Annotated in this window: 101 protein-coding genes and 2 pseudogenes (1 of these 103 running past the window's edge); 51 read left to right on the top strand and 52 right to left on the bottom strand. The window is 52.3% G+C overall.

Annotated features, from left to right (window positions below):
* The 4 genes from xylE to malE form a co-directional block, all read right to left on the bottom strand.
* Window positions 1–911, bottom strand: the 5' portion of a protein-coding gene (gene xylE, locus OGX99_RS12690; protein WP_187253980.1) for a D-xylose transporter XylE. 565 nt of this gene lie to the left of the window's left edge; only the first 911 of its 1,476 coding nucleotides appear in the window; it begins with the start codon at window positions 909–911; the stop codon falls past the left edge of the window.
* 323 nt (window positions 912–1,234) lie between these two features.
* Complete coding sequence (gene malG, locus OGX99_RS12685; RefSeq protein WP_005132680.1) at window positions 1,235–2,125, bottom strand: maltose ABC transporter permease MalG; 891 nt, start codon at window positions 2,123–2,125, stop codon at window positions 1,235–1,237.
* A 14-nt stretch (window positions 2,126–2,139) separates the two neighbouring features.
* On the bottom strand, window positions 2,140–3,684 hold the full coding sequence (gene malF / locus OGX99_RS12680) for a maltose ABC transporter permease MalF (protein ID WP_151218075.1): 1,545 nt from the start codon (window positions 3,682–3,684) through the stop codon (window positions 2,140–2,142).
* A 187-nt stretch (window positions 3,685–3,871) separates the two neighbouring features.
* Window positions 3,872–5,062: a maltose/maltodextrin ABC transporter substrate-binding protein MalE gene (gene malE, locus OGX99_RS12675; protein WP_151218074.1), complete on the bottom strand. Its 1,191-nt coding sequence runs from the start codon at window positions 5,060–5,062 to the stop codon at window positions 3,872–3,874.
* Window positions 5,063–5,422: 360 nt separating this feature from the next.
* On the opposite strand from malE, the gene malK reads away from it, so the two are divergent.
* The 5 genes from malK to ubiA all read left to right on the top strand — a co-directional run bounded on the left by malK (window position 5,423) and on the right by ubiA (window position 10,593).
* On the top strand, window positions 5,423–6,532 hold the full coding sequence (gene malK / locus OGX99_RS12670) for a maltose/maltodextrin ABC transporter ATP-binding protein MalK (protein WP_151218073.1): 1,110 nt from the start codon (window positions 5,423–5,425) through the stop codon (window positions 6,530–6,532).
* Window positions 6,533–6,612: 80 nt separating this feature from the next.
* Window positions 6,613–7,968 (top strand): maltoporin, encoded by a 1,356-nt coding sequence (locus OGX99_RS12665; RefSeq protein WP_151218072.1) that lies wholly within the window; start codon window positions 6,613–6,615, stop codon window positions 7,966–7,968.
* Window positions 7,969–8,081: 113 nt separating this feature from the next.
* Entirely contained in the window at window positions 8,082–9,029 is a 948-nt protein-coding gene (gene malM, locus OGX99_RS12660; protein ID WP_286543711.1) for a maltose operon protein MalM, read from the top strand.
* A gap of 180 nt (window positions 9,030–9,209) precedes the next feature.
* Entirely contained in the window at window positions 9,210–9,707 is a 498-nt protein-coding gene (ubiC, locus tag OGX99_RS12655; protein WP_044715430.1) for a chorismate lyase, read from the top strand.
* A gap of 13 nt (window positions 9,708–9,720) precedes the next feature.
* The gene (gene ubiA / locus OGX99_RS12650; protein ID WP_151218070.1) at window positions 9,721–10,593 is read left to right on the top strand and encodes a 4-hydroxybenzoate octaprenyltransferase; all 873 of its coding nucleotides are present in this window, start codon (window positions 9,721–9,723) and stop codon (window positions 10,591–10,593) included.
* A gap of 53 nt (window positions 10,594–10,646) precedes the next feature.
* On the opposite strand, the gene plsB is transcribed toward ubiA, so the two are convergent.
* Entirely contained in the window at window positions 10,647–13,067 is a 2,421-nt protein-coding gene (gene plsB, locus OGX99_RS12645; protein WP_286541272.1) for a glycerol-3-phosphate 1-O-acyltransferase PlsB, read from the bottom strand.
* 171 nt (window positions 13,068–13,238) lie between these two features.
* Here plsB and OGX99_RS12640 point away from each other — a divergent pair, with 171 nt between their 5' ends.
* The 4 genes from OGX99_RS12640 to OGX99_RS12625 all read left to right on the top strand — a co-directional run bounded on the left by OGX99_RS12640 (window position 13,239) and on the right by OGX99_RS12625 (window position 16,061).
* Entirely contained in the window at window positions 13,239–13,607 is a 369-nt protein-coding gene (locus OGX99_RS12640) for a diacylglycerol kinase (protein WP_003826594.1), read from the top strand.
* Between the two features lie 109 nt (window positions 13,608–13,716).
* Window positions 13,717–14,325: a transcriptional repressor LexA gene (lexA, locus tag OGX99_RS12635; protein WP_003826596.1), complete on the top strand. Its 609-nt coding sequence runs from the start codon at window positions 13,717–13,719 to the stop codon at window positions 14,323–14,325.
* A 70-nt stretch (window positions 14,326–14,395) separates the two neighbouring features.
* The gene (gene dinF, locus OGX99_RS12630) at window positions 14,396–15,715 is read left to right on the top strand and encodes an MATE family efflux transporter DinF (protein ID WP_187260062.1); all 1,320 of its coding nucleotides are present in this window, start codon (window positions 14,396–14,398) and stop codon (window positions 15,713–15,715) included.
* A 136-nt stretch (window positions 15,716–15,851) separates the two neighbouring features.
* Entirely contained in the window at window positions 15,852–16,061 is a 210-nt protein-coding gene (locus OGX99_RS12625; protein ID WP_003031706.1) for a CsbD family protein, read from the top strand.
* Between the two features lie 48 nt (window positions 16,062–16,109).
* Here the strand turns inward: OGX99_RS12625 and zur are convergent, their stop codons facing one another.
* The gene (zur, locus tag OGX99_RS12620; protein WP_151218068.1) at window positions 16,110–16,628 is read right to left on the bottom strand and encodes a zinc uptake transcriptional repressor Zur; all 519 of its coding nucleotides are present in this window, start codon (window positions 16,626–16,628) and stop codon (window positions 16,110–16,112) included.
* Window positions 16,629–16,743: 115 nt separating this feature from the next.
* Between zur and OGX99_RS12615 the strand changes: the two genes are divergently transcribed.
* The 3 genes from OGX99_RS12615 (at window position 16,744) to pspG (ending at window position 18,713) form a co-directional block, all read left to right on the top strand.
* Window positions 16,744–17,232 (top strand): cupin domain-containing protein, encoded by a 489-nt coding sequence (locus OGX99_RS12615; protein WP_003031710.1) that lies wholly within the window; start codon window positions 16,744–16,746, stop codon window positions 17,230–17,232.
* Between the two features lie 106 nt (window positions 17,233–17,338).
* Window positions 17,339–18,337 (top strand): tRNA dihydrouridine(20/20a) synthase DusA, encoded by a 999-nt coding sequence (dusA, locus tag OGX99_RS12610; RefSeq protein ID WP_286543708.1) that lies wholly within the window; start codon window positions 17,339–17,341, stop codon window positions 18,335–18,337.
* A gap of 133 nt (window positions 18,338–18,470) precedes the next feature.
* Window positions 18,471–18,713, top strand: coding sequence for an envelope stress response protein PspG (gene pspG / locus OGX99_RS12605; protein WP_151218066.1), 243 nt, complete (start codon window positions 18,471–18,473; stop codon window positions 18,711–18,713).
* A gap of 370 nt (window positions 18,714–19,083) precedes the next feature.
* Here the strand turns inward: pspG and OGX99_RS12600 are convergent, their stop codons facing one another.
* Window positions 19,084–20,067 carry a quinone oxidoreductase gene (locus OGX99_RS12600; RefSeq protein ID WP_187253976.1) on the bottom strand — a complete coding sequence of 328 codons (984 nt, stop codon included), beginning with the start codon at window positions 20,065–20,067 and terminating at the stop codon, window positions 19,084–19,086.
* 64 nt (window positions 20,068–20,131) lie between these two features.
* Between OGX99_RS12600 and dnaB the strand changes: the two genes are divergently transcribed.
* The 5 genes from dnaB (at window position 20,132) to OGX99_RS12575 (ending at window position 25,538) form a co-directional block, all read left to right on the top strand.
* Window positions 20,132–21,547 carry a replicative DNA helicase gene (gene dnaB / locus OGX99_RS12595; RefSeq protein ID WP_061067020.1) on the top strand — a complete coding sequence of 472 codons (1,416 nt, stop codon included), beginning with the start codon at window positions 20,132–20,134 and terminating at the stop codon, window positions 21,545–21,547.
* Window positions 21,548–21,761: 214 nt separating this feature from the next.
* Window positions 21,762–22,841 (top strand): alanine racemase, encoded by a 1,080-nt coding sequence (alr, locus tag OGX99_RS12590; protein WP_286541279.1) that lies wholly within the window; start codon window positions 21,762–21,764, stop codon window positions 22,839–22,841.
* 133 nt (window positions 22,842–22,974) lie between these two features.
* Entirely contained in the window at window positions 22,975–24,168 is a 1,194-nt protein-coding gene (gene tyrB, locus OGX99_RS12585; protein ID WP_151218065.1) for an aromatic amino acid transaminase, read from the top strand.
* A gap of 183 nt (window positions 24,169–24,351) precedes the next feature.
* Window positions 24,352–25,065, top strand: a complete 714-nt coding sequence (gene aphA, locus OGX99_RS12580) for an acid phosphatase AphA (protein WP_151218064.1) — start codon at window positions 24,352–24,354, stop codon at window positions 25,063–25,065.
* 119 nt (window positions 25,066–25,184) lie between these two features.
* Entirely contained in the window at window positions 25,185–25,538 is a 354-nt protein-coding gene (locus tag OGX99_RS12575) for an MmcQ/YjbR family DNA-binding protein (RefSeq protein WP_151218063.1), read from the top strand.
* Between the two features lie 41 nt (window positions 25,539–25,579).
* Here OGX99_RS12575 and uvrA read toward each other — a convergent pair whose 3' ends face one another.
* Window positions 25,580–28,402: an excinuclease ABC subunit UvrA gene (gene uvrA / locus OGX99_RS12570; RefSeq protein WP_016155358.1), complete on the bottom strand. Its 2,823-nt coding sequence runs from the start codon at window positions 28,400–28,402 to the stop codon at window positions 25,580–25,582.
* A 252-nt stretch (window positions 28,403–28,654) separates the two neighbouring features.
* Between uvrA and ssb1 the strand changes: the two genes are divergently transcribed.
* Window positions 28,655–29,179: a single-stranded DNA-binding protein SSB1 gene (ssb1, locus tag OGX99_RS12565; RefSeq protein ID WP_003826621.1), complete on the top strand. Its 525-nt coding sequence runs from the start codon at window positions 28,655–28,657 to the stop codon at window positions 29,177–29,179.
* A gap of 191 nt (window positions 29,180–29,370) precedes the next feature.
* Window positions 29,371–31,143 (top strand): annotated as a pseudogene (locus OGX99_RS12560) (autotransporter outer membrane beta-barrel domain-containing protein); the annotation flags it as partial.
* Window positions 31,144–31,226: 83 nt separating this feature from the next.
* Here OGX99_RS12560 and OGX99_RS12555 read toward each other — a convergent pair.
* Window positions 31,227–31,508 (bottom strand): YjcB family protein, encoded by a 282-nt coding sequence (locus tag OGX99_RS12555; protein WP_151218062.1) that lies wholly within the window; start codon window positions 31,506–31,508, stop codon window positions 31,227–31,229.
* 554 nt (window positions 31,509–32,062) lie between these two features.
* Here OGX99_RS12555 and pdeC point away from each other — a divergent pair.
* The gene (gene pdeC / locus OGX99_RS12550) at window positions 32,063–33,649 is read left to right on the top strand and encodes a cyclic di-3',5'-guanosine monophosphate phosphodiesterase PdeC (RefSeq protein WP_286543704.1); all 1,587 of its coding nucleotides are present in this window, start codon (window positions 32,063–32,065) and stop codon (window positions 33,647–33,649) included.
* A gap of 2 nt (window positions 33,650–33,651) precedes the next feature.
* On the opposite strand, the gene soxS is transcribed toward pdeC, so the two are convergent.
* Complete coding sequence (gene soxS, locus OGX99_RS12545) at window positions 33,652–33,975, bottom strand: superoxide response transcriptional regulator SoxS (protein WP_003031731.1); 324 nt, start codon at window positions 33,973–33,975, stop codon at window positions 33,652–33,654.
* Between the two features lie 86 nt (window positions 33,976–34,061).
* On the opposite strand from soxS, the gene soxR reads away from it, so the two are divergent.
* The 3 genes from soxR (at window position 34,062) to OGX99_RS12530 (ending at window position 38,256) form a co-directional block, all read left to right on the top strand.
* On the top strand, window positions 34,062–34,520 hold the full coding sequence (gene soxR, locus OGX99_RS12540) for a redox-sensitive transcriptional activator SoxR (protein WP_003031733.1): 459 nt from the start codon (window positions 34,062–34,064) through the stop codon (window positions 34,518–34,520).
* Window positions 34,521–35,102: 582 nt separating this feature from the next.
* A complete protein-coding gene (gene ghxP, locus OGX99_RS12535) occupies window positions 35,103–36,452 on the top strand; it encodes a guanine/hypoxanthine transporter GhxP (protein ID WP_003031735.1) in 1,350 nt (449 codons plus the stop codon).
* A 157-nt stretch (window positions 36,453–36,609) separates the two neighbouring features.
* The gene (locus OGX99_RS12530) at window positions 36,610–38,256 is read left to right on the top strand and encodes a Na+/H+ antiporter (protein ID WP_079938973.1); all 1,647 of its coding nucleotides are present in this window, start codon (window positions 36,610–36,612) and stop codon (window positions 38,254–38,256) included.
* Window positions 38,257–38,336: 80 nt separating this feature from the next.
* Here the strand turns inward: OGX99_RS12530 and OGX99_RS12525 are convergent, their stop codons facing one another.
* On the bottom strand, window positions 38,337–39,227 hold the full coding sequence (locus tag OGX99_RS12525; RefSeq protein ID WP_151218060.1) for a LysR family transcriptional regulator: 891 nt from the start codon (window positions 39,225–39,227) through the stop codon (window positions 38,337–38,339).
* A 101-nt stretch (window positions 39,228–39,328) separates the two neighbouring features.
* Here OGX99_RS12525 and OGX99_RS12520 point away from each other — a divergent pair, with 101 nt between their 5' ends.
* The 4 genes from OGX99_RS12520 (at window position 39,329) to OGX99_RS12505 (ending at window position 41,878) form a co-directional block, all read left to right on the top strand.
* Window positions 39,329–39,739: a CidA/LrgA family protein gene (locus OGX99_RS12520; RefSeq protein WP_005132599.1), complete on the top strand. Its 411-nt coding sequence runs from the start codon at window positions 39,329–39,331 to the stop codon at window positions 39,737–39,739.
* Complete coding sequence (locus OGX99_RS12515) at window positions 39,732–40,421, top strand: LrgB family protein (protein WP_151224611.1); 690 nt, start codon at window positions 39,732–39,734, stop codon at window positions 40,419–40,421. Before OGX99_RS12520 ends, OGX99_RS12515 begins: the two co-directional genes overlap by 8 nt.
* 90 nt (window positions 40,422–40,511) lie before the next feature.
* The gene (locus tag OGX99_RS12510) at window positions 40,512–41,456 is read left to right on the top strand and encodes a DUF4431 domain-containing protein (protein WP_252838905.1); all 945 of its coding nucleotides are present in this window, start codon (window positions 40,512–40,514) and stop codon (window positions 41,454–41,456) included.
* 41 nt (window positions 41,457–41,497) lie between these two features.
* A complete protein-coding gene (locus OGX99_RS12505) occupies window positions 41,498–41,878 on the top strand; it encodes a hypothetical protein (RefSeq protein ID WP_151218057.1) in 381 nt (126 codons plus the stop codon).
* 50 nt (window positions 41,879–41,928) lie between these two features.
* Here OGX99_RS12505 and actP read toward each other — a convergent pair whose 3' ends face one another.
* From actP to acs, 3 genes are all read right to left on the bottom strand, one after another.
* The gene (actP, locus tag OGX99_RS12500) at window positions 41,929–43,578 is read right to left on the bottom strand and encodes a cation/acetate symporter ActP (RefSeq protein ID WP_151218056.1); all 1,650 of its coding nucleotides are present in this window, start codon (window positions 43,576–43,578) and stop codon (window positions 41,929–41,931) included.
* The gene (locus tag OGX99_RS12495; protein ID WP_151218055.1) at window positions 43,575–43,889 is read right to left on the bottom strand and encodes a DUF485 domain-containing protein; all 315 of its coding nucleotides are present in this window, start codon (window positions 43,887–43,889) and stop codon (window positions 43,575–43,577) included. Before OGX99_RS12495 ends, actP begins: the two co-directional genes overlap by 4 nt.
* A gap of 236 nt (window positions 43,890–44,125) precedes the next feature.
* Window positions 44,126–46,084: an acetate--CoA ligase gene (acs, locus tag OGX99_RS12490; protein WP_151218054.1), complete on the bottom strand. Its 1,959-nt coding sequence runs from the start codon at window positions 46,082–46,084 to the stop codon at window positions 44,126–44,128.
* A 434-nt stretch (window positions 46,085–46,518) separates the two neighbouring features.
* On the opposite strand from acs, the gene nrfA reads away from it, so the two are divergent.
* From nrfA to gltP, 8 genes and pseudogenes are all read left to right on the top strand, one after another.
* Entirely contained in the window at window positions 46,519–47,955 is a 1,437-nt protein-coding gene (nrfA, locus tag OGX99_RS12485) for an ammonia-forming nitrite reductase cytochrome c552 subunit (protein ID WP_151218053.1), read from the top strand.
* A 44-nt stretch (window positions 47,956–47,999) separates the two neighbouring features.
* Window positions 48,000–48,566 carry a cytochrome c nitrite reductase pentaheme subunit gene (gene nrfB, locus OGX99_RS12480; protein WP_151218052.1) on the top strand — a complete coding sequence of 189 codons (567 nt, stop codon included), beginning with the start codon at window positions 48,000–48,002 and terminating at the stop codon, window positions 48,564–48,566.
* Entirely contained in the window at window positions 48,563–49,234 is a 672-nt protein-coding gene (nrfC, locus tag OGX99_RS12475) for a cytochrome c nitrite reductase Fe-S protein (protein ID WP_005132585.1), read from the top strand. Before nrfB ends, nrfC begins: the two co-directional genes overlap by 4 nt.
* The gene (gene nrfD, locus OGX99_RS12470; RefSeq protein WP_151218050.1) at window positions 49,231–50,187 is read left to right on the top strand and encodes a cytochrome c nitrite reductase subunit NrfD; all 957 of its coding nucleotides are present in this window, start codon (window positions 49,231–49,233) and stop codon (window positions 50,185–50,187) included. The genes nrfC and nrfD overlap by 4 nt, the downstream gene beginning before the upstream one ends.
* An 8-nt stretch (window positions 50,188–50,195) precedes the next feature.
* Complete coding sequence (locus OGX99_RS12465) at window positions 50,196–51,923, top strand: heme lyase CcmF/NrfE family subunit (RefSeq protein WP_420869121.1); 1,728 nt, start codon at window positions 50,196–50,198, stop codon at window positions 51,921–51,923.
* A 25-nt stretch (window positions 51,924–51,948) separates the two neighbouring features.
* A pseudogene (gene nrfF, locus OGX99_RS23900) lies at window positions 51,949–52,323 on the top strand (heme lyase NrfEFG subunit NrfF); the annotation flags it as partial.
* Window positions 52,320–52,940: a heme lyase NrfEFG subunit NrfG gene (gene nrfG / locus OGX99_RS12460; RefSeq protein WP_252838885.1), complete on the top strand. Its 621-nt coding sequence runs from the start codon at window positions 52,320–52,322 to the stop codon at window positions 52,938–52,940. The pseudogene nrfF and the gene nrfG, both read left to right, overlap by 4 nt.
* Before the next feature lie 469 nt (window positions 52,941–53,409).
* The gene (gene gltP, locus OGX99_RS12455) at window positions 53,410–54,720 is read left to right on the top strand and encodes a glutamate/aspartate:proton symporter GltP (protein WP_187253972.1); all 1,311 of its coding nucleotides are present in this window, start codon (window positions 53,410–53,412) and stop codon (window positions 54,718–54,720) included.
* A gap of 96 nt (window positions 54,721–54,816) precedes the next feature.
* Here gltP and yjcO read toward each other — a convergent pair whose 3' ends face one another.
* Both yjcO and fdhF read right to left on the bottom strand, forming a co-directional pair.
* A complete protein-coding gene (yjcO, locus tag OGX99_RS12450; protein ID WP_151218048.1) occupies window positions 54,817–55,506 on the bottom strand; it encodes a Sel1 family TPR-like repeat protein YjcO in 690 nt (229 codons plus the stop codon).
* Between the two features lie 103 nt (window positions 55,507–55,609).
* Entirely contained in the window at window positions 55,610–57,757 is a 2,148-nt protein-coding gene (fdhF, locus tag OGX99_RS12445; protein ID WP_151218047.1) for a formate dehydrogenase subunit alpha, read from the bottom strand.
* Between the two features lie 287 nt (window positions 57,758–58,044).
* Between fdhF and OGX99_RS12440 the strand changes: the two genes are divergently transcribed.
* A complete protein-coding gene (locus OGX99_RS12440; protein ID WP_210905466.1) occupies window positions 58,045–58,776 on the top strand; it encodes a response regulator in 732 nt (243 codons plus the stop codon).
* A 5-nt stretch (window positions 58,777–58,781) separates the two neighbouring features.
* Here OGX99_RS12440 and OGX99_RS12435 read toward each other — a convergent pair whose 3' ends face one another.
* The 3 genes from OGX99_RS12435 to OGX99_RS12425 are packed head-to-tail and all read right to left on the bottom strand — an operon-like array spanning window position 58,782 to window position 61,344.
* A complete protein-coding gene (locus tag OGX99_RS12435; protein WP_151224614.1) occupies window positions 58,782–59,789 on the bottom strand; it encodes a carbohydrate kinase family protein in 1,008 nt (335 codons plus the stop codon).
* On the bottom strand, window positions 59,786–60,646 hold the full coding sequence (locus OGX99_RS12430; protein ID WP_151218044.1) for a ketose 1,6-bisphosphate aldolase: 861 nt from the start codon (window positions 60,644–60,646) through the stop codon (window positions 59,786–59,788). Before OGX99_RS12430 ends, OGX99_RS12435 begins: the two co-directional genes overlap by 4 nt.
* 14 nt (window positions 60,647–60,660) lie before the next feature.
* On the bottom strand, window positions 60,661–61,344 hold the full coding sequence (locus OGX99_RS12425) for a D-lyxose/D-mannose isomerase (RefSeq protein ID WP_187260071.1): 684 nt from the start codon (window positions 61,342–61,344) through the stop codon (window positions 60,661–60,663).
* A gap of 533 nt (window positions 61,345–61,877) precedes the next feature.
* Between OGX99_RS12425 and OGX99_RS12420 the strand changes: the two genes are divergently transcribed.
* From OGX99_RS12420 to OGX99_RS12395, 6 genes are read left to right on the top strand one after another with little or no spacing between them, the layout of a single operon-like run.
* The gene (locus OGX99_RS12420) at window positions 61,878–64,418 is read left to right on the top strand and encodes a type VI secretion system Vgr family protein (RefSeq protein WP_286541303.1); all 2,541 of its coding nucleotides are present in this window, start codon (window positions 61,878–61,880) and stop codon (window positions 64,416–64,418) included.
* Window positions 64,411–66,507, top strand: coding sequence for a T6SS effector phospholipase Tle3 domain-containing protein (locus tag OGX99_RS12415; RefSeq protein WP_286543700.1), 2,097 nt, complete (start codon window positions 64,411–64,413; stop codon window positions 66,505–66,507). The genes OGX99_RS12420 and OGX99_RS12415 overlap by 8 nt, the downstream gene beginning before the upstream one ends.
* A gap of 9 nt (window positions 66,508–66,516) precedes the next feature.
* Window positions 66,517–67,296 carry a T6SS immunity protein Tli3 family protein gene (locus OGX99_RS12410; protein ID WP_286543696.1) on the top strand — a complete coding sequence of 260 codons (780 nt, stop codon included), beginning with the start codon at window positions 66,517–66,519 and terminating at the stop codon, window positions 67,294–67,296.
* A gap of 46 nt (window positions 67,297–67,342) precedes the next feature.
* A complete protein-coding gene (locus tag OGX99_RS12405; protein ID WP_286543694.1) occupies window positions 67,343–68,122 on the top strand; it encodes a T6SS immunity protein Tli3 family protein in 780 nt (259 codons plus the stop codon).
* A gap of 1 nt (window position 68,123) precedes the next feature.
* Entirely contained in the window at window positions 68,124–68,384 is a 261-nt protein-coding gene (locus OGX99_RS12400; protein ID WP_040234038.1) for a PAAR domain-containing protein, read from the top strand.
* A complete protein-coding gene (locus OGX99_RS12395; RefSeq protein WP_286543692.1) occupies window positions 68,381–69,778 on the top strand; it encodes a KPHS_23130 family T6SS system protein in 1,398 nt (465 codons plus the stop codon). Before OGX99_RS12400 ends, OGX99_RS12395 begins: the two co-directional genes overlap by 4 nt.
* 90 nt (window positions 69,779–69,868) lie before the next feature.
* On the opposite strand, the gene OGX99_RS12390 is transcribed toward OGX99_RS12395, so the two are convergent.
* Genes OGX99_RS12390 through OGX99_RS12380 form a run of 3 tightly spaced genes read right to left on the bottom strand, consistent with a single transcriptional unit; the run spans window position 69,869 to window position 73,351 of the window.
* Window positions 69,869–70,810 (bottom strand): ABC transporter substrate-binding protein, encoded by a 942-nt coding sequence (locus OGX99_RS12390; protein WP_286543690.1) that lies wholly within the window; start codon window positions 70,808–70,810, stop codon window positions 69,869–69,871.
* A gap of 29 nt (window positions 70,811–70,839) precedes the next feature.
* The gene (locus OGX99_RS12385; RefSeq protein ID WP_286543688.1) at window positions 70,840–71,835 is read right to left on the bottom strand and encodes an ABC transporter permease subunit; all 996 of its coding nucleotides are present in this window, start codon (window positions 71,833–71,835) and stop codon (window positions 70,840–70,842) included.
* Window positions 71,828–73,351, bottom strand: a complete 1,524-nt coding sequence (locus OGX99_RS12380) for a sugar ABC transporter ATP-binding protein (protein ID WP_151218040.1) — start codon at window positions 73,349–73,351, stop codon at window positions 71,828–71,830. Before OGX99_RS12380 ends, OGX99_RS12385 begins: the two co-directional genes overlap by 8 nt.
* A 114-nt stretch (window positions 73,352–73,465) precedes the next feature.
* Between OGX99_RS12380 and OGX99_RS12375 the strand changes: the two genes are divergently transcribed.
* Together OGX99_RS12375 and yjdP are read left to right on the top strand one after the other, a co-directional pair.
* Window positions 73,466–75,730, top strand: coding sequence for a hybrid sensor histidine kinase/response regulator (locus tag OGX99_RS12375; protein WP_151218039.1), 2,265 nt, complete (start codon window positions 73,466–73,468; stop codon window positions 75,728–75,730).
* Between the two features lie 69 nt (window positions 75,731–75,799).
* Window positions 75,800–76,129 (top strand): DDRRRQL repeat protein YjdP, encoded by a 330-nt coding sequence (gene yjdP, locus OGX99_RS12370; protein WP_151218038.1) that lies wholly within the window; start codon window positions 75,800–75,802, stop codon window positions 76,127–76,129.
* Window positions 76,130–76,253: 124 nt separating this feature from the next.
* Here yjdP and phnP read toward each other — a convergent pair whose 3' ends face one another.
* The 16 genes from phnP to OGX99_RS12290 all read right to left on the bottom strand — a co-directional run bounded on the left by phnP (window position 76,254) and on the right by OGX99_RS12290 (window position 87,993).
* Window positions 76,254–77,012 carry a phosphonate metabolism protein PhnP gene (phnP, locus tag OGX99_RS12365; protein ID WP_151218037.1) on the bottom strand — a complete coding sequence of 253 codons (759 nt, stop codon included), beginning with the start codon at window positions 77,010–77,012 and terminating at the stop codon, window positions 76,254–76,256.
* An 8-nt stretch (window positions 77,013–77,020) separates the two neighbouring features.
* Window positions 77,021–77,455, bottom strand: a complete 435-nt coding sequence (phnO, locus tag OGX99_RS12360; RefSeq protein ID WP_151218036.1) for an aminoalkylphosphonate N-acetyltransferase — start codon at window positions 77,453–77,455, stop codon at window positions 77,021–77,023.
* Window positions 77,442–77,996, bottom strand: coding sequence for a ribose 1,5-bisphosphokinase (gene phnN / locus OGX99_RS12355; protein WP_151218035.1), 555 nt, complete (start codon window positions 77,994–77,996; stop codon window positions 77,442–77,444). Before phnN ends, phnO begins: the two co-directional genes overlap by 14 nt.
* A 2-nt stretch (window positions 77,997–77,998) precedes the next feature.
* On the bottom strand, window positions 77,999–79,135 hold the full coding sequence (gene phnM / locus OGX99_RS12350) for an alpha-D-ribose 1-methylphosphonate 5-triphosphate diphosphatase (RefSeq protein ID WP_151218034.1): 1,137 nt from the start codon (window positions 79,133–79,135) through the stop codon (window positions 77,999–78,001).
* A complete protein-coding gene (phnL, locus tag OGX99_RS12345) occupies window positions 79,132–79,812 on the bottom strand; it encodes a phosphonate C-P lyase system protein PhnL (RefSeq protein WP_151218033.1) in 681 nt (226 codons plus the stop codon). Before phnL ends, phnM begins: the two co-directional genes overlap by 4 nt.
* Before the next feature lie 9 nt (window positions 79,813–79,821).
* Window positions 79,822–80,580: a phosphonate C-P lyase system protein PhnK gene (gene phnK / locus OGX99_RS12340; protein WP_003844769.1), complete on the bottom strand. Its 759-nt coding sequence runs from the start codon at window positions 80,578–80,580 to the stop codon at window positions 79,822–79,824.
* Window positions 80,577–81,368 carry an alpha-D-ribose 1-methylphosphonate 5-phosphate C-P-lyase PhnJ gene (phnJ, locus tag OGX99_RS12335; protein WP_247605068.1) on the bottom strand — a complete coding sequence of 264 codons (792 nt, stop codon included), beginning with the start codon at window positions 81,366–81,368 and terminating at the stop codon, window positions 80,577–80,579. The genes phnK and phnJ overlap by 4 nt, the downstream gene beginning before the upstream one ends.
* A 46-nt stretch (window positions 81,369–81,414) precedes the next feature.
* The gene (locus OGX99_RS12330) at window positions 81,415–82,482 is read right to left on the bottom strand and encodes a carbon-phosphorus lyase complex subunit (RefSeq protein WP_187253963.1); all 1,068 of its coding nucleotides are present in this window, start codon (window positions 82,480–82,482) and stop codon (window positions 81,415–81,417) included.
* The gene (gene phnH / locus OGX99_RS12325; protein WP_151224624.1) at window positions 82,482–83,066 is read right to left on the bottom strand and encodes a phosphonate C-P lyase system protein PhnH; all 585 of its coding nucleotides are present in this window, start codon (window positions 83,064–83,066) and stop codon (window positions 82,482–82,484) included. Before phnH ends, OGX99_RS12330 begins: the two co-directional genes overlap by 1 nt.
* Window positions 83,063–83,515: a phosphonate C-P lyase system protein PhnG gene (phnG, locus tag OGX99_RS12320; RefSeq protein ID WP_286543686.1), complete on the bottom strand. Its 453-nt coding sequence runs from the start codon at window positions 83,513–83,515 to the stop codon at window positions 83,063–83,065. Before phnG ends, phnH begins: the two co-directional genes overlap by 4 nt.
* The gene (gene phnF, locus OGX99_RS12315) at window positions 83,516–84,241 is read right to left on the bottom strand and encodes a phosphonate metabolism transcriptional regulator PhnF (RefSeq protein WP_151218028.1); all 726 of its coding nucleotides are present in this window, start codon (window positions 84,239–84,241) and stop codon (window positions 83,516–83,518) included.
* 20 nt (window positions 84,242–84,261) lie between these two features.
* Window positions 84,262–85,041 carry a phosphonate ABC transporter, permease protein PhnE gene (phnE, locus tag OGX99_RS12310; protein ID WP_003841119.1) on the bottom strand — a complete coding sequence of 260 codons (780 nt, stop codon included), beginning with the start codon at window positions 85,039–85,041 and terminating at the stop codon, window positions 84,262–84,264.
* Between the two features lie 68 nt (window positions 85,042–85,109).
* Window positions 85,110–86,126: a phosphonate ABC transporter substrate-binding protein gene (gene phnD, locus OGX99_RS12305; RefSeq protein ID WP_187253962.1), complete on the bottom strand. Its 1,017-nt coding sequence runs from the start codon at window positions 86,124–86,126 to the stop codon at window positions 85,110–85,112.
* Between the two features lie 24 nt (window positions 86,127–86,150).
* Window positions 86,151–86,939, bottom strand: a complete 789-nt coding sequence (gene phnC / locus OGX99_RS12300) for a phosphonate ABC transporter ATP-binding protein (RefSeq protein WP_151218026.1) — start codon at window positions 86,937–86,939, stop codon at window positions 86,151–86,153.
* A gap of 132 nt (window positions 86,940–87,071) precedes the next feature.
* A complete protein-coding gene (gene yjdN / locus OGX99_RS12295) occupies window positions 87,072–87,518 on the bottom strand; it encodes a VOC family metalloprotein YjdN (RefSeq protein WP_151218025.1) in 447 nt (148 codons plus the stop codon).
* Window positions 87,519–87,657: 139 nt separating this feature from the next.
* On the bottom strand, window positions 87,658–87,993 hold the full coding sequence (locus tag OGX99_RS12290) for a zinc ribbon domain-containing protein YjdM (protein ID WP_096758651.1): 336 nt from the start codon (window positions 87,991–87,993) through the stop codon (window positions 87,658–87,660).
* Window positions 87,994–88,533: 540 nt separating this feature from the next.
* On the opposite strand from OGX99_RS12290, the gene crfC reads away from it, so the two are divergent.
* Both crfC and OGX99_RS12280 read left to right on the top strand, forming a co-directional pair.
* Window positions 88,534–90,891 (top strand): clamp-binding protein CrfC, encoded by a 2,358-nt coding sequence (gene crfC, locus OGX99_RS12285; RefSeq protein WP_210905459.1) that lies wholly within the window; start codon window positions 88,534–88,536, stop codon window positions 90,889–90,891.
* Window positions 90,888–91,781, top strand: coding sequence for a diguanylate cyclase regulator RdcB family protein (locus OGX99_RS12280; RefSeq protein ID WP_151218024.1), 894 nt, complete (start codon window positions 90,888–90,890; stop codon window positions 91,779–91,781). The genes crfC and OGX99_RS12280 overlap by 4 nt, the downstream gene beginning before the upstream one ends.
* A 30-nt stretch (window positions 91,782–91,811) precedes the next feature.
* Here the strand turns inward: OGX99_RS12280 and kdgT are convergent, their stop codons facing one another.
* Entirely contained in the window at window positions 91,812–92,810 is a 999-nt protein-coding gene (gene kdgT / locus OGX99_RS12275) for a 2-keto-3-deoxygluconate transporter (RefSeq protein ID WP_151218023.1), read from the bottom strand.
* A 693-nt stretch (window positions 92,811–93,503) separates the two neighbouring features.
* Here kdgT and proP point away from each other — a divergent pair.
* Both proP and pmrR read left to right on the top strand, forming a co-directional pair.
* Window positions 93,504–95,006, top strand: coding sequence for a glycine betaine/L-proline transporter ProP (gene proP, locus OGX99_RS12270; RefSeq protein WP_151218022.1), 1,503 nt, complete (start codon window positions 93,504–93,506; stop codon window positions 95,004–95,006).
* 70 nt (window positions 95,007–95,076) lie between these two features.
* On the top strand, window positions 95,077–95,166 hold the full coding sequence (gene pmrR, locus OGX99_RS23795) for an LpxT activity modulator PmrR (RefSeq protein WP_151218021.1): 90 nt from the start codon (window positions 95,077–95,079) through the stop codon (window positions 95,164–95,166).
* Here the strand turns inward: pmrR and pmrB are convergent.
* From pmrB to melR, 7 genes are all read right to left on the bottom strand, one after another.
* Entirely contained in the window at window positions 95,160–96,242 is a 1,083-nt protein-coding gene (gene pmrB / locus OGX99_RS12265; protein ID WP_187253959.1) for a two-component system sensor histidine kinase PmrB, read from the bottom strand. The two genes, pmrR and pmrB, sit on opposite strands and share 7 nt — an antisense overlap.
* Window positions 96,243–96,911: a two-component system response regulator PmrA gene (pmrA, locus tag OGX99_RS12260; protein WP_003031849.1), complete on the bottom strand. Its 669-nt coding sequence runs from the start codon at window positions 96,909–96,911 to the stop codon at window positions 96,243–96,245.
* Window positions 96,912–96,915: 4 nt separating this feature from the next.
* The gene (eptA, locus tag OGX99_RS12255) at window positions 96,916–98,553 is read right to left on the bottom strand and encodes a phosphoethanolamine transferase EptA (protein ID WP_187253958.1); all 1,638 of its coding nucleotides are present in this window, start codon (window positions 98,551–98,553) and stop codon (window positions 96,916–96,918) included.
* Window positions 98,554–98,697: 144 nt separating this feature from the next.
* Window positions 98,698–100,035, bottom strand: coding sequence for an arginine/agmatine antiporter (gene adiC / locus OGX99_RS12250; RefSeq protein WP_151218019.1), 1,338 nt, complete (start codon window positions 100,033–100,035; stop codon window positions 98,698–98,700).
* Between the two features lie 127 nt (window positions 100,036–100,162).
* Window positions 100,163–100,924 carry an AraC family transcriptional regulator gene (locus tag OGX99_RS12245; protein ID WP_151218018.1) on the bottom strand — a complete coding sequence of 254 codons (762 nt, stop codon included), beginning with the start codon at window positions 100,922–100,924 and terminating at the stop codon, window positions 100,163–100,165.
* 317 nt (window positions 100,925–101,241) lie between these two features.
* On the bottom strand, window positions 101,242–103,509 hold the full coding sequence (gene adiA, locus OGX99_RS12240; RefSeq protein ID WP_286543754.1) for an arginine decarboxylase: 2,268 nt from the start codon (window positions 103,507–103,509) through the stop codon (window positions 101,242–101,244).
* Window positions 103,510–103,746: 237 nt separating this feature from the next.
* Window positions 103,747–104,679, bottom strand: coding sequence for a transcriptional regulator MelR (gene melR / locus OGX99_RS12235; protein ID WP_151218098.1), 933 nt, complete (start codon window positions 104,677–104,679; stop codon window positions 103,747–103,749).
* Window positions 104,680–104,947: 268 nt separating this feature from the next.
* On the opposite strand from melR, the gene OGX99_RS12230 reads away from it, so the two are divergent.
* From OGX99_RS12230 to OGX99_RS12220, 3 genes are all read left to right on the top strand, one after another.
* The gene (locus tag OGX99_RS12230; protein ID WP_187260084.1) at window positions 104,948–106,303 is read left to right on the top strand and encodes an alpha-glucosidase/alpha-galactosidase; all 1,356 of its coding nucleotides are present in this window, start codon (window positions 104,948–104,950) and stop codon (window positions 106,301–106,303) included.
* A 92-nt stretch (window positions 106,304–106,395) separates the two neighbouring features.
* On the top strand, window positions 106,396–107,826 hold the full coding sequence (gene melB / locus OGX99_RS12225; RefSeq protein WP_187253956.1) for a melibiose:sodium transporter MelB: 1,431 nt from the start codon (window positions 106,396–106,398) through the stop codon (window positions 107,824–107,826).
* Between the two features lie 2 nt (window positions 107,827–107,828).
* The gene (locus OGX99_RS12220) at window positions 107,829–108,083 is read left to right on the top strand and encodes a SemiSWEET transporter (RefSeq protein WP_151218016.1); all 255 of its coding nucleotides are present in this window, start codon (window positions 107,829–107,831) and stop codon (window positions 108,081–108,083) included.
* 26 nt (window positions 108,084–108,109) lie between these two features.
* On the opposite strand, the gene OGX99_RS12215 is transcribed toward OGX99_RS12220, so the two are convergent.
* From OGX99_RS12215 to OGX99_RS12190, 6 genes are all read right to left on the bottom strand, one after another.
* Window positions 108,110–108,727: a DUF2238 domain-containing protein gene (locus tag OGX99_RS12215; RefSeq protein ID WP_151218015.1), complete on the bottom strand. Its 618-nt coding sequence runs from the start codon at window positions 108,725–108,727 to the stop codon at window positions 108,110–108,112.
* A gap of 148 nt (window positions 108,728–108,875) precedes the next feature.
* A complete protein-coding gene (gene fumA / locus OGX99_RS12210; RefSeq protein WP_016155418.1) occupies window positions 108,876–110,522 on the bottom strand; it encodes a class I fumarate hydratase FumA in 1,647 nt (548 codons plus the stop codon).
* Window positions 110,523–110,618: 96 nt separating this feature from the next.
* Complete coding sequence (dcuB, locus tag OGX99_RS12205; RefSeq protein ID WP_151218014.1) at window positions 110,619–111,959, bottom strand: anaerobic C4-dicarboxylate transporter DcuB; 1,341 nt, start codon at window positions 111,957–111,959, stop codon at window positions 110,619–110,621.
* A 118-nt stretch (window positions 111,960–112,077) separates the two neighbouring features.
* The gene (locus OGX99_RS12200; protein ID WP_151218013.1) at window positions 112,078–112,380 is read right to left on the bottom strand and encodes a hypothetical protein; all 303 of its coding nucleotides are present in this window, start codon (window positions 112,378–112,380) and stop codon (window positions 112,078–112,080) included.
* Between the two features lie 297 nt (window positions 112,381–112,677).
* Window positions 112,678–113,397 carry a two-component system response regulator DcuR gene (dcuR, locus tag OGX99_RS12195; RefSeq protein ID WP_151218012.1) on the bottom strand — a complete coding sequence of 240 codons (720 nt, stop codon included), beginning with the start codon at window positions 113,395–113,397 and terminating at the stop codon, window positions 112,678–112,680.
* A complete protein-coding gene (locus OGX99_RS12190) occupies window positions 113,394–115,025 on the bottom strand; it encodes a sensor histidine kinase (protein WP_210905457.1) in 1,632 nt (543 codons plus the stop codon). Before OGX99_RS12190 ends, dcuR begins: the two co-directional genes overlap by 4 nt.
* Between the last annotated feature and the right edge of the window lie 318 nt (window positions 115,026–115,343).

The raw sequence follows: 115,343 nt of genomic DNA, 5'->3' as shown, positions 1-115,343 counted from the left end.
AACACCTCCGGGGCGTAGTACAGCACGACGTTGATACCGACGAACTGCTGGAAAATGGAAAGCATTACGCCGATGACGATAACGCCTGCACCAAACATCAGCAGGCGACCACCGGTTTTGCGACCATGTTCCAGAGACTGATTGATCTCCTGCATGGCCTGAGTGGCGAGTGTGCTACCCATAATCTTGCGCAGAATACCTTCTGCTTGTTCGTGTCGACCACGCGCCATCAGCCAGCGCGGGCTTTCTGGTACGGTGTACAGCAGCAGTAAAAACAGCAGGGCGGGAATACTTTCTGACGCAAACATATATCGCCAGCCATCGGTATTCAGCCAGTTAGCGTCGCCTGAACGCGCGATGAAATAGTTAACGCAATACACTAATAGTTGACCAAAAATAATGGCGAACTGGTTAAACGAGACCAGTTTCCCACGAATGTGTGCGGGGGCCAGTTCGGCAATATACATTGGTGAGAGCATCGAGGCTAAACCTACGCCAATACCACCAATGATACGATAAATAACAAATTCGGGAACGTATCCGGCCAAATAAACGGGTACGGCGTTATCTGGATTAATCGTGGTAAAGCCTAATTCAGGCCAGGCGGAACCAATACCGGAAATAAAAAAAAGCAGGGCCGCGATTTTCAGCGAGTCCCGACGACCAAAGCGGTTACTACAATAGCCGCCCAGCGCACCGCCGATGATGCAGCCAATCAACGCGCTGGCGACGCAAAAACCCAACAATGAGTTGGCGGCGGATTCACTTAAGTGTTGTGGAGCGACAAATACGGTATTTAAGGATTCTACCGTTCCGGATATGACAGCAGTGTCGTAACCGAATAATAGTCCTCCTAAAGTTGCGACTAATGTAATCGAAAAAATATAACTAGAATTATATTGAGTGTTCATTCAGACCTGCCTTAGAGGGTACAGCTCTTTTGATCAGTGCCGTGATGGTGAATTTAACAGGCAGGGAAGACAATTATCATTTTTTACATTGCAATTACGTTTTGTCTTTTCTGTGATCTTAATTCCGTTTAATTAGTTCATTTTCAGGCGCAAAATATAATTGCAGTGATGGGGAGCACGAAAGGAAATAATCGTAAGCGTAATGCAAAATAACATAAAAAAAGGGCGCTCCGTAGAGCGCCGAATAACAGTCACAGGTTGGGATAACATAAGTTGAGGGTTGCAGTGGCTTGCCCGTTGCCGGGCGTTTACTTCGGTAAAACTTAACCTTTCACACCACCTGCCGTCAGGCCGTTGACCAGCCAGCGTTGTGCCAGCAGGAACACCAGTGTGATCGGAATGGCTGAAAGTACAGCTGCGGCGGCAAAGTCGCCCCACAAATAGTTCTGTGGATTGAGGTACTGCTGCATACCTACCGCAAGGGTGTAGCTGTTCACATCACGCAGCAGCAGTGACGCGACCGGTACTTCGGTAATAGCGGCAATGAATGACAGAATAAACACCACCGCCAGAATCGGAACGGAAAGCGGCAGCAGCACCAGGCGGAATGCCTGCCACGGCGTCGCGCCGTCCAACGAGGCCGCTTCTTCCAGCGAACCATCGATGGTTTCGAAATAGCCCTTAATCGTCCACACATGCAGCGCAATACCGCCAAGATAGGCGAAGATCACGCCGCCGTGAGTGTTCAGACCAATAAACGGAATGTACTGGCCCAGGCGGTCAAACAAGGCATATAACGCGACCAGAGACAGCACCGCCGGGAACATCTGGAAAATCAGCATCCCTTTAAGCAGGGTTGCTTTACCGGGGAAGCGCATACGGGCAAAGGCGTAAGCACAGGTGGTGGAAAGCGTCACAATACCGATTGCGGTAATGGTGGCCACTTTCACTGAGTTCCACAGCCACAGCAGTACCGGGAACGGCGGCGGCGTCACGCGGCCATCTGCGTGCTCAACGCTAAAGCCCAGCGCCAGTTTCCAGTGTTCCCAGGAGATGTTTTCCGGGATCAGGCTACCGGTGGCGAAGTTACCTTCGCGCAGCGAGATAGCGATAACCATCAGCAGCGGGAACATGATCGCTGCGATGAAAATCAGCAACAGCAGGTGCGTTGTTAAGAGACGCAGTTTCTGAGATTTGGGTTGTACCATAGCCATGTTCGTTGTCTCCCTTAATCAAACTTCATTCGTGTGGCTTTCAGGTTAACAATCGCCAGCGCACCCACCAGCAGGAAGATCAGCGTGGCAATCGCCGCTGCCAGACCGAAGTCCTGACCGCCGCCGCCTTCAAAGGCGATACGGTAGGTGTAGCTCACGAGCAGGTCGGTATAGCCTGCTGGCGTGGTGGTGCCAAGACGGTCCGGGCCACCGTTGGTCAACAGTTGAATCAGCACGAAGTTGTTAAAGTTAAAGGCGAAGCTGGCAATCATCAGCGGTGTCAGCGGTTTAATCAGCAGCGGTAGCGTAATCTTAAAGAAGTTCTGGAACGGGCCAGCGCCGTCCATCGCCGAGGCTTCATATAAATCGTCAGGAATCGCTTTCAACAGACCCATGCACAGGATCATCATGTACGGATAACCCAGCCAGGTATTGACGATAATAATCATCGAGCGTGCGGTGGTTGGGTCGCTGAACCAGGCCGGTTTGATGCCAAACAGTGCGCTCAGCATCATGTTGATTTCACCAAAGCTCTGGTTGAACAGCCCTTTGAAAATCAGAATCGAGATAAACGACGGCACAGCGTACGGCAGGATAAGCAGCACACGGTAAATCGCTTTGCCTTTGAGTGACTCCCACTGTACGAGACAAGCCAGCACCATCCCGACGGCCACGGTGAGGATCACGGTCAGAACGGAGAAGACCACCGTCCAGACAAAGATGGCGAAAAACGGTTTCTGGATACCTTCGTCGGTAAATACGCGGGTGAAGTTATCCCAGCCGATGGTCACGGTATAGCCAGGGCTTAACTTTTCTGCACCCCAACTACCGTCGGCGTTAATCGCCTGGTAATAACCAATGTCGTTGTTCGGACGGTATTTCACGCCGCTCTGGTTGTTGGTGAGCGTACCGTCATCAGCGAGCGTATAAAGTGGCTGCGTGCCGGAGAACTGGCGCAACGAGCTCATAATCACTTTGCTTTCATCCGGCAGGATGGCGGTCAGTTGGTTCAGCGCCTGGCGATTCTGCGTGATGATGCGCAGCGTCCCACGCTCGCCCGCTGGCAAGGCATCCGTTTCTTTCAGTTGCAGTTTCTGTTCGCCGCCAAATTTAAAGGCGTCGGAAACATAATTCTTGCCGGTTTCACCGTCGGTGAGGGCCAGTTGCCACTCCGCACCCGCCGGATACAGACCAAAGTTGTAGGTTTTCCCAGCCTGATAAGAACGATCCATCAGGACTTCCTGAGCACGTTCAAAGGTCAACTGGTTGGTGCTACTGTAGTTGGTAAAGGCAATCGCGATCGTACAAATCAGCGGAAACAGGACAAACAGCCCCATACCGGCAACGCCCGGGTAAACATAGCGCCAGGCATAGGTTTTGCGGTTAGCGAAAATATACAGGCCAGCAGAGCTTAAAATCAGCGTCATGATGGCAAACAGGTACTCCCCCTGAGCGTACATCAAAACAACAAGGTAACCGACCAGTAGCCCAAGCAGACCTATCACTGACCATTTCAGCGTGTCGCTTTGCCACCAGTGTTTCTTTTTAATGACATCCATGGGGTTCAATCCTCTTTACGCTTTATCCTTCGCACTACCTCTTTGTTGGCTGCGGAAGCGCACCCCAGTCACTTACTTATGTAAGCTCCTGGGGATTTGCCTCCTTGCCGCCTCGATGTAGCGCGAATGCTTTCGCGTAACAACGTATTCAATAAACCTGATTCCCTAAGAAATAAGGGAAACCGTATTACTTGGTGATACGACCCTGCGCGTCTTTCAGTGCAGCATCAACTGTCTGACGACCGCTGGCGGCGTTGATCACTGCAGTACGAACGGCATACCAGAATGCAGACATCTGCGGGATGTTCGGCATGATTTCGCCTTTCTGGGCGTTATCCATGGTGGCCGCGATACGTGGGTCTTTGGCTAACTGATCCTGGAAGGATTTCAGCGCAACCGCACCCAGTGGTTTATCCTTGTTCACTTCATCCAGACCCTGATCGGTCAGCAGGTAGTTTTCGAGGAACTCTTTCGCCAATTCTTTGTTCGGGCTGGCAGCGTTGATACCGGCGCTCAGCACGCCAACAAACGGTTTAGACGGCTTACCTTTGAAGGTTGGCAGCAGAGTCACGCCGTAGTTGATTTTGCTCTTGTCGATGTTCGACCATGCCCACGGACCGTTGATGGTCATCGCCGTATCGCCTTTGTTAAAGGCGGCTTCGGCGATGGAATAGTCGGTATCCGCGTTCATGTGTTTGTTCTTGATCAGGGAGACCAGGAAGGTCAGACCCGCTTTCGCGCCGGCGTTATCCACGCCCACGTCTTTCACATCGTACTTGCCGTTTTCAAACTTGAATGCATAACCGCCGTCGGCGGCAATCAGTGGCCAGGTGAAGTACGGTTCTTGCAGATTGAACATCAGCGCGGATTTACCTTTCGCCTTCAGCTCTTTATCCAGTGCAGGAATTTCTTCCCAGGTTTTCGGTGGGTTTGGCACGAGGTCTTTATTGTAAATCAGCGACAGCGCTTCAACCGCGATCGGGTAGGCGATCAGTTTGCCGTTATAGCGCACGGCATCCCAGGTGAACGGATAGAGCTTGTCCTGGAATGCTTTGTCTGGCGTGATTTCAGCCAGCAGGCCAGACTGAGCGTAACCGCCAAAACGGTCATGCGCCCAAAAAATGATGTCCGGGCCGTCACCGGTTGCGGCAACCTGAGGGAATTTCTCTTCCAGTTTGTCCGGGTGCTCAATGGTGACTTTGATACCGGTGTCTTTTTCGAATTTTTTGCCCACTTCAGCGAGGCCGTTATAGCCTTTGTCGCCGTTAATCCAGATAACCAGCTTACCTTCTTCAATCTTGGCGAGAGCCGAGGCGGAAAACATCATCGTCGTTAATGCGGACAATGCGAGGATGCGTGCGCCAGTTTTGATTTTCATAGTTCCCATCCTGTTTGGTGATTTTGCAGAGGTGGCTTAACGGTGACTAGTTTCTTTATACGACAACCTCTTTCCATCCTCCTTATCCCTACGCCCCACCCGCTCTTTATGTGATCTGTGTTACATAAATGTGAGTATTGCGTACTGGCGCACATAAAAACCCACCGATTTTTGCAGGCTGCATCACGAAATTCCTCTGAAGCAGGAGGGCCGGGTCTCAGACGCTGCTCTCTCATCCTCCCGCCTCCTCCCCCATAAAAAAGCCGGGGGGTGGAGGATTCACGCCATCAAGGGATAACGCATAGTCAGCCCATCATGAATGTTGCTGTCGATGACAGGTTGTAACGAAGGGAGAAGGGCATGGCGAGCGTACAGCTGCGTAATGTAACGAAAGCCTGGGGTGACGTGGTGGTATCAAAAGATATCAATCTCGACATTCACGAAGGGGAGTTCGTGGTGTTTGTCGGACCGTCAGGCTGTGGTAAGTCGACCTTGCTGCGTATGATCGCCGGACTTGAAACCATCACCAGTGGCGACCTGTTTATCGGTGAGACCCGGATGAACGACATTCCGCCCGCCGAACGCGGTGTGGGCATGGTCTTTCAGTCCTACGCGTTGTATCCCCATTTATCCGTTGCGGAAAATATGTCGTTCGGCCTCAAGCTGGCTGGCGCAAAAAAAGAGGTGATGAACCAGCGCGTGAATCAGGTGGCGGAAGTTCTGCAACTGGCCCATCTGCTGGAGCGTAAACCGAAAGCACTTTCCGGCGGACAACGTCAGCGCGTGGCGATTGGTCGTACGTTGGTCGCTGAACCGCGCGTATTTCTGCTCGATGAACCTCTCTCCAACCTCGATGCAGCACTGCGCGTACAGATGCGCATTGAAATCTCCCGTCTGCATAAACGTCTTGGCCGCACGATGATTTACGTCACCCACGATCAGGTCGAGGCGATGACGCTGGCCGACAAAATCGTGGTGCTGGATGCGGGGCGCGTGGCGCAGGTTGGTAAACCGTTGGAGCTGTACCATTACCCGGCTGACCGCTTTGTTGCCGGGTTTATTGGCTCGCCGAAGATGAACTTCCTGCCGGTGAAAGTTACCGGGACGGCCATCGATCAGGTGCAGGTTGAACTGCCCAACCGCCAGCAAATATGGCTGCCGGTAGACAGCCACGCGGTGCAGGTTGGCGCCAACATGTCTTTAGGTATCCGTCCGGAGCATTTGCTGCCCAGTGATATCGCCGATGTCACCCTCGAAGGTGAAGTGCAGGTGGTCGAGCAGCTTGGTCACGAAACACAAATTCATATCCAGATCCCCGCCATCCGTCAAAACCTGGTTTACCGCCAGAACGACGTGGTGTTGGTACAAGAGGGTGCCACATTCGCTATCGGCCTGCCGCCAGAGCGTTGCCATCTGTTCCGTGAGGATGGCACTGCATGTCGTCGGTTGCATCAAGAGCCGGGCGTTTAAGGCCCCCATAAAAAAAACGAAACGCAAAACTATCAAGTCGATGCGTTTAGAGAAAAGCAATGATCTCAGGAGATAGAACGATGATTACTCTGCGCAAACTCCCTCTGGCGGTTGCTGTGGCGGCAGGCATTATGTCTGTTCAGGCAATGGCTGTGGATTTCCATGGTTATGCACGTTCCGGCATAGGCTGGACGGGTAGCGGCGGTGAACAACAGTGTTTCCAGGCAACCGGTGCTCAAAGTAAATACCGTCTTGGTAACGAATGTGAAACCTATGCGGAAATCAAATTAGGTCAGGAAGTGTGGAAAGAAGGCGATAAGAGCTTCTACTTCGACACCAACGTAGCCTACTCTGTGGCACAACAGAATGACTGGGAATCGACCAGTCCGGCATTCCGTGAAGCCAACGTGCAGGGTAAAAACCTGATTGAATGGCTGCCAGGCTCCACTATCTGGGCCGGTAAGCGTTTCTATCAGCGTCATGACGTCCACATGATCGACTTCTACTACTGGGATATTTCAGGTCCTGGCGCTGGTATTGAAAACATCGATCTGGGCTTCGGTAAACTGTCTCTGGCGGCCACCCGTTCTCAGGAAGCTGGAGGGTCTTATACCTTCAGTAGCCAGAATATCTACGACACCTCTAAAGATACCGCGAACGACGTATTTGACGTACGTTTAGCGCAGATGGCTACTAACCCTGACGGCATGCTGGAGCTGGGTGTGGACTATGGCCGCGCGAATAAAACCGACGGTTACAGCTACGCGGATGACGCAACGAAAGATGGTTGGATGTTCACCGCAGAACACACCCAAAGCATGCTGAAAGGCTATAACAAATTTGTTGTTCAGTACGCGACTGACGCCATGACAACGCAAGGTAAGGGCGGCTCGCAGGGGACTTACGGCTCTACCTTCGATACGCAGGTATCTCCAGATGCACCTGTCATCCATCATGTTGACAACAACATCAATAACAACGGTAGCCTGGTACGCGTACTTGACCACGGTGCAATCTCTCTGGGCGACAAGTGGGACCTGATGTACGTCGGTATGTATCAGAACATCGACCTGGATAACGACCTGGGTACCGAATGGTACACCGTCGGTATCCGTCCGATGTACAAATGGACGCCGATCATGAGCACCTTGCTGGAAGTCGGTTACGACAACGTCAAATCTCAGCAAACTGGCGATCGCAACAGCCAGTACAAAATCACCCTGGCGCAACAGTGGCAGGCGGGCGACAGCATCTGGTCTCGCCCGGCAATCCGCGTCTTCGCAACCTATGCCAAATGGGATGAAGAGTGGGGTTACGTGAAAAATGGCGACAAAGTTTCTAAATATGCCGCCGCAACCAACTCTGGTATCAGCACAACCAGCCGTGGCGACAGCGATGAGTGGTCCTTCGGTGCCCAGATGGAAATCTGGTGGTAATTCAGCACTAATCTGACGTAAAGACCGAAAGAGGGGCGCCAGCCCCTCTTGATTACGGTTTAGCGCGCTATTGCCTGGCCACCGCTGAACCCATGCTATCTGAGGTGATAACAATGAAAATGAAGAAAAGTCTCGTTGCCCTTTGTTTATCTGCAGGGTTATTTGCCAGCGCGCCTGGCATCAGCCTGGCCGATGTAAATATTGTTCCGCAGAACACCACCGCGGCTCCAGCTATTCCCACTGCTGCGCTACAACAGTTAACCTGGACGCCGGTTGATCAATCCAAAACCCAGTCGACACAGCTAGCGACAGCGGGTCAGCGTCTGGATGTTGCTGGTATTACTGGCCCAGTCGCTGCGTACAGTGTACCCGCGAATATTGGTGAGTTAACCCTGACGCTGACCAGTGAAGTCAACAAACAAACCAGCGTATTTGCACCAAACGTTTTAATTCTTGATCAGAACATGACGCCATCTGCGTTCTTCCCCAGCAGTTATTTCACTTATCAGGAACCCGGCGTGATGAGTGCCGATCGCCTGGAAGGAGTCATGCGTCTGACGCCTGCGCTGGGCCAGCAAAAACTCTATATGCTGGTTTTTACCACGGATAAAGATCTCCAGCAGACCACGACCCTGCTTGACCCGGCAAAAGCCTATGCCAAAGGTGTAGGGAACGCGATTCCGGATATTCCAGACCCGATTGCCCGTCATACCACCGACGGTCTGCTGAAGCTGAAAGTCAAAACCAGCTCCTCTTCCAGTGTTCTGGTTGGGCCGCTGTTTGGTTCATCCGGCCCTGGCCCTGTCACGGTTGGCAATACCGCCGCGCCTGCGGTGGCCTACGCGCCCCCGGCTGCAGCAGTGGCTACTCCAGCGCCACAACCGGTGAAGAAAAGTGAGCCAATGCTAAATGACACGGAAAGTTATTTTAACCAGGGCATTAAGGATGCCGTGGCGAAAGGCGATGTCGATAAAGCGCTGAAGCTGCTTGATGAAGCTGAGCGTCTGGGATCCAAATCCGCCCGATCCACCTTTATCAGCAGTGTAAAAGGCAAGGGGTAAACATTTCCCCGCAGTGCTGATTTTGCAACAACTGGTGCGTCTCCTGGCGCACCTTTTTTTATCCTTCGGTGCTAATTGTTACACTTATGTTGCTTTGACGATCACTTAATTGTGTTTGCTCACCCCGTAATGCATTTTCTGCGATACAATGCCTTCAGGTTATAAATCGGAGAGTAAGGCATGCCACACCCTGCGTTAACGCAACTGCGTGCGCTGCGTTATTTTGATGCGATTCCGGCGCTGGACCCGCAACTGCTCGACTGGTTGTTACTGGAAGATTCCATGACTAAACGTTTTGAGCAGCAGGGAAAAAAGGTTACCGTCACGTTACTTCGCGAAGGATTTGTTGGGCAAAATGAGGTGGCTGAAGAACTGATGCTGCTGCCGACAGAACCCCGTTATTGGTTGCGTGAAATCCTGCTCTGCGCGGACGGTGAACCCTGGCTTGCCGGGCGCACAGTGGTGCCTGAATCAACTTTGTGCGGCCCTGAACTGGCCTTACAAAACCTGGGAAAAACCCCGCTTGGGCGCTACCTGTTTACGTCATCGACATTGACCCGAGATTTTATTGAGATTGGCCGTGATGCAGCGCTGTGGGGGCGACGTTCCCGCCTGCGGCTGAGCGGTAAGCCGCTGATGCTTACCGAACTTTTCCTACCTGCATCGCCGTTGTACTGAGAGGAAGATAAAGATGGAGTGGAGTCTGACGCAGAATAAGCTGCTGGCGTTTCACCGCTTGATGCGTACGGATAAGCCAATCGGCGCCTTACTGCTGCTCTGGCCTACGCTATGGGCATTGTGGGTGGCGACCCCAGGCATGCCGCAACTGTGGATCCTGGCGGTATTTGTCGCCGGCGTTTGGTTAATGCGCGCCGCCGGATGCGTGGTGAATGATTATGCCGACAGGAAATTTGACGGACACGTTAAACGCACCGCGAATCGACCGCTGCCGAGCGGGGCCGTCACCGAAAAAGAAGCCCGAACGCTGTTCGTCGTATTGGTATTGCTCGCCTTCCTGCTGGTTTTAACGCTCAACACAATGACCATTATGTTGTCCGTTGCGGCGTTAGCGTTGGCGTGGGTTTACCCGTTTATGAAACGCTATACGCATTTGCCGCAGGTGGTGCTGGGGGCGGCGTTTGGCTGGTCTATTCCGATGGCGTTTGCTGCCGTAAGCGAGTCTGTGCCGCTGAGCTGCTGGCTGATGTTTCTCGCCAACATTCTCTGGGCGGTGGCCTATGACACCCAGTATGCGATGGTTGACCGGGATGATGACCTGAAGATTGGCATTAAATCGACCGCGATCTTGTTTGGTCAAAACGACAAGCTAATCATTGGTATTCTGCAGGTGGGCGTGCTGGTGCTGATGGCGCTGGTGGGCTGGCTAAACGGGCTGGGGCTGGGCTATTACTGGTCACTGCTGGTGGCGGGTGCGCTGTTTGTGTATCAGCAGAAGCTGATCGTTAATCGTGAACGGGATGCCTGTTTTAAAGCGTTTATGAACAATAACTATGTAGGGCTGGTACTGTTTTTAGGACTGGCGATGAGCTACTGGCATTTTTGAGTTTGGCTTAGCCTGCAAAATAAAAACCGGTCATTTCGACCGGTTTTTTTTACTTACTCGCCCTGTGTGGCACTCTCGATGGTCAGACGAACATCCGATGTGACCAGTTCAGCCAGCATCTGATAGATCTTCATCGTCTCTTCCGGCTCGGCATCTCCGGTATCGCTAATGAATCCTTCGTCACGCAGCGTCAGCACCAGAGAGCTGAATACCGCTTTGTCGAAGAATTCCGGCGCGTTAATGCCGTGCAGTACGGAGAGGCGTTGCGCCACGGTGCGGCTCTCTTTCTCAAGCGTACCACGGTTGATGGACGGGTTGGCGCTCAGCAGCCAGAAGGTAATGGCGTAGCGTTGCAACGTCTCGCGAGCACCCGCAGCCAACAGCTGGAGCGTACGGGAGCGGGCTGGGTTAATATGCAGTTCGCCATCCTGCTGAGCGATCAATCCCTGGCGCTGCATTTCGCTGGCCAATTCGTCAATCACTCCGGCAAGCTCATTGCGTTCCCAGCGCAGGAACAGCTCGGCTTTCAGCATTGGATACAACGCATCAATATGCTGCTGTAGCGCGACGCGTGAAATACGACGGCGCTGAGTTACAATGGCTGCCATCAACGAAGGCAGAACCAGCATGTGCGCAATGTTGTTGCGATAGTAGGTCATCAATACGGCCTGCTCGCGCGGCAGTATGATGATGTCGCCGATGGTGTCTTTCTCGACCTCAAACTTGTTCATCTGCAAGGCGTGGTCGATCAACTCACTGGCGCTCTGTGCAGGAACAGTTGAGTCTGCTGCGTACGGCACGTTGCGCAGCAGGCTAAGGTAGCAGTCAAGCTGCTCGGTTAACTGTTCACGGGTCAGAGAGCGCTGGCGGGAAGCCAACAGCGCGGTACAACACAGGTTCATGGCGTTGGCCGCGCCAGCGTTGTTAATGCGCACCATCAGATCGGCGGCAATGTTATTCACTGTCGGCGTCAGCCAGGCCGGGCGGATAGACTCGATAGGATCGATAGATTCACGCCACTCCGGCACATGCTGATTGAGGTACGTCATCAGCGGCATCGGCTCGCCAAAGTTAACGTAGCCCTGACCCAGATTACGCAGCTTGCTTAAGCCACGCAGCATTTGTGGCAGACTCTCTTTTTCTTTTGTCGCGCCACGCAGCTCTTTTGCATAGGTGCCTACTTCCATTACGTGCTCATAGCCGATGTAGATCGGTACGAGGGTAATCGGACGCGTACCGCCGCGCAGCATCGCCTGAATGGTCATCGACAGCGTGCCGGTTTTCGGGTCGAGCAGACGACCGGTACGTGAACGGCCGCCTTCGACAAAATACTCAACCGAGTAACCGCGGCTGAACAGCTCGCCCAGGTATTCACGGAAAACGGTGGAGTAGAGCTTATTGCCCTTGAAGGTACGACGAATAAAGAACGCGCCCAGGCGGCGGAAAATCGGACCTGCCGGCCAGAAATTCAGGTTGATACCGGCAGCGATGTGCGGTGGAACCAGCCCCTGATGATACAGAACGTACGACAGCAGCATATAGTCCATATGGCTGCGGTGGCACGGAACATAAACGATTTCATGCCCATCGTGCGCCAACTGACGTACACGTTCCGCATTATGAACGTTAATCCCCTGATACAGACGGTTCCAGGTAAAGCCCAGAATTCGGTCCGTGAGGCGGATCATCTCGTAGGAGAAGTTGGCGGCAATCTCTTCCATCAGTGCAATGGCATTTTGCTGTGCTTTTTCGTGGGAGATTTTTTTACTGCGCGCTTCATCTTCTACCGCGCGAGCGATCGCTTTTGACGCCAGCAGCTTATTAAACAGATCCTGGCGGGCAGGGAGGCGAGGGCCAACCGCGGCCAGACGCTGGCGAGCAAAATGCATACGCGCCACGCGTGCCAGTTTCTGAGCGATTATCTTATCCGTACCGTGTTCATCCGCCATACGACGCAGGGAGACTGATGGGGAGAAACGGACAAAACTGTCGCGACCCAGCCAGGACACAGCAAAGAATTTCTGTACGCCGTTCAGCATGCGCAGCGGCGGATTGACTTCGCCTTTTTCGCGTCCTGGCGCACGGCCAAACATCACCGAAACCGGCACCATCTGCACATCCAGGTCTGGATTGCTGCGATGCAGGTCGAGATAGTTATGGAACAGCTTGATGGACTCTTCTTTCGGCGTGTAATAGGTGAACACGCGCGGGCCGCCGTGAATAAACACGTAGCGCGGCAGCAGAGTCCCGTCTATCTCCAGCGGTTCCAGGGGATCGGGGAGATCGTGCACCAGACATTGGGCACGCAGCGTCAGCAAGTCTGCTTTTGAATTGTACGGTAGGACGTACATAATGGGACGAGACGTATCGAGTCCCAATTCCGGGGCAGGTTCTGCCGGAATAGACTTGCTTTTTACCAGGATGCTTAATGGTAAATTCAGTAATTTGTAGTAAATTCGTGGCCAGCCGGACATAAACGATGTAAAGCCTCTGGTTAATAATGCAAATGCGCTGCAAGGATATCAGAAAGTTTAGTGAATTTCTGTGGTATCCCGTCATACTTCGCGCTGCTTTGCCACCCCCTGAAACAAACGGGGTAACGTTACAATGACATTGACGCTAATAATGTAAAAAGGTTCTTTTTGATGGCCAATAATACCACTGGATTCACCCGAATTATCAAAGCTGCAGGCTATTCCTGGAAAGGTTTTCGCGCCGCATGGATCAATGAGGCGGCATTCCGCCAGGAAAGCGTTGCCGTACTGCTGGGCGTAGCTATCGCCTGCTGGCTGGACGTCGATGCGATTACCCGCGTGCTGTTAATTGGTTCCGTGATGCTGGTGATGATCGTTGAAATCCTCAACAGTGCGATTGAGGCGGTGGTTGATCGCATAGGCTCTGAGTATCACGAACTTTCCGGCCGGGCGAAAGATATGGGTTCTGCGGCGGTGTTGTTGTCTATTTTCGTTGCTCTGATCACCTGGGGCATTCTGTTGTGGTCGCATTTGCGATAAGGATTCCACATCTTCATAAATCTCCTGCTTTTTGTGCAGTTTGCGGTTCCAAAATCACCTTTAGCTGTATATACTCACAGCATAACTGTATATACACCCAGGGGGCGGAATGAAAGCGTTAACGGCCAGGCAGCAAGAGGTGTTTGATCTCATTAGAGATCACATCAGCCAGACAGGTATGCCACCGACGCGTGCGGAGATCGCGCAGCGTTTGGGGTTCCGTTCCCCAAACGCTGCTGAAGAACATCTGAAAGCGCTGGCGCGTAAAGGTGTGCTGGAAATTGTCTCCGGTGCATCGCGTGGTATTCGACTGCTGCAGGAAGAAGAAGAAGGATTACCGCTTGTCGGTCGTGTGGCGGCAGGCGAGCCACTTCTGGCGCAGCAGCACATCGAAGGCCACTACCAGGTCGATCCCTCATTGTTCAAACCGAACGCCGATTTTCTGCTGCGGGTTAGCGGTATGTCGATGAAAGATATCGGTATTATGGACGGCGATTTGCTGGCGGTGCATAAAACTCAGGACGTGCGTAACGGACAGGTTGTTGTTGCCCGTATCGACGACGAAGTCACGGTTAAGCGCCTGAAAAAGCAGGGCAACAAGGTTGAACTTCTGCCAGAAAACAGTGAATTTAAACCTATCGTTGTCGATCTGCGCGAGCAAAACTTCACCATTGAAGGGCTGGCGGTAGGCGTCATTCGTAACGGTGAATGGCTGTAATCATGTATTAATACTGTGGCGCATTCTGCGCCACAGCTAGTTTTCACTTCTTTTCATCAGGCTTTCCTGTATGCCTTTCTTTACCGCCTCTGATAAAGCGCTCTGGCACCTCGCCTTACCGATGATCTTCTCCAATATCACCGTTCCCTTGCTGGGGCTGGTGGATACTGCTGTGATTGGTCATCTGGACAGCCCGGTCTATCTTGGCGGCGTTGCTGTCGGGGCCACGGCGACCAGTTTTCTCTTTATGCTGCTTCTTTTTTTGCGCATGAGTACCACCGGTCTTACCGCGCAGGCATTTGGTGCGAAAAATCCACAGGCGCTGGCGCGCGCGCTGGTACAGCCGCTGATGCTGGCACTGGGCGCAGGGGTACTTATCGCGCTGTTTCGCACGCCGATTATCGATTTAGCGCTGCATATTGTCGGGGGAAGTGAACCTGTACTTGAACAAGCCCGGCGTTTCCTTGAAATCCGCTGGCTCAGCGCGCCAGCCTCGCTGGCGAATCTGGTGCTGCTCGGCTGGTTGCTGGGCGTGCAGTATGCGCGAGCGCCGGTTATCCTGCTGATTGTCGGCAATATTCTCAACATTGCGCTCGATTTATGGCTGGTGATGGGTCTGCATATGAACGTGCAGGGTGCGGCACTGGCAACGGTGATTGCTGAATATGCCACACTGCTTATCGGTCTGATGATGGTGCGCAAAGTCCTGCATATGCGCGGAATATCGCTGGCAATGTTGAAACAGGCGTGGCGGGGCAACTTCCGTCGTTTGTTGGCACTCAACCGTGACATCATGCTGCGTTCGCTGCTGTTGCAGCTCTGCTTTGGGGCCATTACGGTGCTGGGGGCGCGTCTGGGAGGCGATATCATTGCGGTTAATGCCGTACTGATGACTTTGCTGACGTTTACCGCTTATGCACTGGACGGATTTGCCTATGCCGTGGAAGCGCATTCGGGCCAGGCCTATGGGGCGCGGGACGGCAGCCAGTTGCTGGATGTCTGGCGAGCAGCGTGTCGACAGTCAGGAATTGTGGCAATCCTTTTTTCGCTGATCTATGCCTTGTTTGGCGAGCAGATTGTGGCGCTGCTGACCTCACTGTCGCAAATCCAACTTTTGGCCGATCGCTATCTTTTCTGGCAGGTGGTTTTACCGCTGGTGGGCGTGTGGTGTTATCTGCTTGACGGTATGTTTATTGGCGCAACGCGGGCTGCAGAAATGCGTAACAGTATGGCCGTTGCCGCAGTGGGATTCGCCTTAACGCTGCTGGCTTTGCCGTGGCTCGGAAATCATGGTTTGTGGCTGGCGTTAACTGTTTTCCTCGCGCTGCGCGGGCTGTCGTTGGCCTTTATCTGGCGGCGTCACTGGCGTAATGGAACCTGGTTTGCCTGATCAGAATGGTTAAAAATTCCGAATAGTAAATAAAACCCAGAATCACTGACTACACTTATTCTCACGTCCAGAGAAAACAGCATGTGTCTGGACATGGCACTCTCGCTATTCACAACCTAACGATGAGGACTTGATGATGAATAAAGACGAAGTCGGCGGCAACTGGAAGCAGTTTAAAGGTAAAGTGAAAGAGCAATGGGGCAAACTGACCGATGATGATATGACGGTCATTGAAGGTAAACGTGACCAACTGGTTGGTAAAGTCCAGGAGCGTTACGGTTACGCCAAAGATCAGGCGGAAAAAGAAGTTAACGATTGGGAAAAACGTAATGATTACCGCTGGTAATTGACCCTTCCCTCCTGAGAGTACAAGGATGTACGCTCTCCCACCTGACTAACGCCCAACTTTCTTCTTCACCTGAATTGTGTGGTCATGCTGGCAGTCGCCTGGATGACGGCATGACTCAACTTCCACACAGGCCGGACACAGCCCGTGGGCTTCAATAACATTATGTCGCAGAGCAAAGCCCATTTTGGCCGCCAGCGTATGCATGATGTCTTCCACACCTTCTGCGCACTCTTCTTTTACCACGCCACAGCGGTCGCAAATGAACATCGCAGAACTGTGCGTTGGCTGATCGAACAGATGACAAAGGACATAGCTGTTGGTGGATTCCACCTTATGCACAAACCCTTGTTCAAGCAGAAAATCGAGCGCGCGATACACGGTTGGTGGTTTGGCCTGCGGCTCGGTTTCCCGCAACAGGTCGAGCAGGTCGTAAGCGCTGATGGCGCCTTCCTGCAGGCTCATCAGTCGCAGCACTTCGAGGCGTTGTGGCGTAAGCCGCACGTTGCGTTGCGCACAGAGTTTTTCAGCTTGAGCCAATAACTCTTGCGTAGTGGTTTTGTCCATTTGGCGCCTCGATTTGCGTGGAAGGTTAATCCCTTACTTTAACATGTTCTGCTTAAAACGCCGAGATCCGCCGCGATGTGCTATACCTGAGCCATCGCAATACTGGAAAATAAACATGAAAAGACCCGATTGTATTCGTCACTGGCGTGAAGTTGAGGGGGCCGATGATTCCACCTACCCAGACAGCGATGAGCTGTTTGCCATAGGAGCGCCGCTTGCCCGCAAATTGGGGTTAGGACGACTCGGCATTCATCATGAACGCCTGCCGCCAGGTCGGCGCACGTCTTACCCGCATGCTGAAAGTGATGAAGAAGAGTTTATCTATGTGCTGGAAGGATATCCTGAGGCCTGGATTAACGGTTATTTATGGAAGCTGGAGCCCGGCGACAGCGTTGGTTTTCCTGCAGGAACCGGGGTGTGTCACACCTTTATCAATAACACCAGTGAAGAGGTGCGCCTGCTGGTCGTGGGTGAGGCGAACAAAAAATACAATCGCATTTATTATCCGCTTAATCCGGTCTATGCCGCCACGCGAGAGGATCGCTGGGTTGACCATCCGCCGCAGTTTTTTGGATCTCACGACGGAAAACCGGGGCGTAAGTAGCGTTGGTCGGCACCAGAGATGGAGAACTGTGAGGATGTGGCTCACTATCGTAACGGTCTATGCTATAGTAGCGCCCCTTTTTTAACCGGATGCTTGAATATTCGCCATGCTGCCTGAATCTCAGTCTACCGCTTTTCCCGCTCATCGTTTTTCTATCGCGCCGATGCTCGACTGGACGGACAGGCACTGCCGCTACTTTTTGCGCTTACTGTCCAGCCAGACGCTCCTCTATACGGAGATGGTAACTACCGGTGCGATCATTCATGGCAAAGGCGATTATCTGGCGTATAGCGAAGAAGAACATCCGGTCGCATTGCAACTGGGTGGGAGCGATCCGGCTGCACTGGCGCAGTGCGCAAAGCTCGCTGAACAGCGGGGGTATGATGAAATTAACCTCAACGTGGGCTGCCCTTCCGATCGTGTTCAAAATGGGATGTTTGGCGCTTGTCTGATGGGAAATGCGCAACTGGTCGCTGATTGCGTCAAAGCGATGCGTGATGTGGTGTCGATACCGGTCACGGTGAAAACCCGTATTGGCATTGATGATCAGGACAGCTACGAATTTCTGTGCGATTTCATCAACACGGTCTCGGGTAACGGCGAATGTGAGATGTTTATCATCCATGCCCGCAAGGCCTGGCTGTCTGGGTTAAGTCCGAAAGAAAACCGCGAAATTCCACCGCTGGATTATGACCGCGTTTATCAGCTAAAGCGCGATTTCCCGCATCTGACGATGTCGATCAATGGCGGCATTAAATCGTTGGCAGAAGCGAAAATCCATTTGCAGCATATGGATGGCGTAATGGTGGGGCGCGAAGCTTATCAAAACCCAGGTATTCTGGCCTCCGTTGACCGCGAGATTTTTGCCGCTACTACTCAGGATGCCGATCCGGTCGCCGTGGTGCGTGCCATGTATCCCTATATTGAGCGTGAACTGAGTAAAGGTACGTATCTTGGACATGTGACGCGTCATATGCTGGGGCTGTTCCAGGGGATTGCTGGGGCCCGTCAGTGGCGTCGTTATCTGAGCGAAAATGCGCATAAAGCCGGGGCAGATATTAACGTTCTGGAACACGCCTTGCAGCTGGTCGCTGACAAGCGTTAATTTTTCACCAAAAGTTAGTGAATTTCACCACGCCCTGCGCTTTGTCGCGGGGCGTTTGCTTTATAAATCAATATAATAATTTTGGCATGTTTCTTGTAATGCAGTGGAGAGTATTTAATTTCGGGAGAGAGCTATGCTGGAACTACTTTTTGTGATTGGGTTTTTTATCATGCTGATGGTCACCGGCGTATCTTTGCTGGGGGTATTGGCCGCATTAGTGGTCGCCACTGCAGTGATGTTTTTGGGCGGACTATTTGCCTTGATGATAAAACTTTTACCCTGGCTGCTACTGGCCGTTGCTGTGGTGTGGATTATCAAGGCGATAAAAGCGCCAAAAGTCCCACAGTATCAGCGTAATAACCGCCGATTTTACTAAGGTATTGAGCGGTGCGTCACAACCTGTAACATTGCCTTTAGAACCAAATAGGAATTGATTATCAAATCTGTCACTATTGCCAGGTTAACGAATTCATCGAGCTGTACCCTACATACAGCCGAACTAAAAAAAGAAAGGGCTTCCCACGGGAAGCCCTAATTCTTTATTTCCCCGTCATAATTCAAACCGCAGGTGTGTTGGCTGCTTTCATTCACCCCAGTCACTTACTCCAGTAAGCTCCTGGGGATTCATTCAATTGCCGCGTTACTCAGCTTAAAGCCTAGCCCCTTCAGGGTCAGCGCAAGCGCTGCTCAAAAACGCCTAATCATTTTTATCCTGCTGTTTGAATTGTTTAGGGGAAGTCGGAGCATTATGGGATGAGTAAACTCGAGCCCTGCGTGGCCCGGCTTTCCAGTACTTCATGGGCTCGTTGCGCGTCACTTAGCGCAAATTTTTGACCCGGCGCGACATCCACTTTGATCACCCCGCTGGCAATCAGCGAGAACAGCTCATTGCTGGCTTCGGTTAATTCATGGTGGTTGGTGATGTAACCCTGGAGCGAAGGGCGGGTCACGTACAGCGAACCTTTCTGATTCAGAATGCCTAAGTTAACGCCAGTCACCGGTCCGGAGGCGTTACCAAAGCTGACCATCAGCCCTCGACGCTGTAAACAATCCAATGAGGCTTCCCAGGTATCTTTTCCCACTGAGTCATAGACCACCCGCACTTTTTTACCGCCGGTTACCTCTTTCACTCGCTCAACAATGCTCTCTTCACGATAGTTAATGACCTGCCATGCACCGGCCTGCAGCGCAATTTGCGCTTTTTGCGCATTGCCGACGGTACCAATCAGCTTCGCACCCAATGCTTTTGCCCACTGGCAGGCAATCATCCCGACGCCGCCCGCAGCCGCATGGAACAAAAATGGTTCATCAGGCTGAATTTCATAGGTTTTACGCAACAGATAAAAAACAGTTAACCCTTTCAGGAATGAGGCTGCAGCTTGTTCAAATGAGATAGCGTTGGGCAGGATGGCGGCTTTATCGGCCGGAACGTTATGTACTGAGCTGTAAGCGCCAAGCGCAGACTGGGCGTAAACCACGCGATCGCCTGCTTTAATGTGCGTTACTTTACTCCCCACTTTGCTGACTATGCCCGCGGCTTCGGTTCCCAGGCCGCTGGGCAGAGAAGGCGGCGGATAAAGACCACTACGGATGTATGTGTCGATATAGTTGATCCCAATCGCTTTGTTCTCGACCTGGATTTCGTTCTCCGCCGGATCTGCAGGCGTAAACTCGACGACCTGAAGCACTTCAGGACCACCATGCTTGTGAAATTCAATACGCGTAGCCATGCTTCCTCCAAAAGAAATGTGGTAATCTTTCGACCCAATCATTATCTCGGTAACTCCATTCACTATGGCAGGAAATAAACCCTTCAACAAACAACAGACTGATGCTCGTGAGCGCGATCCCCAGGTCGCCGGGCTGAAAGTACCGCCGCACTCGATTGAAGCGGAACAGTCGGTGTTGGGCGGTTTAATGCTGGATAACGAACGCTGGGACGATGTGGCCGAGCGTGTGGTGGCGGAAGATTTTTATACCCGACCGCACCGGCACATCTTCACCGAAATGCATCGACTGCAGGAGATGGGAAAACCCATCGACCTGATCACGCTCGCAGAATCGTTGGAGGTTCAGGGACAACTGGACAGCGTCGGCGGCTTTGCTTACCTGGCTGAGTTATCTAAAAATACCCCAAGTGCGGCGAACATTAGTGCTTATGCGGATATCGTCCGTGAACGTGCTGTTGTTCGTGACATGATTTCGGTTGCGCACGAAATCGCGGAAGCCGGGTTTGATCCGCAAGGCCGTTCCAGTGAAGATCTGCTGGACCTCGCGGAATCACGCGTTTTTAAAATCGCTGAAAGTCGGGCCAACAAAGACGAAGGCCCGAAAAACATCACCGATGTGCTCGACGCAACCGTCGCGCGTATTGAGCAGCTGTTCCAGCAGCCGCACGACGGCGTCACCGGGGTGAACACCGGCTATGACGACCTCAACAAAAAGACGGCGGGTTTGCAGCCGTCAGACTTGATTATCGTCGCCGCGCGTCCGTCGATGGGTAAGACGACATTTGCAATGAACCTCGTCGAAAATGCGGCGATGTTGCAGGATAAGCCAGTTCTTATCTTTAGTCTTGAAATGCCCTCGGAACAGATCATGATGCGTTCCCTGGCTTCGCTTTCACGCGTAGACCAAACCAAAATCCGTACCGGTCAACTGGATGATGAAGACTGGGCGCGAATTTCCGGAACAATGGGTATTTTGCTGGAGAAACGAAACATCTATATTGATGATTCTTCCGGCCTGACGCCAACGGAAGTGCGCTCGCGTGCTCGTCGTATCGCCCGTGAACACGGCGGTATCGGCCTGATCATGATCGACTACCTGCAACTGATGCGCGTGCCGTCGCTCTCCGATAACCGTACGCTGGAAATTGCTGAAATTTCCCGCTCGCTGAAGGCGTTAGCAAAAGAACTGCATGTGCCGGTGGTGGCGCTGTCGCAGCTTAACCGCTCACTGGAACAACGCGCCGACAAACGTCCGGTTAACTCGGATCTGCGTGAATCCGGCTCCATCGAACAGGATGCCGACTTAATCATGTTTATCTATCGTGATGAGGTTTATCACGAAAATAGTGACTTAAAAGGCATCGCCGAAATTATTATTGGTAAGCAGCGTAACGGTCCGATTGGCACGGTGCGCCTGACGTTTAACGGACAGTGGTCGCGATTCGATAACTATGCGGGCCCACAATACGACGACGAATAAATCTCCGTCATCCTTCATGCTGCAGATGCGTTGACTACGCCCGTTCACCCCAGTCACTTAGCTTACTAAGCTCCCGGGGGGTCTCTGGCTTGTCGCGTGACTCGGACTGCGTCCTCGCCCCTTTGGGGCCAGCGCAGGCGCTGTTCAAAAACGCCAAAGCGTTTTTGTCCTGCAACACGAATGATTTAGGGGATTCTTTTATTAAGGAATACGAATGCAAGCGGCAACTGTAGTTATTAACCGCCGCGCTCTGCGACACAACCTGCAACGTCTGCGTGAACTGGCTCCTGCCAGCAAACTGGTTGCGGTCGTGAAAGCGAACGCTTATGGCCATGGTCTGTTAGAGACCGCGCGAACGCTCCCCGATGCGGACGCTTTTGGTGTCGCTCGTCTTGAAGAAGCCCTGCGGTTGCGAGCGGGAGGGATCACGCAGCCCATCCTGCTGCTGGAGGGATTTTTTGATGCCTCCGATCTGCCGACGATCTCCGCGCAGCGTCTGCATACTGCCGTCCACAACCTGGAGCAGCTTGAAGCCCTGGAAGCCGCAGAACTGGCTGAACCGGTCACCGTCTGGATGAAGCTCGATACGGGAATGCACCGCCTGGGCGTGCGCCCTGAGCAGGCCGAAGCGTTTTATCAGCGCTTAACGCAATGTGACAACGTGCGCCAGCCGGTTAACATCGTCAGCCACTTTGCGCGCGCAGACGAACCTGAATGCGGCGCGACGGAAAAACAGCTCGATATCTTCAACAGCTTTTGCGAGGGCAAACCGGGACAGCGTTCAATTGCCGCGTCGGGCGGTATTTTGCTGTGGCCCCAGTCCCACTTCGACTGGGCGCGTCCAGGGCTGATTCTGTATGGCGTATCGCCGCTGGAAAACCACTCTATCGGCGCCGATTTTGGCTGTCAGCCGGTGATGTCGTTGACCTCCAGCCTGATAGCGGTGCGTGAGCACAAAGCGGGCGAACCGGTTGGCTATGGTGGAACCTGGCAGAGCGAGCGCGATACGCGTCTCGGCGTGGTGGCGATGGGCTACGGCGACGGTTATCCGCGCGCAGCGCCGTCAGGGACACCGGTGCTGGTTAATGGCCGTGAAGTGCCGATCGTCGGTCGTGTCGCGATGGATATGATCTGCGTCGATTTAGGCCCCGAGGCGCAGGACAAAGCTGGCGATTCGGTGATCCTGTGGGGTGAAGGCCTGCCCGTTGAACGCATTGCTGAAATGACGAAAGTAAGTGCTTACGAACTTATTACGCGCCTGACGTCGCGCGTGGCGATGAAGTATATCGATTAATTAAGCGCATGATATGCCGGATAAGGCGGTTACGCCGCTATCCGGCAATATTCCTCTCAACATCCTCTCGATCTTCTCCTGCTTCCGGTTTATTGTGTTCTTATCCTCTGCCTGTAAACCTGGAGAACCACACGTGTTTCAAAAAGTTGACGCCTACGCTGGCGACCCGATTTTATCGCTTATGGAGCGGTTCAAAGAAGATTCACGTAGCGACAAAGTGAACCTCAGCATTGGCCTGTATTACAACGAAGACGGGATTATTCCTCAGCTTAAAGCGGTCGCGGAAGCGGAAGCCCGACTCAATGCCAAACCGCATGGCGCTTCGCTGTACCTGCCGATGGAAGGTCTGAACGCTTATCGTCATACCATTGCACCACTGCTGTTTGGCGCAGATCATCCGGTTCTCCAGCAGCAGCGCGTCGCAACCATTCAGACGCTGGGCGGCTCCGGCGCGCTAAAGGTTGGCGCAGACTTCCTGAAGCGCTATTTTCCTGATTCTGGCGTGTGGGTTAGTGATCCGACCTGGGAAAACCACATCGCGATTTTTGAAGGTGCTGGATTCAATGTAAGTACTTACCCCTGGTATGACAACACGACCAATGGCGTGCGTTTCAACGACCTGCTGGCAGCGCTGAATACCTTACCCGCGCGTAGCATCGTGCTACTGCATCCGTGCTGCCATAACCCGACAGGGGCGGATTTAACTCCAACGCAGTGGGATGGCGTCATTGAGATCCTGAAAGCACGTGATCTCATCCCATTCCTGGATATTGCTTACCAGGGCTTCGGCGGTGGAATGGAAGATGATGCCTACGCGATCCGCGCCATTGCCAGCGCCGGATTGCCTGCCCTGGTCAGCAATTCATTCTCGAAGATCTTTTCCTTGTACGGTGAACGCGTCGGTGGGCTGTCAGTGGTGTGTGAAGACGCCGATGCCGCCAGCCGCGTTCTGGGGCAGCTAAAAGCGACGGTGCGCCGGAACTACTCCAGTCCGCCAAATTTTGGTGCGCAGGTGGTTGCTGCGGTGTTGGGGGATGACACGCTGAAAGCCAGCTGGCTGGCGGAAGTCGAAGAGATGCGTACCCGTATTCTGGCGATGCGCCAGGAGCTGGTTAACGTATTGAATGCGGAGATCCCGGGCCGTAACTTTGATTACCTGCTGCAACAGCGCGGTATGTTCAGTTATACCGGGCTCAGCGCCGCTCAGGTCGATCGCCTGCGCGATGAGTTTGGGGTATACCTGATAGCCAGCGGTCGTATGTGCGTGGCCGGGTTGAATCACAGTAATGTGCAGCGCGTGGCGAAGGCATTTGCCGCCGTCATGTAACCGGGTGTACAGGCCTGATACGCGTCACGAGATCAGGCCTGTTTTCCAATGTGATCATGCTCCTTTTCCTGGACAAAACCAGAGAAAATCCTTCCTTTCCCTTCCCCCAAGGGGTAATGTCAGATAGTTTTTTGACCAGTTGTTAATAAAAAATGATAACTAACTGACTACTTAGGGAAAAATATGCGCAAGTTTACCCTGGCACTGAGTGCCGTTTGTTTATTGTTCACGTTAAATCAGCCCGTTCAGGCGTTAGTTTCCTCTCCCTCTCAGCTTAACCCCGGCACCAACGTTGCAAAACTCGCTGAGCAGGCTCCCATTCATTGGGTCTCCGTGGCACAAATCGAAAACAGTTTGACCGGGCGCCCGCCGATGGCCGTCGGGTTTGATATTGATGACACCGTCCTCTTTTCCAGCCCGGGCTTCTGGCGCGGTAAAAAAACGTATTCCCCGGACAGTGAGGATTACCTGAAGAATCCGGCCTTCTGGGAAAAAATGAACAATGGCTGGGATGAATTTAGTATTCCAAAAGAAGTGGCGCGTCAGTTGATTGATATGCATGTGCGTCGTGGCGACCGCATCTTTTTCGTGACCGGGCGTAGTCAGACCAAGACCGAAACGGTATCGAAAACGCTGGCCGATAACTTTCACATTCCGGCCGGTAATATGAATCCGGTCATTTTTGCCGGTGATAAACCCGGTCAGAACACTAAAACACAGTGGCTGCAGGATAAAAGCATCCGCATGTTCTACGGTGACTCCGACAATGACATCACCGCCGCTCGCGACGTGGGTATTCGCGGTATTCGTATTTTGCGCGCCTCTAACTCCACTTATAAACCGCTGCCGCAGGCTGGCGCGTTTGGTGAAGAGGTGATCGTCAACTCGGAGTATTGAGAAGACGGAATGCTGATTTTTTAAACAAATTTACGCTACTGGCTTTTACCTTTTGCGGACTTGCTGCACACTGAATAAAGATGTTCTCATTAGGCAATATGCTGGTAAGGGGAATAAAGATGACGAATTCGGAGTTGCTGCAATACTGCATGGCAAAAACGGGTGCGGAGCAGAGCGTGCACAGTGACTGGAAAGCCACGCAAATCAAAGTTGAAGATGTACTCTTTGCGATGGTCAAAGAGGTCGAAGGTCGCCCGGCGGTTTCTCTGAAAACCAGCCCTGAACTCGCAGAATTGCTGCGTCAGCAACATAAAGACGTGCGTCCCAGCCGTCATCTCAATAAAGCGCACTGGAGCACGGTGTATCTTGATGGCTCGCTGCCAGATTCACAGATCTACTATCTGGTAGATGCCTCCTGGCAACAGGCTGTAAATACGCTGCCGGAAGATAAACGTAAGTTGCTGGTGCAATAATTTACCGCTTCCTGTTGCGCCAGGAAGCGGTACGGGGATACTTACAACAGCGGTTTGAGGAAACGAGCCGTGTGTGAGGCTTCACATTCAGCGACCGTCTCCGGCGTGCCGGAGACTAAAATTTCCCCGCCGCCGCTGCCGCCTTCCGGACCGAGATCGACAATCCAGTCTGCGGTTTTAATCACGTCCAGATTGTGCTCAATCACCACGATGGTGTTGCCCTGATCCCGAAGCTGATGCAGCACGTCCAGCAGTTGCTGAATATCCGCAAAATGCAGGCCGGTGGTTGGCTCATCGAGAATATACAGCGTCTGTCCGGTACCGCGTTTGGACAACTCACGCGCCAGCTTCACGCGCTGCGCTTCACCGCCCGAGAGCGTGGTGGCAGACTGGCCGAGGCGGATGTACGTCAGACCAACGTCCATCAGCGTTTGCAGCTTACGCGCCAGCGCCGGAACGGCATCGAAGAACTCACGTGCTTCTTCAATCGTCATATCCAGCACTTCGTGGATAGTCTTGCCCTTGTACTTAATCTCCAGCGTTTCGCGGTTATAGCGCTTACCTTTGCACTGATCGCACGGCACGTAGATATCTGGCAGGAAGTGCATTTCCACTTTGATCACGCCATCGCCCTGACAGGCTTCGCAGCGTCCACCGCGGACGTTAAAGCTGAAACGACCCGGCGTGTAACCGCGTGCACGGGACTCCGGCACGCCGGCAAACAGTTCGCGCACTGGCGTAAATACCCCGGTGTAGGTTGCCGGGTTAGATCGCGGGGTACGGCCAATCGGGCTTTGGTCAATATCGATGACTTTGTCGAAATGTTCCAGACCCTGAACATCGCGATACGGCGCAGGTTCCGCCAGCGTCGCACCGTTCAGCGCCGTCTGCGCAATGGGGAACAGCGTATCGTTGATCAGCGTCGATTTACCTGAGCCGGAAACCCCGGTAATGCAGGTAAATAAACCAACCGGCAGCGTCAGGGTGACATCTTTCAGGTTGTTACCGCGTGCGCCGGTGAGCTTCAGCACTTTTTCCGGATCAGCTGCCACGCGCTGTTTCGGTACTTCAATTTTGCGCTTACCGCTCATGTACTGGCCGGTCAGCGACTCAGGCACCGCCATAATATCTTTTAGCGTTCCTTCGGCAACTACCTGGCCGCCGTGAACGCCCGCGCCGGGACCGATGTCGATAACGTGGTCAGCGGCGCGAATCGCATCTTCATCGTGTTCGACCACAATCACGGTATTACCCAGGTTACGCAGATGGATAAGCGTACCCAGCAGTCGTTCATTATCGCGCTGATGCAGACCAATAGACGGCTCATCCAGCACGTACATTACGCCGACCAGTCCTGCGCCGATCTGACTTGCCAGACGAATACGCTGGGCTTCGCCGCCGGAGAGCGTTTCGGCTGAACGTGACAGCGTCAGATAGTTGAGGCCGACGTTGACCAGGAACTTCAGACGATCGCCAATCTCTTTAAGGATTTTCTCTGCAATCTTCGCCCGCTGACCTGCAAGTTTCAGGTTGTTGAAGAAATCCATCGCATGACCGATGCTCATGTCGGAAATCGCGGGCAGCGGCGTATTTTCGACAAATACGTGGCGGGCTTCCCGGCGTAAACGCGTCCCTTCACAGCTGGCGCACGGCCGGTTACTGATGAATTTGGCTAATTCTTCGCGTACCGCGCTGGATTCCGTCTCTTTATAACGGCGCTCCATATTGTGTAATACGCCTTCGAACGGGTGACGACGTACGGACGTATCGCCGCGATCGTTCATGTATTTGAATTCGATATTTTCTTTACCCGAACCATACAGCACCACTTTATGCACAGCAGGGTTCAGGCTGGCCCATGGGGCTTCGACGTCGAACTTATAGTGCTCCGCCAGCGACTTAAGCATCTGGAAGTAATAGAAGTTACGACGATCCCAACCGCGGATGGCGCCACCGGCCAGCGACAGTTCCGGGTTTTGGATCACCCGGTCAGGATCGAAATACTGCTGCACGCCGAGACCGTCACAGGTTGGGCACGCACCCGCCGGGTTGTTGAACGAGAACAGGCGGGGTTCCAGTTCGCGCATACTGTAGCCGCAAATCGGGCAGGCAAAGTTGGCGGAGAACAGTAGCTCTTCCGCTTTCGGGTCGTCCATATCGGCGACCACCGCCGTACCACCGGACAGTTCCAGCGCGGTTTCAAAGGATTCAGCCAGTCGCTGAGTGAGGTCATCGCGGACTTTAAAGCGGTCAATCACCACTTCAATGGTGTGTTTCTTTTGCAGCTCCAGCTTGGGCGGATCGGAAAGGTCACACACTTCGCCGTCGATACGGGCGCGGATATAGCCCTGGCCCGCCAGGTTTTCCAGTGTTTTGGTGTGCTCGCCTTTACGCTCCTTAATTACCGGCGCCAGTAACATCAGACGTTTGCCTTCCGGCTGCGACAGCACGTTGTCCACCATCTGGCTAACGGTCTGCGCCGCCAGGGGAACGTCGTGATCCGGGCAGCGCGGCTCGCCAACGCGGGCAAACAGCAGGCGCAGATAGTCGTGAATTTCGGTAATCGTACCTACCGTGGATCGCGGGTTATGAGATGTCGATTTTTGTTCAATTGAGATGGCAGGAGACAGCCCCTCAATGTGGTCGACATCCGGTTTTTCCATCAGTGACAGAAACTGACGCGCGTAAGCTGAAAGGGATTCAACGTAACGACGTTGCCCTTCGGCATACAGGGTGTCGAAAGCAAGCGAAGATTTGCCTGAGCCCGAAAGCCCGGTGACGACAATCAGCTTGTCGCGCGGGATGACGAGGTTGATGTTTTTGAGATTATGGGTGCGGGCGCCCCGAACTTCGATCTTATCCATTCATCTTTCCCGGATTAAACGCTTTTTTTGCCTGGCTGCATGGTGCTACCGGCGATCACAAACGGTTAATTATGACACAACTTGACCTGAATGGATATACAGTATTGGAATGCAAAACGCATGTTCCTGTGCAACAATGTTTGACGGGGATTGTTTACTGGAATCGATCTCGCAACGTAGTAAAAGCGCTATTGGAAATGCTACAATCCCGCGCTTACACTTATTCAGTAACGTTTTTCAGGAGACACGATCATGGCCAGCAGAGGCGTAAACAAGGTGATTCTCGTCGGTAATCTGGGCCAGGACCCGGAAGTACGCTATATGCCGAATGGTGGCGCAGTTGCCAACATTACGCTGGCTACTTCCGAATCCTGGCGTGATAAAGCGACCGGCGAAATGAAAGAGCAGACTGAATGGCACCGCGTTGTGCTGTTTGGCAAACTGGCGGAAGTGGCCAGTGAATATCTGCGTAAAGGCTCCCAGGTCTATATCGAAGGTCAGCTGCGTACCCGCAAATGGACCGATCAGTCCGGCGTAGAAAAGTACACCACTGAAGTTGTTGTTAACGTTGGCGGCACCATGCAAATGCTGGGTGGTCGTCAGGGCGGTGGTGCTCCGGCAGGTGGCGGTCAGCAGCAAGGGGGTTGGGGTCAGCCTCAGCAGCCGCAGGGCGGCAATCAGTTCAGCGGCGGCGCGCAGTCTCGTCCGCAGCAGTCCGCTCCGGCAGCGCCGTCTAACGAACCGCCGATGGACTTCGACGACGATATCCCGTTCTAAGATAGCTGAACGCATTAACGTTCTAATTTATGAAAACCCCGTTGCGACGGGGTTTTTTTATATTTCTTATTCAGAATTAATTATTCGGTATTTTCTGGTTTATCATCGCAGCTTTATGATTCATTTAATACGAACTAATCTACGCTAATATTCGGTAATATTTATTGGTGGTTACGGCGAATGAAAATTAAGCTACGCTGGCAAATAATTGAATCTATGCGCGTGGTGTAGGTTCTACTATTACGGCAAACAGTGGCGATGTTTACATTAATACTTACGCCAGCAATTTCAAAGAACTGCTGGAGAACAATAGTGGTTATCCTGATGGCTCATCAAAAAGTGATGCGGTTAGTGCTAAAGATGGTGGTGTCGTAAATATTAATCAGTCAGGTGAGAACAAGGTTAATTTGTTAGGAAATATCGACTTCGGCGATAAAATATATGCTCATACCAGCCATATGAATATTACGCTCAATGGTGCGGAATCATTTTGGCATGGACATGAGGCGAATGTTCTGGACATCGTCAGTGGTAAATGGGCCGGAGATTTGAATCTGACGCTGATGAATAATGCTTACTGGATCCCGGATGGCAAAGACGCTCAGATCAGCGCCATCACCTTGCAAGACGGCGGGACGATAAACCTGCACGGTTTTAACCTGCATACCAATCAGAGCATCAACGAAACCGTGAAGATTCACGAGCTGAAAGGCAACAACGGTATTTTCCTGATTGATGTAAATACAAATAAAACCGATGAGCAGCGGCGTAATGGGAGCGACTTTATCGAAGTCGTTAAGAGTAGCACGGGGGGAACTCATGCTATTGAGGCGTTAAATATTAATAAGCTTAGCGATCTGCAAGAAGATATCTGGGTTGCCGATGCCGCCAGCAATGTGATGTTCGAAGCGTACGATAAAATCGATATCACTAACGAGTATGTATACGACTATAAACCGCTACTGCGTTCTGATATTCGGGAAGGTGATCCGGTAAGCCAGTATGGCACAAACTGGTATATTACGGGGGTTTCAACAAAAGCCAGTGCGGGTAGCAACACCGCGATTGCTAATGCCGGGTTAAACTACGCGGTGGCCACCGCCCGTCTCGAAATCGACAGCCTGAATAAACGTTTAGGGGAATTACGCCAGAACCAACAGCAAAATGGTCTGTGGATACGTTATAAAGGCGGCGAAATGGAAAGCGCTAATGGCAGCTACTTCAAAAACTTGTACAGCTTCTGGCAACTGGGTTATGACAATAAAGAAGAAAGTGAACAATCAGTCTGGACGCGAGGCATTGCGGCGCATTACATGAGAGGTAACGCTGACTTTACTTATGGCACGGGCGATAACAAGAGCTACGGTGGTTCACTTTATGCTGCATGGAACCGCCCGGAAAAACAGGACTACCTGGATCTGGTACTGAAATATAGCCGCCATGAGAGTGATTTTAACTACCGAAATGTGTACGGCAATATGGGGGTGGCGGATAGCAGTACGTGGTCAATTAGCGCCAGCGCAGAATACGGTCGTGAGTTTAGTCTGGGAGAATCCTCTTTCATCGAACCGCAAGCACAGCTCGTGTATACCCGGTTGGATGAAGCTCGTTATACCACCAGCAGCGGGCTACGGGTTCGTCAGAATGATATCGATAGCGTGATCGGTCGTGTCGGATTGCGAGGAGGTTATCGATTTGAAGAACGCCCGGACAGCGACATTTATGTGAAGCTGGATCTGCTGCATGAGTTTGCTGGCGATCGTGATGTCACTGTGTGGGGTAAAGACGCGTCCATGACGGTCCGCGAGGGAGGAAGTGACTCGTGGATCAACTACGGTATTGGAACCAATATCCATCTCACTCAGAACAATAATTCTCGACTGTACGTTGACCTGGAAAGGTCAGCTGGAGGCGACATTGATATGAACTGGCAGGTGAACGCAGGGTTCCGTATGGAGTGGTAAGCGGTTACCGGAACGTCAGTAGAATCGTTATCGCTTAAAACGGTGTCCGACCGGGTATATTCTGGTCGGACACACTGTTGTTATCAGTTCAACACCATCGGCCATTCTGGCGGTGTGTGGCTCATCATTTCGACCATCACGGTTTCAATATTCTTCCAGATCGTGGAAATATCCACCAGGGTTATGCCGAGCAATCCGGTCGCAAACCAGCAGGCAAAAACCAACCCTAAACCGCTGCTAATGACGGCCAGGCCAATATAGTCTGATTTACGAAAACGGATATTGAGCGTACTGGCTAAAAACATCAGCACTGCACTGAGTAATTGCCACCGCAGAAGAACCACGCCAGTTGTTATCGTTGCCATGAAAAACGTCCTCAGAAAGTCTGGAGGCCCAGGACAGCGCGGGGGTGTTCACCGAGGGTGTAGTACTCTGGCTATCGACGGGCAATAACATGAATGAAACATTGTTTCTGTTACATGATTTTTGTGAACTATATCACAAGTGTTCGTTTGTTCACCAGTGCTGGACGTTATTTTTGCTGGATTATAACCATTATTAATGTGTGGTTATTTTTGAAAAGGCTACTGATACTAAATAATCAATCTTAAAGGTGTATTTACGCCACTAGTTTAATTCATCTTAAATTAATTGTTAAAAAAATTTAATGAATTTCTTAAATGCAACCAGGATAGTGCTCATAAAAAATTAACGTTTTCGGGATAATAACATTGTGAAATAAGCGTAACTTTAAGTTTGCATTACGGAAAAATAATATCATCCCCAACTATTATCAGACTTTTACATAGAGACGTCTGTTGCTAATACTGATAGATTCATGCAAGTTAACTAGCTGGTGTTTATAGCATCACTGCCGTGACAGGTACTGGCATAGACAAAACAGGGACATAAGGCTGACATGAATCACAGTGCGCGACGCAAGATGCTGAAGTTGCTGGGAACATTCATGGTGGTATTGCTCCCCGTGGTGCTGGCATTATGGTTTGCTCAAATCCGGGCGATGTCCGAAACCCGTAATGAACTTCACTCTTTTGCTCAACTGGTCTTAAATAAAACAGAATTAGTGATCCAACAAGCCGATTTAGCACGTGATATGGCCCAGTTGTATCAAGGTGAGATGTGTACCCCAACACATCAGAAAAGTATGCTGAATATAATTCGCGGTCGTTTATATATCAGCGAGCTAATTTATGCCCAGGGCGATCATTTTTTGTGCTCTACGTCGATGGTGCCATCCACTACCTATATTATGCCGACCGCAGACTATAAACGTACGCCGGACATCTCGATCTATTACTATCGCGATACCCCGTTTTTTGCTGGCTACCGAATGACGTATATGCAACGAGGAAACTACGTTGTCGTCATCAATCCGTTATCTTACAGCGAAGTCATGTCAGATGACCCAGACCTGTCCTGGGGCGTGTATGACACGGTAACGGATTCCTTTTTCTCTGCCAGCAAAGGGGCGCACATTGATCAATTCTCGCCGCTGGTGGGCGGCGAAGCCTCTACCTTCCCGTTGGCGGATCGCTTCTATACTATTGTGCGTTCAGAAAAACGGCCAATCGCGATTATTGTGTCGACCTCGGATAAACGCATAAATTCGATTTTTTATCACGAGGCTGCATTAACGGTTCCTTTCGGGATTATCTGCAGCATCCTGATGCTGTTAATGTGGTGGCGTACGCGTCAGGAATACCTCTCTCCCCGTCGTTTATTAAAACGCGCAATCAAAAAACGTCACCTGTGCCTGTACTACCAGCCGATCATTGATATCACAAACGGTCAGTGCGTAGGGGCCGAGGCTTTGCTGCGCTGGCCGGACTGTAAAGGTGAGGTGATGAGTCCGACCGAGTTTATTCCTCTGGCTGAAAAAGAGGGAATGATGGAGCGGATCACGGATTACGTGGTTGAAGAGGTGTTTAACGATTTGGGGTATTTTCTGTCGGCACATCCCCAGCTTTATATCTCGATAAATCTCTCCGCGTCTGATTTTCATTCATCCCGACTCATTGCCCTGATTACTGACAAAAACCGTGAGTACTCCGTGGCGGCCCGACAAATTAAAGTTGAGGTAACGGAGCGCGGGTTTGTTGATGTAGATAAAATGACGCCGGTAATCCAGGCCTTCCGCCAGGCGGGTTATGAAGTGGCGTTTGATGATTTTGGCACGGGGTATTCCAATCTACATAATTTGTCCGCGCTGAATGTCGATATCCTGAAGATCGATAAATCATTTATTAGTACTCTGTCCACTAACAGTACCAGCCACATGATTGCCGAACATATCATTGAGATGGCACAAAGCTTACATCTGAAGACGATCGCTGAAGGGGTTGAAACGACAGAGCAAGTCGAGTGGCTGCGTGAACGCGGCGTACAGTATTGTCAGGGCTGGTATTTTGCGAAAGCGCTGCCGCTGCAGGAGTTCATACGCTGGATACAACGGTCGCCCGCCATACTGACGCAGAGCGGGCAATAATCTTACAGGCGGTGGCGGTAATCGCTTGGAGTACGATCAAACTCACGACGAAACACGCGAGAGAAGGTTTGTTGCGATACATAACCAAGATCCATCGCAATGTCGAAAATAGGTCGCTCAGTCGTCCTCAGTTCAACCGCCGCCAGCAGAAGTCGGCGTTGGCGGATGTAGTCGCCCAGCGTCTGGCGCGTCACCGTGCGGAACATTCTCTGTAAATACCACTTCGAGTAACCTGATTTTTTCGCAACCGCCTCAATGTTCAGCGGCTGATCAATATGTTCATCAATCCATTCAATAAGGGTCTGAATAATCTGCTGATGGGACATAGGGCTGCCTCTTTTTCAGTATTCGATTCGTCGTTTTGCCTGCGAGTGAGTATAATTCCTCAAGTTAACTTGAGGTAAAGCAATTTATGGAAAAGAAATTACCCCGAATAAAAGCGCTGCTCACACCAGGTGAAGTCGCAAAGCGTAGCGGTGTGGCGGTATCGACCCTGCATTTCTATGAAAGCAAAGGGTTAATCAGCAGTATGCGCAACAGCGGTAACCAGCGTCGGTACAAACGTGATGTGTTGCGTTACGTGGCGATTATCAAGATTGCTCAACGTATTGGGATCCCGCTGGCAACGATCGGCGACGCGCTGGGCGTATTACCTGAAGGACATTCACTTAGCGCTAAAGAGTGGAAACAACTCTCTTCGCAATGGCGTGAAGAGCTGGATCGACGCATTCATACTTTGGTGTCACTGCGCGATGAGCTGGATGGATGTATTGGTTGCGGCTGCTTGTCGCGCAGTGATTGTCCGTTGCGTAACCCAGGCGATCAGCTGGGCGAGCAAGGAACCGGGGCGCGGCTGCTGGAAGACGATTGATTGGTATAAAACTAAAGCGCCACAGAGGGCGCTTTAGTTTGGTTCCGGTCTTTGTCTTTCACTCTATCCCGCTGGTTCACGGGAGGGTTTCCCCCGACATCAACACCCCTCAGTCGAGCACATTAGGGGAGGTTCCGGTTTGTGTTGATAAGGTAAGTGTAAGCCACCTCTCACCATTTGCCAGTGAAATGGTTATTTTTTAGCCAAAAAAATTCCCGCATCTTCACCTGTTTTTTTGCGCGAGTTTGCGTGAAAAAGGAACACTCATGTTGTAATCACGCCGCGAAAATTGTTGCCAGATTGCGCATTGACGATAACGTTTGCGCATCGGCTGATTATTTATTGCGCGTTATAAGAAGAAATGAGTAAAAAGCGGCAAAGTTCAGTTGAAAACCAGCGTATGATCGCTGGATAATCGTTTGCTTTTTTTTACCACCCGTTTTTTATGCGCGGAGCTAAACGTTTGCTTTTTTGCGACACCCCTATTGACGCAAACCTGGCACATGGAGAAAACGTTTAGCAGGCAGTGGATTGTCCAGCACGCATAATGACGAAAAAATAAACTCTCAGGGGATGTTTTCTATGTCTACGCCTTCAGCGCGTACCGGCGGTTCACTCGACGCCTGGTTTAAAATTTCGCTTCGCGGCAGTACCGTTCGTCAGGAAGTCGTTGCCGGATTAACGACGTTCCTCGCCATGGTTTACTCCGTTATCGTGGTTCCAGGGATGCTGGGTAAAGCCGGATTCCCGCCTGCCGCTGTATTTGTGGCAACCTGTCTGGTCGCGGGCGTCGGTTCTATTGTGATGGGCTTGTGGGCCAACCTGCCGCTGGCAATTGGTTGCGCCATTTCTCTGACGGCGTTTACCGCATTCAGCCTGGTATTGGGGCAACATATCAGCGTGCCCGTTGCGCTGGGCGCGGTGTTCCTGATGGGGGTCCTGTTTACCATCATTTCCGCGACCGGTATTCGTAGCTGGATCCTGCGCAATTTGCCGCAGGGTGTTGCGCACGGCACGGGAATCGGTATCGGCCTGTTCCTGCTGCTGATTGCGGCAAACGGCGTTGGTCTGGTGATTAAGAACCCGCTGGACGGCCTGCCGGTTGCACTGGGCGACTTCGATACCTTCCCGGTGATAATGTCGCTGGTTGGTCTGGCGGTGATTATTGGCCTCGAAAAACTGAAAGTACCGGGCGGCATCCTGCTGACTATTATCGGTATTTCTATTGTTGGCCTGATTTTCGATCCGGCTGTACATTTCTCCGGTATTTTTGCCATGCCGTCTCTGAGCGACGAAAACGGCAACTCGCTGATTGGCAGCCTGGATATTATGGGCGCACTGAATCCTATCGTTCTGCCGAGCGTGCTGGCGCTAGTCATGACCGCCGTCTTCGATGCGACCGGAACTATCCGTGCCGTAGCCGGACAGGCGAATTTGCTGGATAAAGACGGACAGATTATCGACGGCGGCAAAGCGCTGACCACTGACTCCCTGAGCAGCGTGTTCTCTGGTCTGGTGGGCGCTGCACCTGCGGCGGTCTACATTGAATCCGCAGCGGGTACGGCAGCGGGCGGTAAAACTGGCCTGACGGCGATCACCGTTGGCGTCTTGTTCCTGCTGATCCTGTTCCTCTCTCCGCTCTCGTATCTTGTACCGGTGTACGCCACGGCGCCAGCGCTGATGTATGTAGGCCTGTTGATGCTGAGCAATGTGGCAAAAATCGACTTTGCTGACTTTGTCGACGCAATGGCGGGTCTGGTAACGGCCGTATTTATCGTGCTGACCTGTAACATCGTAACCGGCATTATGATTGGCTTTGCTACCCTGGTGATTGGCCGTCTTGTCTCTGGCGAATGGCGCAAGCTGAACATCGGCACGGTGGTTATCGCTATCGCGCTGGTGGCCTTCTACGCGGGCGGTTGGGCTATCTGATTCTTATTCGATGAAGATCCTGAAAACGGGTGGCTTTGGCCGCCCGTTTTTATTTTCAGAACACACTTGTTGTCTTTTGCGTTACTCTCAATTAGATAGAATTGAGGCACGACGCCTCTCATCACGAATCATAAGAAACATCGCAAACAGGGAACGCATGGAAATCTTTTTCACCATACTCATCATGACCCTTGTGGTCTCGCTGTCGGGGGTATTTACTCGCGTATTGCCCTTCCAACTCCCTCTACCCCTTATGCAGATCGCCATCGGCGCCTTGCTGGCGTGGCCGACGTTTGGTTTGCATGTGGAATTCGATCCTGAGCTATTTTTGGTTCTGTTCATCCCGCCGCTGCTCTTTGCCGATGGCTGGAAGACGCCAACGCGTGAGTTTCTCGAACATGGGCGAGAGATCTTTGGTCTTGCGCTGGCGTTAGTGCTGGTCACGGTGGTCGGGATTGGCTTTATGATTTACTGGCTGGTGCCGGGGATCCCTCTCATCCCGGCCTTTGCGCTGGCTGCCGTCCTGTCGCCAACCGACGCCGTTGCCCTTTCCGGCATTGTGGGGGAGGGACGCATCCCGAAGAAAATCATGGGGATCCTGCAGGGCGAAGCGTTGATGAACGACGCCTCCGGCCTGGTGTCACTAAAATTTGCCGTCGCCGTGGCGATGGGTACGATGGTATTTACCGTTGGCGGCGCAACGCTTGAATTCTTCAAAGTAGCAATTGGCGGTATCCTGGCCGGTTTTGTCGTCAGTTGGCTGTACGGGCGCTCCCTGCGTTTTCTCAGCCGATGGGGTGGCGATGAGCCAGCAACGCAAATCGTTCTGCTGTTTCTGCTGCCGTTTGCGTCTTACCTGATTGCGGAACACATTGGTGTCTCAGGCATCCTCGCGGCGGTCGCTGCCGGGATGACAATCACCCGTTCCGGGGTGATGCGCCGCGCGCCGTTGGCGATGCGCTTACGTGCTAACAGCACCTGGGCGATGCTGGAATTTGTGTTTAACGGTATGGTTTTCCTGCTGTTAGGGCTGCAGTTGCCGGGGATTCTGGAGTCTTCTTTGGCGGCAGCAGAGGTCGATCCGAACGTTGAAATCTGGATGCTGTTTACCGATATCGTACTGATTTACGTGGCGCTGATGCTGGTACGTTTTGGCTGGCTGTGGACCATGAAGAAGTTCAGTCTGCGCTTCCTGAAGAAAAAGCCAATGGAATTCGGCTCCTGGACGACGCGTGAAATCCTGATTGCTTCCTTTGCGGGCGTGCGCGGGGCAATAACTCTTGCGGGTGTGCTCTCCATTCCGCTGTTGTTACCGGATGGTAGCGGCTTCCCGGCCCGATATGAGCTGATTTTCCTTGCTGCGGGCGTGATCCTGTTCTCACTGTTTGTTGGCGTAGTAATGCTGCCGATTCTGCTACAGCATCTGGAAGTCGCAGATCACTCGCAGCAGCAAAAAGAGGAACGTATTGCCCGGGCTGCCACGGCGGAAGTCGCGATTGTCGCCATCCAGAAAATGGAGGAGCGCCTGGCCGCGGACAGCGAAGAGAACATCGATAATCAGTTGCTCACCGAGGTGAGTTCACGTGTCATCGGTAATCTGCGTCGACGCGCCGACGGACGCAACGATGTGGAAAGCTCGATGCAGGAAGAAAACCTCGAACGGCGTTTCCGTCTGGCGGCACTGCGCTCAGAACGCGCAGAGCTTTATCACCTGCGAGCCACACGTGAAATCAGTAATGAAACGCTGCAAAAACTACTGCACGACCTGGACTTGCTGGAAGCGCTGTTGATTGAGAACCAGTAACGGTAGTGCCTGATGGCACTACGCTTATCAGGCCTACGGGATTTTGTAGGTCTGATATGGCGTTAGCCGCATCCGGCATTTTACGACGCTTGCGTTAGCCAAAAACCTTCGCAACATTTCAGCCATGCCTGGGCGCTGTGCGACAGATATACGCCCTCGCGCCAAATCATACCCAACTGCCAGCGTAAATCACTCTCCAGAGGGATCCAGCGCAAAGTTTGCTTATCCAGACGCTGGCAGATTGGCTCCGGCAAAATGGCGATTCCGACGCCGGCTTGTACCATCGCCGCCAGGAAATCCCACTGCCCGCTGCGTACTGCAATGCGGGGCTTGACGTTGTGCTGGCTAAACAGTTCAAGCAACTGGCGACTCAACGCGAAATCTTCGTTATAGATAAGTAACGGATGCTCCGCTAACGCCTCGGGGGAAATAGATTCGCACGTTGTCCACTGACCGGAGCGAGGGACCAGCACACAGAGCGGATGACTGAAAAGCGGTAAGGTCGCCAGACCGCTTTCTTCCTCAACCGGCAGCGCGGTCATCGCGACATCCAGATCGCCATTCATCACCGCCTGCTGGACGGTTAAGCCGCCAAATTCAGAGACCTTTAGCTCAACGCCGGGATAGCGCTGGCGAAAAAGGCTTATAGGCCCTGCCATCAACATGCCGACCATCGGCGGGATACCGAGGCGCAATAGCCCCTTGTTGAGATGGTTAATGTCGCTGAGTTCCGCTTCAAGCTGGCGAAACTCGGCGAGGATCGCCAGACCGCGCTCGAAAACCACTTGTCCGGTATCAGTCAACAAAAGCCGCCGACCGTCGCGGATTAGCAGCGTGCAGTTAAGCTCGTCTTCAAGATTCTTCAACATCTTGCTGATAGTGGGTTGAGTGACAAAAAGCTTCTCCGCTGCGCGAGTAAAGCTCTGCTGACGAACCACCTCAACAAAATATCGCAGCGTTCTGATATCCATGATTATTCCTTAAGACTATGCCTGCAATGAGTTTAATTCATTTCAGTCCGGGACGGGGGCTCTCTATACTGGCGCTCTCTATTTTTTAAGGACATACCCTCATGGCTGTGGCGATAAGCCGCGTGACGCCTGCTGTCATTCAACGACTTCAGATCCCCGTTCAGGTTCTGCTGTACGCAGGTCTCTTTGTATTTGCTCAATATCTTGTCTCCTGGCTGCATTTGCCGCTTCCTGCCAACCTGGTCGGGATGGTACTGATGCTGGCGTTAATTGTCTGCCGGGTTATCCCGCTGAACTGGATTCGCGCAGGCGCTCGCTGGTTACTGGCTGAAATGTTGCTGTTTTTTGTTCCGGCGGTGGTGGCCGTCGTCAACTATACGCAGCTGCTGCTGGTCGATGGCTGGCGCATATTCGCCGTTATTGCGCTAAGTACGCTGATGGTGCTCGGCGCCACGGCGTGGGTGGTCGATAAAGTGTATCGTTATGAAATGAGCAGGTTAAACCGTGAGTAATTTCCAGCTAAGCGTGTTGTGTCTGGTGATTACGTTGGGCATCTATTTTGCCAACAAGCGCCTGTATCGCCGTTTTCGTAAATTACCCCTGATGCCATTAGTTCTCACCCCGGCCCTGCTGGTGCTGATGCTAGTCTTCGGCCATATCTCCTGGCAAAACTATATTGGTGAATCGCACTGGCTGCTGTGGCTGCTAGGCCCGGCAACCATTGCGTTTGCCGTTCCGGTGTATGACAACCTTGCGGTGATTAAGCGGCACTGGATGTCGCTGACGGCGGGCGTGGTGACGGCAACGCTGGTGGCTGTCACCAGCTCCGTGTGGCTGGCGCGTTTGTTTATGTTGCCTGATGAGATCCAGCGCAGTCTGGCGGTGCGCTCTGTCACCACGCCATTTGCGCTGGCGGCGGCAGAGCCGTTGGGCGGGCAGCCGGACCTGGTGGCCTTGTTCGTGGTGGTGACCGGCGTATTCGGCATGGCGGTCGGCGATGTGCTGTTTTTACGCCTTTCCATTCGTGAAGGGATGGCGAAAGGCGCAGGATTTGGCGCGGCGTCGCACGGGGCAGGTACGGCGCGCTCTTATGAGCTCGGTCAGCAGGAGGGCGTGGTTGCCAGTCTGGTGATGATGCTTTCCGGCGTGGTGATGGTATTGGTTGCGCCGCTGGTGGCGATGGTCATGTTCTGATTTTTCGGTGGACGATATTTTTTCAGGTTTATGTCTCTTACACTGACGGTCCTTTTTTATCGCAGTGTAAGGATACTCAGCGTGAAATATATGTGGCTACTGGTCGGCCTGTTTAGTCATGTCGCATTGGCATATTGCCCCGATGAAGACCAACAGGTGACCCTGCAAGGGACATTAATCCAACAGACTTTTCCCGGCCCCCCAAACTACGAAAGCATCAAGGATGGTGACGAAGCGGTAACTTATGACTATTTAAAGCTCGATCAGCCGTTTGAGTGTGATTTTGCACCTGAAAATGATGTCGTGCCGGAAGTACAGCTTATTCTTGCTGGCAAACGTCATATTGATTATGCCGATCTGGCTCCCCTTTTAGGAAAAGAGGTCATCCTGAGCGGGAAAACGATGTACGCCCAGATTGGTCGCCACTTTACCCCTGTTCTGCTCATCCTTGATGACGTGAAAGCTGCTGGCACTCTTACCACACCTGAACAGAAGAAGAGCGCGCTGCTTCAGTTTCAGCAGTTCCAGCAGGCGTTGCGTGAGAAAAATGTTGCGGCGTTGAAAACGTATTTTGTATTCCCATTGCCGGGCAGCCTTTTAGATTTTATTCCCTACGATGAATCACAAGATATCGAGACGGAACCGCTTACCGAAGCGGAGTTTGATAAACATGCATTGCAGATTATTGAGGGGTTGCAGAGGCTGAACGACCTTGATGTTAACCCTGACACGTTGACGATAAAAGAACACAGAATTAATGCGCTATCTGCTCAGGAGCAGCAGCGAAAATATTATCCCGCTGATGAAGACGGCCAATTTTATTATGAAGAAAACGGTCAGCGTCACACGGTGGAAGGAACCTGCGATACGGTTGCCGACGGGGAATTTGAAGAGGGTATTTTAAGACTTTCTCAGGGTACCGAGGCGAATGCACAACTGCCTGGCCTTTCAGAGTATTGTGATGGTGCGTCGATATATGATTTTGAATTGATTGATGGAAAACTCCGCCTGGTGCGCAGTTTTACCGCTGGATAAAAACAATATATTACGTGAGAAACAGAGAATAAGGATATCAAGTGAATATACTCAATGATTTATTTCTGGGCTGGAGAAAAGGTGTTCTGGGACGGTTGAAGTTTTTTCTTTATTTTGTATTGATTACCGTTATTTCATTATTTACAACATGGTTTTTAGTTGCGAATCCTTTTAGCAACTTCGCTATTTTTATCAATTGGCTGGGGATTATTTTAAGCTATTACTGTGGTTTTTTAGTCATCACCAAACGGTATCGGGAGTTGATGCCATTTCCAGTGATCATTGCGATTATTCACTGGGGAGCCGGGTTGCTGGCTTTCTGGAAGGGCTGGCAGTGGCTAAATATTGTGTGCGCGATTGTTTTCCTGTTGCTTATCGCTGTTCCTGCTCGCCGCTTTATAACGGATGAGAATCCCACATAATTGACAGAAATTCTTCCCCGGTCAAAATAACCGGGGAAGAGGAGGTGGGACTAGTGTGCGCGACCTTGTTCTACGCCGTACCCGGTCTGGGAACGGATGAACTGAGCACGGAACTGCTCGCGTTCGCGGTTGCCTTCTTCTGAGTTATCGGTAGCAGAGAAGAACCAGATCCCGAGGAACGCTACGCTGATGGAGAACAGCGCCGGATATTCATACGGGAAAATAGCTTTTTCGTGACCGAGGATTTGGACCCAAATGGTTGGGCCGAGAATCATCAGCACCACAGCCGTCAGCAGACCTAACCAGCCGCCGACCATGGCGCCACGGGTGGTCAGTTTTGACCAGTACATGGAAAGCAGGATGATCGGGAAGTTGCAGCTTGCCGCGATGGCGAACGCCAGGCCTACCATAAAGGCGATATTCTGATTCTCAAACAGCACGCCGAGCAGGATGGCTATCACACCCAGCACCAGCACGGTAATTTTTGACACCTTCAGTTCTTCACGCTCGGTTGCGCCTTTGCGGAATACGTTGGCGTACAGGTCGTGAGAAACAGCCGAAGCGCCCGCCAGGGTCAGGCCGGCAACCACCGCCAGGATGGTGGCAAACGCCACTGCAGAGATGAAGCCGAGGAACAGGTTACCGCCCACCGCATTCGCCAGGTGAACCGCAGCCATGTTGTTACCACCGATCAATGCGCCTGCAGCATCTTTGTACTCTGGGTTAGCACCTACCAGCATGATCGCGCCAAAGCCGATGATAAAGGTCAGGATGTAGAAATAACCCATAAAGCCGGTGGCATAGAACACGCTCTTACGCGCTTCGCGGGCATCGCTGACCGTGAAGAAACGCATCAGTATGTGCGGTAAACCTGCCGTACCAAACATCAGACCGAGACCTAACGACAAGGCGGATATTGGATCTTTAACCAATCCGCCAGGACTCATAATCGCGGAGCCTTTCGGGTGTACCGCCATCGCTTCGGTGAACAGGTTATTGAAGCTGAAGCCAACGTGCTTCATCACCATAAAGGCCATGAAGCTGGCGCCGAACAGCAGCAGAACAGCTTTAATGATCTGTACCCACGTGGTTGCCAGCATGCCGCCGAACAGCACATACATCATCATCAGCACACCAACCAGTACGACGGCGATGTGATAGTTCAGACCAAACAGCAGCTCAATCAGCTTACCTGCGCCAACCATCTGGGCGATCAAATACAGTGCGACCACCACCAGGGAACCGCAGGCCGACAGAATACGGATTGGCCCCTGCTTCAGACGATAAGAAGCAACGTCTGCAAAGGTGTAACGACCGAGGTTACGCAAACGCTCCGCAATCAGGAACAGGATAATTGGCCAGCCGACCAGGAAGCCGAGCGAGTAGATCAGCCCGTCATACCCAGAGGTAAACACCAGCGCGGAAATTCCGAGAAACGATGCCGCCGACATATAGTCGCCCGCAATCGCCAGCCCGTTCTGGAAACCGGTGATGTTACCACCGGCGGTGTAGTAGTCATTACGTGAACGTACCCGCTTAGACGCCCAGTAGGTGATACCGAGCGTAAAGATGACGAAAATCAGGAACATGACAATCGCCTGCCAGTTAGTTGGCTGGCGTTGAACTGCACCGCTAATAGCATCCGCCGCGTTTGCAGCGAAGGGCAGCGTGGCGGCAAGCGCCGTCAGGACTCTCTTCATGATGCTTTAACCTCGTGCAGAACCGCATTGTTCAGGCGATCGAATTCACTGTTTGCCCGCCAGATATAGATCCCGGTCAGGATGAAGGAGATAAGGATCACTCCGACCCCAATCGGAATACCCCGGGTGACGCTGGTTCCCGCGTGGAGCGGTGTACCCAGCCAGCCAGGCGCAAAAGCAATCAGTAAAATAAAGCTGATATAAACTGCCAGCATGATGATGGACAGAATGGTGGCAAACCGTTGCCGTTTTTCAACTAATTCCCTGAAATGCGCACTGTCTTCTATCCGCTGATAAATTTGGTCATTCATCACAGAATCTCCAGAGGTCCCCCTGCGTCTTTCGTGCTACAGGTTCGTTGGCCGCACTTGCCTACTCCAGCCACATAGTCATCTATGCTCCTGGGGATATGCTTGCTGGTCGCCTTCCTGTAACACGAAATCCTTTGGGGGAGGGTTTTTATATTTCCCTCCCGGTCAGGGGAGGGGTAGGGATAGGATTTGTAGGCCCGATAAGCAGCGCGCCATCGGGCATTTCATGGTTATCGTTATGATGGCATTGCGATGGCCTGCTTCTCTTCGAGCAGTTTCTCTACCACGCCAGGATCGGCGAGGGTTGAGGTATCGCCCAGATTGCTGGTATCGCCCGCCGCGATTTTTCGCAAAATACGGCGCATGATTTTGCCTGAGCGGGTTTTCGGCAGTGAGTCGGTCCAGTGCAGTACGTCTGGGGTTGCCAGCGGGCCAATTTCTTTACGTACCCAGTTGCGAACTTCGGCGTACAGCTCAGGTGACGGCTCTTCGCCGTGATTCAGCGTGATGTAGGCGTAGATCGCCTGGCCTTTAATATTATGTGGGATACCGACCACTGCGGCCTCGGCAATCTTCGGATGTGCCACCAGCGCCGATTCGATTTCAGCCGTTCCCAGACGGTGACCGGAGACGTTTAGCACATCGTCCACACGTCCGGTGATCCAGTAATAGCCGTCTTCGTCACGACGCGCGCCGTCGCCGCTGAAGTACATATTTTTGAAGGTAGAGAAGTAGGTTTGCTCAAAGCGTTCGTGATCGCCAAACAGCGTTCTCGCCTGACCCGGCCATGAGTCGGTAATCACCAGGTTGCCTTCGGTCGCGCCTTCCAGCGGGTTACCTTCGTTATCGACAATTGCAGGCTGTACGCCAAAGAATGGACGGGTGGCGGAACCGGCTTTCAGCTCGGTAGCGCCTGGCAGTGGGGTGATCATGAATCCCCCGGTTTCGGTCTGCCACCAGGTATCAACGACCGGACATTTTTCGTTGCCGATCTTCTTCCAGTACCACTCCCATGCTTCCGGGTTGATCGGCTCGCCAACGGAACCCAGGATACGCAGCGATGAACGGTCAGTACCTTCAATTGCTTTATCGCCTTCGGCCATCAGGGCGCGGATGGCGGTCGGTGCGGTATACAGAATATTGACCTGGTGCTTGTCCACAACCTGCGACATACGCGCCGGGGTTGGCCAGTTTGGTACGCCTTCGAACATCAGCGTGGTTGCGCCGCAGGCCAGCGGACCGTACAACAAATAGCTGTGCCCGGTTACCCAACCCACGTCCGCGGTACACCAGTAGATATCGCCCTGATGGTAGTCAAATACATACTTAAAGGTGGTGGCGGCGTAGACCAGATATCCGCCGGTGGTATGCAGCACGCCTTTCGGCTTGCCGGTTGAACCGGAGGTATACAGGATAAACAGCGGATCTTCCGCGTTCATTTCTTCTGGCTGATGGTCCGGGCTGGCTTTCTCAATAAGATCGGACCACCACAGGTCACGGCCTTCCTGCCATTCCGTTTTTCCACCGGTACGTTTGAGGACGACCACATGCTCCACGGTCTTCACGTTCGGGTTTTTCAGCGCATCATCGACGTTCTTTTTCAGCGGGATGCTGCGTCCAGCGCGCACGCCTTCATCGGCGGTGATCACCAGGCGAGAATTGGAATCGATGATACGTCCAGCGACGGCTTCCGGCGAGAACCCGCCGAAGATGACCGAATGCACTGCGCCAATACGGGCGCAAGCCAGCATGGCTACCGCAGCTTCCGGAACCATTGGCATATAGATCGCCACCACATCGCCTTTTTTAATGCCTAAATCCAGCAATGTATTAGCAAAACGGCAGACATCGCGATGCAGTTCGCGATAGGTAATGTTTTTACTCTGGGTAGCATCATCGCCTTCCCAGATGATGGCGGTACGATCGCCGTTTTCCTGCAGATGGCGGTCAAGGCAGTTTGCGGCCAGATTCAGGGTGCCGTCTTCGTACCATTTAATCGACACGTTGCCGGGTGCAAAGGAAGTGTTCTTCACCTGGCTGTATGGCTTGATCCAATCAATAATTTTTCCCTGTTCGCCCCAAAATGTGTCGGGCTCGTTAACGGATTGCTGGTATTTCTCTGCGTACTGCTCCGGATTTATCAGGCAACGATCCGCAATGTTTGCGGGAATAGCGTGTTTATGTATTTGGCTCATGGCTTTTGTTCTCCTTGTAGGATGTTAATAATATGTCTCATAAACGTTAAATGTAGGGGCTTTGAGAGTTTTGTTTAGTATTTGCGCGGCAGATCACGCAATAAACGAATTGTGCAAATTAGCGACAAACTGAATTTTGAAGAGAACTAGCAAAAATTGACTAAATCTCGCGATAACATGTAGTTATCTAAAGGATTGTTGAAAAGGTGATCTGTCTCTGAATTAGACAAAAGAGGGTGCAACCAGAGGGGGTTACTAACTCTAAAGTGGTATTTTACATACACTTACAATTGATTAAAGACAACATTTTCAGTGTGGTTTCTTGTTACAAATAGGGTGGAGCAATGTCATGACAGTATTCGTGTGGTTGCTGTTATGGAAAACAATAAAAGAACCGCCATTGCAGATAATGGCGTCATCTGGATGAGACCCCTATGGCAAGGATAAAATCACGCGTACGCCGTTTCTTCAGCCTGTTAGTACCTTTATTATTTATCTCTGCAGTTCACGCTGAACAAACCCCCGTACCCGCAAAAAACGTCACCGTTGAAGCGAAGAATGAAGTCTTCGCGCCTCAGCATCCCGATCAATATCTCTCCTGGAAAGCCACGTCTGAGCAATCAGCCCGTGAAGATGCGCTGGCAGAAGATCCGCGTCTGGTGATCCTGTGGGCGGGATATCCCTTCTCGCGCGATTACAACAAACCGCGTGGACACGCGTATGCCGTGACCGATGTCCGTGAAACCTTACGTACAGGCGCACCCAAAACGGCAGAAGATGGTCCGTTGCCGATGGCCTGTTGGAGCTGTAAAAGCCCGGACGTGGCGCGTCTGATCCAGAAAGACGGTGAAGATGGCTACTTCCACGGTAAATGGGCGCGCGGCGGTCCTGAAATTGTTAACAATCTTGGCTGCGGCGATTGCCATAACACCGCGTCACCAGACTTTGCCAAAGGCAAGCCAGAACTGACGCTGTCGCGCCCTTATGCAGAACGCGCGATGGAAGCAATCGGCAAACCGTTTGAGAAAGCCGGTCGCTTCGATCAGCAATCCATGGTCTGCGGCCAGTGCCACGTGGAATACTACTTCGACGGTAAAAACAAAGCCGTTAAGTTCCCGTGGGACGACGGCATGAAAGTCGAGAACATGGAGAAATACTACGATACCATCGCCTTCTCTGACTGGACCAACTCCCTATCTAAAACGCCAATGCTGAAAGCGCAGCACCCGGAGTATGAAACCTGGAGCGCAGGCATTCACGGCAAGAACAATGTGACCTGTATCGACTGCCACATGCCGAAAGTGCAGAACGCGGAAGGCAAGATTTACACCGACCATAAGATTGGTAATCCGTTCGATAATTTCGCTCAGACCTGTGCGAACTGCCACACCCAGGACAAAGCGTCTCTGCAAAAAGTGGTCGCCGAGCGTAAACAGGCCATTCATGACCTGAAAATCAAAGTTGAAGACCAGCTTGTTCGTGCGCACTTTGAAGCGAAAGCCGCATGGGATGCGGGTGCGACCGAAGCGGAAATGAAGCCGATTCTGGAAGATATCCGTCACGCGCAATGGCGTTGGGACCTGGCTATCGCCTCACACGGTATTCACATGCACGCCCCGGAAGAAGGTTTGCGGATGCTGGGTAGCGCAATGGATAAAGCTGCCGATGCGCGTACCAAACTGGTCCGTTTGCTGGCAACTAAAGGCATCACGCATGAAATCCCGTTACCGGATATCTCTACTAAAGAGAAAGCCCAGGCAGCGATTGGTTTGAATATGCAGCAAATCAATGCTGAGAAACAGGACTTCATCAAAACGGTGATTCCGCAGTGGGAAGATCAGGCGCGTAAAAACGGTCTGTTAAGCCAATAACCCCATTTCGCCCCGCAAGGGGCGGATAACTCAACGGAGTGAATATGAGCGTATTACGTTCGTTATTAACTGCTGGGGTGCTGGCGTCAGGCTTGTTCTGGAGCCTGAGTGGAATCACAGCCACGCCAACGCCGCAGGAGTCGGATCAACGCTGGACGGTTACCCAACAGCGTAATCCGGATGCCGCCTGTCTGGATTGTCATAAGCCCGATACCGAAGGCATGCATGGTAAGCATGCAGACGTTATCAACCCGAATAACAAACTGCCGGTCACTTGCACTAACTGTCACGGCCAGCCGTCACCGAACCACCGTGAAGGGGTGAAGGATGTGATGCGTTTTAATGAGCCGATGTACAACGTGGAGCAGCAAAACAGCGTCTGTATGTCCTGTCACCTGCCTGAGCAGTTGCAAAAAGCGTTCTGGCCGCACGATGTCCACGTAACCAAAGTGGCGTGTGCCAGCTGTCACTCGCTGCATCCGAAGCAAGACACGATGCAGACGCTAAGCGATAAAGGACGGATCAAGATTTGCGTCGATTGCCACAGCGATCAGCGTAACAATCCGAACTTTAACCCGGCGTCGGTTCCGTTGCTTAAGGAGCATCCATGAGTTGCTCTCGTCGCCAGTTTATCACCGGCGTCGGCGCGCTGGTGGCAGTGAGCGGGACGGCGGGACGCGTTGTGGCGAAGACGCTGAACATCAACGGCGTACGTTACGGTATGGTTCATGATGAGTCTTTATGCATTGGCTGTACGGCCTGCATGGATGCTTGTCGGGAAGTTAACAACGTGCCGGAAGGCGTATCGCGTCTGACGATTATTCGCAGCGAGCCGCAAGGGACATTTCCTGATGTGAAGTATCGCTTCTTCCGTCACTCGTGCCAGCATTGCGATCACGCTCCCTGCGTTGACGTCTGCCCGACGGGGGCATCGTATCGCGATGCCGCCAACGGCATTGTGGATGTGAACCCGGATCTTTGCGTTGGCTGCCAGTACTGTATCGCCGCGTGTCCTTATCGCGTGCGCTTTATCCATCCGGTGAGTAAAACGGCGGATAAATGCGATTTCTGCCGGAAAACCAACCTGAAAGCGGGCAAACAGCCCGCCTGCGTTGAGTCATGTCCGACGAAGGCGCTGACGTTTGGTAATCTGGACGATCCCAACAGCGATATCTCCCGCTTGTTGCAGCAGAAAACTACCTACCGTTACAAGCTGGCGTTGGGCACAAAACCGAAGGTCTACCGCGTTCCCTTTAAATTTGGGGAGGTGAGCCAATGACATCCGCTTCTGCATTTCATTTCGAATCACTGGTGTGGGACTGGCCTATTGCCATCTATCTGTTCCTGATAGGCATCTCCGCTGGACTGGTCACGCTGGCAATTTTGCTACGTCGTTTCCATCCGGAGGCGGGCGGTTCAGACAGCACGCTGTTGCGCACCACGCTGGTGTTAGGGCCCGGGGCGATTATCTTCGGTTTGCTGATTCTGGTGTTCCACCTGACGCGCCCATGGACTTTCTGGAAACTGATGTTCCACTACAGCTTCACTTCGGTGATGTCGATGGGGGTCATGCTGTTTCAGTTATACATGGTGGTGTTAGTACTGTGGCTGGCAAAAATCTTTGAAAAAGAGGTGATTGCACTGCAGCAGCGGTTCGTGCCGCGACTGACGATTGTGTCAAAACTCCTGACACTAATCACGCCGTTCCATCGCGCGCTTGAGACGCTGATGCTGGTACTGGCGGTCCTGCTCGGGGCGTATACCGGGTTCCTGCTGTCGGCGCTGAAATCCTACCCGTTCCTGAATAACCCGATCCTGCCGGTGCTGTTCCTGTTTTCCGGGATCTCCTCCGGCGCGGCGGTGGCGCTGATCGCCATGGCGTTACGTCATCGTAGCAATCCGCACAGTACTGAAGCGCACTTTGTGCATCGCATGGAAGTCCCGGTGGTATGGCTGGAGATCTTCCTGCTGGCGGCGTTCTTCGTCGGCCTGGCGCTGGGCGATGACGGCAAAATGCGCGCGCTGGCGGCGGCACTGGGCGGCGGATTCTGGACCTGGTGGTTCTGGCTGGGCGTGGCCGGGCTTGGGTTGATACTGCCGATGCTGCTAAAACCCTGGGCCAATCGCAGTTCGACGTTTCATGGCGTGCTGGCAGTGTGCGGCGCCAGCCTGACCGGCGTACTGCTGCTGCGCTTTTTTATTCTCTATGCGGGTCAGCTAACCGTTGCGTAAGGTGATTTCTGGACGTTCTCCTTCCTGAAGCCGGTTTTCTGGCACTGTTATTAAGCCTCGGGGTCAACGTATTGACCCCGCTTGCCGTGTTGGTGGGTGTCCGCCAGCGCTGGCAAGGCCTGATGCGCCTGGCAAGTGTGGGCGTGTGGACGCAATTTTCGCTGCTGATGCTGGCCTTTGCCATTCTGGTATTCTGCTTTCTGACCAGTGACTTTTCGGTAGTCTATGTTGCGCAGCATAGCTACAGTCTGCTGCCGTGGGGGTTAAAACTGGCCGCGGTGTGGGGCGGGCATGAAGGGTCGCTGCTGCTGTGGGTGCTGTTTCTTTCCGGCTGGAGCGCGCTGTTCGCTTTTTGCTATCGACGTGACACCGATGCGCTGTTTCCGCTGACGCTCAGCGTCCTCTCAATGATAACGGCCCTGCTGCTGTTGTTTGTGGTGGTATGGTCCGATCCGTTTGTGCGCATCTTCCCGCCAGCCATTGAAGGGCGTGACCTTAATCCGATGTTGCAACATCTCGGGTTAATCCTCCATCCGCCGCTGCTGTACCTGGGTTATGGTGGTTTAATGGTGGCGGCAGGCGTGGCGCTGGCTTCGCTGCTGCGCGGTGACTTTAATGCACAAAGCGCCTGGGTGTGCTGGCGCTGGGCGCTGCCCGGTTGGTGCGCTCTGACGCTGGGGATTATTCTCGGCTCCTGGTGGGCGTACTGCGAGCTGGGTTGGGGGGGCTGGTGGTTCTGGGACCCGGTAGAAAACGCTTCCTTATTGCCCTGGCTTTCCGCCAGCGCGCTGCTGCATAGCTTATACATCACGCGCCAGCGCGGGATCTTCCGCCATTGGTCGCTGCTGCTGGCGATTGTCACGCTGATTTTATCGCTGCTGGGGACGTTGATTGTGCGTTCCGGCATTCTCGTTTCAGTACATGCCTTCGCGCTGGATAACGTCCGCGCCGCGCCGCTGTTTGCGCTGTTTACCGTATTGAGCCTGGCGTCGCTCGGGCTGTATGCCTGGCGCGGGCAGAATATTCGTCAACGTGCGCATTTTGGCGGCTGGTCGCGCGAGATGCTGATTCTGGTTGCGCTACTGCTTTTTTGCGCGGTGCTGATGATTGTGCTGATTGGCACGCTCTACCCGATGATTTACGGACTGTTCGGTTGGGGACGGCTCTCTGTGGGCGCACCGTACTTTAATCGTGCGACGCTACCCTTTGGGCTGCTGATGCTGCTGGTTATCGTGATGGCAACGTTCAGAAGTCGCAAAGTACCTGTACGTGCTCAGCTTCCGGCGCTGCTGGCGCATGCCGGGGTTTTGGTGTTTGCCGTCGGGATTGTCTTTTCCAGCGGGAGTCGTCAGGAGATAAGCCTGAACCTGAGCCCGGGGCAGCAGGTGGAACTGGCAGGCTACATTTTCCGTTTTGAGCGTCTGGACCTGGAAGCAAAAGGTAACTACACCAGTGAAAAAGCGCAGATCACGCTGTGGCAGGATGAAAAACGCATTGGCAGCCTGCAGCCTGAAAGGCGCTTCTATGCCGCGCGCCGTCAACAGATGATGGAGCCGGGGATCCGCTGGAATCTGTTACATGACTGGTACGCGGTGATGGGCGAAAAAACAGGACCGGACCGTTATGCCATGCGCTTGTACGTGCAGACCGGCGTACGTTGGATTTGGGGCGGAGGGCTATTAATGGTCTTTGGCGCGCTGCTGAGTGGATGGCGAGGGAGGAAACGTGATGCGTAATATCTGCGGTTTTATCGTTCTGTTTTTTATCACTTTCGCTACGCATGCCCAGGTTGTGGACACATGGACTTTTGCCAACCCACAACAGCAGGAGAAAGCGCTGTCGATTGCCAGTCAGCTGCGCTGCCCGCAGTGCCAAAACCAAAACTTGCTGGAATCCAATGCGCCGGTAGCGGTCAGCATGCGCCATCAGGTTTACAGCATGGTGGCGGAAGGGAAAAGTGAAGCCGAGATAACCACGTGGATGACCGATCGTTACGGCGATTTCGTGCGGTATAACCCGCCGTTGAATGAGCAAACGCTGCTGCTGTGGGCGTTGCCGTGCCTGCTGCTGTTACTTGTAGGGGTGGTGGTCTGGCGGGTGAGAAGGCGTCAGCGCGCAGAGGACGAAGTGTCATGAGCCAACCCGTATATTCTACAGCGTCGTTACGACCAATGCCCGTGAAGCGGCTGACTGCTGTGGTGGTGGTGATGGTTGTGGCCTGCATCGGTGGTTATCTGTTGACGTCAAAATGGCAGGCGGTACGGCAGGAACAGGCCCGACTGGCAGATCCATTACATGCGTTCTCCGATGAAAACGTTCAGGAAAAACAGCTGATTTCCTTACAATCGCAAATTCGTGCCAATCCACGTGATAGTGTGAAATGGGCGCAACTCGGCGAGTATTATCTTTGGCAAAACGCGTATCATAATGCGCTGCTGGCCTACGAGCAGGCGCTGCGTGTCGGTGGTGAAAATGCTGAGATTTATTCAGCGATGGCAACGGTATTGTATTACCAGGCCGGACAACATATGACGCCGCCCACTCGCGAAATGATTGATAAGGCTCTGGCGCTGGACCCGGCTGAGGTGACAGCGCTGATGCTGCTAGCCTCAGATGCGTTTATGCAGGCCGACTATTCGCAGGCCATTTTGCAGTGGCAAAAGGTACTCGATTTAAACTCGCCGAGAGTCAACCGGGCGCAACTGATTGACTCGATTAATATGGCGAAATTACTGCAGAATCGGCAAAAATAATTTTATTTTTTTTGTGATTTGTATCATTTGGCCTGTTTAAAAAACAGGCGAACGAACAAACGGACAAAAAAAACTCATGCCATGACTTCTTCATTTTTGAACATATTAAAATTCTTTTATAACAAAAAGTTATTCATAATTAGTGCGATAAAATTGCATTTTTATGCATAAATTCAGCTAAAGTCCCTGTTCTTAGAGGGTTGCGCTGAATGCCATGCAGATGATAATGATAATATACCCGTCATACTTCAAGTTGCAGGTGTGTTGGCTTTCCTCGCTCACCCCAGTCACTTACTGGCGTAAGCTCCTGGGAATTCGCTGCGTCGCCGCCTTCCTGCAACTCGAATTATTTAGGGTATAAGCGTTAAAAAACTCCATAAACGAACGCAACACAAATCATACCCTTTCAGTATGTACTATTCCCATTCTTTATAGGTGGAATAGCGCTCCATCGAGGAAGTCCGTTGTTATGAAAAATTTGAAAGTCAGCCTGGCATGGCAGATTCTAATCGCTATGGTGCTGGGCATTCTGCTAGGGAGTTACCTGCATTACCATAGTGACAGCCGCGAATGGCTGGTGGTGAACCTGCTGTCACCGGCGGGCGATATCTTTATCCATCTGATTAAAATGATTGTCGTGCCGATTGTTATCTCCACGCTGGTGGTTGGAATTGCCGGGGTGGGTGATGCAAAACAACTGGGCCGTATTGGCGCCAAAACCATTCTCTATTTCGAAGTGATCACCACCGTAGCGATTATTCTTGGTATTACGCTGGCGAATGTGTTCCAGCCGGGTTCCGGGATTGATATGTCGCAACTGGCGACCGTGGATATTTCGAAATATCAAAATACGACCGCAGAAGTGCAGAGCCACGCGCATGGCTTGATGGGCACGATTGTGTCGCTGGTGCCGACTAACATCGTTGCGTCGATGGCGAAAGGCGATATGTTGCCGATTATCTTCTTCTCGGTGCTGTTTGGTTTAGGCTTGTCTTCCCTACCAGCAACCCACCGCGAGCCGCTGGTGACCGTGTTCCGCTCGATTTCCGAAACCATGTTTAAAGTGACCCACATGGTGATGCGCTATGCGCCAGTCGGTGTTTTTGCGCTGATTGCTGTGACCGTCGCGAACTTTGGTTTTGCCTCACTGTGGCCGCTGGCGAAGCTGGTGCTGTTAGTGCATTTCGCCATTCTGTTCTTCGCACTGGTGGTGTTGGGGATTGTGGCGCGTATTTGTGGTTTGAGCATCTGGATCCTGATCCGCATTCTGAAAGATGAGCTGATTCTGGCCTACTCTACCGCCAGTTCCGAGAGCGTACTGCCGCGTATTATCGAGAAGATGGAAGCCTACGGCGCACCAGCTTCAATCACCAGCTTTGTTGTACCAACTGGTTACTCATTTAACCTTGATGGTTCAACGCTGTACCAGAGTATTGCCGCTATTTTCATTGCGCAGCTGTACGGTATCGACCTGTCGCTGTGGCAGGAAATCGTATTAGTACTGACGCTAATGGTCACGTCGAAAGGGATTGCGGGCGTGCCGGGCGTCTCTTTTGTGGTACTGCTGGCAACGCTGGGCAGCGTCGGGATCCCACTGGAAGGTCTGGCGTTTATCGCCGGTGTTGACCGTATCCTCGACATGGCGCGTACCGCGCTGAACGTAGTTGGGAATGCGCTGGCGGTGCTGGTTATCGCCAAGTGGGAGCACAAATTTGACCGCAAAAAGGCGCTGGCCTACGAGCGCGAGATGCTGGGTAAATTTGATAAGACCGCGCAGTAATTGGTGATGGTCGCCTGACAGCGACGCTCACGCGTCTTATCCGGCCTACACATCCTTTGTAGGCCGGATAAGCGTAGCGCCATCCGGCAACCAGCATCAACCATTGGTCAGCTTTTCAAACTCTTCACAGCCGGTATCAAATCCTTCCATACAGCTCAGATTCAGCCAGTGCAGCGCTTTCTGTTTATTCTTCACAATAAAACCCTGCTCGCCGTTTAAGAACATCATTCCGGCCCAGTACTCTGAATAACCGGTGCGGGAGATGGCGGAGCTGCGTTTGAAATACCACGTCGCTTTTTCATCGTCTGCGGGGATCCCCACGCCATTGGCGTAAATCAGCCCGAGCAGCATTTGCGCGTCGACGGCGGAGTCATTTTCCAGATCTTCAGAGGCGTTTTGCAGCAAAGTGATGGCTTTGGGGTAATCGGTGCGGCCTGCCTGGGTGTTGACCAGAATCCGCGCCAGGGTGAGTTCACCTGCTTTACTGCCCGCTTTGGCTGCCTTTTCCGCCAGCGTTTTGGCCTGGGGGTAATCCAGACTGACCGGATTCGTAATTTTGATTTGCGCCAGTAGCGCGCAGGCGTCGGCATCGCCATTGTCTGCGGCTTTTTGCGCCCAATACTCGGCTTTGCTCAAATCGCCCGAACTGAACCAGGTATCGGCAAGAAAATACTGTGCGCGACGGTCCCCTGCCTCAGCGGCCTGTAAGTACTGGCTTCCTGGCTCAGTATCACTGGCATGGGCAAAGAATGTCATAAAGAACATCAATGCAATGAGTTGTTTCATTTTGAGTTTTATTTAGGGTACGGAATGAACAGTATAAAGAGATCGTATGGATAAAAAAACAGCCTCCGGGCGGAGGCTGTTGCAGAACAGGTACGTAAACGGACTAACCCATCGCGCTTTCGCGCAGGCTGGCTTTCAGCTTGGTGTACTCATCAATCACATACTGTTCGGCGGCGCGCTGATCGGTAATGCGTTCAACGTTAACGGCACAGTACTTGTACTCCGGCGTTTTGGTAATCGGGCTTAAATTCTCGGTTACCAGCTCATTACATGCCCCAATCCACCATTGGTAGGTCATGTAAATCGCGCCTTTGTTCGGACGATCGCTGACCGCCGCACGGGTAATGACTCGACCTTTACGCGAGTTAACCCACACCAAATCTTCGTCCTGAATGCCCAGGCGTTCTGCGTCGGCAGTATTGATCTGGGCATAACCCGGCTCATCCGCCAGCGCGGCCAGCGCCGCACAGTTACCGGTCATCGAACGACAAGAGTAGTGGCCGACTTCACGCACCGTAGACAGTACCATTGGGTACTCTGGGGTGAGTTTGTCGATTGGCGCTACCCAGTCGCAGGTGAAGAACTGCGCCAGGCCGTTCGGGGTGTCGAACTTCTCTTTAAAGAGGTAAGACGTCCCCTGGTCGGCATCAGAGGTGTCGCGACAAGGCCACTGGATATAACCCAGTTCACCCATTTTCTCATACGTTGCACCGTAGAAATCCGGGCACAGATGACGCAACTCATCCCAGATTTCCTGGGTGTTGTTGTAGTGCATCGGGTAGCCCATACGGGTGGCGATTTCACTGATAATCTGCCAGTCCGTTTTCAGATCCCACTTAGGCTCAACGGCTTTAAAGAAGCGCTGGAAGCCACGGTCAGCCGCTGAGAAGACGCCTTCATGCTCGCCCCATGACGTAGACGGTAAAATAACGTCTGCGGCAGCGGCGGTTTTGGTCATGAAGATATCCTGCACGATGACCAGTTCCAGATCCTCAAAGCCTTTGCGTACTGCGGAGAGTTCAGCATCGGTCTGTAATGGATCTTCACCCATGATGTACGCTGCACGGACTTCGCCATGCGCCGCACGGTGCGGCAGTTCGCTGATGCGATAGCCAGTGTGTGCAGGCAGACTTTCCACGCCCCAGGCTTTAGCGAACTTCTCGCGGTTTTCCGGGAACTTAACGTACTGATAGCCCGGATAGGTATCCGGTAGCGCGCCCATATCGCATGCGCCCTGAACGTTGTTCTGGCCACGAACTGGGTTAACGCCCACGCTTGGCTTACCGAGGTTGCCGGTCAGCATGGCGAGGCTAGTCAGTGAACGCACGGTTTCCACGCCCTGATAGAACTGGGTGACACCCATGCCCCACAGGATGGCCGCGCTTTTCGCCGTGGCATACATACGTGCAGCCTGACGAATATCCTGCGCGCTAACGCCAGTGATATCTTCGACGGACTCCGGCGTGTAGCCTTCGACAATTTTGCTGTACTCTTCGAAGCCTTCTGTACGGGAAGCGACAAACGCCTGGTCGTACAGTTTTTCTTCGATGATGACATGACCCATAGCGTTGAGCAGCGCGATGTTCGAGCCGTTTTTCAACGCGATGTGCATGTCGGCAATACGCGCGGTTTCAATTTTGCGCGGATCGCAGACGATGATTTTCGCCCCGTTACGTTTAGCGTTAATCACGTGATTCGCCACGATCGGGTGGGAATCCGCCGGGTTATACCCGAAGATGAACACTAAATCTGTGTTATCAATTTCATTGATAGCATTACTCATTGCGCCGTTACCGACCGATTGGTGCAGACCTGCAACCGATGGGCCGTGTCAGACGCGAGCGCAGCAGTCGACGTTATTGGTACCAATAACGGCGCGCGCGAATTTTTGCATTACATAGTTGGTTTCGTTACCTGTACCGCGAGATGAACCGGTCGTCTGAATAGCGTCCGGGCCATACTTCGCTTTGATGGCGCTCAGACGAGTGGCGACGTAATCAAGGGCTTCATCCCAGGAAACAGATTCCAGTTTGCCGCCACGCTGGCGACGGATCATTGGGGTTTTCAGGCGAGGGGTCAGGATCTGGGTATCATTGATAAAATCCCAGCCATAGTAGCCCTTCAGACACAGGGTACCCTGGTTGGTTTTCCCCTGCGCCGCTTCAGCCCGGACGATTTTGCCGTTATCGACCACCAGGTTGATTTTGCAACCTGATGCGCAATATGGGCAAACCGTGACGACTTTTTTCATCGGTCTCGCTCCAGTTAATCAAATCGCGCATACGCGCTGTCGCCCTTAGTATGCATCTTCTATGCCACTTTTTTATTGTGGGCATTCCCTGATATTACGGGTGATTTTTGGTCAAAACCCTGACGAAAAACAGGCTGTCGTCATATTTGACGTGTCGAATCTCCAATACGTGACGCCCCGGCAGTGTGACCGAGGTTATGTTTCCTACACATCCTTGTGCCTTATCGCTGTCACTCTGGGCAGAATCAATCACACTCATTTAAGTTGGCCAGAAATGGGGAAAGATAATGAAGCCAGCCATACTGGTTGTGGATGATGACGTTGCGGTCTGTTCGCTTTTGCAGGATGTGCTGAGCGAACACGTCTTTGCGGTGACTGCTTGTCATACCGGGCAGGAGGCGCTGCGCTGCATTGAGACTCAGCCGGAGATCGCGCTGGTATTGCTGGATATGATGTTGCCCGACATCAACGGCCTGATGGTGCTGCAGCAGGTGCAAAAAATGAGACCCGGACTGCCGGTGGTGATGCTGACCGGGCTTGGTAGTGAATCGGATGTGGTGGTCGGGCTGGAAATGGGCGCTGACGATTACATTGGTAAACCGTTCAATGCCCGGGTGCTGGTGGCACGGGTGAAGGCGGTGCTCAGACGCGTGGGCGTGCTAACGGCTGAAAGCGGCACTCCACAAACCTCGGGTCTTTCTTTTAACGGCTGGCATCTTGATACCGCGGGCTGCCAGCTTCGTAATCCTCAGCAATTGAAGGTGGACCTGACGCAGGGTGAATACAGTCTGCTGTTGGCGCTGGCGCAAAATGCCCGTCGGGTGCTTAGTCGTGAGCAATTGCTGGAACTGACGCGTAGCGACAGTGTTGAAGTGTTTGACCGTACTATTGACGTGTTAATCATGCGGCTGCGGCGAAAAATAGAGAACAACCCGCATCAGCCGATGCTGATCAAAACCCTGCGCGGGCTGGGCTATGTATTCGCCGCCGACGTGCAGCATCACGACAAGGCGGCGTAAACGCCTTATCCGGCATCAGTCATTGCGGCCTTTAACTCTGTCAGCGTTTTTGCGCCGTCTATCGCATTGGCACACAACAAACTGGCTCGCGCGCAGGCGTGCGCTAGCCGGATGCTCTCTTCCAGTGACCAACGTTCATGACAGCCATACAAAAATCCGGCGCAAAACGCATCTCCCGCCCCCACGCTGCCGACAATCTCCTCCTGCGCCAGATACTGTGACGGGATCCAGACGCCTGCCCGATCCGGCGCTTCACCCCAGGCACCTTCCGGACAGTGGATCACCACCCGCTGGTGTACGCCCGCATTCAGCAGTTCGCGCGCGGCGGTAGCGATATGTGGGATATGCAGCTCGCCGTTGGGCTGGCGGATCTCCAGCCCGCTGAACTCTCCGGCTTCCAGCTCGTTAATCACCAGATAATCGAGATGGCGCAGGGCGGGCATCACCAGCGGCTGGTAGCGCGGGTCGCCCTTGCGTGAGACCAAATCCAGCGATGTTTCGAAACCGTTGTCGCGCATTTGCGCCAGCAGCCGAGCGCTACGTGTGCCGTACTCTTCATCTGGCATGTCCAGGCTGTCGAGCAGCAGCAGATAGCCAAGATGGAAGATTTTCATCGAGGTATCCAGTTGCTCAAAAGCGGGCAGATCCAGCAGGCGATTCGCGCCGGGAGAATGAAAAAAGGTGCGCTGACCGCTCGGATCGGTCATCACCTGCGACATTGACGTGGGCGCGAATGTCGTGCGCTGCACGTGTTGGTGATTAACGTGATACTGCTCCAGCATCGCCATAATGTAGTCGCCGTCGCTGTCCTGCCCGATTAACCCCACCGCCTGCAGCGGCAGTCCGGCGTGCATTTTTGCCAGCGTCAGTAGTACGTTCAGCGGCGCACCACCGGTGGCGCGTTCGCTACGGGTGATCTCCGCCAGCCAGCCGCGTTCCGGCCACTGCACAATTTGATGCACATGATCGACCAGCATGTTGCCTGCGGCGATAACGCCTTTGCGTTCCATCAGACCCGTCCCGCGCTGCCAAAAATGCGCATCTGTTCTGAAACGGTATCGGTAATGGCTTCCTCAATGCCGAGCAGCAGTTCGGCGAATTCGTCGTACAAGGGCTGACGATTCGCCATCCGCGTCTCCACTGCCGACAGCGCCGCTTGTGACATGCCAGTATAGAAGTTGATTTTGTGAATGCCGAGTTCAATCGCGCGCTTGAAATCGTCGTCGCTGATGCCGGAACCGCCGTGCAGCACCAACGGGATCGCCGCCTGCTGGCGGATAGTGTCCAGACGCGGGAAGTCGAGTTTGGGTTCGCCTTTGTATTTGCCGTGCGCATTACCAATAGCGACAGCCAGCGCGTCAATTCCGGTTCTGTCGACGAAATCACGCGCCAGCATCGGATCGGTAAACAGTGATTCGTCGGCATGACCGTACAGCGCACCGCCTTCATCACCACCGACTGCGCCCAACTCAGCTTCCACCGACACGCCGACGGCGTGGCACATCTTCACCACTTCGCGGGTCTGACGGATATTTTCTTCGTACTCCAGCGTGGAGCCATCGAACATCACTGAGCTGAAACCTAAGCGTAACGCTCGCACCACCGACTCAAAGTGCAGGCCGTGGTCAAGATTCAGCACTACAGGAATGTCATGTCTGGCGGCTTCGAACTTGACCGCTTCGACCAGAGAATCCAGCGAGATATATTTAAAATGCACCTCGGCAATGTTGATAATAAATGGCGAACGTTCCTGCTTTGCCGCGGCAAACAACGCGCGCAGGAAATGTGAATCCAGAACGTTAAACGCCCCTAAGGCATAGCGGTGTTCGCGAGCATGGGCAAGGCCATCAGCGAGTGAGATCAACGGCATAATGTGCTCCTTGGTTAGCGGAACAGGCGATATTCGTTACACAGCACCAGCAGCGCCGGTTCGTCTTCTTCAATGTCGTTGTAGCGGGAAATCGGTTGCAGAAAATGGTTGTCGTGGTCGTCGTCATTAACAGAAGAGACCTCGCCAACCAGCACGTCACCAAAACCTTCTTCCGCCCAGAAGCTGTGATACAGGCCTGGCGGCAGGCAGATGCTTTCACCCGGCGTCAGGCGCAGTTGACTGCCTGCGGCATGCGTTTGTCGACAACCGTCAATCACCACGCTAACGTCGCTGTCTTCCGTTTGCTCGCGGATCCCTGCATTCCACAGTTCTACAATGAGATTACCGCCGCCGCGATTGATAATGTCTTCACGTTTGCGCCAGTGAAAATGCATCGGCGTGACCTGCGCATCGCGAACGTGCATGATTTTCTCGGCGTAGCATTTCTCGTAAGGCATACCTTTCGGCGAGCCGTTACGCAGGGTGAACAGCGTTAACCCTTGTGCGGCGAAATTGTTGCCGCCGAATGCGGTGACATCCCAACCGAGCTTGAGGTCGAAAACTTCGCTCCAGGCACTGGCGTCGAGCTGGCGCCATTGGGTGGGCGGGAAACTGGCGAAAGGAGGCAGGTGCACGTCGTGCAGAGAAAAAAACTGGCGCGTGTGCCCAAGGATTTCGTTTATTGCGGAGCGTTTCATTGATTCTCCTGTGGCTGATAAGATGACCTTTATGCGGCCCTCTCTCAAAGGAAGAGGGAGAAAATCAAAAGCTTTCCCATGGAAATGGGATACCATCCGGTTACCTCTCCCTCACAGCAGAACAGGGAATGGTTATATTTTATTGTGTTTTTTTATGGGGTAGTGTGATTCATTCAATAAAATGATAAATAAAAAGAATGTTTTTATAAATGTTATTGTAAATCATTGAGTTAATGTGTTCGCTTTTTTATTCGCATCTCAGTTTTCTGGAACTATTGGGATATGCGCGTTGGCATGTTACCTCGGGATGAAAACGAATGATACATAATATAAATAATCTTATTAAAACTGGCTGCTATTGAATATAAAACCTCGTGATTTAATTTGATATATATATCATAATTATATTGTTGTTATTAATAATAACAGCTTGTTTTATTTTAAGATAAAAATAGCCTTTTTATTAGTATTGTTGGTATGCTGAATGAACTTTATTCTTTATGTATTACTGCCTTTCTGCAAGGGATGCGATAATGAAAAAAGGTTCTGGTTTCTATAATCTTGAAGGTATAGTTTCAGATGATAGTATAAATAAATACTTATTAACCCTCAGGGGGACTGTCAGTTTAGGTGTGCTTGATGTTGAATCAATCGATGGAAATGAAAATCTAAGTAAACCATACAGTTATAAAATCACATTTACCTCTAAGCTTAAAGATATCCCTCCTGAATCTCTTCTTAATATTGAAGCCTCGTTACAAATAAGAGCCCCTAATAATAGATGGAGTAAATATATCCAGGGTTCTGCTATGTGGATCAATGAGCGGCAAATAGAAGGGATGATCACATCATGTTCACTTATTAGTACCTCAGCGGATGAATCACTTTACGAAATCAAGCTGGAGCATAAGCTCGCATTACTCTCGCGACGAAAGCGTTCGGCCATTTATTTGAATACAAGCGTTCCTAAACTGGTCACGAAGATCCTCAAAGAGCATCTTTTTGCCGATTATGAGTTCGACTTTGATGAGCTTATTTGTACCTATCCTGACCGGGAAATGATCGTCCAGTGGCAGGAATCAGATTTAGCGTTTATCAGCCGCATCCTGTCGGAAGTTGGGATCTGGTTCAGAATTGAAAATCATCATGCCGTTCCGCACATTATGGTGCTTATCTTCAGTGACTCACAAAGCCGGTACATCTTCGATCAAAAGATTATGCATGCATCACATGCGGGTCTGACAGCCAATGATTACGCGATCGATAAGCTGGTCTCAAAGCACAACGTTGTTTCCGCAGCCGTTAAAGCAAAGAACTTTGACTACCGGCTTGCCAATTCGTTAATACTCAATGCTGATGCCGAGGGAGCTGAACAAACGTCGACGACGTATGGAGTGGATTATCGTTACGCGGATATTCATCACCAGCCGGGATCGAAATTTGCGGAGGAACAACCGGGCGAATCAAGCTGGTTCTACGCCAAACTGCATCACGAAATTATTCTTAATAATCAGTCCGTTTTAAGCGGCGTGACCACCAGTCCGTCGATCGTGCCAGGTATGGTGCTTAAAATCGACGGTACCATTCCGCAGGCGTTCACTTCGGGCTTTGTGGTAACGGCAATGCGAGTGACGGGCAGGCGTGATGCAGCCCTGCAATCCCAACTTTTCGGTATTCCTTACAATGAGCGCGTTTGCTTTCGACCCCAGCCGCTACCCAGACCGCGTATCGCGGGTACGGTTCCGGCAATTGTTTCATCCCGAATAGACAATGACCAATATGCCCACATCGATCTGCAGGGGCGCTATTGGGTGAAGTTTGATTTTGACCTCGACCAACATAGGCAGGGCTATGAAAGTATGCCAGTTCGTCTGGCGCGAGTTTATGCCGGCGATACTTATGGTCATCACTTTCCACTCATTCAGGGTGCGGAGGTCGCCATTGCGTTTGAAGGTGGCGATCCGGAAAGACCTTTCATTGCTCATGCCCTGCATCATGCGCCAAAGCCGGACCCCGTCACCAGCCGCAATAATACCCGCAATGTCATCCGCACTGCGGGTCTCAATAAGCTGCGGATGGAAGACCGGCGCGGGCAGGAACACGTCAAGCTGAGTACCGAGTACGCTAAAACGCAGCTGAACATGGGCCATCTTGTTGATGCAGGTGGTAAGCCGCGCGGTGAAGGCGCAGAACTGCGCACCGATGATCGGGCAGTTTTGAGGGCTGCAAAGGGAATATTGCTGACGACAGAGGCGCAGCCAAAAGCCCAGGGCCAGCAGCTCGACATGAACGAAGTTGTTCAACAGCTACAGGCAGCCCTTGTGCTGGCAACTTCTCTTCAGCAAAGCGCCCTGACGGCGCAAGCGTTAAACGTTGAGATGGAGCAACAGCAGCAGCTTAACGCTTCGCTTCAACAGCTCACCCGCTCGGGGCTGGTGGCCTATGCCGATCACGGTATGGCTCTGCTCACACCGGAAACCATGGCGCTGTCGGCAAACAAAGATCTGTCGCTGAACGCGGCCAACAACGGCAGTTTTAACGTTTTTAAGAAACTCTCCATGGCAGTCGGGCAGGGTTTATCGCTTTTCAGCAGAGCTATCGGGATCAAAATTATCGCCGCAAAAGATGATATTTCCGTCCAGGCGCAGCGCGGCGAAATGGGCCTGCTTTCCGATAAGCATTTCCATATTCAAAGTATGAGCGGCAATGTGACCATCAGCGCCAAAAAGAATATTCAGTTGCTGTGTGGCGGGGGCGGCATTCGAATAAATGAAGATGGCTCAGTAAAAATATTCTCTCCCGCCAAAGTGCAGTTGAAAGGCACCACGCTTGACTGGAGCGGGCCGGAATCTGTTAAAGATAAATCCCCCGTTTTTCAGGAAGACCAGTTTCACCGCCGCATTAAATTACATGGTTATGGAAATACGGACGATGTTCTGAAAAAGACAAAATTCAGACTGACTAAGGCCTCCGGTGAAATCATTGAAGGTGTTACCGACGATGAGGGTATGACGCCGTTACTGGATATGACGGAAATGGATGAAATGAAAATGGAGATTTTGCCAAATGAGTAATAGTCCCTTTAATCCGCGAGTCGTGGCGACAGGTGTACAAGGCGTGCCTAAATCCACCGGTGGAAAAATGGCCGTCTGCGAAGTGGCGGTTAAAAACCCTATGCCCTGCATTGTGATCCTTGTTCATGGCGTCAACGATGTGGGCGAGGCATATCAAAATCAGGAGCAGGGGCTCATTGCCGGCCTGAATGAACGTATGGGCCGCACGGATATGTATCCGCATGAATGGCATCAGTACAAAATGGATATGGGCGATGGCGAGCAGCAGCAGGTGAAAATGCCCGGGCGCAGCCCGGTGATCCCATTTTACTGGGGATATAAACCTGTTGACCATGCAACGTATATTGACGATCAGCGGCGTTATCGCGATGAGCGGGCTAAATCAGGAGACGCCGCAAAACTGCCATACAACGCCTATCAGGAAGATGACAACGCAACGCTGGTAAAGTTAGGACACATTCCTCAAACCACGTTGAAATTTCAGAATGATAATTTCGGCAACGTGCTGGACGATGTGTACGCCAAAGGCGGGGGGACCTTTGCCAATGCGACAACCACTATTCCGGATATGCTAGGCCCTGGCTCCGGCGGCAAAGCGAACGCTGCGGCAGGATTTGTTTCATTTCATCTGAATTCCGGGGATTTTACGCACCCTATTTATGATAACCCGCACCGAATTTATCAGTTTTTTGCCGCGCAGCGGCTGGCCGATTTAATCCTGATGATTCGAAGTGAACCGGCAACGCAATTCGATCCCATTAATATCATTGCGCATTCCCAGGGAACGATTATTACCATGCTCGCCAATATGCTGGTCAAAGCAGCAGGTGCCGATCCCGCCGATTGTGTGATCCTCAACCATTCTCCCTACGCCCTGGAAAAAACGGCTGCTGAAGGGATGACGCCAGGACATCACCAGACGGATCGCGCCCGCCAGCAGACGTTTAAAAATTTCTGTCATTTGATGGCGACCAACGCCAGATATGGCAAGGGGGAATTTCACACGCAGGCCGAGATTGATGAATTAGAAGGCGCAATTTGTCTGAGTAAAACCAATTCTCAATGGCGCAAGAATAAACTTTATACCCGTAATAACTTTGGCAAGGTATATAACTATTTTTGCCCTAATGACAGCGTGGTTTCATTACTTAACGTGCAGGGTTTGGGCTGGCGGGGAGTCCCCCATGACATTGCCAGCGGCATAGACAATCTGCGCCAGCGAGTTTTCTGCGAAAATGGTCCGGAAATAGGCGGCAGCCCACTGAGCGTGCCATTTGAAATGCCGGCGTTAAAAAAGGATTGTTTTGATCAGGATACGCTGGCGACCAGACAATATACGTTTGCGGATGTGGTTGTGAATGGTGAGCAGCTCCCCGTCACCTTCAGACACCAGTTACAGGGCGCGGGAAGTCAGTATAAATATTCGATAGCGCCGGGTTCACCGGATCAGGACATCTCATTTTCGGCAAAAGCCACGGTTACTGCGCGTACTGAGACAGATTTCAAAAATCTCAGCGGCGCAGGTTTCGATTATTTACAGCCGGGTCAGGAATTAACGCCTGCAGAACTCGCGATGTTCGCCAAAAAATATGCTAAGCCTTATACCAAAGGCGTTGTCCTGGGCGGGGGATACAATAAGACCGTGCAGCTTATTTATGAGAAAACGCCGGATGAGCTGCAAAGAGAATGGCTGCAATCAGAACAGGTTGGTTACAGCCAGCATTCCTCTATTGTTATGTCGAAAGATGCCCCCGCGAAAGCGATGGCCTTCGATCTGGCGGTGGGGATATGCGGGGCATTTGATTACGAAAATGGTGAGTTCTGGGTAAAACTACTTCGCCGTGGGGACTGGCGTATGAAGCTTAATGGTTTTCAGGAAGCAGTTGATTATTATAGTACTGGAAAGTTGAACAAAGACCATTCGAAAGATTTCATGAACAGGCCAAATGATATTTTACCAAAAGGGCAATTTGGTGTGGTTAACGAATATTATCATTCAACAACGGTTAAACCTGCCAGACATAATGAAATATACAATACCGAGACTTCCAATCTGCAATGGGATATGCCAGACCCACTTAACGTTTAAGGATGAATTATGAAAAAGGGAAGTGCGTTAAAAATAATAATCGGAGCATTCTCGCTATGCGTTATCGCTGCCTGTACAAAAAAAACGCCGTCACAGATAATTTATCGCTACGATGATAACCGGTATCTGGAGCTAAAGGGTTTCGATTGCGAAGGGGCGCTTTGGTATCATGATACCAGGAGGAATATACATAAGGAATTAGTAAATGGCGTGTATTCAACGTATCAGATCTTTTCCGGTGTATATATTCACCCATCAGATAAGTATATTCTGATACCGCGATGGGAACCTGGGGCATATAAAATATCTAAAGACTACGGGCAAACGTGGCAGGTAGCATCTTATATGTCTCCCTTCCAGGGGCAGGAGATAAATTCAGATGGGAATATGGTCGACAGACCGGAAGGAAAAGAAATCAAAAGAGTGGTGGTGGTCAATAATCAGGCATTTATTACCACCTCGAAAAATCATTTGTATATGAGTTCATACCCTTTTGACGACCCGCGTTTAAAGCCGGGTGGTCCGGGTATAGATTATCAATACTTCGATGATACGTATTATCTCTACAGGCCTGGCAAACATAAATCCAGTGGTGAGTATGTGAGCGCCCATATGAGGCCTGAATCTCCTGGGCGCGCCTGGGGAACGGTGGTGTTTATGAAAGCATCCTTAGCCCATTTAACGGAGGGCTATAAGGCCAACTATCAAAACCTGCCGGACAAAGAACCAGACGTGGTGGGCTATAAGGGCTGGACCCGGATGTACTGCGATATGGATGCAGGGAAATAATCTGCAATGGGATATGCCCAAACCGCTTAACGTTTAAGGATGAATTATGAGAAATGTGAAATTGGTAAGAGCAATTATTGGAGCGATTTCACTATGCGCTATCGCTGCCTGTACAAAAAAAATACCCACACAGGTCATTTATCGCTACGATGATAACCGGTATCTGGAATTAAAAGGTTATAATTGTGAGGGAGCACTCTGGTATCATGATATTACAAAAAATATCCATAAAGAGTTGATTGATGGTCGCTTTGCTTCCTTCAGAATTTTCTCCGGAACCTATATTCACCCTTCCGATAAATATATACTTATCCCAAACTGGGAGCCAACGGCTTATCTGATATCTAAAGACTACGGGCAAACATGGCATGTAGCAAAGTATATGTCTCCCTTCCAGGGACAGGAGATAAATTCAGATGGGAATATGGTCGACAGACCGGAAGGAAAAGAAATCAAAAGAGTAGTGGTGGTCAATAATCAGGCATTTATTACCACCTCGAAAAATCATTTGTATATGAGTTCATACCCTTTTGACGACCCGCGTTTGAAGCCGGGTGGTCCGGGTATAGATTATCAATACTTCGATGATACGTATTATCTCTACAGGCCAGGCAAGCATAAATCCAGTGGCGAGTATGTGAATGCCCACATCAGACCTGAATCTCCTGGATATGCGTGGGGTATGGTTATTTTTATGAAAAAAGGACTGGACAGTCTTGTTGAGTCAGAAAAAGCAAATTACCAAAACCTGCCGGACAAAGAACCGGAGGTGGTGGGCTATAAGGGCTGGACCCGGATGTACTGCGATATGGATGCAGGGAAATAATATGAAAGGTGTAATCAGACTAAATGACCCGCTGGAAAACGGTGGGTATGTGAACAAAGCTTCTGGTAGCAAGTTTATGGGAATTCCTGTGGCTTTAATGGGGGATACTGTTTTTTGTATTGCGCATAAAGGGACCTTTCCCATACTTGATTTTGAACCAACCTGGACAATGGACGGTAGAGGCGTTGTTGTGGATGGGTGTAGGGCTGCATGCGGTTGTGCAATAAAAACCACACTGCCAACGGCGGGGACAAGCAAATGAATAAATGGAAGATACCAAACAAGAATCCGTATCAGGATGTAGGAAAATTTCCGCTGATTACTATGCTGGCCATTAGCTTTGCTATTTTTTTGGTTTTTATAACATACCGTATATTAAACTGGCAGCAGGGAGAAAAAGTAACTGATGAATTGATATCGATTACATTATCAACCCCGTTGATACTAGTATTAGTGATCTGGTGCGTTGTAGGGATGGTTTACTGTTATATAGCTTATCCATTTTGTTATGCGGGTTTCCTTGAAAAATATGGTATGAACCGATGGCAAAATTGGGCCAGACAGGCGTTACCTCTTTTAGATTACTCATCAATTCTTCCTGTATCAGAGCTGGCACTAAAGATGCAAAAACTAGAGGATGAGGCACCTACAGGCGCCGCAACGCCGTTAAGAATTGCTATTGAAGTTGATTCTATGGATGATGTCAGAGTTGATAAAGTACTAAGGCAGTTGATCGAGCCACTCAAAAACTCTCTTGTTAGACAATATTCACCCTTTAAGACCTGGCTATATGTTAAGGGAGCAGATGACTCTATAGGTAATAGCTTTAAAGCGGTGCTTGAAAGCTTGAGCGTACCCAAAGATAAAATTGGGGAAATAAAAATCCTCCATGAATGCCCTGATTATTATTTAATCAACGACTGGATTGGTTTTAATATGTTTGAAAATAATCTAATTGTTACAGTTGAATTGCACAGCGAAAATGATTCTGATTTTTTTGAAAGTGCAAACGCATTTGTTTTCACCGATGACAGATTACTTGAAAGTAAAGATACACCATTATATTTATTACGCATGATGGACAGCACGCCGTATTATCTCGATGAAATAGTGAATATATATCTCTCTGCTCAGCAAGTGGTAATTGATAAAATTAAAAGATTATGGTTTAGCTCGCTGGATAAACAGTCAAAATTCGTAATGTCTGGCGCAATAGAAAATGCAAAAACGGGCATTCTTCCTTATAGCAGATATGAGTTGGAAACCGTCACCGGGAAAAGCTCTGAGGTTCAGCGCTGGGTCGTATTAGCGTTGGCTGCGGATGCTGCAAAATACGGGCAAGGACACCAATTATTCGCCAGTAAATCTGCAGACATTATTCAGTCCGGGATAATCACGGCTAAATATCCAGGGCGTAAACCTGCTCCTGACATAGCAGACTTCTCGAATTATTGGAAAATCATATCCGCATGCTCAATTATTTTATGGTGTACTGGGTATCTCTGTTTAGTGTCAGAGGAAACCCTCAACATTCATCCCTGGTATTCTATTGTTCCTTTTGTGGTTGGTATATTGTTTATTTTTATAGCGGTATTGTTTTTTTCTATTTTCGTGAGTAATAAAATTGAGCAGGAAATGGGTATTTACTATTCTTAGTTTTTATGAGGAAAGCGCCCTGACGGGCGCTTATTCTTCAATTTCTTTTACTGTCTTTACCGTAGGGAGAGGTATCAGGCGGCCCAGCACTTATTTCACCGTCCAACCCTTATAACTGCCGACGTTGTTTTTATCGATCATCGTCACTGGGATCAGCACGGGTTCTTTCGGGGCGGGTTTCCCCTGTAATATGTCATAACCGATTTCGACCGCTTTGGCAGCCATCACCTGCGGATCTTGTGCTGGCGTCGCCATAAATAGTGAGTTTTCGCGCTTCAGGGCTTCTTCGCCGTCCGGGCTGCCGTCTACGCCGACAATAAAGAATTCGCTACGTTGCGCCTGCTTTGCCGCCAGATCGGCACCGATCGCCGTGGGATCGTTAATGGCGAATACGCCGTCGATCTTCGGATTCGCCGCCAGCAACGCGGTCATGATCTCCAGCCCGCCTTCGCGACTGCCTTTGGCGTTTTGGTTATATGACAGCACCTTGATGTCAGGGTGGCGTTTAAACTCGGTCTGGCAGCCTTCCACACGGTTCTGGACGGCAGATACCGGTGGCCCGTTGATAATGACCACGTTGCCTTTGCCTTTCAGACGGTCGGTAATATATTTACAGGCCATTTCTCCCGCCTGGGTGTTATCGGAGGTGATGGTGGCGTCTGCGCCTTCCGCCGCCACGTCAACGGCGACCACCACAATCCCGGCGTCTTTCGCGCGTTTTACCGCCGGGCCGATGCCTTTGGAGTCGGCGGCGTTCAGGATAATCATGTCGACTTTGGCGGCAATAAAGTTGTCGATTTGCGACACCTGCTGGCCCAGATCGTAGCCGCTGGAAACCAGCGTCACTTTAACGTTATCACCGGCCAGTTTGCGTGCTTCCAGCTCCGCGCCTTTGGTTATCTGCACGAAGAACGGGTTGGCCAGATCGCCCACCGTAACACCGATGGATTTCAGTTCTTTTGCCTGTACAAACGGAGCGCTAGCAAGCAGTGCGCCAGCACAGAGCGCGGTGACTAAGGGCTTCAATCTCATGCTGTATTCCTCGAAGTAAGATGTTGTTGTTATGCACTTTGATGGTGTCGGGTACGGTATTTGTCGATCAGCACCGCTATGATGATCACCGCCCCTTTGATCACCAATTGCCAGAAATAGGAGACGCCCATCAGCGTCATGCCGTTATTCAGCGTGGCGATAATCAGCGCCCCCACCAGCGTGCCAGTGATGGTGCCGATCCCGCCAACAAAGCTGGTGCCGCCGAGGATCACCGCGGCGATGGCGTCCAGTTCGTAGCCCATGCCTAAGTTGCCGTTGGCGCTGTACAGCCGCGAGGCGCTCATCACCCCGCCAAGACCCGAGAGCAAACCGCTCATGCCGTAGACGAACATCAGCACCAGCCACACTTTAATCCCGGTTAGGCGCGCGGCCTGCATATTGCCGCCAACCGCATAGATATGAACGCCGAGTGTGGTGCGCCTAAGAATGAACCAGCACACCACCACCACCGCCAGCGCAATCACTACCAGCCATGGAACCGGACCGAGATAGTTATTGCCGATCCACTCAAAGCTGATGTTGGAGTTAATCACCGTCGTGCCGTCGGCCAGCAGGTAGGCCGCACCGCGCAGCGCGGTATAGGTTCCAAGCGTGACGATAAACGGCGGCAGGCCAGCAAAAGCGACCAGCGCCCCGTTAAACAACCCCAGCAGCATGCCGAGCAGCAGCGCAGCAGGGACTGACAGCATGGCAAATTCCGGGATCAGCGAAACCACCATCGCCGCGACTGCGGTAGTGCCGAGAATGGAGCCAACCGAAAGATCAATGCCACCGGTTAAAATAATGAAGGTCATGCCAGCGGCCAGCACGATGTTGATCGACGCCTGGCGGGTAATATTCAGCAGGTTGCTTTCGGTAAAAAAGTTTGGCGCGATAAAGCTAAATACCGCCACAATCAGGATAAGAATCGGCAAGATACCGACCGTTTGCATCAGATCGCTCATCAGCATTTTTTTCGCGGAGGCGGATTTCGCCACCTGCTGGGGAGTGGTTGGATTATTCATGGGACACCGCCTGATGATGGGAGTCGTTCACGCCGGTTGCCAGCGTCATAATATTTTCCTGGGTAATACTTTGTCCGTTCAGCTCGCCGGCAATGCTGCCTTCACGCATCACATACACGCGATCGCTCATCCCGACCACTTCCGGCAGTTCGCTGGAGATCATCAGGATCGCCACGCCTTTGCGCGCCATATCATTCATGATCCGGTAGATCTCGCTTTTGGCACCGACGTCCACACCGCGCGTCGGTTCATCGAGGATCAAAATGCGTGGGCCGATCGCGACCCAGCGCGAAATCAACAGCTTTTGCTGGTTGCCGCCGGATAGCCCGCCCGCACGGACCTGCGCATGCGGGACGCGAATATTGAGCAATTTGATGGCGTCATCAGAAATTGCCTGCGCCTTTTTGCGATCGAGCATGCCCCAGGTGGCGTCGCGCTCCAGCGTTGCCATGGTGATGTTCTCTGCCGCTGCCAGCTCCAGAAAGAGTCCCTGTTCTTTGCGGTTTTCCGTCAGAAAACCGATGCCGTGGTCAATCGCCTCGCGCGGGGAGTGGATCACTACCGGTTCACCGTCCACTTCAATCATGCCGCCGATGGCTTTACGCACGCCAAAAATCAACTGTGCCAGTTCAGAACGCCCGGCGCCGACTAAACCCGCAAGGCCGACAATCTCCCCGGAGCGTACCAGTAAGCTGCACGGCTGGACTTTATTGCCGTCAGTCAGGTGGTGGACGTTGAGGCGCGCTTTACCTAAAGGAATATCGCGCTCTTTGTTGAACAGATCGCTTAACGGACGGCCTACCATCATGCGCACCAGTTCCGAGGCGTTGAGTTTGTCGCGGGTCAGGCTGCCGACGTATTGCCCGTCGCGCAGGACGCTGACGCGATCGGAGAGCTCGTACACTTCCGCCATGCGGTGGCTGATGTAGATAATCGCCATCCCCTCATCGCGCAGGCGCATAATCAGTTCAAACAGGCGGTGGGTTTCACGTGAGGAGAGGGCGGCGGTGGGTTCATCCATCACCAGAATGCGGCTGTTACGGTGCAGGGCGCGAGCGATTTCTACCTGCTGCTGTTCGGCGATGGTCAACGTCATCACGCGATCGCTGGCCTTAAACTGGGCGCCGAGTCGGTCGATGACTTTCTGCGACTGTATCACCATCTCTTTACGCTGGACCAGACCGCCGCGCGACAGTTCGCTGCCAAGAAAGATATTTTCCGCCACCGTCAGGTTTGGCGCGAGCTGCATCTCCTGGTAAATCAGCGTGATGCCTGCGCTAAGCGCATCTTTTGGCCCACGAATGTGGAACGGCTGACCGTCAATCAGGATCTCCCCGCTGGTGGCGGTATAGGCGCCCGCAAGGATCTTCATCAGAGTGCTTTTCCCTGCGCCGTTCTCACCCATCAGGGCATGAATCTCACCGGGCCAAACCGTTAAATCGACCCCTTTTAGCGCATAAAATTTGCCAAACGCTTTGGCAATGTTGCGCATCTCCAGAACCGGTGTCCTGCTCATGGCGGATCTCCTGTGGGGTGGCCGATATCAGCAGTCCATCACAGGAATGTAAATGCAAAATGTCAGAAGCCGTTCATATTTGTCATATTGCGATTTTTCTTCACGGAGCGTGATATGCCGCAACCGGGACGTCACTTTTTCGCCAGTGCGCGTGGACGATTGCTGTTCTTTAATCTGCTGGTGGTGGCGGTCACGCTGATGGTGAGCGGCGTGGCGGTGCTGGGGTTTCAGCATGCCAGCCAGATCCAGGAACAGGTGCAGCAGCAAACCGTTGACGACATGACCGGCAGCATGAACCTGGCCCGCGATACGGCAAACGTGGCGACGGCGGCAGTGCGACTGTCGCAAGTGGTCGGCGCGCTGGAATACAAAGGTGAAGCGGAGCGGCTGCAGGAGATGCAGCGGGCGCTGAAGCAGTCGCTGGAACAATTGGCCACCGCGCCGCTGGCTCAGCAAGAGCCGGTGCTGGTCGAGCGAATTATCCAACGCAGCCAGGAGTTACAAAGCAGCGTGGAAGGTATGTTGCAGCGCGGACAGCAGCGGCACTTTGAACGTAACGCGCTGCTCAGTTCGCTGTATCAGAATCAAAGTTATTTACGTCACCTGCAAAAGCTTATCGGCACGCAGGATGACGTACAGCTGGGACAAATAGACCGCTTAATTGTGGCTGCCATTGAAACCCCCACGCCGCGTTCGGTGATCAAACAACTGGACGAAGTGATGCCCACGCTGCCTCTGCAAACCAGCAATCTTCTGATTACCAACATCCTCAGCGATTTCAACCTGGAGCTGCATAAGCTGGGGCCGCTTTCGTCCGCGCTGGAGCAGAGCGATCTGGCGATCAGCTGGTATATGTTCCACATCAAAGCGCTGGTGGCGATTCTCAACAGCGATATCAACCAGTATGTCTCGCAGGTGGCGACTATCTCCGAACAGCGGGTGGCGCAAAGTCATCAGGAACTGCAATCCGGCGCGTTATTTATTTTGTCATTTGCGCTGCTGGCGGTGGTGATCACCGGTTTTGCCGGGTGGTATATCTACCGCAATCTCGGTTCTAACCTGACGGCTATTTCGCGGGCGATGACCCGGCTGGCGCATGGGGAATCAGACGTCAGCGTCCCGGCCCTGCAACGGCGCGATGAGCTGGGTGAACTGGCGCGCGCCTTTAGCGTCTTTGCCCGCAATACGGCGTCGCTCGAACACACTACCCGGCTGCTGAAAGAAAAAACCACGCAGATGGAAATCGACCGCACCGAGCGTCAGGGGCTGGAGGAAGCGCTATTGCACAGCCAGAAACTGAAGGCAGTGGGGCAACTGACGGGCGGATTAGCCCATGATTTTAATAACCTGTTGGCGGTCATTATTGGCAGCCTGGATTTGGTGGACCCGGATTCTCCCGACGCGCCACGGGTCAATCGGGCGCTGAAAGCCGCCGAGCGCGGGGCGCTGCTGACCCAGCGGCTGCTGGCCTTTTCGCGCAAACAGTCGTTGCATCCGCATGCCGTTGAGCTGAAAACCTTGCTGGAAAATCTCGGCGAACTGATGCGCCATTCGCTCCCCTCCATGCTGACGCTGGAAATTGAGGCCCAGTCTCCGGCCTGGCCCGCCTGGATTGACGTTAGCCAACTGGAAAATGCCATTATCAACCTGGTGATGAACGCCCGTGATGCCATGGACGGGCAGGTGGGTACGATAAAAATCCGTACCTGGAATCAACGGGTCACGCGCAGCGACGGACGTAAGCAGGATATGGTGATGCTGGAGGTTGCCGATCAGGGAAGCGGGATGTCACAGGAGGTGAAAGCTCAGGTCTTCGAGCCGTTTTTCACCACCAAACAGACCGGCAGCGGCAGCGGATTAGGCCTGTCGATGGTCTACGGTTTTGTGCGCCAGTCTGGTGGTCGGGTGGAAATCGAGAGCGCGCCGGGGCAGGGAACCACGGTCCGGTTACAGCTTCCCCGCGCCGTTGTGCCGGTACAGATTCAGGCAGAGCCGATAGCGGAACATGCGGCGAACTGCGGTGAAAAGCTGGTACTGGTGCTCGAAGATGAGGCCGACGTGCGCCAGACGCTGTGTGAGCAGTTGCATCTGCTGGGGTATCTAACGCTGGAAGCCGCCAACGGCGAGCAGGCGCTGCATATGCTGGCGGCTTCATCCGAGATTGATATTTTTATCAGCGACGTAATGCTGCCTGGAGGGTTAAGCGGTGTGGATGTAGTCAACTATGCGCTGAAGCACTACCCTCAGCTAACAATTCTGCTGATTAGCGGTCAGGATTTACGCCCGGCGCATAACCCGGCGCTGCCTGACGTGGCGCTACTGCGTAAACCTTTTACCCGAGGAGAGCTGGCGCAGGCGCTGCGACTCGCACGTAATTGAGATTCCTCCGCTACCCGCGCGAATACGCTTTGATTACCGTGGGGTGAGTTTCTTGATGAGGCGGGTTTTATGCAACGCTCCCTGACATTCTTTCTTTTCAGTCTGCTAATGATTACCACCGTTTCGGCGCAGGCCGATATTATCGATGATGCCATCGGCAATATTCAGCAGGCGATAAACGACGCATACAAACCCGATAACGGGCGGGATTACGACGACGCCCGCGACAATGGTTGGGAACGCCAGATGAGTGACGATCGGCGCAGGCAGTATGATGACCGGCGACGTCAGTTTGAAGACCGGCGTCGCCAACTGGATGACCGTCAGCGCCAGCTTGATCAAGAACGGCGTCAGTTAGAAGACGAAGAACGCAGAATGGAAGAAGATTACGATCGTTAACTGTAACTATCTAAATGTAAGAATATTTTATCCCCTGTAAGGGATATAGCTGTCAGCTCAACATCTCGCCATTTTATGTTAATACATGCACTTGAGTACAGTGCATGTATGCATTGCAATCTCTCTACTCCAGCATAATTTCCATTCCGTCATAACCGGCCTCAAACCCTGTGGGGAGCGGGTTATCCATCATCCACAGGTCGAACTGATGGCTGATATGCGTCAGGATCACCCGTGGACAGCGGATAACGTCGTTCAACGCGATAACGGTATTTAAATCACAGTGATTGCGCGGTGGCTCGCTACGCGGAGCGTGACTGCAATCGATGATAATCACCTGTGGCTGATTGTTATGAAGAAACCTCAGCGTTTTGTCGGGCAGTCCGGCGGTATCAGTGAGCCATGCCACGCGGCTGTGTGCGGTCTCCAGCAGATAGCCAAACGTCAGCTTTGAATGATTGAGCGGCAGCGGCGTTACCTGTAATCCTTGCAGGTCGAACACCTCAAACGGCGCAACGGTATGGCCAAAATCGAGGAGACCGGAATGCTTAAACAGATCGTCGCAACCCTGCTCATCCGGCGGGCCGTATACCGGGATGGTCGCCCCTACGCCCCAGCGCAGCGGAAACAGCCCCTGCACGTGGTCCATATGATAATGAGTGAGCAGAAACTGCTGGAAGCTGCCCGCTGACCAGTCGTCCATCAGATGCGGGATCCCTGCATCCAGCAGCGTCACCGCATTGTTGAATTTGACCACCCCGCTACAAGGGCGTCGACGATATTGCGCCTGTAAGCGTGCTCGTTGGCAGGCCGCGCAGTCACAGCCAAATGCCGGCACCAGCTGCGCGCCGCCCGTTCCCGTCAGCGTAATGGTCAGACTCATGGCTCCCCCTACAACGGTTTGGTGAAGCGAAAATGGCTCATGGTATAGCCTTCGCGCTGATAAAAACGGTGCGCGTCAAGGCGTTGGGTGCTGGTGGAAAGTTCGGTTATTTCCGCGCCCGCTTCGCGCGCGGTGGCTTCGGCCCAGGCCAGTAACTGGCTGCCAACGCTTAGCCCTCGCGCCTGCGGCATCACCACCAGCTCCTGGATCTCGCCAATCCAGTTGGCGTGGTGCAGATGAAACTGCAGGTGCAGGCCGATCAACCCCACGACTTGTCCGTCAAGCAGCGCCAGCTGGTAGTGCATATTGGGATCCTGCAGATTAGCGGCGTAACCAGCGCTAAAAGCCTGCAGGTCGAATTGACCCTGCTTCAACTCACAGACAAGCGCGTAAACTGCATCGGTATCGTAGAGCGTGGCGCGGCGTAATTCACAGACAGACATGTTTCTTCTCCTTGCGTCCCATCAGTGTGAGTAGTGTAGCGACAGACTGTAGCAAACTACCATCGTTGTTCAGGACGTGGCAGTCATACGGCGCATAGCGCGCCGCGCGTTCAAGGCGGGCGGCGATTTCCGTTTCGCTCTCCCGCCCACGTGCCTGCAGGCGCTGGCGGAGAATTGCCGGAGAAACCTGTAAGCAAATGGGGAGTAAAGAAGCGCCATAGCGACTTTGCGCCTGGGGCAGATGCGCACGTGAGCCGTTGACCACCACATCAAACCCGGCGTGCAGCCAGAGGTCTATCTCCACGCCTACGCCGTAGTAGAAGCCGTTGGCATGCCAGCTCAGCGCCAGCAGGTTCTGCCCGGCGCGGGTAAAAAACTCTGGTTCGCTCAGCGCAATATGATTTTCATTTCCTGCGTTGGCGGCGCGGGTGATGTAGCGATGTGCCACCAGCAGTTGTGCAGGTTCCTGTAGGCGGAGTTCCGCCAGCAGACTGTCCTTACCGGAGCCGGACGGCCCCATCAGCCAGATCAGTTTAGCCATAGTCAGAATACCCTTTTGCCCTGACGCCAGACGTGGTCGATATGGATGTTGCCGTCTTTGCGATGCGCCAGCACCAGATCCGCGCGTTTCCCTTCGGCAATAACGCCGCGATCGTCGAGATTTAATGCCCGCGCCGGATTGTGGGTCACCAGACGAATGGCCTGTTGCAGCGTAAAACGGTTGGCCTCATCGTCCGCCACGCGAAACGCCGCATCGAGCAGGCTGGCGGGATAGTAGTCGGAGGAGAGAATATCCAGCAAGCCCAGCTCAGCCAGTTTATGCGCCGCCACGTTGCCGGAGTGAGAACCACCGCGCACGATGTTTGGCGCGCCCATCAGCACGTTCATGCCATGATGGCGCGAGGCCTCTGCAGCAGCAAATGTGGTAGGAAATTCGGCGATCACGCTGCCAAGTTGATGCGATTCCAGCACATGATCGCAGGTTGCGTCGTCATGGCTCGCCAGCGCAATCTGGCGCTCACGACACATCTGGGCAATCGCCGTGCGATTGGGCTGTGACCAACGCGCCGCCAGCGCTAACTGTTCTTCTTCATAGCGGGCCATCTGCTCGTCGGTGAGCGAATATTTGCCCTGATAATACTCGCGGTACTTTTCTCGATTGGCGAACTGGCGCTGGCCCGGCGAATGATCCATCAGTGAAACCAGCGTCACCGGCTCGCGCCCGACCAGTTTTTCAAACAGCGGCAGTGTAGTGTGGTGCGGCAATTCGCAGCGCAGATGCAGGCGGTGTTCGGCGCGATTGACCCCGCGTTTTTGCGTTTCTTCCACGGCGTTGATCATCTTCTCCAGATTTTCCAGCCGATCGCCGCCGTCGCGCACGTCGCCAATCGCCACCGCATCCAGCACGGTAGTAATACCGCTGGCGACCATCAGTGCGTCGTGGCTGCTCATCGCCGAGTGGGCTGGCCAGTCTACCTTCGGGCGCGGGGTGAAAAACTTGTCGAGATTGTCGGTATGCAGCTCGATAAGTCCTGGCAGCAGCCAGCCGCCTTCGCCGTCCAGCGCCTCTGGTAAACGGCTCTGACTCTCAGTAAAGGCGCGGATAATTCCGTCCTCAATTTCCAGCGATCCTTGCACCACGTCATCTTCCAGCACCAGCTTTACATTATTGATAATCATGCTGTTGTTCCCATCAGGTGCAGGCGATCTGCTACGCGATCGCGCACGGTTTGATCGTGAAATATGCCGACAATTGCCGCGCCGCGCGCTTTCGCTTCTTCAATCAATGCGACAACGGCGGCACTGTTTTTGGCGTCCAGCGAGGCTGTAGGCTCATCGAGCAGCAGAATCGGGTAATCGACGATAAACCCGCGGGCGATGTTGACGCGCTGCTGTTCGCCACCGGAAAAGGTCGACGGTGCGAGATGCCACAGTCGTTCTGGTACGTTCAGGCGGGTAAGAAGATTGGCCGCTTTGGCGGTGCACGCCTCACGAGGTACACCCAGATCCAGCAGCGGTTGCATCACCACATCCAGCGCGGAAATCCTTGGGATCACGCGCAGAAACTGGCTTACCCAGCCGATGGTTGAACGGCGAACTTCCAGCACTTTGCGCGCCGGAGCCTGAACCAGATCGACCCATTCATCGCTGTGACGAATGTGGATGTGTCCTTCATCCGGCAGGTAGTTGGCGTACAGCGAGCGCAGCAGCGTAGATTTACCGCTGCCGGAATGACCGTGCAGCACTACGCATTCGCCATTTTTTACTTCCAGCGTGGCGTTTTGTAGCACCGGCAGACGTACGCCGTTTTGCTGATGCAGGACAAAAGTTTTACTGACGTTTTCAACGCGAATCATTTGAGCCTCTTAGTTCTGCAGTACGGACGACACCAGCAACTGGGTGTACGGATGGTGCGGGTCGTCGAGCACGCGGTCGGTTAACCCACTTTCCACCACCTGACCCTGTTTCATCACCAGCAAACGGTCTGCCAGCAGACGCGCCACGCCCAGATCGTGGGTGACAATCACCACCGCCAGATCCAGTTCCACCACCAGGCCGCGCAGCAGGTCCAGCAGCTTGGCTTGTACGGAAACGTCCAGCCCTCCGGTGGGCTCGTCCATAAATACCAGTTTGGGATGGGTGACGAGGTTGCGGGCGATCTGCAGGCGTTGCTGCATGCCACCGGAAAAGGTGGTTGGCAGGTCGTCGATACGCGAGGCGGGGATCTCCACCTCCTCCAGCCAGCGCTGTGCGGTGGCGCGGATGTCGCCATAGTGACGCGCGCCGGTGGCCATCAGGCGCTCGCCGATGTTGCCACCGGCGGAGACCTGACGGCGCAGACCATCCAGCGGATGCTGGTGCACCACGCCCCATTCGGTGCGCAGCAGACGGCGACGATCGGCCTCGTTCATGCCGTACAGCGAGCGGTTCTGATACAAAATCTCACCGCTCTGTGGCGTCAGCCGTGAAGAGATCGATTTCAGCAGTGTGGTTTTGCCCGAGCCGGACTCGCCGACGATACCCAGCACTTCGCCAGGCCACAGGTCAAAAGAGACATCGCTGAAGCCTTTGCCCGGCGCGTAGAGATGAGTCAGGTTGTTGACTGAAAGCAGCGGTTGCGTCATTTGCTGAGGGCCTCGCTCTGTTGGCGGCAGTAGTCAGTGTCGGAGCAGACAAACATGCGTTTACCGGTGTCATCGAGCACCACTTCATCGAGATAGCTGTGGGTTGAGCCACAAATGGCACAGGGCTCATCCCAGCGCTGTACGGTAAACGGGTGATCGTCGAAATCGAGGCTTTCCACGCGGGTGTAAGGTGGTACGGCATAGATGCGCTTTTCGCGGCCTGCGCCAAACAGTTGCAGGGCCGGCATCATGTCCATCTTCGGGTTGTCGAATTTCGGGATGGGCGACGGGTCCATGACGTAGCGGTCATTGACCTTCACCGGATAGGCGTAAGTGGTGGCGATATGACCGAAGCGGGCAATATCTTCATACAGTTTCACCTGCATGATGCCGTACTCTTCCAACGCGTGCATGGTGCGGGTTTCCGTTTCGCGCGGTTCGATAAAGCGCAGCGGTTCGGGGATCGGTACCTGGAAGATAATGATTTGATCTTCCACCAGCGGCGTTTCCGGGATGCGATGGCGGGTCTGGATCAGCGTCGCGTCTTCCGTACGCTCGGTGGTATTGACCCCGGTTACGCGTTTGAAGAAGTTGCGAATCGACACGGCGTTGGTGGTGTCATCCGCGCCCTGGTCAATCACCTTCAGCACGTCTGGTTCGCCAATCACGCTGGCTGTGAGCTGAATACCGCCCGTTCCCCAGCCGTAAGGCATCGGCATTTCGCGACCGCCGAACGGTACCTGGTAACCGGGGATCGCCACCGCTTTCAGAATTGCACGGCGGATCATGCGCTTGGTCTGCTCATCAAGATACGCAAAGTTATAGCCGGAGAGGTTAGTGGTCACGGGTAGACTCCTGTTGCAGGCGTTTGAGCAGTTCCAGCTCGGCCTGGAAATCGACGTAATGGGGAAGTTTGAGGTGCGATACAAAACCCGCCGCCTCGACGTTATCCGCATGCGCCAGCACGAACTCTTCGTCCTGCGCCGGTCCCGTGACCGTCTCATCGTAATCGGCTGCCTGTAGAGCGCGGTCCACCAACGCCATCGCCATCGCTTTGCGCTCGCTCATGCCGAACACCAGTCCGTAGCCGCGGGTAAAATGGGGGGAATCGTTTTCCGGCGCGACAAAACCGTTGACCATTTCGCATTCAGTCATCAGCAATTCGCCGACGTTCACCGCAAATCCCAGCTCTTCCGGGACGGTTTCCAGTGCCACATAGCCGCTGCGGATTTCGGCGGCAAACGGATGATTGCGCCCGTAGCCGCGCTGGGTGGAGTAGGCCAGCGCCAACAGATATCCCTCGTCGCCGCGCATCAACTGCTGCAGGCGTGAAGCGCGTGAACAGGGGTAAACCGGCGGCGTGCGGGTGATGTCATCGGGTTGAGCGCCGTCGTCCTCTTCGCGCTTTGCCAGCCCCTGATTAGCCAGCAGGGAAAAAACGTGCGGGGAGGCATCTTGTTTGCTATCAGCGGTGCGCAGTGGCGGCGTTTCGCCATTGGCCAGCAGGGTAAAATCCAGCAGACGATGGGTGTAGTCGTAGGTTGGACCCAACAGTTGCCCGCCGGGAATATCCTTGTAGATGGCGGAAATACGTCGTTCGAGGTGCATCTCGGCGCTGTTTACCGGCTCGCTCACCGCCACTTTTGCCAGCGTAGTGCGGTAGGCGCGTAGCAAAAAGATAGCTTCTACGCTATCGCCGCTGGCCTGTTTGAGCGCCAGTGCCGCCAGTTCACGATCGGCGATGCCGCCTTCGGTCATTACCCGGTCGACGGCCAGGTTCATCTGCTGTTCGATTTGCGCCACGCTCAGTTCAGCAATGGTCTCATCGCCCCGGCGTCGGTTTTCTTGCAGGGCGTGGGCGTTGGCTATCGCCTTCTCGCCCCCTTTGACGGCGACGTACATCAGCACACCTCCACATGGGTGGTTCGCGGAATAGCCAGCAGGCGCTCGCCGCAAGTGAGGATCAGATCGACTCCCAGCGGGAACGGGTGCGGACGCTCGGTGAGTTCGTGAATCAGGCATTCCGGCAGTTGCGGCGCGATCATGCGCTCTTCAGCGATACCGGCCCCGGTCAGACGCAGCATGCGTCCGCCGCTTAAGCCAGAGATTTGCACAATCAGCGTGGCGCTGGTTTCTGGCGCGACGGCGGAACCGGCAGAGAGGGCGTTTAGCTGTTCGCTGCTAATGTGTCCGTCGGCGACGGCAAAGGCTGCCAGTTGCGGCTGATCCACCAGCGGCGCGTTGGTGTGAAAACGCAGGTTCTGTCGGGCGATATCGTTATCCATCGACGGTGCCAACCAGACCGGCGTGTCGCCGTCAACCAGGGTCAGCAGCACGCTGGTGGTTGCCAGGCCCAGCGGCTGCCAGCCGTGTTTCAGTTGATGCAGGGCGACGATGACGCCCGGTTCGCTCATGGCTTTCAGCAGGCGACGAAAGCTCTGCTGAGCATCCTGAACGGGTAAATTAAATGCGGTCTGTAAGGTCATGCGTTATCTCCGCGTACCAGCGTGAAGAAGTCGACCCGGCTGGCGTTGACTTCGGCACGGCGTGCGCTAATCAGCGCCTCGCGTTCCGCTTCCAGCGGGGCAATTAAGGTTTCCATTAGGTTCTGGAAATGCGTTTGCTCCTGCAGCAGTGCGTCAATGACTGCGCACTGCTCGGCATGGCGTTTGTTGCGTCCCAGCAGGTAGCCGTAACCCAGCGTGCCGCTTTTCAGGCGTATTACTGCACGGGTAATCGTGATGTCACCGGCAAAGAAGCGGTTGCCGGTGCCGCCCATGCGGGCCTGGATCTGCATCAATCCGCATTCAGGTGCGCGGATGAGTTCATAGTCCGGCGTCAGTTTGAGCGCGTTGATGCGGGCGTTCAGGGCATCGGCATTGCTGTAAGCCAGCGCGCGCATCCAACGCTGGCGGGTGGCGGTATCGAAATGCATTCAGTGCTCCATAGTGAATTCGATCATGTCGGCGCGGGTCAGGCTGACGGAATATTCCGCCGCGTGTTCTTCGCCTTCACGGTGGTTCAGGGTGCGCACGCACAGCAGCGGCGCCATATTGGGGATTTCCAGTACCTTGCTCTCTTTGGCCTGTGCGCGGCGGGCGCTGATGCGCGTCTGCGTCCGTAGCAGCGTCAGACCGGACCGTGCGTGCAGGTAGTCGTGCAGTGAGCCGCTGTTGAAGTCCTGCAGCAGCGGCCACAGCGTGAGGTCGGAAAAATAGTGGTCGATCTGGCACAGCGCGATGCCGTTTACCCGGCGCAGAGTGCGCAAATGAATCACGTTATCGCCCTCGTTAATGCTGAGCGCGTCGGCAATGTGGCCGGAGGCCGGGCGCAGTACCGCCAGCAGTTTTTCGCTGGTGGGATGACTGCCCTGGTCCAGCAGGTTCTGGCTAAAGCGCGCCTGAGCATTGAGCGGGTAATCGAATGGGCGCATCAGCACCAGTACGCCGACGCCCTGGCGACGTTGAACCCAACCGCGATCAACCAGCTGGTCAATGGCGCGGCGCAGGGTGTGGCGGTTAACATCAAAACGCGCGGCAAGCTGATGCTCGGCGGGCAGATAGTCGCCGCAGCGGTAATGTTGACGTAGCTCCTGCTCAAGTCTCGCGGCAATTTCCTGATAACGCGTTGGATAACTGGTCGGATGTGTAGACAAGTGCATAGCAATCAATGCCTCGTTAATCAGATAAAGTGCTTACGCAAACGCTGGGAAAGGAAATCCAACAGGCTGACAGTGACGATGATTAACACCATCAGGGCGCAGGTTTGCTGGAACTGAAAGCCGCGAATCGCCTCCCATAAGGTCACGCCAATACCACCTGCGCCCACCATGCCGACTACCGTGGCCGAGCGAACATTGGATTCAAAGCGATACAACGAGTAGGAGATCAGTAGCGGCATGACCTGTGGCAGAACGCCGTACAGAATCTCTTCAATTTTGTTGGCTCCGGTGGCGCGAATACCTTCTACCGGACCCGGCTCAATGGCTTCTACCGCTTCGGAAAGCAGCTTGGAGAGTACCCCTGTGGTGTGGATAAACAGCGCCATCACCCCGGCGAATGGCCCTAACCCGACGGCGACCACGAACAGCATGGCGAAAACCATTTCATTGATGGCGCGGCAGGCGTCCATCAGGCGACGCATCGGCTGGTAAATCCACCACGGCACGAGATTGTCGGCGCACATCAGGCCGAAGGGAATCGACAGCACCACGGCGAGGGCGGTCCCCCAAACGGCGATTTGCAGAGTGACGGCCATTTCACCGAGATAGTCCTGCCACTGGCTGAAATCTGGCGGGAAGAAGTCGGCGGCGAAGGTCGCCATATTGCCGGAATCCTCGATCAGCGTGAGCGGGGCCATTTCGGCACCTTTCCACGAGACCACCAGTACGGCGAGAAGAATGGCCCAGCTCAGTAGTGAGAACCAGCTACGTTTGGGCGGGGCAACGGTGATGGTTTGCATGTTTGACTCCGTTGGAACGTGTATTTGCGTGGCAGGCCGGATAAGCGCAGCGTCATCCGGCCCACAAATCACTGCACCGCTTTGCTGACGCTGGTCATGGCTCCCAGGGCTGCGGTCAGACGGTCCAGGTCGTCGAGCTGCGCTTTCAGCGCCGAGGTTTTGCTGGTTTTCTCTTCCTCGTTCAGCCCTTTGTTGTCCTTCACGCTCTGCATCTCTTTAAACAGCGCCAGTTGGCGAATCGGCACCAGCTGTAAGTCGCTGGAGGCACGGAACGGCGCCCATCCCAGGCGTTCCAGTACGGTTTTCTGTTCCGGCGTTTTGCCGTAATTCATAAAGAAGTCGTACACCTTGTCCTTGGTGTTTTCGGAGAGATTTTTACGCCAGACGATCGGATCGCCCGGAATCAGCGGTGACTTCCAGATAACTTTCAATTCTTTTAGTTTGTCCGGCGCGGACGTTTTCAGCTTGTCGAGGTTTTCGGTGTTGTTGGTGGCGACATCGACCTGTTTGTTGGCGACGGCCAGAGCGTTGGTTTCGTGCCCGGCGTTAACGGTGCGTTTGAAGTCGCTGGCGGAGATGTTGTTTTTGGCGAAGACGTAATAACCGGGAACGAGGAAGCCTGATGTCGAGTTTGGATCGCCGTTGCCGAAGGTCAGATCCTTACGTTTGGCGATCAGATCGTTCAGGTTATTGATCGGACTGTCTTTGTTAACGATCAACACGCTCCAGTAACCCGGGGATCCGTCGGCGGCGACGGTCTGGGCAAACACTTGCCCGTTAGCGCGATCCACCGCTTCCATTGCCGAGAGATTGCCGTACCAGGCGATATCCACTTTGTTAAAGCGCATGCCCTGGATGATCCCGGCGTAGTCTGGCGCGAAGAAGGCGTTTACCTTCACGCCCAGCGATTTTTCCATGTCCTTCAGGAACGGTTCCCACTGTGGCTTCAGGTTTTGCTGTGATTCGGTCGAAATAATGCCAAAGTTCAGCGCTTTCTCTTGCTCCTCGGCAAATGCTGGACTGAGCAGAGTACTGACGCTGAACATGCCGGTGAATGCCAGCGCGGCAACAGCCTTGTAATTCATGTTTATTCCTCAGTTCGGACAAAGTTAAGCAGCCTGCGCGTTCTGTTCGACGCGGTTCATGCTGCGGTAAAGATGGTCAAAACGATCGTTATCAAAATGCTGGCTGCTGCCATCAAAGAAGACGTTGCCCTGGCGCAGCGCGACAATGCGTTCGCAGTAGCGCAGGGCGTAATCCACCTGATGCAGCGTGACGACAACGGTGATGCCGTCGGTCTGGTTGATGTCGCGCAGGGTGTCCATCACGATGCGTGCGGATTCTGGATCCAGCGAGGCAATAGGCTCGTCAGCAAGGATTACTTTTGCCTGCTGCATTAACGCGCGGGCAATCGCGACGCGCTGCTGTTGCCCGCCCGAAAGCGTGGAAACGCGTTGGTAGGCAAAGTGCGCCATGCCAACGCGGGTTAACGCTTGTAATGCGCGCTGTTTCTGCTCAGCGGTAAACCAGCTAAAACAGGTGCGCCAGAACGGCGTGCTGCCGAGCGCGCCAATCAGAACGTTCTCTAGCACCGTCAGGCGATTCACCAAATTGAACTGCTGGAAGATGTAGCCGGTGTGGGCGCGACTTTTGCGGATATCGCGCGCCAGGCGGCCTTCATGTTGAACGGTGCGACCCAAAAGTTCGACGTGGCTACCGGGTGATTTATCACCGACGATCAAGCCGCTTAAATGACGTAAAAGGGTGGATTTGCCGGAGCCAGACGGCCCAAGCAGAGCCACCATCTCACCGGAACAGATGTTCAGATCAACCGCATTAAGCGCCTGATGTTGATTGAAGGATTTGGAGAGTTTTTCGACGCGAATAATCGTTTGCATGTTGCGGCCTCCCTAAAAAAGTGGCCCCATCGTGGCGGATCAATGTGACGTTTTCGTTAAGGGATGGTTACTTGGCGATGAAGAGTTGAGCGATATTTGATGACAGTACGGGAGGGTTGGCCTCCCGTTTGATTACTCGGATAGCGGCTGCTGTTTGACGACGTTGATCATCCACGGGACACCATACTGGTCACTCACTTTACCGAAACCGTGGGCCCAGAAGGTTTCCTGCCAGTCCATTTCGATTTTTCCGTTTGCTGCCAGGTTATCAAACCAGCGTTTACCTTCGTCGACGTTTTGCGTGTCGAGCACTAGCGTAAAGCCGGAGTAGTGGGCATTTCCGTCAGGGGCGCTATCGCTCATCATGATGTCGCTGCCCGCAACGCGCAGGTTGGCGTGGGCAATGGCGGTATCAGGGAATTTCATAGCGGAAGGGCAGCCTTCTTCACTGTCCTGCGCCGATTTTGGCATTTCACTGAAGTTGATTTTGTAGAGCAGCTCAGCGCCTAACGTTTTTTGATAGAAAGCGATAGCGTCGGCGCAGTTGCCTGCAAAGGAGATATAGGGACTTAACGGCATAATCTTTACCTCAGGTAAAAGAAACCAGTTAAGTGTAGTTATCGTCTGCATAAACAAACCAGGCGGGAAGTATGAGCTTCCCGCCTGGTTGATGAGCTGGTGTAGGCCTGACGAGCGTAGCGCCATCAGGTAATTTGCATCAGTTCTTTTTCACAAACTCAGATTTTAGCTTCATTGGACCAAAGCCATCGATTTTGCAATCGATGTTGTGGTCGCCTTCAACCAGACGAATGTTTTTTACTTTGGTCCCGATCTTCAGCATGGAAGAGCTACCTTTTACCTTCAGGTCTTTCACGACGGTAACGCTGTCGCCGTCGGCCAGCAGGTTGCCGTTGGCATCTTTAACGATCAGTTCGTCGCTGTCGTGAGCCGGTTCAGCATCGTTCCATTCGTGAGCGCATTCCGGGCAGATGAACATGCCGTTATCTTCGTAAGTGTATTCGGAGTTGCATTGTGGGCAGTGCGGTAATGACATGTGGATTTCCTCAAAAGTCAGCAGGGGCAAATGCGCCCAAAAAATGGCAGATTGCCGAAAAAGGCCGCAATTATACATAAAATCCCTGCTTTTGTCGGGACTACTGCGCAATTAAGCAAAATGATCTGCTGTAAAGACCCCTTGCATTAACCTCAATGAAAGTATGGCGGAATATTTTTTAAGGGAAATTGCTACGCCAGGTTATTTAAGATAAGGTGAGGCGAAATATCTGATATTCATAGGTAACATCGCCTGGGGATGTCTAAGTCATTGTGATTAAATATCTCATACCCCCTTAATTTTAGTAGGGGGATTAAGCTGGCATTTTTTAAAACTGAACTACGCTGTTTATCTTTCTTACTTATTACATAAGTGAGAGGCTTCATGCCAGCGGTTGTACGTCAAAATTATTTTAATAATATCAATTGGTTGTTTTGATTTTAATTATTTCCACACGTAATTATAAAAGCCAAAAAATCTATAAATAAAACGATTGGGCTAAATAAAAGTAATGTTATTTGCGTTAAGGAAAGATTTTCCATGCACACACAGACAATATATGAATTAAGTCAGGAAGCGGAACGCTTGCTGATGCTTTCGCTTGAACATCTCAGGCAATTGCAAACATTGCCTATAACGTCGTTAGATGATGTTGCGCTAAAACAAGGAGAGCATAGCAGACAGGTGGTCCAGCCCCTGCATTTCAGCGCGCGTGGCATGGATGTCCAGCAAGCAACACTCAACAATGAGCTGCGCAAGATTACGCGTCTGGAGATGGTGCTGGCGATTGTCGGCACTATGAAAGCAGGGAAGTCGACGACGATTAACGCAATTGTGGGGACCGAAGTTTTACCTAATCGTAATCGCCCGATGACGGCGTTACCGACGCTAATCCGCCATACGCCGGGACAGAAGGAACCGGTTCTGCATTTTTCACATGTCGCGCCGATCGATGCTTTGATGAAAGTTTTACAGCAGCGCGTGCGCGAGTGCGATCGCCAGCGTCTTACGCAGACCCTGGAGATTGATAAGGATATGAATCTCCTGCTGCAACATATTGAAAATGGTGTCGCATTTGAACGCTATTATCTTGGCGCACAGCCTATTTTCCATTGCCTTAAAAGCCTGAATGACCTGGTGCGTTTGTCAAAGGCGCTGGAGGCTGATTTTCCTTTTGCCGCTTATGCCGCGATTGAGCACATTCCGGTTATCGAGGTTGAATTTGTCCATTTAGCCGGACAGGCGAGTTATCCGGGACAATTAACCCTGCTGGATACGCCAGGGCCGAATGAGGCCGGGCAACCGCACTTACAAAAGATGTTGAATGAACAGCTGGCGCGGGCTTCCGCGGTACTGGCGGTGTTGGATTACACCCAACTGAAGTCTATTTCTGATGAAGAAGTGCGTCAGGCGATTATGGCGGTCGGAAAGTCAGTGCCGCTGTATGCGCTGGTGAACAAATTCGATCAGAAAGACCGCAACAGTGATGATGAAGAGCAGGTGCGGGCGCTCATTTCCGGTACGCTGATGCAAGGGGGAATTGCCCCAGAGCGAATTTATCCGGTTTCTTCTATGTGGGGTTATCTGGCGAACAGGGCGCGTCACGAGTTGATGACCCACGGGCGGTTGCCGGATCATCAGGTGCAACGTTGGGTACAGGATTTTGCCGAAGCGGCGCTTGGCAGACGCTGGCACACCACCGATCTTGAGGATATGGAGCACATCCGTCATGCCGCCGATCTGTTGTGGGAGGATTCTTTGTTTGAGCAGCCGATCCAGAAAGTGATTCACGCCGCTCACGCCAATGCTTCGCTGTATGCGCTACGCTCAGCGTCGCATAAGTTATTGAACTATGCGCAAAGCGCGCATGAATACCTGGAGTTTCGCGCCCACGGGTTAACGGTCGCCTATGAAAAGCTACGGTTGAACATCACGCATATTGAAGAGGATATGCAGCAGTTAGAAGTGAGCCAGGGGCGGGTGAGCGATGAAGTCAGTCATGAGGTAGAGCTGACTTTGGCGGCTGCCGCGGCCTATCTCAGTGAGCAACAGACCGAGATTCTTCGCAGTATCAACACGTTTTTTGTCAAAGAAAACGTTCTGATGATGTCTCGGCATGGCCTTGGAGCTGGCGTTTCCTCGGTAGAAATGGCCGGAGAAATGCTGGTGCTGCATGATGAAGGGCAGGCGAAAATCGTGCTGGATAAAATACGATCGTCCTGTGAGGTCGTATTGCTGGCAGCGCAGGAAAGTATGAGTCGGGATTTAGCTCTGCGCTTTGAGCAGCTTGAGTCGACGCTGTCCCGGGCGCTAAACGACGCTATGCGCCCTATTGAGCAGCGGGTGAAAGAGGAACTTAATCATGCTGGTTTTCGTGCGCGGATCCGTTTTCCGGCGTTTCATACGGCGATGTTTAACTTCAATACCCGCCAGTTGTTTAACGAGGCCATTGAACAGGATATTCCGGTAGAAAATCCGCCGTCGACTGGTGGCGCGGTGCGGGATACGTTCTCTCGCTGGCTGAATCAACCCAACTGGGGATGGAATGATTACGTCGAAACAAAAACGCGTTATCTCATTGATATGGGAGCTCTGCATAAAAACCTTGTGCACTACGTCACCCAGTTTTGCCAACAAATTCGTAAAGCTTTAGCGGCTCAGGTCGATATTTCCGTTACGGCAGGCATGGCCACGTTTTTTGCTGACTTTTCACTGTGTTTGACGCAATTACAGGCGAGCCTGCGTGAGAGTCTGACCCTGCGTCAGCAAAATGAATCTGCGGTGAATGCCCTGAACGAACAACTGCAGCATTGTATTACGACTGCGGCATGGCTTTATGAAGATTCCCGCTTGCTGCGCGACGATATCAATACCCTTTTTGCAACCGAGCACACATGACTAACGTGTTACTGGAAGGCCCCGGGCGGACGCTGGAGTGTGTCTACCCGAAGTTTATGGTCGATCTGGTTCAGGGAGATGAAACCAAACGTTCCGGCGGTTTTCTGCAACAGCAGCAGCGCCTGCGAGCACGCCTGACGCAGGAGGTGTTATCCCAGACGCAACTGCGTGCGTGGGTAATGGCGGGCGTGTCCAGCGAGCATCTGGTGATGCGGCTAAAGCTGGTGGAAAAACTGGCTGGCATGATTGACCCGGGTCATCTGGCGCTGGTACGCATTGCTGAAGGGCTGATGTGTTTACAACAAACTGAACACCCGCGTGGACTTTCCACACCTGGTCTTGTGCAGCAGATCAGTTCGCTTGCTGACTGGTTTACCCAGCGCGGCGCTTATAAAGAGAAGGCGGTGACGCAACGCGGTCTTACAGTTCAGGCGGGCGAACACAGCGAGCAAATTTTTACCCGCTGGCGGGCTGGCGCGTATGACGGTTGGTCGTTACCTGGACGCTGTTTTGTCGCGCTGGAGGAACTGCGCTGGGGGGCCTTCGGTGACGCTTGCCGGTTAGCGAATGCCGATGTGGTGTCAATGCTGAAAGACAATCTGCGTACGATGGCCGCTCAGGCGCTGGCGGATAGCGTGAATGCGGCGCCCGCCACGCGTCATTACTATCATCATTGGCTCAGTACGCCAGCCATTGGTGGCTCAGTAGAGCATCACGATATGTTGAGCTGGCTGGGGGACTGGTGCGATGCGCAACGCCATCCGGTGAGCTGGTCGGTGACGCAGCGTTGGCAAAATGTGGCTCTGGGAATGCCGAGATTGTGTTCGGCGAAGCGGCTGGTCGATGCGATGGTTGAGGAGATTTTCGCACCGCCCCAGCTCATCAGTTGAGCAGGGGCGGTAAGTGAAGCAAAGGCAGGCTTAGTGGTGCAGTGAGTCTGCCGAGGTAGCCACCGTCTCGTTGGCGACCTGGTTTTTATTAAAATGTTTGGCATACAACGCGGTGATAATCGGCACCAGAATGGCGGTGACAATCACGCTGGCGGCAACCAGTGCCGTAGCGGATGCGGCAACCGGTTCAAATGCCGGGTTGATCTGGGCGATAATCACCGGGTTTGCCACCGCAGCGCCTGCGGCAGAAGAGGCTGCCACGCCCGCCGTACCGTTTCCGCCGCCAATGACGCGGTCAGCAATAATCAGCGGGATACCGGTGATGACGATAACCGCGACACCCAGCAGAATGCCCAGCAGACCAGTATCAACGATGACGCTCAGGTTAATCGTGTTGCCCAATGCGAAGCCGAAGAACGGGATCAGCACTGGGGTAGCTTTGCTGAAGAAGGCACGAAGATCGTGATCCAGGTTACCCAACGCAAAACCAATCAGGAACGGTAATACCGCGCCGACAAAATGGTGTGGCTCGAAAGAGGCCAGGCCCGCAGAGCCGAGGATCACCATGGTCATTAACGGACCGGATTCCAGAGACATCAATACAAAGGCGCCAGACTCTTCTTTTGTTCCGTACTGGTTCATCAGGCTGGCGTACAAACCGCCGTTGGTCATGTCCATCGCTGAAACAATGGCCAGTACGGATAGACCGGCAAAGAACCCGGTTTGAATACCGGTATCAGGAATAAATGAAGCGGCAATCATTGCCACTGCCCATGCCACGGCTATTTTGGTTAATACCAGCGTGCCGGATTTGCGTAATACCGTACCGGTTGCCCGTAAATCAATAGATGCGCCGATACAAAAAAACCACACAGCCAGAATTGGCACCGTTCCGCTGATCATACCTTTAGTAAACGAACCGAAATACGCGCCGGTATCCGGAGCTAACGTATTTAACACTGCGCCTAATAACAGAGGAATCAACATCATTCCGCCGGGGATGCGTTCAATCGTGGCTTTAATTTTCATAAACGTCCTCATGTCTTGTCGCAGCTAATACTCGCGAAAGAAAAAATTAATAAATTCAAATGTTTATTCGGATCTTTTAACAAAGAAAACCACTATCTCTTTGTTTTATAAAATCTAACGCGGCATACGTTGAGCGTGTTGCTGCTCCCAGGGATATTGCGTCTGGAATTAGTTTGCATTCATGGGAACATTGATTCAATCAAAATAAAACGATGTTTTAGTTATCTTCATCACATATTCTGAGCAAAAAACCTTAAACGCCATGATTATTAAAAAAGCTGTGATCTTTTTGTGAAGGGATGTAGTGTTTTTTTTGCTAGCAGAATAATAGTGACTATTGTGATTGTTGGTGAAATAAAGCGATGTATTCTTAAATTCCATTGTCAAAAAAGCGCAAGCGTGACATGTAAAAAATCTGACTCAGAATGAGCTGATTTACACATGTTGACGAAATGAAAATTTATATGTGAAGTTGATCACAAATTTAAACACTGTTAGGGTAAAGAGGTCATTAACCGCCCAATCAGGCGTCAACAGGTTCGGTTGTATAACCCTTAACCAGGGTGTGTAAGTAAACCTGCTACGCTTGTTACAGGGAGTGCGCTTGTGCATTCCCCGCTCGGCGATGACCTTGACGCATGCGGCGTTGAGACTCGACTGGAGCGTGACAGGGCTAAGTCTACGAGGACTGGTATGCTTAAAAGGAAAAAAATAAAACCAATAACGCTGCGCGACGTTACCATCATTGATGATGGTAAACTGCGGAAAGCCATTACCGCGGCGTCGTTAGGTAATGCGATGGAGTGGTTTGATTTTGGTGTTTATGGGTTTGTTGCTTACGCATTAGGTAAAGTGTTCTTCCCGGGGGCTGACCCCAGCGTGCAGATGGTTGCCGCACTCGCTACTTTCTCTGTTCCCTTTCTGATTCGACCGCTTGGCGGATTGTTCTTCGGTATGCTTGGCGATAAATACGGTCGTCAGAAGATCCTCGCCATCACCATTGTGATTATGTCGATCAGTACCTTCTGTATCGGTCTCATTCCTTCATATGCCTCGATTGGTATCTGGGCGCCGATTCTGCTGTTGCTGTGTAAGATGGCGCAGGGGTTCTCGGTCGGTGGGGAGTACACCGGGGCGTCGATTTTTGTCGCAGAGTACTCGCCAGACCGTAAGCGCGGATTTATGGGCAGTTGGCTGGACTTCGGCTCGATTGCCGGGTTTGTGCTGGGTGCGGGCGTGGTAGTCCTGATCTCAACTGTCGTCGGCGAAGAAAACTTCCTTGAGTGGGGCTGGCGTATTCCGTTCTTCCTTGCGCTACCGTTAGGGCTGATTGGCCTGTACCTGCGTCATGCGCTGGAAGAAACGCCGGCGTTCCAGCAGCACGTGGATAAACTGGAGCAGGGCGATCGACAGGGTCTGCAGGAAGGTCCGAAGGTTTCGTTTAAAGAGATTGCGACCAAACACTGGCGCAGCCTGCTGGCGTGTATCGGGCTGGTTATTGCTACCAACGTCACCTATTACATGCTGCTCACCTATATGCCGAGCTACCTGTCGCATAACCTGCATTACTCTGAAGACCACGGCGTGTTGATTATTATCGCCATCATGATTGGTATGCTGTTTGTACAGCCGATTATGGGTTTGCTCAGTGACCGCTTTGGACGCCGTCCGTTTGTGATTATGGGCAGTATTGCGCTGTTTGTGCTGGCCATTCCGGCATTTATCCTGATCAACAGTAACGTCATTGGCCTGATTTTCGCCGGGTTACTGATGCTGGCGGTGATCCTCAACTGTTTTACCGGGGTGATGGCGTCAACGTTACCGGCGATGTTCCCGACGCATATTCGCTACAGTGCGCTGGCCGCCGCGTTTAATATCTCGGTATTGGTAGCCGGTCTGACCCCGACGCTGGCCGCATGGCTGGTGGAAAGCTCGCAGAATCTGATGATGCCAGCTTATTATCTGATGGTAATTGCGGTGATAGGTTTAATTACTGGCGTGACCATGAAAGAAACCGCCAATCAGCCGTTGAAAGGGGCCACGCCTGCCGCGTCGGATATTCAGGAAGCGAAAGAGATCCTTGGCGAGCACTACGACAATATTGAGCAGAAAATTGAAGACATCGATCAGGAAATTGCAGAGCTGCAACTTAAGCGTACGCGCCTGGTGCAGCAGCATCCGCGTATTGATGAGTAGTTTTCATGGCTTAAGGTTGGCTTAATATCCTTCAGGCAAACTCTCCTCCATATCCTCGGAGGAGAGTGTCATGAAAACCCGCATTTACGAAAGTTTGACCACCGTGTGCAGCGTACTAATTATCAGCAGCTTTTTGTACGTATGGGTGAGTTCTTACTGATCTTTCGCTAATTCTACCCACGCGCGAGTACCGGTGGTTCCCTGACGATTTTGCAAATAAAAATGCCCGCGATGTAACTGGGTGATTCGACTGACAATGCTCAGTCCCAGCCCAATCCCGCCAAAACGGCTATCCATCCGCACAAACGCTTTGCTCAGTTCCCCGCATTTACTTTCATCAATGCCTGGCCCTTCATCTTCGACGGCCATGACGGCATCATGCTCTGTATTCAGACTAATCGTAATATGGGTGCCTTCCGGGCTGTAGCGATGTGCGTTCTCCACCAGATTTCGCAGCAACATCCGTAAGAGCGTTGCATCGCCACGTACGACAACGTCCACCGTACTTTGCGGTAGGAGCAGCGTCTGCTGGCGCTGGTCCAGCATGGTGCTGAGTTCATCGTAGGAGGGCAGAATCACATCCTCCAGCAGTTTGACGTGCTGATAGCTCCCGGCTGAAAACGACTGTCCGACGCGGGCGAGTTGCAGCAGCTGCGACACGCTATCCATCATTTGGTCAAGGCGGGCAATTAACGGCGAAACATCGACCTTATGAGTTTTGGACAGTAATTCAAGATGCAGGCGCACGCCTGACAGCGGCGTGCGCAGTTCGTGAGCGACATCGGCGGTAAATAAGCGTTCGTTTTCAATCGTGCTGGTTAGCCGCGTTACCAGGTCGTTTAGCGCTGAGACAACCGCCTGGATCTCAATGGTTGAGCTGTGAATTTCAATCGGGGTCAGGTTATCGGCTGCCCGCGCTTCCAGCTCTTTTTGCAGATCCGCCAGCGGGCGAGTAATACGTCGCACTGCCTGGTAGCAAATCAGCAGCGCCAGGCTGACCATAAAGATGCCGGGGACGATCAGGCTGGCGATAGCCTCACGGATCTCATGCATGATGTGGCGATCGTTGTTACGATTTTCGCGCAATGCCTGTTCGAATAACTGTATTTGCTCGGTACTTTCGTGCCACAACCAGAAGGTACTAATCAGCTGAAAGACCAGCAGAATAAGACCAATCGTCAGCATCAGGCGATGACGAAGCGGGAGAGGTTGTTTTAGATATTGCAGCAGCTTCACTTAGCTTTCCTCAGTGGCAACCAGCATATAGCCAAATCCCCTGACCGTGCGGATGCGAGATTTTCCGACTTTGTCGCGCAGGTTGTGAATGTGCACTTCCAGCGTATTGGTCGACGGTTCGTTATCCCAGCTGTAGATGTCGTTATAGAGGATTTCCCGGTGTACCGGGCTGCCCGCTTTGAGCATCAGGCGCGACAGGAGTGCGTATTCTTTTGGCGTTAAGATAACCTCTTGCCCGTCCATCCACACCTGGCGACGACCGATATTCAGCGTCAGGTTGCTGACAATGAGTTCACTTTCACCCTGATTGTTATGCCGACGCAGCAGCGCCCGGATGCGGGCATGCAGTTCTTCCAGTGCGAACGGTTTGACCAGATAGTCATCGGCCCCCACGTCCAGCCCGCTGACCCGGTCTTTCACCGTATCACGGGCGGTGAGGATGAGTACCGGCACGGTGTATTTTTTCTGCCTGATTCGGTTCAGAAAGTGCAGGCCGTCTTCATCCGGTAAGCCCAGGTCGAGGACCACCAGACTGTAATGTCCGCTTTCCAGACACTGCTCCGCTGCACGGGCCGTCGATACGCCGTCGCAGGCATAGCCTTCTGTTTGCGCGGCGAGTATCAGTCCCTGTAATAACAACGTATCGTCTTCAACAATCAGAATTTTCATTCGTTTAGCCTCCCCGGCAGGGTTGCAGAATATCATCTGTCGCCTGGTATTTCTGTGTTTGCACGCCTGTTAATCCCAGCAGGGTAGAGAATAGATTATCCTGTGAGAAATCTTCTGAGCTTGCCCGTTTTTGTAAACATGTCTGAGAGACTTGATAGCGTTGCTGATAATCTTCTGAGAGCCACAGCAGCATCGGCACATGTTTTTGCGTATCTGGCGCAATCGAATACGGCAGGCCGTGCAAATAGACGCCATTTTCCCCTAAGGATTCACCGTGATCGGAAAGATAAACCAGGCTGGTGGTGAAATTATCCTGATGCTCTTTCAGTATATTGATTGCTTTATCAACAATATAGTCAACGTAAACAAGAGTGTTGTCGTAGGTATTGATCAACTGCTGCTGTGAACAATTCTGGATTTCGTTAGTGTCGCAGGTTGGTGTAAATTTCTTGAACTGCGCAGGATAGCGGTTGTAATAGGTCGGGCCGTGGCTGCCGATGGTGTGCAGCACAATCACGCCGTCGCCTTGCAGGTTATTAATATACTCTTCCAGTCCGTGGAACAGCACTTCATCGTAGCATTCGCCGTCAATACACTGTCCTGGCAGGTTCAACTCGGTCATATTCTGGTGTGGTACCCGGTCACAGGCTCCTTTGCAGCCGCCGTCGTTATCGTTCCACAGCACGTTAATTCCTGCGCGCTGAATAATGTCGAGGACGCCTTCCTGATGCTGCGCCAGTTCTTCATCGTAGTGTGCGCGCGGCATATCGGAGAACATGCAGGGTACGGACACTGCCGTTGCCGTTCCGCAGGAGGTGGTGCGGGGGAAATAGACCACATCATCTTTTTCCAGCAGCGGGTTGGTCTGGCGCGAATAGCCAGACAGCGAGAAGTTATCTCCGCGTGAGGTCTCACCGAGAACCACAATTGTCAGGTTCTTACGTTTTTCTTTTACCATTAATGGGTTGCGATGCGCATCTTCGCCAATACGCACCAGCGGTAGGTGGGCCAGCCTCTGGTGTGAATACCAGGACGATGTCGCCACAATGCTGTTGGATGGGCTGAGAGATTTCACCAGCTGTTTATTGTTGCGAAACAGTGAGGCGTAATCTTTGTAGAAGAAGGTGGCGACCAGCACGATCAACAACGCGGACACCAGAATGTTAGCGCCACGGAACAGTACGCTGCGCATTACCGGGGCGATTGGTTTGATTCTTACCCAGCAGGCAATGAGCGCGGCCAGAATTCCGCTCACACCGAGCGTGAGGAGCATTTTTGGCGTCAGCAACGCGAAGGTTTCTGCGGGCGTAGTGTCCATCATGTTGGCGATCATCGAGCGGTCGATGATGATGCCGTAGGTCATGATGAAATATTGGGCCGCTGCGCCAACCAGAATGAAAATGCAGGCCACCAGGCGATTAAGCCACAGGAATGAGGCCAGCGTCAGCACAATGTTCATGACGCTGAATGCGACGACTGGCATCGACAAAAACACCAGCACGTTACGCACGGAATCCAGCGGCAGGACTTGCAGCACTTGTTTGTAGAACGCAATGTTCAGAAAAGTTGCAAGATAAATTGAGATCAGCAGAATCCAGCTGATTAGACCGAGAACAGGCCTTTTAAACAGGTGCTTTAACATTAAGGGGGTTCCATCGACTAAGTGGTGCAAATCCTCTCAAAGTAAAGTTAAGCCAACCTTAAGTTCTTAATGTTGATTCCGAATCGCGGTAGGAAAATCCAGGCCCGATGAAGTTATGTCATCGGGCCACTACGGTGAGTTGCGTTAGTTATTGTTTACCGGGGCATCCAAAGGATACGGATTTTTATGGATTCGGTTGTAGTTCAGAGCGTACAGCGCAGTAATGATCATCAGCGTGACGAACGACCACATCACTTCTTTAGCACCGGAACCGATAACCGCCCAGATACAATAGACAAACGCGATAAAGGTTACTGCCAGGTACACTGGGCGCGCTTTGCCGAAATGACCATGGCCGAGCAGCAGCAATGCCGCGCAGGTGTACAGATATGGCACCAGGGTGAAGATAACGGAGACCGAAGAGACCAGACCAAATTCTTTCGCGGCGTTCGGCGACATGCTGCTGAACTGGAAGATGGTCATCAGGATACCGACAATAATTAACCCGGCTACCGGCGTACCGGCTTTGTTGACGCGGGCAAAAATCGGCGGGAACAGGCCATCATCGGCTGCCGCTTTGGCAGTTTGTCCGGCAAGTAGCGTCCAGCCGCCCAGAGAACCGAGGCACCCGGCAGCCGCACAGAAGGAGACAATCGCCCCTGCGGTGTCACCCAGCGCCATTCGAGCGGCATCGCCGAACGGGGAAGCTGAAACACGCAGCGCAGCATTAGGGATCATACCCATAATCGCCGTGGTGGAGAGCACATAGCAAACCGCGGCAATCAGCACGCCACCAATAGTGGCAATAGGCACGTTACGTTTAGGGTTTTTAACCACGCCTGCCGCGACGGAGGCGCTTTCCACCCCAATAAATGACCACAAGGTTACGTTCAGAGTACTTTGAATCGCGCCGAAGGTGTTCATGCCGCTGACGTTCCAGGCCGCCATATAAGTTTCACCGCGGAACCAGAACCAGCCGAAGACGGCAATACCGACGATGGGCACCAGCGCCAGAACCGTTGCGACGGCCTGTACACGGGTGATCATTTTTGGTCCGACAATGTTCAGCAATACGAAGATCCACAGTACCACAACGCAGGTCAGTGTCAGGACCAACGGATCTTTTAAGATGGGGAAGAAGTAGCTCAGGTAACCGACGCCGATGACCACCATGGCGATGTTACCTATCCAGCAGGCCAGCCAGTACAGCACGTTGGTCTGGTAACCTAAAAAAGGGCCGAAACAGCGGCGGGCATAAGCGTAAGAACCACCGGGACTGGAGTCTAAGGACGACATTTTCGCATACACCATCGACAGCGCTAAAGCACCGATAATAGTGACCAACCATCCGTAGATTGCAATCCCGCCAGTTGACGCCAGGTTTGCGGGTAGCAGGAATACACCGGAACCCATGATATTCCCCGACACCATAAGGGTGACGGGGATTAATCCCACTTTGTGAGCATCAGCATCCGTCGACATATTTTTTAACTCCTGATTAGGATAAATGACGTCTTATCATACCTCTTCAGAAGACTATTTTATGATGGCGGACCAGGGGTATCGCCAATGCTGATATTATTATGGCTTATTGCTAACTGATTAAAAATCAGGTAGCGGATTGCTCCCTATGTTGACTAACATAATGCAGTGGCGTCATCCCATAGAACTCTTTGAAAACGGAAATAAAGTATGAGGTACTGTTATATCCGCACAGTTGAGAGACCTGAGAAATGTTTTTTCCGTCCATCATTAATTGATTGACGGCGTAACGCATACGACACGTAGTTATTATTTGACTGTAACTGGTGTTTTCATTTTTGAGCTTTTTCTTTAACAAACTGGGGCTCAGGCATAAGCAGCTGGCGACCATGCTTAAATTCCAGTCTTTATGGATATCGCTCTCGATAATGTGGTACACGCAGTCGCTGACGCAATTGCGTAGCATATGCATGAGCAGGGAGATAAACTTTTTGCTGTCGAGAAAACGTGATAACACTGTGAACAGAAGCGAACGAGTACGTTCGTATTCACCTTCATCCACCGTTTCCATCACGCTATGTTGAGCAGCTGCCCGGAAGATATCCGGCGTCAGGCAGACGGCGGTCATGACCGGATTGGCACTACGTTGCCAGGGAGGGATCTGTGACAGATCTTTGTTTAAGAATCGAAGATAGTCTTTAATAATTTCACGACTGATGTGTACGACCAGTGCGTTATTAAGTGATGATAAATCAATAATATTATTATCGCATGCTACCAGTGCCATGTTGTTGGCTTTTAAACTGATGGCTTCTTTTCCGTTAATCCTTAACCAAACATCCTTCTCCGTTAATACAACAACACAAGCTGCTCTGCTGCAAACCCTCATACCCAAACTCCAGGAATATGAACATAAAACACCGTAACCCACCAAATCAGGTGAATCAAATCGGTTAAATAGAATTGTATGATGAAACCAGGACTGCAATAAAATAACGTGTCTGAAATTAATTACAATATTTGGAGGGATTTTTCTTATGTACACATTTTTGTACGGAGTGGAAACTGGCGTTTTTTGTATGTAAAAAAAGCGCGGGGTGGTCCCGCGCAAAAAGGTATGACAGTGTTATTGTTTTGCAGCAATACTCAGGAATTACTCAAGAATGACATGTCTACCTTAAACATCGGACTCTCTAAAAAGAGACATTATGCTTTCACGCACATGACGTGATACACACCGTCAATAATTTCCGTTCCTTCGGTTTCATGTTCAAATCCAGGGAAGTGGTGGTCCCAGGACTGCAACGAACGCAGGTACCCAATTTGCGGGCTGTTGGCATCGCCAAAGTTTTCACCGGACAGCAGCATCGGAATTCCCGGTGGGTAAGGGATCACGGAGTTTGCCGCAATACGTCCCGCCAGATTTTCAATCGCGACCATCTCAACGTTGTCACTGACTATCGCGTTGTAAGCGTCACGCGGGGTAATATTCGCATCCGGCAGACCGGAGTAAGCGGCGTTGAGCCGGCTGCCTGGGTTGTTCTCTTTCAGCCAGGCAAACATGGTGTCGCCCAGATCGTGAATACCCATGTTGGCATAAGTGTCAGGATGTTCTTCCACCAGTTCTGGCATAACCTGTGACAGCGGTGTATTGGCATCGTAGTGGTGTTTGAAAGAGCACAACGTGTTGATTAATGTGCCCCATTTACCACGGGTAATCCCCATGGAGAACAGGAACATAATCTGGAAGTCGGTGGTACGTGTCGGCACGATACCGTGGCGGCCAAGCCAGGCGGTAACCAGCGCTGCCGGTACGCCGTTCTCTTCCAGTTCGCCATCGTCGCCCATCCCCGGAGCCAGAATGCTGACTTTGATTGGGTCCAGCATGCTCCAGTTATCCGGCAGGTCTTTAAAGCCGTGCCAGGATTCACCCGGACGCATCACCCAGCAATTCTGATCGGTTGCCAGCAATGTAGCTGGCGCGTCGGCAAAGTCATAGGTTTTACCGGTCTGCGGATCGGTTACCACTTCTTTGTTCCACGGTTTGAAGAACCAGTCGCCTTCGGCGGTGAATTCTTTGTACAACCTTGCCATGGCCTGACGGAAATCGACCGCTTCGTCGATCACTTCCTGAGTGAGTGACAGGCCGCTGTTACCGTCCATCATGGAGACCGCCACGTCGTTTGATGCGCAGATGGCATACAACGGAGAAGTGGTGGCGTGCATCATGTACGCCTGGTTAAAGCGGGAGAAGTTCACGGCTCCACGACCTTCACGGACGTGAATGTAAGATGCCTGAGAGAGCGCATTCAGCAGTTTGTGGGTCGAGTGGGTGGCAAAAACGGTAGGGCCGTTGTGATCGCCCGGCGCGCCACGCATGGCGTAGTGATCGGTATAAATTGGGTTGAAGCGGGCATAACCGTACCAGGCCTCATCGAAGTGGATGCGATCGCTGGTTTGCGCGAGCAGATCCTGCGCTTCTTTGGCGTTGTAGCAAACACCGTCGTAGGTACAGTTGGTCACAACGCTGTAAGACGGTTTTTGCCCGGCCTTGCTTTTGGTCAGCGGGCTTTCGCTGATTTTTTTCTGCAATGTTTCAGGCTGCATTTCCTGCGGGTAGATAGGTCCGATAATGCCGTACCGGTTGCGGCTCGGTACCATGTACACCGGTTTTGCCCCAGTGAGGATCAGCCCCTGCTCGATAGATTTGTGGCAGTTACGATCCAACACCACGACGTCATTGTCGGTCATACAAGCCTGCATGATGGTGCGGTTAGAGCCGGAAGTCCCGACCACCACGGACCAGGAACGATCGGCGCCGAACACGCGGGCAGCATTTTTTTCACTTTCCCCAAATGCGCCAGTATGGTCGAGTAAAGAACCGAGATTGGTACGTTCAATCCCCATGTCGGTACGGAACAGATTTTCACCGTAGTAGTCATGGTACAGTCGACCGGCAGGCGTTTTGGTGAAACCGACACCGCCCTGGTGACCAGGAGCCGCCCAGGAATACTCATGGACATTACTGTATTTCATCAGGGCGTTGAACAGCGGCGGTAACAATTGCTGACGATAGCGAGTCATCGCTGCGATGGCGCGGCCAGCGATAAAGTCAGCGCTGTCCTCCAGAATCCAGGCGAATTCATCGACAAGCTCCAGCAGGTCGCGATCCAGTGACGCGGTGGCCTTTTCCCGATCGCCCAGCAGGAAAACAGGAACGTTTTGCTGGCGCTCGTGGAGCTTACCGATCAATTGCCTGACATTCAGGTGCTCGTCTTGTTGTTCCATTTGATAGCTGAACATCAGGCAATCAATGGCTTCATTTGCGGCGAGGATGGCATAACCATCGTCGAATGAGGTGGACTTAATGACGGTAACATTTTGGCGGCTTAAAGCATCGGCCAGACGTTCGACAGCGCTACCGACCCAGGTGTCCTGATGCAGAAACTCACTTTCAACAATTAATACTTTCATCATCTTTTACCCGGTTGTGGAAAGGTTGCAATTTAGGGATTGCAGACACACCGTATGAATGTGACGTAGGCAAGTATTATCCTGACAAAATGGCCTGTAAAGCGGGTGAAAAATAGTCTGATTTGACTTTATTATTTTATTAAACAAATGGTTGCGTTTACTTGTTGTCGGTTTTCTACTGCCGTTTATCGACAGGGGGAATATTTTTTTGGCTGATACTGATATCAGCGAATGATATCAACCCGCCATTGTTTGCCGACGCTGCTGGCTCAGTTTACGGTACTGCTGCGGCGACATGCCGACAAACTTGCTGAAGGTGTCATAAAAACGGCTGCTGGATCGGAATCCGGCAGTCAATGCGACGTCGAGAATGGTTTTATCGGTATCGCTAAGCAATGCGCGGACGTGATTGATCCGCATGGCGGTGATGTACTGCTTCATGGTGAGTTGCATCACGCGCTGGAAAATCCCCATCGCGTAGTTGGCATTGAGCTTCACGTGCTCCGCAACGTCGTTGATGGTAAGCGCCTGATCGTAGTTATCAGCAATAAAGCTCAACATTTGGCTGACGTAAAACTGGGCATGCCGTGAGGCGCTATTTTTATGCGTGCGTGAGGTTTTGTTGACCAGAATAGGTTCCCATCCAGAAAGGCTAAACCGCTTTAACATCAGGCCGATTTCATCGATCGCCAACTGGCGAATTTGCTCATTTGGGCTGTTCGCTTCCTGCTGCCAGCGCAGCACTTCAAAGGTACTGAGTTGCTGGGTCGCGAGCGATTTGACGACCATGCCATGGGTAACATGATTGATAAGCTCCCGATCCAGTGGCCAGGAGAGAAACAGATGCATCGGTAAGCTGAAAATCGCCATCTGCTTGCAGTTGCCGGGGCGGGTGAGTTGATGTGGGGTACAGGCCCAGAATAGGGTGATATGTCCTTGTTTTATCTTTACGACTTCGTTGTTGATCAAATACTCCACATCGCCGTCAAACGGTACGTTGACTTCCACCTGACCGTGCCAGTGGCTGGCAGGCATAGCATGCGGTGAACGCAGCTCAATATCCATCCGCTGATATTCAGAGTAGAGCGACAGCGGGCTGCGGGTCTGTTTTTCGTCGCCATTACACATATGCGGGTCGGGCGGGAGAAAGACTATCGGCTCTGTACTCATCATCACTCCATTTCCTGAATTATCAGAATCATGTCTCATCCGCAGAAAAGAAACCGCGAAGGGGGGCACAAAACCGGTCGCTATGAATGATAGTAGACCGATTATCAGGCCGGATACTCTGCTTTTTAGGTGATTTAATCCCAAAAACTCAGATCGTCACACGGCTGACAGAGGATCTGAGTTTTTGGGAATGCTCATGAGGGAAAACGGAGGTTTTCACCCGGGCGGCGTGCCACCATGACCGTGTTCACTACTGTTCTGGAGAGTCATGATGTCTGCACCCAAAATTACCTTTATCGGCGCCGGTTCGACGATTTTCGTCAAAAATATCCTCGGGGACGTTTTTCATCGCGATGCGTTGAAGTCGGCGCATATCGCCTTGATGGATGTCGATCCTACACGTCTGGAAGAGTCACACATTGTTGTGCGTAAACTGATGGATTCTGCGGGTGCATCCGGGCATATCACCTGTTATAGCGATCAAAAAGCGGCATTGCAGGATGCTGATTTTGTGGTTGTCGCTTTCCAGATTGGCGGCTATGAACCCTGTACCGTTACCGATTTTGCGGTGTGTAAACGTCATGGTCTGGAGCAGACGATTGCCGACACTCTGGGGCCGGGCGGCATCATGCGTGCGCTGCGCACTATCCCGCATTTATGGCAGATTTGTGAGGACATGACGGAAGTCTGCCCGCAGGCCACCATGCTTAACTACGTTAACCCGATGGCGATGAACACCTGGGCAATGTATGCGCGCTATCCGCATATCAAGCAGGTTGGGTTGTGCCATTCAGTACAGGGCACGGCGGAAGAGCTGGCGCGGGATCTGGATATTGATCCTGCTTCGCTACGTTATCGTTGCGCCGGGATCAACCACATGGCGTTTTATCTGGAGCTGGAGCGTAAAACGGCTGATGGGGGCTATGTGGATCTCTACCCGGAACTGTTGGCGGCTTATGATTCCGGTCAGGCACCGAAACCGAATATTCATGGGAATACCCGTTGCCAGAACATTGTGCGTTATGAAATGTTCAAAAAACTGGGCTTTTTCGTCACCGAGTCATCGGAACACTTTGCGGAATATACGCCGTGGTTTATTAAACCGGGGCGTGAAGATCTGATTGAACGCTACAAGGTTCCACTGGATGAATATCCTAAACGCTGCGTGGAACAGGTGGCGAACTGGAATAAAGAGCTGGAAGAGTACAAAACGGCGGCGCGGATCGATATTAAGCCGTCGCGCGAATATGCCAGCACTATCATGAACGCTATCTGGACTGGTGAACCAAGCGTGGTGTATGGCAACGTTCGTAATGACCATCTGATCGATAACCTGCCGCAAGGCTGTTGCGTGGAGGTAGCTTGCCTGGTTGATGCGAATGGTATTCAGCCAACGAAGGTGGGGACGCTCCCGTCCCATTTGGCGGCCATGATGCAAACCAATATCAATGTTCAGACCCTGCTAACGGAAGCCATTCTGACGGAAAATCGCGATCGCGTTTATCACGCGGCGATGATGGATCCGCATACCGCCGCGGTATTGGGAATTGAGGAGATTTATGCGCTGGTGGACGATCTAATCGCCTCCCATGGCGACTGGCTGCCAGCCTGGTTACATCGTTAACACACAATCACGCCGGGCAGAGTATCCGGCGTTTAACGTCTGACGTTTCCTCTTACAGAAGGCGGGCGCTGGTAACAGCGACCCGATACCCTATGAGCATCTCTCTGACTACAAAACTCAGTTACGGATTTGGCGCGTTTGGTAAGGATTTCGCTATCGGTATCGTGTACATGTACCTGATGTATTACTACACCGACGTGGTGGGATTATCGGTGGGCGTCGTCGGAACTTTGTTCCTGGTGGCAAAAATATGGAACGCGTTTAACGATCCGGTGATGGGTTGGATAGTGAATGCCACCCGGTCGCGTTGGGGAAAATTTAAACCCTGGATCTTACTCGGTACGCTGGCGAACTCGTTGGTGCTGTTTTTGCTTTTTAGCGCACATCTGTTTGAGGGGACGGCGCAAATCGTTTTTGTTTGTGTGACGTACATATTGTGGGGGATGACCTACACCATTATGGATATTCCATTCTGGTCGCTGGTCCCCACGATTACGCTGGATAAACGCGAGCGTGAACAACTGGTGCCGTTCCCTCGTTTCTTCGCCAGCCTTGCAGGGTTTGTCACCGCGGGCGTGACGCTACCCTTTGTAAACTATGTTGGCGGCGCGGATCGCGGGTTCGGTTTTCAGATGTTTACGCTGGTGCTGATCGCATTTTTTATTGTTTCTACCCTCGTAACCTTGCGCAATGTGCACGAAGTGTATTCCTCTGACAGCGAAGCCACGGCAGACAGCACCCGGCTGACGCTGAAATCAATCCTTGCGCTTATCTACAAAAACGATCAGCTTTCCTGCCTGCTGGGTATGGCGCTGGCTTACAACGTGGCGTCCAATATCATTACTGGTTTTGCGATTTATTACTTCACCTACGTGGTGGGTGATGCTGACCTTTTCCCATACTACCTCTCCTATGCCGGAGCGGCTAACTTGCTGACATTGATTCTCTTTCCCCGTCTGTCAAAGGCGCTTTCTCGCCGGATACTGTGGGCTGGCGCTTCGGTTATGCCGGTTCTGAGCGCAGGCGTATTGCTGATTATGGCACTGGGGGCATTCCACAATACTTTCCTGATTGTTACCGCAGGGATCCTTCTGAACATTGGTACGGCACTGTTCTGGGTACTTCAGGTGATTATGGTGGCGGACACCGTAGATTACGGCGAGTATAAGTTTAACGTCCGCTGCGAGAGTATTGCCTATGCCGTGCAGACGATGGTGGTCAAAGGTGGCTCGGCGTTTTCTGCTTTCTTTATTGCGGTGGTGCTGGGATTGATTGGTTATGTTCCGAATGCAACGCAATCCGCTGAGACCATTCTTGGCATGCAGTTCATCATGATCGCGCTGCCGACGCTCTTCTTCATTGTGACACTGGTGCTCTATTTCCGTTACTACCGGTTAAATGGCGATATGCTGCGTAAGATTCAGATCCACCTGCTGGATAAATACCGAAAAGTACCGTCGCCCGTCAAGCAGTCGAATACCCCGGAGATACCGGTGGTAGTGGCCAGCGATGCGAAGGCGTAGCTATGGAATGGCATTCCTGGATTGGCTATCTGGCGGCAACGCTGACGACGCTCTCTTTTTTGCCGCAGGCGATTAAGGTCATTACCACCCGCAACACCCAAGGTATCTCCGGTTTAATGTATGTGATGTTTGTGTGCGGGTTGGTTTTGTGGCTGGTTTATGGGTTATTGATTGACGATACCGCCGTCAGTATGGCGAACTTTCTGACGCTGCTGTTCGCCTTGCCGATTCTGGTTATCAAATCGCGTAATGGGTAGGGCAGATTGCCGGATAAGCGTTAGCGCTATCCGGCGATTTTTAACTGTCTGTTGTGCCAGCCCGCCAGCACGAGCACCGTCGTTAGCGCGCCGAGCAGGGCGCAGAACATATCCGACTGGGTATCCCACGGGTCGCCTTGCGTACCCAGAAAATCATCGGCTCCCTGGCCCATCGCCAGTGCCGCCCACCATTCGATCAGCTCATACATCGCGCTAATCGCCAGCGCTACGCAGCAGACCAAAAAAGCCAGCATTTTGCGGCCACGAACGCGATTCCCGCGCACTAAAATCTCTCTTGCCGCTAGTGCAGGTACCAGCCCCTGGAAGAAGTGACCCAGCTTGTCATACGGGTTACGACTGAGATCCAGCCATTCCTGAACCTGAAAACCGACGGGAACTTTGGCGTAGGTATACATACCGCCGACCATCAGAATGATGGCGTGCAAAAAAATGAGCGTGTAGAGCAATGGCGTCAGCGGATACTGTTTTTTGGTCGCCAGCAATAATGGGACGACAATAATGACCGGCGTGACTTCCATCAGCCAGGTGATCTTCTCCGAGGCTGAGATACCGGTGTAGATAAGAATCAGCGTCAGCAGCAGCGCGCCAGTATGCAAGATTGTGACGTTCAGGGTACGAAGCATTGCGAATTCACAAGTAATGGAAAAGGTCACTATTCCCTGTGCGCAACAAAAATTCAAGGTCAGTAAATGGGGGGATAAAGGAGGCCCGGGGGGATCACTGGACTGACGCCAAAAAACGGGTGTCAGTCCAGTGCCGGGCCGAATGGGTTTACTTCGCGCAGTTAGCGCATTGTTTGCTGACGATTTGCTGGAAGAAATCGTTGCCTTTGTCATCGACCAGGATGAAAGCCGGGAAATCTTCTACTTCGATTTTCCAGATTGCTTCCATACCCAGCTCCGGGTATTCCACGCATTCCAGATGCTTAATGCTCTGCTGCGCCAGTACCGCTGCCGGACCACCGATGCTGCCTAAGTAGAAGCCGCCGTGTTTGTGGCAGGCGTCAGTTACCTGCTGGCTACGGTTACCTTTCGCCAACATGATCATGCTGCCGCCATGGGACTGCAGCAGGTCAACATAGGAGTCCATGCGACCCGCAGTGGTTGGGCCTAAAGAGCCAGACGGATAACCCGCAGGGGTTTTGGCCGGACCCGCATAGTAGATCGGGTGATCTTTCACGTACTGTGGCAGGCCTTCGCCGGACTCAATACGTTCTTTTAGCTTCGCGTGGGCGATATCGCGACCGACAATGATAGTGCCGCTCAGCGACAGACGAGTAGAAACCGGGTACTGAGAAAGCTGGGCAAGGATCTCTTTCATTGGGCGGTTGAGGTCAACTTTGACCACTTCACCTTCGCCTGCCTGGCGCAGGGATTCCGGAATGTATTGAGCTGGATTGTGTTCCAGTTTTTCAATCCAGATCCCTTCGCGGTTAATCTTGGCCTTAATGTTACGATCTGCGGAGCAAGAGACGCCCATACCAACCGGGCAGGACGCGCCGTGGCGAGGCAGGCGGATCACGCGGATATCGTGCGCGAAGTATTTCCCGCCAAACTGGGCTCCGAGGCCGAGTTTCTGCGCTTCTTCCAGCAGTTCCTGTTCCAGTTGCAGATCGCGGAACGCCTGGCCGTGCGCATTACCTTCAGTCGGCAGTGCGTCATAGTAGTGTGTGCTGGCCAGCTTCACCGTTTTCAGGGTGCTTTCCGCTGACGTGCCGCCAATGACAAATGCAATATGATACGGCGGGCAAGCTGCAGTACCCAGCGTACGCATTTTCTCCACCAGGAAGTTTTTCAGTTTGCCGGGAGTCAGCAGCGCTTTGGTTTCCTGATACAGATAGGTTTTGTTCGCTGAACCGCCGCCTTTGGCTACGCACAGGAATTTGTATTCGTCGCCGTCCACGCTGTACAGATCGATTTGTGCGGGCAGGTTGGTGCCAGTATTCACTTCTTTGTACATATCCAGCGCCGCGTTTTGCGAGTAGCGCAGGTTATCTTCAATATAGGTATTAAATACGCCTTTAGAGAGTGCCGCTTCGTCGCCGCCACCGGTCCAGACACGCTGACCTTTTTTCCCCATGATAATGGCCGTACCGGTGTCCTGGCAGGTTGGCAACACGCCTTTGGCGGCGATTTCGGAGTTTCTCAGGAACTGCAGCGCGACATACTTATCGTTTTCGCTGGCTTCGGGATCATGGAGGATTGAGGCGACTTGCTGTTGGTGTTCAGGGCGGAGCATGAAGGAGGCGTCGTGGAAGGCTTGCTGGGCCAGTAGCGTAAGTGCTTCAGGAGCTACTTTCAGGATTGTTTCGCCTTCAAACTCGCCAACGCTGACGTGATCGGATGTCAGCAGGTAGTACTCAGTTTTGTCTTCCCCCAGTGGGAAAGCCGCCTGGTAAGTGAATTCAACTTTTGACATTTGCTTCCAGCCTTTTCATTTTTCTCAGGAATTTTAAAATTCTCTGCGTCTTAACGGTGGCGTGCCGTACCAAAACGGACGGCACGCGAACTGTAATTACAGGAAACCGTACATTGCGGCGAAGATCCAACCAAAGACACAGGATACGCTTACGCCGATCAAACCAGGCAGAATGAAACTGTGGTTGATAACGAAGCGGCCAATGTGGGTAGTGCCGGAACGGTCAAACTGAATTGCCGCCAGATCGCTTGGGTAAGTCGGCAGAATGTAGTAACCGTAACATGCCGGAGCGGAAGCCACGATGTATGCTGGATCGACCCCAATTGCCAGCGCGACCGGAACAATCGCCGCCAGCGCCGCTGCCTGAGAGTTTACAAATTTAGATACCAGCAGCAGAACAATTGCATAGGCCCACGGATACTCTTTCACCATGTTGCCCAGCACACCTTCGATTTCTGCCATGTGCGCACCGAACATGGTTTCTGCCATCCAGGCAATACCGTACACCGCCACAATCGCGATCATACCGGAACGGAAGACTTCGTTTTTAGATATTGAAGCGGGATTGGTCTTCGTCAGGATAATAATCAGCGCACCGGTCAGCAGCATGAACATCTGGATGACCAGTACCATTGACAGCGGTTTGCCGCTGAAGGTAGGACGCAGTTCAGAGAACGCGCCGAGCACGGCAACAACGGCGATAGCGGCAAGGAAGATCCACATGGCCAGCCAGTTGCTTTTCGGCAGCTTTTTGTCTAACAGCGTGGCGGTATCGCCATAAACGTAGTTGTGGTTTTCAGGTACGGAAATAAACTTCTGGAACTCTTCATCTTTATCCAGATCTTTACCACGAAACCAGCTGAAGATACCGATCGCCAGGATACCCAACAGGGTAGACGGGATGGTGATGCTGAGCAGGTCGAGGAATTCGAGATGCTTGCCTTCAAACGTTACGTTACCCAGCATGGCGACCAGTGAAACAACGGCTACGGAAACAGGGCTGGCGATAATCCCCATCTGCGCACCGATAGAGCTCGCCGCCATCGGACGTTCCGGGCGAATATTGTTCTTAATGGCAACGTCATAAATGATTGGCAGGATGGTGTATACCACGTGGCCTGTACCACAGAGAATCGTCAGGGTGCAGGTCACGAACGGGGCGACGATGGAAACGTATTTTGGGTTACGGCGCAGCAGCTTTTCAGCAATTTGCAGCATAACGTCAAGGCCACCTGAGGCTTGCAAGGTTGCCGATGCGGCGACCACGGCAATAATAACCAGCATGACATCTACAGGCGGTTTACCCGGCTGAAGATGGAAAACGAAAACCAGAATGACCAGGCCGATACCGCCTAATAAACCCAGCGCGATACCGCCCTTTCTGGCACCATAAAACAAACATATTAATATTATGAGAAGTTGTATACTAAATAACATTTTATTTACCCTCGCGAAAAACCCAGTCAATTTTTTGAAAAATGGATCTGTGCCACATTCTTTTTTGCCGGAATAGGCATCAAAAAATGGTCAGTATTCGATATGTCCGTATTTGCGATTAATGTTCAAATGTCTTGCTAGAATGTTTTCTTAAAATTATGGTGATATTTGGCTTTTTTCTGTGGTGTTGATCAGAGGAAAGTATCCTCAGGCGATGGGAAGCAGGGCTGGGTGTGGAGAGCTGCGGTTGACGCTGTAATTTATCTGTTTTGCGTTTTCCGCTATTACGTGAACCACCGACAAAATGGGTGAGTAGATTATTTATGTGATCACGCTCGCGCCATTTCATGATGTAATGAGGTTGGCGTGCGGATACTTTTACTTGCTCACAAAAATGTACGGTGTCCATGGTACGTAGCATGGTCTCCATTGCTACCAGTCTAGATTTTGTATGTCTGGTTATTTTCAGACTAATCCTTTATGGGTAAAAATACACACTCTGCGAGTTAGATAATACTTAATTAACTTTTGTTAGCGATTTTGAAATTAAAAACAGTGTGACGTTAATCAATATTAAAATAATACATTTAACATGCTGGATACAAATACATTTGATCTAACGCAAATTTATAATTCTGCAGCATGAGTCAGCAAAATAGGGATTTTTCATTATTTTAATAATTGTTACTTTCAAATAACAAATAATCCCAATATGTTTTTATTGGCAATATTGTTTAAGCAATGAGTAGTGCTCAGCCTGAACGCGGTAACGATAAACCGGTCTACCGGTTACGCCATAATGGATGCTGGTAAATAATATGTGACAATTGACGAGCCAGATAAGATATTTACGGCATGAGACGCGCGAGATATTAACCTCGTTAGCCAGCTCATCGGTGGAGAACTCCTGATCCTGATGCTCATCAATCCACTGACACAGCGTGCGTAACGTTTGTGGCGTTAACCCTTTAGGTAAGCGCCGCGCTTCCTGCTCATTAGAGGAACTTCCATGAATCAACTGGTCAAGCTCAGACTGTTCATAGTACTGATGCTTTTCCATTTCGTTTTTCTTTTGTAACCACCCGGTAAGCGCTTCTTCAAAACGGGATGCCTGAAAAGGTTTGATCAGGTAGTCAACGACACCATAGTGAAGGGAGTCTTTGATAGTCGTTGCGTCAGCGGCGGAAGAGATGACAATAACATCACACTTGCAACCTTCGCTGTGCAGAACGGGCAACAGATCCAGACCGTTTTCTTTTTGCATATAAATATCAAGCAAAATCAGGTCGATATGATTACCGCTATGAAAGATTATCTCTTTCGCTTTCTCCAGCGTGGAGGCTGTGCCGCAGCAATGAAACCCGGAGAGTTGTGCAACATAACGACGGTTTAATTCCGCTACCATTGCATCGTCATCGACAATTAAGACATTGATCATCTGCTGGCCCTCTCACCATTCCACGGTAACTGTACAAAAAATTGGGTGAAGATCCCAGGTTCAGACTCGACGGAAATATTGCCGCCAACGTTTTCAACCTGTTGTTTAACAAGCGCTAAACCAACGCCCCGTTCGGTTCCTTTTGACGAAACGCCCTTCTCAAAGATGTGCTCAATGTGTTCGGGGGCGATCCCCGGACCATCGTCATTCACTTCGCAATGCAACCAGCCGTGTCGATAATGCAAGGATACGCTGATCTCGCCCCCAGGTTCTTGACCTAGCGCTTCCAGGGCGTTTTCAATTAAATTCCCCAGAACGGTAATCAGCACTGCCACCTGATCTTCGTTGCTGTTTTCCGGCAACTGGCTTTCATTGCTGATCACCAGGCTATGGCCTAAATCAGATGTGCGATTAATCTTACTGAGTAAAAATCCTGCGATCACCGGGGATTTAATTTTTCCTAACAGCGAGCCAATCTCTTCCTGATAATTGTTCGCGGTCTTCAGGATATAATTTTCAAGCTGCTTATAACTTTTCAGATGCAATAATCCCAGAATCACGTGCAATTTATTCATAAATTCGTGGGATCGTTCACGAAGTGCGTCGGCATAGTTAACCATACCGTCCAGACGCTGCATCAGTTTTCGGACTTCAGTTTTGTCTCTGAAGGTTGAAATGGCCCCGATGATTTTACCGTTGCTGAGCACCGGAACTGTGTTTATCAAGAGTAGTCGATCCTTCACCATGATCTCTTCATCGCGACGCGGCGTACCATTATGTAGTACCTGTGAAAAATCGACCACCTGTGACCACGCGTGGCTGAGCGTAGAGAGCTGAGCATCGTCTTGCGATTTGTGGTAATCCAGTAGCTCCTGCGCCGCTTGGTTTATCAGCGTTACCTCACCGCATTCGTCAACGGCAATGACGCCTTCCTTTATAGAATGCAACATCGCCTGGCGTTGTTCGAACAGATTGGATATTTCATAAGGTTCCAGGCCAAACAGAATGCGCTTGAGGACTTTAACGAATATCCATGTGCCGAGTAGCCCAACCAGTACACCAAATAAGATGGACCAGATGATGCTACCGCGACTGTTATTGATCTGTTCAGCAACTCTGCTTAGCTCAAGACCGATCGCCACGACGCCAATTTGTCGGTGATGCTCGTCATAGATTGGGGTGAAAACACGCAGGGCTTGTGCCAGGAACCCGCGATTAATAGCCACATTCTCTTTGCCTTGCAGGGCCAGCAAAATGTCATCACCTTTAAACGGCTGGCCAATTCGTTGCGCTTCGGGATGGGAGTAACGAATGCTCTGCATATCGGTGACTACAATGAACAAAAAGTCATTGCTCTTATTCACCGCCTGGGCAATCTCCTGAATGCCACTTTCTTCGGGCTTCTTCATTAGCCCCTGACGGATTTCTGGAGAATTCGCCAGCGTTCGTGCGACAGCAAGCGCTTTATCAGCTAGCGCATCGCGCGTCATATTACTTATTTGCGAGAAATAAATCAGATGAACGACAAGCAGCACAGAGAAGAGTACCGCACTGACCATGAGGATCACGGTGGTGCCGAGCTTCATCGGGCGTTTGCGTATAGCAGTACGTTGCAGAGAGTGTCTCATCACGGTCCTGGAATCACGGTTTGTACGGGTATTATCGCCTGATGGGGTATGTAATTCAAAGGTGGTAGGGCTATGGGGCATAGGCTACCTGTACTTTTCTTCTTTTATATAACGTAGCGCGAATTTCTTTCTATATAGAGAATAGAGATTTCCTTATCTGTTTTTCTACTTTTCAGCGATGGTGGCCGCTAATCTTCTTACGATTGTGGATAACTCTGTGTGTAAATGGGTATAAAGCGGGGTTTTGCTGTGGAATGCAGCACTCAGTCATTTTTCTGTCATTTAAGGGTTGCGGGCTGCAGGAAACTCCCTATAATG

It is taken from the genome of Citrobacter sp. Cu096 (genome assembly GCF_030332285.1).
GTDB lineage: Bacteria > Pseudomonadota > Gammaproteobacteria > Enterobacterales > Enterobacteriaceae > Citrobacter > Citrobacter meridianamericanus.
The sequence above is the reverse complement of the archived record's forward strand: the minus strand, read 5'-3'. Positions and strand labels throughout refer to the sequence as shown.

Excerpts from the sequence above, each read along its gene's own strand:
- OGX99_RS12200 (WP_151218013.1), bottom strand. The coding sequence starts at position 112,380 with ATGCTACGTACCATGGACACCGTACATTTTTGTGAGCAAGTAAAAGTA.
- dinF (WP_187260062.1), top strand. The coding sequence starts at position 14,396 with ATGCCTTTCTTTACCGCCTCTGATAAAGCGCTCTGGCACCTCGCCTTA.
- OGX99_RS12330 (WP_187253963.1), bottom strand. The coding sequence starts at position 82,482 with ATGTACGTCGCCGTCAAAGGGGGCGAGAAGGCGATAGCCAACGCCCAC.
- malG (WP_005132680.1), bottom strand. The coding sequence starts at position 2,125 with ATGGCTATGGTACAACCCAAATCTCAGAAACTGCGTCTCTTAACAACG.
- phnL (WP_151218033.1), bottom strand. The coding sequence starts at position 79,812 with ATGATTCGCGTTGAAAACGTCAGTAAAACTTTTGTCCTGCATCAGCAA.
- OGX99_RS12600 (WP_187253976.1), bottom strand. The coding sequence starts at position 20,067 with ATGGCTACGCGTATTGAATTTCACAAGCATGGTGGTCCTGAAGTGCTT.
- yjcO (WP_151218048.1), bottom strand. The coding sequence starts at position 55,506 with ATGAAACAACTCATTGCATTGATGTTCTTTATGACATTCTTTGCCCAT.
- OGX99_RS12440 (WP_210905466.1), top strand. The coding sequence starts at position 58,045 with ATGAAGCCAGCCATACTGGTTGTGGATGATGACGTTGCGGTCTGTTCG.
- pdeC (WP_286543704.1), top strand. The coding sequence starts at position 32,063 with ATGAATCACAGTGCGCGACGCAAGATGCTGAAGTTGCTGGGAACATTC.
- nrfC (WP_005132585.1), top strand. The coding sequence starts at position 48,563 with ATGAGTTGCTCTCGTCGCCAGTTTATCACCGGCGTCGGCGCGCTGGTG.
- malK (WP_151218073.1), top strand. The coding sequence starts at position 5,423 with ATGGCGAGCGTACAGCTGCGTAATGTAACGAAAGCCTGGGGTGACGTG.
- OGX99_RS12495 (WP_151218055.1), bottom strand. The coding sequence starts at position 43,889 with ATGAATGACCAAATTTATCAGCGGATAGAAGACAGTGCGCATTTCAGG.
- phnP (WP_151218037.1), bottom strand. The coding sequence starts at position 77,012 with ATGAGTCTGACCATTACGCTGACGGGAACGGGCGGCGCGCAGCTGGTG.
- OGX99_RS12575 (WP_151218063.1), top strand. The coding sequence starts at position 25,185 with ATGACGAATTCGGAGTTGCTGCAATACTGCATGGCAAAAACGGGTGCG.
- phnE (WP_003841119.1), bottom strand. The coding sequence starts at position 85,041 with ATGCAAACCATCACCGTTGCCCCGCCCAAACGTAGCTGGTTCTCACTA.
- nrfD (WP_151218050.1), top strand. The coding sequence starts at position 49,231 with ATGACATCCGCTTCTGCATTTCATTTCGAATCACTGGTGTGGGACTGG.
- aphA (WP_151218064.1), top strand. The coding sequence starts at position 24,352 with ATGCGCAAGTTTACCCTGGCACTGAGTGCCGTTTGTTTATTGTTCACG.
- OGX99_RS12230 (WP_187260084.1), top strand. The coding sequence starts at position 104,948 with ATGATGTCTGCACCCAAAATTACCTTTATCGGCGCCGGTTCGACGATT.
- pmrR (WP_151218021.1), top strand. The coding sequence starts at position 95,077 with ATGAAAACCCGCATTTACGAAAGTTTGACCACCGTGTGCAGCGTACTA.
- OGX99_RS12390 (WP_286543690.1), bottom strand. The coding sequence starts at position 70,810 with ATGAGATTGAAGCCCTTAGTCACCGCGCTCTGTGCTGGCGCACTGCTT.
- OGX99_RS12520 (WP_005132599.1), top strand. The coding sequence starts at position 39,329 with ATGGCTGTGGCGATAAGCCGCGTGACGCCTGCTGTCATTCAACGACTT.
- dusA (WP_286543708.1), top strand. The coding sequence starts at position 17,339 with ATGCTGCCTGAATCTCAGTCTACCGCTTTTCCCGCTCATCGTTTTTCT.
- OGX99_RS12530 (WP_079938973.1), top strand. The coding sequence starts at position 36,610 with ATGGAAATCTTTTTCACCATACTCATCATGACCCTTGTGGTCTCGCTG.
- actP (WP_151218056.1), bottom strand. The coding sequence starts at position 43,578 with ATGAAGAGAGTCCTGACGGCGCTTGCCGCCACGCTGCCCTTCGCTGCA.
- OGX99_RS12425 (WP_187260071.1), bottom strand. The coding sequence starts at position 61,344 with ATGAAACGCTCCGCAATAAACGAAATCCTTGGGCACACGCGCCAGTTT.
- pspG (WP_151218066.1), top strand. The coding sequence starts at position 18,471 with ATGCTGGAACTACTTTTTGTGATTGGGTTTTTTATCATGCTGATGGTC.
- phnC (WP_151218026.1), bottom strand. The coding sequence starts at position 86,939 with ATGCAAACGATTATTCGCGTCGAAAAACTCTCCAAATCCTTCAATCAA.
- yjdN (WP_151218025.1), bottom strand. The coding sequence starts at position 87,518 with ATGCCGTTAAGTCCCTATATCTCCTTTGCAGGCAACTGCGCCGACGCT.
- crfC (WP_210905459.1), top strand. The coding sequence starts at position 88,534 with ATGCACACACAGACAATATATGAATTAAGTCAGGAAGCGGAACGCTTG.
- nrfB (WP_151218052.1), top strand. The coding sequence starts at position 48,000 with ATGAGCGTATTACGTTCGTTATTAACTGCTGGGGTGCTGGCGTCAGGC.
- phnF (WP_151218028.1), bottom strand. The coding sequence starts at position 84,241 with ATGCACTTGTCTACACATCCGACCAGTTATCCAACGCGTTATCAGGAA.
- phnG (WP_286543686.1), bottom strand. The coding sequence starts at position 83,515 with ATGCATTTCGATACCGCCACCCGCCAGCGTTGGATGCGCGCGCTGGCT.
- phnN (WP_151218035.1), bottom strand. The coding sequence starts at position 77,996 with ATGGCTAAACTGATCTGGCTGATGGGGCCGTCCGGCTCCGGTAAGGAC.
- phnD (WP_187253962.1), bottom strand. The coding sequence starts at position 86,126 with ATGAATTACAAGGCTGTTGCCGCGCTGGCATTCACCGGCATGTTCAGC.
- plsB (WP_286541272.1), bottom strand. The coding sequence starts at position 13,067 with ATGTCCGGCTGGCCACGAATTTACTACAAATTACTGAATTTACCATTA.
- ssb1 (WP_003826621.1), top strand. The coding sequence starts at position 28,655 with ATGGCCAGCAGAGGCGTAAACAAGGTGATTCTCGTCGGTAATCTGGGC.
- malM (WP_286543711.1), top strand. The coding sequence starts at position 8,082 with ATGAAAATGAAGAAAAGTCTCGTTGCCCTTTGTTTATCTGCAGGGTTA.
- OGX99_RS12625 (WP_003031706.1), top strand. The coding sequence starts at position 15,852 with ATGAATAAAGACGAAGTCGGCGGCAACTGGAAGCAGTTTAAAGGTAAA.
- melB (WP_187253956.1), top strand. The coding sequence starts at position 106,396 with ATGAGCATCTCTCTGACTACAAAACTCAGTTACGGATTTGGCGCGTTT.
- uvrA (WP_016155358.1), bottom strand. The coding sequence starts at position 28,402 with ATGGATAAGATCGAAGTTCGGGGCGCCCGCACCCATAATCTCAAAAAC.
- yjdP (WP_151218038.1), top strand. The coding sequence starts at position 75,800 with ATGCAACGCTCCCTGACATTCTTTCTTTTCAGTCTGCTAATGATTACC.
- melR (WP_151218098.1), bottom strand. The coding sequence starts at position 104,679 with ATGAGTACAGAGCCGATAGTCTTTCTCCCGCCCGACCCGCATATGTGT.
- pmrA (WP_003031849.1), bottom strand. The coding sequence starts at position 96,911 with ATGAAAATTCTGATTGTTGAAGACGATACGTTGTTATTACAGGGACTG.
- malF (WP_151218075.1), bottom strand. The coding sequence starts at position 3,684 with ATGGATGTCATTAAAAAGAAACACTGGTGGCAAAGCGACACGCTGAAA.
- adiC (WP_151218019.1), bottom strand. The coding sequence starts at position 100,035 with ATGTCGACGGATGCTGATGCTCACAAAGTGGGATTAATCCCCGTCACC.
- OGX99_RS12190 (WP_210905457.1), bottom strand. The coding sequence starts at position 115,025 with ATGAGACACTCTCTGCAACGTACTGCTATACGCAAACGCCCGATGAAG.
- ghxP (WP_003031735.1), top strand. The coding sequence starts at position 35,103 with ATGTCTACGCCTTCAGCGCGTACCGGCGGTTCACTCGACGCCTGGTTT.
- OGX99_RS12385 (WP_286543688.1), bottom strand. The coding sequence starts at position 71,835 with ATGAATAATCCAACCACTCCCCAGCAGGTGGCGAAATCCGCCTCCGCG.
- OGX99_RS12405 (WP_286543694.1), top strand. The coding sequence starts at position 67,343 with ATGAGAAATGTGAAATTGGTAAGAGCAATTATTGGAGCGATTTCACTA.
- lexA (WP_003826596.1), top strand. The coding sequence starts at position 13,717 with ATGAAAGCGTTAACGGCCAGGCAGCAAGAGGTGTTTGATCTCATTAGA.
- OGX99_RS12420 (WP_286541303.1), top strand. The coding sequence starts at position 61,878 with ATGAAAAAAGGTTCTGGTTTCTATAATCTTGAAGGTATAGTTTCAGAT.
- ubiC (WP_044715430.1), top strand. The coding sequence starts at position 9,210 with ATGCCACACCCTGCGTTAACGCAACTGCGTGCGCTGCGTTATTTTGAT.
- kdgT (WP_151218023.1), bottom strand. The coding sequence starts at position 92,810 with ATGAAAATTAAAGCCACGATTGAACGCATCCCCGGCGGAATGATGTTG.
- ubiA (WP_151218070.1), top strand. The coding sequence starts at position 9,721 with ATGGAGTGGAGTCTGACGCAGAATAAGCTGCTGGCGTTTCACCGCTTG.
- alr (WP_286541279.1), top strand. The coding sequence starts at position 21,762 with ATGCAAGCGGCAACTGTAGTTATTAACCGCCGCGCTCTGCGACACAAC.
- acs (WP_151218054.1), bottom strand. The coding sequence starts at position 46,084 with ATGAGCCAAATACATAAACACGCTATTCCCGCAAACATTGCGGATCGT.
- OGX99_RS12555 (WP_151218062.1), bottom strand. The coding sequence starts at position 31,508 with ATGGCAACGATAACAACTGGCGTGGTTCTTCTGCGGTGGCAATTACTC.
- soxR (WP_003031733.1), top strand. The coding sequence starts at position 34,062 with ATGGAAAAGAAATTACCCCGAATAAAAGCGCTGCTCACACCAGGTGAA.
- fumA (WP_016155418.1), bottom strand. The coding sequence starts at position 110,522 with ATGTCAAAAGTTGAATTCACTTACCAGGCGGCTTTCCCACTGGGGGAA.
- OGX99_RS12280 (WP_151218024.1), top strand. The coding sequence starts at position 90,888 with ATGACTAACGTGTTACTGGAAGGCCCCGGGCGGACGCTGGAGTGTGTC.
- OGX99_RS12215 (WP_151218015.1), bottom strand. The coding sequence starts at position 108,727 with ATGCTTCGTACCCTGAACGTCACAATCTTGCATACTGGCGCGCTGCTG.
- OGX99_RS12615 (WP_003031710.1), top strand. The coding sequence starts at position 16,744 with ATGAAAAGACCCGATTGTATTCGTCACTGGCGTGAAGTTGAGGGGGCC.
- nrfA (WP_151218053.1), top strand. The coding sequence starts at position 46,519 with ATGGCAAGGATAAAATCACGCGTACGCCGTTTCTTCAGCCTGTTAGTA.
- OGX99_RS12245 (WP_151218018.1), bottom strand. The coding sequence starts at position 100,924 with ATGAGGGTTTGCAGCAGAGCAGCTTGTGTTGTTGTATTAACGGAGAAG.
- adiA (WP_286543754.1), bottom strand. The coding sequence starts at position 103,509 with ATGAAAGTATTAATTGTTGAAAGTGAGTTTCTGCATCAGGACACCTGG.
- OGX99_RS12415 (WP_286543700.1), top strand. The coding sequence starts at position 64,411 with ATGAGTAATAGTCCCTTTAATCCGCGAGTCGTGGCGACAGGTGTACAA.
- dnaB (WP_061067020.1), top strand. The coding sequence starts at position 20,132 with ATGGCAGGAAATAAACCCTTCAACAAACAACAGACTGATGCTCGTGAG.
- soxS (WP_003031731.1), bottom strand. The coding sequence starts at position 33,975 with ATGTCCCATCAGCAGATTATTCAGACCCTTATTGAATGGATTGATGAA.
- proP (WP_151218022.1), top strand. The coding sequence starts at position 93,504 with ATGCTTAAAAGGAAAAAAATAAAACCAATAACGCTGCGCGACGTTACC.
- OGX99_RS12375 (WP_151218039.1), top strand. The coding sequence starts at position 73,466 with ATGCCGCAACCGGGACGTCACTTTTTCGCCAGTGCGCGTGGACGATTG.
- OGX99_RS12220 (WP_151218016.1), top strand. The coding sequence starts at position 107,829 with ATGGAATGGCATTCCTGGATTGGCTATCTGGCGGCAACGCTGACGACG.
- phnH (WP_151224624.1), bottom strand. The coding sequence starts at position 83,066 with ATGACCTTACAGACCGCATTTAATTTACCCGTTCAGGATGCTCAGCAG.
- OGX99_RS12510 (WP_252838905.1), top strand. The coding sequence starts at position 40,512 with ATGTGGCTACTGGTCGGCCTGTTTAGTCATGTCGCATTGGCATATTGC.
- OGX99_RS12525 (WP_151218060.1), bottom strand. The coding sequence starts at position 39,227 with ATGGATATCAGAACGCTGCGATATTTTGTTGAGGTGGTTCGTCAGCAG.
- phnK (WP_003844769.1), bottom strand. The coding sequence starts at position 80,580 with ATGACGCAACCGCTGCTTTCAGTCAACAACCTGACTCATCTCTACGCG.
- OGX99_RS12410 (WP_286543696.1), top strand. The coding sequence starts at position 66,517 with ATGAAAAAGGGAAGTGCGTTAAAAATAATAATCGGAGCATTCTCGCTA.
- OGX99_RS12400 (WP_040234038.1), top strand. The coding sequence starts at position 68,124 with ATGAAAGGTGTAATCAGACTAAATGACCCGCTGGAAAACGGTGGGTAT.
- OGX99_RS12395 (WP_286543692.1), top strand. The coding sequence starts at position 68,381 with ATGAATAAATGGAAGATACCAAACAAGAATCCGTATCAGGATGTAGGA.
- OGX99_RS12430 (WP_151218044.1), bottom strand. The coding sequence starts at position 60,646 with ATGCCGTTGATCTCACTCGCTGATGGCCTTGCCCATGCTCGCGAACAC.
- dcuB (WP_151218014.1), bottom strand. The coding sequence starts at position 111,959 with ATGTTATTTAGTATACAACTTCTCATAATATTAATATGTTTGTTTTAT.
- OGX99_RS12290 (WP_096758651.1), bottom strand. The coding sequence starts at position 87,993 with ATGTCATTACCGCACTGCCCACAATGCAACTCCGAATACACTTACGAA.
- zur (WP_151218068.1), bottom strand. The coding sequence starts at position 16,628 with ATGGACAAAACCACTACGCAAGAGTTATTGGCTCAAGCTGAAAAACTC.
- phnM (WP_151218034.1), bottom strand. The coding sequence starts at position 79,135 with ATGATTATCAATAATGTAAAGCTGGTGCTGGAAGATGACGTGGTGCAA.
- phnO (WP_151218036.1), bottom strand. The coding sequence starts at position 77,455 with ATGTCTGTCTGTGAATTACGCCGCGCCACGCTCTACGATACCGATGCA.
- OGX99_RS12640 (WP_003826594.1), top strand. The coding sequence starts at position 13,239 with ATGGCCAATAATACCACTGGATTCACCCGAATTATCAAAGCTGCAGGC.
- eptA (WP_187253958.1), bottom strand. The coding sequence starts at position 98,553 with ATGTTAAAGCACCTGTTTAAAAGGCCTGTTCTCGGTCTAATCAGCTGG.
- OGX99_RS12665 (WP_151218072.1), top strand. The coding sequence starts at position 6,613 with ATGATTACTCTGCGCAAACTCCCTCTGGCGGTTGCTGTGGCGGCAGGC.
- nrfG (WP_252838885.1), top strand. The coding sequence starts at position 52,320 with ATGAGCCAACCCGTATATTCTACAGCGTCGTTACGACCAATGCCCGTG.
- gltP (WP_187253972.1), top strand. The coding sequence starts at position 53,410 with ATGAAAAATTTGAAAGTCAGCCTGGCATGGCAGATTCTAATCGCTATG.
- malE (WP_151218074.1), bottom strand. The coding sequence starts at position 5,062 with ATGAAAATCAAAACTGGCGCACGCATCCTCGCATTGTCCGCATTAACG.
- OGX99_RS12380 (WP_151218040.1), bottom strand. The coding sequence starts at position 73,351 with ATGAGCAGGACACCGGTTCTGGAGATGCGCAACATTGCCAAAGCGTTT.
- phnJ (WP_247605068.1), bottom strand. The coding sequence starts at position 81,368 with ATGATCCGCCGTGCAATTCTGAAAGCGGTGGCGATCCCCGGTTACCAG.
- dcuR (WP_151218012.1), bottom strand. The coding sequence starts at position 113,397 with ATGATCAATGTCTTAATTGTCGATGACGATGCAATGGTAGCGGAATTA.